A 99,404-nucleotide genomic window follows, 5' to 3' on the forward strand; every position below is an offset into this window, starting at 1 on the left:
TAACGGCGAAGGCCATATTAACGACTATACGCTTGCCGAACTTAAAGACCTGGATACGGGATCATGGTTTAACGACGCCTACCCTGATCTGGCAGATGACGCTTTTATTGGCGCCGAGATATTAACGCTTGAAGAGGTCTTCAACCGCTTCGGTCAGGATGCCCGCTACTATCTGGAAACCAAGTCCCCCCAGTTGAACCCGGGTGTTGAAGCGGCGCTTGTTAAGCGCTTGGAAGCGTTTGACATGATTGACACTGGACGCGTGCTGATTCAGTCGTTTGCGCAGGAGAGCCTACTGACAATTCATGAGCTCAACGACAAGATTCCGCTGATTCAGCTGGTGTGGTATTACCCAAGCGAAGAAGACGACGAACGCCTGGTTGAGTGGACAGGCGTGACACCGGGGCCGCAGGAAATCACCAATGAGGATTTTCAGACAGTCGCTGAATATGCGGTAGGCATGGGCACCAATTTTATCTATGAAGGTGAAGAAGTCATCGATGCTGCGTTTATTCAAAAGGCTCAGGAAAACGGCCTGCCGGTACATATCTACACTATTAACGAAACCGATGAGATGCAGCGTTTATTGGATTGGGGCGTGAGCGGTTTGTTTACCGACTATCCGGATCGGCTGATCAAGCTAACCGAATAACGCCACTTCACGCTCACTTCCGCCTACCGTAGATCAAGCTGCTCAACGACCTGCTCTACCCTGCTTCGCTGGTTGTCCTGCAAAGTGTTGAGCGGCAGCGGCAAACAGGGCGTGCTGACCTTGCCCAGTATCTCCGCGGCGGTGGCGATAACCCGCAAGCTTCCCCCGTATTCACGGTATAAAGCCCAGAAGGGTTCAAGCTGATCAGATAGACGCTGGGCCATTTGAGCATCGCCCGCCTGGGCTGCTCGCGTTATCGCCAGCGCCGTTTCAGGAAATAACCCCCCCAATACGGAATACCAGCTGTCACACCCCGCGATTAGGCCGGTGGATGCGACGGCGTCACCGCTTATTCCCAAGGTAACATCCTCTGGAATCAAGGCACGCAAACGTGCAATCCGCTCGCGGGCAGCATTGATATCCGTACTGACCGGGGGGATCTTGATTGAGCGTACTTGAGGCAAATGGGCAATACGGCCATGTAGCTCGTCGCTGAACGTAAAGTGGGTCGTGCCCGGATTATCGTAAACACACAGCGGTACGCTTAATGAACGGCAAACCGTTTCATAGTGGCTAAACACTTCGTCATCGGTCAGCTTCTGATACGAAACCGGCGCCAGCAATATGCCGCTAGCACCCGCTTTCTGAGCGTCTTCGGCCAGCGCCAGTACGTCTCGCGTGCGCAATGCGCCAATGCCAATAATCACCGGCACGTTACCTGCGCTGCTTACCGCCAACTGGGTAACGCGAGTCCGCTCCTCTCGGGAGAGATAAGCATAGCTACCGGTTGAGCCCAGCACGCCGATAGAGTCCACCTGCGCCTTGGCCAAGCGTTCCACTAAATTGGAAAACTCGTCCTCACGAATCCCCTGCTCGTTCATGGGCGTTAATGGAAATGCGCTTAGGCCGGTAAACATGGATAGCTATCCTTTGAAAAAAGGCTCAGTAGTTAAGCTTGAAATTACCAGACAATACAGCATGAGGATAGCGGGAAGAGAATCATCAGGAGAGATGTAAAAGAAGGCTTGGCCCAGCGTTTTGAATGCCCGCTGGGCCAGAACTACTTAGAAACGTTCAAGGATGACCATTGCCACCGCCAGCGCCATAAATGTTACCCGTGGTAAAGCTGGACTCTTGCGAAGCCAAGAGCACGTAGGCACTGGCGAGCTCTGCCGGCTGGCCTGGGCGCCCCAGTGGGCCGTCTTCACCGAAGCTTTGTACGGCTTCTTGCGGCTGGCCACCGCTGGGCTGAAGCGGGGTCCAGAACGGGCCGGGGGCCACGCCATTAACGCGAATGCCCTGCTCGGCAAGCTGCTTGGCCAGCGCCTTGGTAAACGCGATGATCGCTGCTTTGGTCATTGAGTAATCCAGCAGGATTTTAGGCGGATCGTAGGCCACCACCGAGGTAGTGTTGATAATGGCCGCGCCAGCTTCCAGGTGAGGCATCGCCGCCTGGGTTATCCAGTACATGGCGTAAAGATTGGTTTTCATTGTGGCATCGAAGTCATCATGGCTAAGCTCTGTGATCGAGGGCTTCCACTGCTGACGGGCGGCGTTATTAACCAGGATATCTAATCCACCCAGTTGCTGTACTGCCGTCTCGACCAGTTCACTGCAAAATGCTTCATCACGGATATCACCGGGGATGGCAACCGCAGTGCGCCCTTCGGCCTCAATTAACTCAATCACCTCCCGGGCATCAGATTCCTCTTCAGGCAGGTAGTTGATTGCTACATCAGCACCCTCGCGTGCATAAGCAATGGCGGCTGCCCGGCCGATACCGGAATCCCCACCAGTGATTAGGGCCTTGCGGCCTTCCAGACGCCCGCTACCACGGTAGCTCTCTTCACCGTGGTCAGGCCGTGGGTCCATTTCACTGGCAAGCCCCGGCCACTCCTGCGGCTGTTCAGAAAACGGCGGTGCGGGATATTGACTAGTCGGGTCCTGCTTTTGTGGCATAGAGCCTCCTGTAGAGCTTGCGCCCGCTGCGCCAGTGCTGGCGGTGGGCTGTGAAGTGGATGATTGAGCGAAAGCGGGTGCGGCAATAGCGGCGGCCATACCGGTCGCTAGACCACCGACTACCTGGCGGCGTGAAGGATCGAACGAGTTGATCGGTTTCACCGTAACCTCCTTGTCATTAGCCGTACTGGGATTCAACGTTTACCGATCTAGCGTAGCAGCCAGTACCCAGAACTAAATCAAAGCTCACCTGACTTTATGATTCATTAAGAAGATTACCGACCGTTCAAAATGGGCAGTCAGCGCCCATAAAGCGCAATTTTGTACAAGCTGAGGCAAGTCGCAAGCGTTAAACTAGCGCCATATCATTTTGATAAGGGGGCTTAGCAATGGGGCAATCGTCAAGCCGCTTTCAGTTCACTAAAAGTCAGCACATACCCACACTGAAAGTGCTACAGGCAGCGATGTTCGATTTTCGCTATGACCCTCATGCACATGAAGAGTACGCCTTTGGGGTGACGCTTTCTGGGCGTCAGGACTTTTTCAGCGGTGGGCAATATCACCGCAGCCCTCCAGGCAACGTGATCATCTTTAACCCGGACGACGTTCATGACGGCCAACCAGGCGGCGACCGTACGCTTGATTACGTCATGCTGTATGTTCATCCCGACCAGGTGAAAGCCCTATTTGAAGGCGCCTTGGGTCAGGAAACAGCGTCCCACTTTCGATTCGACAGCACATTAGTGCAGGACACCACGCTACGCGAGCGGATAACAAGCGCGGCTCAGCTTATTACCACGACAACCGGCAGTCAGATTGATCAGGAAAATTCCCTCTACCAAGTCGTTGAGCGGATCACCCAGCTAGGCGGCGCCTACCAGCCAGGGCATACCGCTACCCGGCCTGATGCGCTACTCGGCTTGGCCAAGGAGTATATTCACGCGCACTTGGATACCGACCTATCGCTTGAAGCGATTAGCCAGGCCGCGCATCTTTCCAAGTTTCATTTCCTGCGGCTTTTCCGTCAGCAGCTAGGCATCACGCCCTACCAGTACGTAATCAACTGCCGGGTTAATGCGGCGTGTAGTGCACTTGAGCAAGGCGCTTCGCTTAGCGAGGTAACGTTTCGCTACGGCTTTACCGACCTTAGCCATTTCAACCGACGCTTTAAGCGCATATACGGCGTAACGCCCTACCAATATCAGCGCCATCTTATCAGCTGAACAGAGACCTTTATGCTAGCCATTATTGCTTACGCCTTAGGCGTAATGTATTCGCCTGGGCCGGTGAATTTTCTAGGCCTGAATGCCGGTATGAACGGGCAGACAAAAACCTCGCTAGGCTACTGTATGGGCGTAGGCACAGCGATGCTGCTACTGTTTTTACTCTTCGGCTGGGCCGGTGCCGCCTGGATCAACGGCCAGCTACTGATAGCGGTGAGCGTTATCGGCTGTGCCTATATTATTTACTTGGCGATACACATCGCTAAAGCGCGCGTGGATCTCGATTCAATCACCCAGCCACCGCTGACGTTACGCTATCGCGATGGATTGGTGCTACAGCTGCTTAATCCTAAAGGCATTGTGGCAACCCTACCCATTGCCACACTGCAGTTCCCCGCCGCCGGTATCCAAGGGGCTAGCTTAGTATTTTGGTCGCTGGGATTAGCATTACTTGCCGCAGGCGCCCCCGGAAGCTACATCTGGGTTGGCAGCTTAGTGGGTGGCCGGATAAGGAACCCTGCCTTTTTCAGGCGCTTTAATCAGTTGATGGCGTTGCTGCTGGCGGGCGTTGCTTTGTCTATTGGTTATGAGCATGTTTGGGTGCCTTTAATAGGGATGTAAACCGATACTTATACCTGCTCTTCGACCCACTACCTTACGGTACTTTTTTGTGCCTGCAGTTTTCAAAGGGCTGTTCTACCCTATAAATAGAAAGAGCCAATTTGGCTTTTTCAAAGCGAACACCAGGCAAGCATAGGAGTAAAGCGATGAACCATGGATCGGATGAACAGCGTAACAAGGGCGAAGAAGCTCAAAAAGCTAAACAGACGATTGATAAAGACACGCCTCATGATGCCGATGCTCAGCAAAAAGCGTCACAGCATGAAGAGCCACGCCCTTATCGACCAGACGCCAACGTTGATAACCAGAAAAACGAAGAATCTCGTTCAGAGCCAGGCCACAATACGTCTGGCAAAGCAGCGCCCATTCCAGGCGCTCAGGTAGTCAAGGAAAAGCGCGCTCATAAAGACAATATTGATCAGAAATCTGATGAAGCCGACCCTAAAGGGAGCGAGTAGTTTAGGCTCGCCAACCCTGACGCTTTTCTATAACCAGCATAGAAAAAATTAAAGGCCGTCTTTACAGGCGGCCTTTTTAAATTCTCTAACGCTTTGATTTTAAGTGCTTGGAAATAGCATCGGCATCTGGATGTTGAACTCGGTATCAATAGCGTCTGCGCACTCGCCTGCATAGAAAGCGTCTTACTTTGTACTGGCTACCCTTTCTTGCGTACAATTGCCCGCCAAAGAATTCCCCGCTTTTGATACGTCGCCATGGTGTACCACCTTTTTAGATAATTGTCTGATTTCGTGCTCTTAGTACAAATCTGGTACATCGAGTATGGCTATACCGTATCAAAGGGTATTGAACATGCGTATTTATACAGCATCAGAAAGATGCAAGTGATTGATATGAAAAAGTTAAGCCCAGCAGATGCGGCCCGCCGTTTTTCTGTGGCCCCGATGATGGACTGGACTACCCGAGACTACCGGGCGTTTGCGCGTACGTTAACCAAGCGGGCGCTGCTGTATACCGAGATGGTGACTACCGGGGCCGTTTTGCACGGCTCGCCGCGTGAGCGTTTTTTGGGTTACAGCGACGTGGAGCATCCGATCGCCCTGCAGCTGGGCGGTAGCGATACCGGGGAGCTTGCCGAGTGCGCGGCGATTGCCGAGGAATGGGGTTATGACGAGGTCAATCTGAACGTGGGCTGCCCAAGTGATCGGGTACAGAACAACATGATTGGCGCCTGCCTGATGGGCTATCCAGAAAAAGTCGCCGATGCTGTGCGCGCCATGCAGGCTGCGGTGTCAATTCCGGTGACGGTGAAGTGTCGTATCGGGATTGATGACCAGGATGAGGACGCCGACCTAGCGCGCTTTATCGATATAGTCGCGGATGCCGGTTGCGAGACATTTACCGTGCATGCGCGCAAAGCGTGGTTGAAAGGTTTATCACCTAAAGAGAACCGCGATGTGCCGCCGCTCAACTACCCGCGCGTGCATCGTTTAAAGCAGGACCGCCCTGAGCTGCATATTGGCATCAACGGTGGGATTAAAACGCTTGAAGAGTGTCAGGCGCAGCTTAAACACGTAGATAGCGTGATGATTGGTCGTGAAGCGTACCAAAACCCTTGGCTACTCGCTGAGGTCGATGCGCTGCTTTACGGTGAGCCGAGGGCTGTCGCTAGCCGTGTTGAGGCGGCCCAGGCGTTTCGCCCGTATATTCAGCAGCGGTTGGATGAAGGCGCAAAGCTTAACCATATTACCCGTCATCTGTTGGGGCTTTTTCAGGGCTGCCACGGCGGTCGGCGTTTTCGGCGTCTGCTATCGGAACACGCGCATAAAGAAGGCGCCGGGTTACGTTTGTTTGATGATGCTGTTGGGCTGGTTAGCGAGCTTTCTCAAGAACAGTTTCAAGAGCAGGCACAAGAACGCGAACAGCCCGCTACGACTTAACGTAGCGGGCTGCGGTGGGCGGCAATTAATTCACGTTAGCGTGGTTTAGTTGCCGCGCACGCCTTTCTCGATACGCTCACCGACTTCCTGATCGATATTGCGCCAATATTCAAAAGCGCGCTCTAGAACCGGCTCAGTAACGCCATCCGAAAGGTGGCCAACTACGTTGGATACCAAGCGATCACGCGCAGCGTCGTCCATTACTTCACGCACCAACGTATGTGGCTGGCTCCAGTCATCATCGTCTTTACGCAAGGTATAGGCGGTACGCACAAGCTCACCGCTGGTCGCCCATACGGCATCTTCCGGGAAGCGCTCGCCATCGGCTTTGGGGCCGCCTTTACTGTTCGGCGCATACACAGGGTCCGTTGCGTTATGCATCCGCATCGCCCCGCCCTGGGTATAGCTATTGACCGGGCACTTGGGCGTATTGACCGGAATATGCTTGTAGTTCACCCCCAGGCGAGCCCGGTGGGCATCGGCATAGGAGATTGAACGCGCCAGCAACATCTTGTCGGGTGAAAGCCCGGTGCCAGGCACCATATTGTTAGGCTCGAAGGCAGCCTGATTGATTTGGCTATGGAAGTCGGTGGGGTTTTCATTAAGGGTCAGCTTACCCACTTCCATCAGCGGATAGTCATCGTGGGGCCACACTTTGGTCAGATCAAAAGGATTATAGCGATACGTTTTAGCATCCTCGAAGGGCATGATCTGCATCTGCAGTGTCCAGGTGGGATACTCGCCGCGCTTGATGGCTTCAAACAGATCACGGCGGTGGTAATCCGCATCGTTACCCGCCATCTGGTCGGCCTGTTCCTGGGTCATGCACTTGATGCCCTGGTCGGTTTTGAAGTGGTACTTCACCCAGAACCGCTCACCCTCGTCATTCACCCACATATAGGTATGGCTGGAGTAACCATTCATGTGCCGCCAGGTAGCGGGTACGCCACGATCGCCCATTAGCCACGCCACCTGATGGGCGGACTCAGGCACAAGCGTCCAGAAATCCCACTGCATATCGTGATCACGCAGGCCGTTATCCGCCCGGCGCTTTTGCGAATGGATAAAGTGCTGGAACTTCATCGGGTCACGGACAAAGAACACGGGGGTGTTGTTACCCACCAGGTCGAAGTTGCCCTCTTCGGTATAGAACTTTATCGCAAAGCCGCGCGGATCGCGCCAGGTATCCGGGCTGCCGCTTTCCCCCGCAACAGTTGAGAAGCGAATCAGCACATCGGTTTTAGTGCCTTTTTTCAGAAACTTGGCTTTGGTGTACTTACTGACATCATGAGTGACTTCAAAATGGCCGAAGGCGCCGCTACCCTTGGCGTGAGGCTGACGGTCGGGAATCATCTCCCGGTTGAACGCCGCCATCTGCTCCATCAGGAAATGATCGTGTAGAACGATGGGGCCATCGGGCCCTACCGAAAGTGAATGCTCATCGCTTGAAACCGGAATACCGGCACCTGTCGTCGTATATTTGGAATTACCGCTCGTCATTACCTTTCCTCCATGTCACGGCTGGCACGGCGCCTGGGCGCCGTGTTTTTATAAAATCTATGTTTTTAATAAATTTTATGTACTGAGCAGTCGTTGTTATTTTTAATTTAAGCTAATAAGACGCCCCCAAAGGTATAGTCAAGCGCGGAGCATTACGCCATTTATCTGACTGAATTGCTTATTTATTGGGCCGATAGGCTTTTTATATGACGCGATTAATACAGCGCGTCGGGCAAAGGCGTCAGACTTGAGTGAAAGCTTTCAATCGCGGTTTCTGCCTCCTCAATCTCATCAAACCGGGCAATGTGATAAAGCGCTTCGCCTTCATTGGCAAGTGGTAAACGACTCATGCCGATCACAATGCCATCAGCCATCGATTTAACTTCATCTTCCTGATTGCCAAACGGATCGGCGACTTTTCCCAGCACTTCGCCTTTAGCAACCCGGGCGCCCAAACGCACCTGAGGTCTCAAGATACCGTCGATAGGCGCCCGCGCCCAGCTAGACCCATTGGCAAGCTCTGCTGGCGCAGTCGAGCGCCGACGCTGTTCGCCGGTCAGCATATCTAAACGGCGCATCACACGTAGTATGCCCCGCACGCCCGGAGCGATGGCCCACTCGTCAAACCGTAGCGCTTCGCCCGCTTCATAGGTAAGCACAGGAATGCCTCGGTTTTGGGCGTAGTGGCGAAGGCTGCCCTCACGCAGCTCTGCGTTGAGTATCACCGGCGCGCCAAAGGCATCCGCCATACGCTCGGTTTCACTGCCAGGGCTTAGCTGCGCGCGAATTTGCGGCAAGTTGGTGCGGTGGATAGCGCCTGTGTGCAGGTCGATAATATGCGTGGCTTTATCCACGATCTGCTCACGAAACAGCGCGGCAATTCGTCCACCCAGGGAGCCGGTTTCACTGCCGGGGAAACAGCGGTTAAGGTCACGCCGGTCTGGCAGATAGCGGGTCTGCTGCAAAAAGCCAAACACGTTCACCACGGGCACGGCAATCAGCGTGCCGCGCAGGCTTTTAATAGCTTTTGAGCGCAGCAGGCGGCGGACGATTTCCACGCCATTGATTTCATCACCATGAATCCCGCCGCACACCAGCATAACGGGCCCCTCTTTGCGCCCGTGTACGACTTCAACCGTAATATGTAGGGGTGTATGGGTGTAAAGACGCGCAACCGGCACGTCGATTTGTGAACGTTGGCCAGGCTCTACGGTATGCCCAGCGAGTTGAAAAGCTGCTCGCGCCATCTTGAAATTCCTATTACCAGCGGTATTCCCACGCATGCACGATGGCATTAACCAAGTGATGCTATAAGCCTAAACGCCCATTCGCAGGGTTAGCGCCTGTGCATTATGGAAAGCATACAAAGTTGATAACACATGTAATGCGTTTAATCATCTATCCATACAGTTTTGAATGTAAAAATCGTGGCGTATCAGATAAAATAAGATCATCTTGTGTCATTACTGAGGTTGCGTTTCCATGGCAAGAAAGACCAAAGCGGAAGCGGCTGCTACTCGTGAAGCGCTGCTGGATGCTGCCGAGGAGGTATTTTTTGCAAAGGGTGTCGCACGCACGTCTCTTGAGCAGATTGCTCGGCATGCAGGGTTAACCCGTGGCGCGGTCTACTGGCATTTTAAAAACAAGGGCGACCTGTTCATGGCACTGGTGGAACGCGTACGCATGCCGTTCCAGTCGTTGATGGACGCCGTCAGTAAAGCCGACGAAAAGCTTTCCCCGATGGAGGCCATTCGGCTTGCCTGCCATGCAGGCCTGGCACGCCTTGAGCAACCTTCTCATCAGCGTATCCTGTCGATTTTGCTGCATCGCTGCGAATTTTTTAGCGATATCAATCCCCTCGCCATGCAGGATGAGATCGGTGAAGAGTGTTTTTCCGAAATGCTGATCGTATTCAAGGAAGCCGAACACCAGCAGCTGCTGCGTGAAGATTTAACTCCTGAGGTCGCGACCCGCATGATGCAGTCGGTACTTGGTGGCCTTTTCCACGACTGGCTGCGCACCCCGCATGCGTTTTCCATACGCCAGCGTGGCGGCGAACTGATTGATACCTTGATACGCATCATGCATCGCTAGCCCATGATATTCGCTGCAATGCAGCAATCTACCTATACTGGGATGACTGCAGGCTTTGGAGCATCCCATGGACGCCCTGGAATTTATCCGCGTACGCGAACTAGAAGTTGCCATACGTATTTGGAACCCTAACGCACCGCGCACGCTGGTAGCTTGGCACGGTTTAGCCCGCCACGGTGGCGACTTTAACGCCTTCGCCCGCGCACTGGGTAATGAATGGCGGGTTATTGCTCCCGATACGCCGGGCAGAGGGCTTTCCAGCTGGTCACTTTTTCCCTCCCACGATTATCTTTATAGCCACTACGTTAATGTTGCCATTGCGGTATTGGATCACTTCAAGCTTGAGCAAACCGACTGGCTGGGCACCTCCATGGGCGGCTTGCTAGGCATACAATTGGCCGCCCACGCTGAGCACAGCAAGCGCATCTCGCGCCTCATACTTAACGATGTTGGGCCTGAGTTAAATAATAATGGGCTGATTGAGCTGGCAAGCTACTTCAGTACTCATCACCGCTTCACTACCTTGAGCGAATTGTATGCTGAGCTAAGAGAGCATTACGCAAGCTTTGGCATTCAGGAGGAAGCGACCTGGCGGGAGCTATTGCTAAGCAGTGCTCGCCGCCTGCCTGATGGCAGTTGGACCCACCATTTCGATCCGCGCATCAACAAGCAGTTTATTCACGATACTCCGCGGGATATGTGGAAGGATTGGGCGGCTATTCGCTGCCCGGTCATGGTCATTCGTGGCGAGCACTCGACACTGCTGGATGCAGCAACCCTGCCACGCATGTCAAAAGATCAGCCTGAGCTGGTAATGCTTACCGCGCCCGGCTGCGGTCATGCCCCCATGCTGGACCGCTTAGAACAGGTGGCCCCCATTCGTCAGTTCCTTCAACAGCCGCTACCCGCTCATTCAACGTCCTCCCGGCCATCCAGCCCTGCCGCCAATGACGCGCTACCCATAGGACGATGGCTAACAAGGCAGTGGCGGCGCTGGTTCAAGTAATGTGTAGCGTTAGGTCGAATATCCTGCGTCATGACCTTTATGGTTAAGGCGCAGTTTATTCAACCGTACCCGGGTATCCAGATATGTTTGCTCAGTAACGCTGCGATAAGCGCTTTCATCGGCCAGGTATTTCACCAGCACACGGCGCTCGCCCTCTTGAGGGCAGTCGCCCTGCTTGCAATGCAGCCTTACGCGGCTATTCGGTTCATTTTCAATGACCGCGGTAGCAAATTCATTGCCTTCACGTTCAGATACCACCACCGTGGCACCTAACAGGCAGCGCCGTGTGAACGGCTTATAGCGATGCAAATTACGCTGCAGCATATGGCACATCATGGCGGCGATGGGTGAGGCAATCGCAAACACTATCCATAAGACAAGTACACCCACCGGCACTCGCAGCATACCCAACGACAGCCAGCGTAATGCTAAAAGCTCAATGACTAATGAAAGCGCTCCCGCCACGACGATTAGAAACGTTAGGGCCAGTGTGGCTGGCACACCCGCAAACCCTAACGATACCAATGTGCTGGCCATATGGTCATCACGCAGGCTGTCACGCTCAAATAGCTCAAGCGGGGCTATACGCACCAGCACTAATAACCAATACAGCGCTAGTAAAGCGAGCAGGAAAGTAAACACGATAGTGGGAAACTGCAGGGCAGCAGAAACAAACGGTTGCATGGCGTGTCCTCCTCCAGGCATATCGCCCGGTGTTGTTTTCGCTTGCGATGATTTTATTAGTTCAAGCTGAAAACGATTTTCCTTTTTTAGCGTAGTCCAAACTATTCTTTTTTGCCTTTGAGTGTCTTGACGCGTGTCATCCCCACATAAAAAAAGCGGGCGCTGCCCGAAGGCAACACCCGCTCATTAACCACTTAGCGTTTTAATCAAGCATCACTGCTGGTCATGCTCCAGTGCCGGCTTTTGATTATCACGATTAGGGTGGCGCTTGCGATACAGCCAATCAGATACAGTGGCAATCATGGCGTAGAAACTGGGGATAAACAGACTGCCCAGAACCGCAACCGATGCCATGCCCACCGCAACCGTGGTGCCGATATGGTGGCTGCTGACGTCACTTGCGCCGGTAGCTAGTGCCAGCGGCAAGGTACCGAAGATAAACGCAAGTGATGTCATGACGATAGGCCGGAAGCGTAGCTCAGCTGCGGTAATCGCCGCCTCGCGGATCGACTTGCCCTGCTCTTTACGCTGCAGCTCGGCAAACTCCACAATCAATATGGCGTTCTTCGCTGCTAGCCCCACGACCACCAGCATACCGATCTGAACATACACGCTGGTATCGAGCCCGCGTAACGCAATCCCTCCGATGCCGCCCAGGAAGGCAAACGGTGTGGCGGTCAGTACCGCCAGCGGCAGCGACCAGCTTTCGTACTGAGCAGCCAGGATCAGGAAGACCATCATGATACCAAACACGATGGCGAGCATCGCCGTATTACCCAAGTTGGCTTCCTGGTAGGCCGTACCCGTCCACCCCATGCCCCAGTTCGGGCCTAGTGTGTCCATTACCACCTGGTCCATGGCTTCAATCGCCTGAGCCGAACTATAGCCGGGAGCGGCTCCACCCTGGAACTGCGCACCGGTATATACCCCAAAGCGTGAAACTACCGAGGGACCTACCTGACGCTCCAGCGTGACAAATTCAGACAGCGGAATACGCTCGCCATTGCCGCCACGCACGTAAACGCTACTCACGTCATCCGGCGTTTTACGGAAGGTATCCTCGTTTTGCAGGTACACCTGGAAGTTACGGTTCTGATAACTGAAGAAGTTAACAAATCCATTACCGAAGGTATTGGCAAGCGCCGAGTTGATATTTTCCAGCGCCACGCCATAGCTCAAGGCTTTTTGCTGATCAATTTCAGCCCGGTACGAAGGCACGTTAACGTTAAACGTGGAGAACACCTGATTTAACGCCGGGTGCTGGTTAGCTGCGCCCATGATCTGCAGCGAGGCTTCGTAAAGCTCGCGAGGCGAAGCACCGTCAAACGACTGCAGGTAGCCGGTGAAGCCGCCCGTCGTTGAAAGCCCCATGATCGGCGGAACGTTAAAGGCCATGGCCGTACCACCGTCAATACTCGACCCGAGCTGCATGATCTGACCGACCAAAGAGCCAGCCGTCAGGTCACGATCGCCCCAAGGCACCATGTTAACGAAGATAATCCCACGCGCCGTATTCACCGCACTTGCCAAAATGTCATAGCCCGCTATCGCCGAGGAATACTGCACGCCAGGAATATCTTCAATAGCGGAGCTAAGCTTCGCCATATACGTCTGGGTACGATCAAGCGAAGCCGCATCGGGTAGCGATACGCTGACCAGTACAATACCCTGGTCGGTTTCCGGTACAAGCGTTGAAGGCGTATTAACAAACAGCCAGTAAGAACCCGCTCCTACCGCAATCGTCAATGCCAACGCCAGCACCCAAAAGCGCACCAGCCTTACCACAAACCACATGTAAACCGCGGTAATGCCGGCAAACAGACGGTCAAACAGGCGTAGCGGCGTAGTAATTGCCCGCTTGAAGGCCGATTGACGCGTTTGGTGCAGGTTGTGCTTGATAAAGATGGCTGAAAGCGCAGGCGTAAACGTCAACGCCATCAAGGCTGACAAGGCTACCGAAATCGCCACGGTAATCGCGAACTGCTGATAAATCTGCCCGGTAAAGCCTCCCAGGAAGGCAACCGGTACGAAGACCGCAGCCATAATCAGGGAGGTAGCAATAACCGGCCCGCCAACCTCTTTCATGGCGCGAATCGTGGCGTCGTGAACCGAGATATCATCTTCTTCACTCAGCACACGCTCGACGTTTTCCACGACAAGTATCGCGTCATCCACCACGATCCCTATCGAAAGTACCAGGGCAAACAGCGTGAGCAGGTTGATCGAGAAGTCGAACAGGTAAAAACCTGCAAAGGTACCGATGACCGAGACAGGAACCACCGACATGGCAATAACGGTGAAACGCCAGTTCTGCAGAAAGATAAACAGAATCACGATAACGATCAGGAAGGCTTCGATAAAGGTATGAAATACCGTTTCTACCGATGCATCGATAAACTGAGTAGTGTCATAGGGCGTTACATACTCAAGCCCAGGCGGGAAACGCCCGGCCAGATCATCCATTGTCGCACGCACCGCATCAGCGGTTGCCAAGGCATTGGCGCCTGGCTGCTGGTTAATGATGATGGGCGTCATGGTGGAGCCATTCAGCCGTGCATCAATACCGTAAAACGAGGCGCCCAGTTCGATACGCGCTACGTCCTGAAGACGCAGTGATGAGCCATCAGGGTTAGTGCGCAGATAGATATTGCGGAAGTCATCCGTATTGGAAAGACGACCGCCAGCGGTGATCGTGTAGGTATAGGCACGCGGCTCACCCTGCGGGGTTGCCGCCAGGTTACCTGCCGGAATTTCAGTGTTCTGCGAGCGAATGGCGCTGGCGACTTCACTCGGGGTCAAGTCGTACTGGGCCAGCTTGTCGGGATCCATCCAGATACGCATGGCGAACTCGCCGCCACCCAACACCTCGGCGTTACCTACGCCAGGCACCTGGCGCAGTTCATCGAGAACGTTAAGGGTGGCGTAGTTCTGCATATAAACGTTGTTGTAGTCGCCGCTGGGTGACGTCAGGGCGATCAACATCAAGATGGAGTCAGAGCGCAGCTCAACGGTTACACCCTGAGACTGCACCTGCTCAGGTAGCTGCGAAAGCGCTCCCTGTACGCGGTTATTGACGTTGATGGTATTGATATCACCATCGGTGCCGATATTGAACGCCACGCTCAGGCTCATGATGCCGTTATCAGCGCTGTTAGAGGTCATGTACAGCATGTCCTCTACACCATTGATCGCCTCGGCAAGCGGCGCCGCCACCGTTTGCGCAACGGTTTCAGCATCCGCACCGGGGAACTGAGCCTGCACCGATACGGTGGGCGGCACCACGCTCGGATACTGCTCGATCGGCAGTATCCGCATGGTCATAGTGCCTACCAGTGTCAGGATAATCGCCAGTACCGTGGCGAAAATCGGACGACTGATAAAGAAGTTAGAGAGATTCATTATTGAGCACCCTCTTCCCCTTCACCTGCCGGCGCTGCGCCAGCGCCGTCGGTCATTTCTGACGCGGCCTCAGCCTGTTGCTGCTGTTCTTGCGCTTCGGCTTCTTCAACGCTTTCCACCAGCTCATCGGCATTGCCGTTAAAGGGCTGTGGATCAATCGCCATGCCGGGTTCCAGACCCGCTGGGTCACCCACTACTACACGGTCGCCCTCTTCCAGACCACCGGCAATCAGCTGCCAGGGGCCAGCCACTTCGCCTAGCTGAATGGTGCGCTCGCGTGCTTGGTCTTCTTCATCCAGCACAAATACCCGCGGCCCCATCAAGCCTTGGGTGACCGCAATTTCCGGCACGGCAAACACGTTAAAGCGCCTTAAACCGTCAAGGCTCACGCGTACGAACTGACCGGGCAGGATAGCGCCGTCAGGGTTATCAAACGTGGCAGACGCCTGAACCGTACTGGTTCCACTATCCACCCGCGAGCCCAGAAACTCTAAACGCCCTTCCAGTTCAGAGTCGTCTGAACCGCTTAAGCCTGGCACACGCAGGCGCGCAGTTATATTGGAAGCATCACCGGCTTCGTTTAACTGACGACGCAGCTCAAATGCATCGCGCTGTGGCATCTGAAAGCGTACTTCCAACGGATCAAGTGGCGTGATAGTGGCAAGCTCGGTTCCCGAATTAACGAAGTTACCCACGTTGATCTGGCTCAAGCTGATCATGCCGGAGACAGGCGCCGATACGTTGGCATAGCCAAGGTCTAGATTGGCGCTGGTTAAGGCAGCTTCTGCCTGGGCAACATTGGCTTGCGCCACGCGCTGCTCTGCCTGCGCCTGATCATACTGCTGACGGCTTACCGAGTTCTGACCTAACAACTGCTCAAAACGCTGGGCATCACGCTGGGCGCGGGAATATTCGGCACGCGCACTTTGCAGGTCGGCTTCACGCTGGTTGACCGTTGCCTGGTAAAGGTCTGGCTCGATGGTATAAAGCGAGTCGCCCTCTTCCACCATCTGGCCCGGCTCGAAATGACGCTCCTCCAGATAGCCACTCACGCGAGCGACCAGTGTCACTTCGCGATCACTACGTAACAGCGATGGATAGGACTTGTTAAGCGGAATATCCTGGCGCGCCATTTCGGCCACTTCTACCTTGTGAGGCGGCGCTTCTTGCTGAGCGCCCTGTTCCTCTTGAGGCTGTTCCTGGCCGCAGGCCGTCAGCGCTAGCACAGCAATCAGCGTTACTAGACTCGCTCGGCCTGAGTGAATCACCTTTCTCATACGTTGATATCCCTTGATCTTTCGAAACGTTGACTAACGACGCCACAATGCCTTTTAAGCGACGCTAAACTTATAAAGCACGGTCGCTAGTCTGAAGCCATGTCTATTAAACGTTGTTACATGCCGGGAGTGGGCGGAGCCCCGATATCCATGGCACGCTGATAATTGTCTTCACCGCCATCAGGCAGTGTAAAGCTCACCTGCTCGCCGGTTAGCCAGGCGTTGACTTCTTCGATTGCCGGCACGTCAAGCAGGCCTGACTGCTGGCGCAACGAGAGAAGGTTCACCACATAGTCGTAACGGGCTTCTGCATAGTTGGCGATAGCGTTGTAATAGTTCTGCTCAGCATTTAGTACATCAACAATGTTCCGGGTACCGACTTCATAGCCTGCCCGCGTGGCTTCCAGTGCACTTTCTGTCGACACAATGGCCTGTTGGCGCGCTTCAACCGTTTCGACGTTGTTGCTCACCTGGGTATAGAGCGAACGTACCTGCTGGATCGTGGTACGACGCTGCGACTCGAACTCGTACTGGGTGCTCTCTAGCTGGTAAGTCCCCTGGCGAATGCTCGCGCTGGTGCTACCGCCGGTGTAGATAGGCAGGTTGGCAGATACGCCAATCTGGCTTGAGGCGTCATAGCCGCTGACAGCATCAAGGTCATTGGCGGCATGCTGGTAATTAGCAAATGCCTGAAAGGTTGGAAGACGGCCAGCACGGGCAATATCGACACCCACACGGGAAATTTCGATACCCGCCTGCTGGGCAAGTACTTGCGGGTTACGTTCGATAGCTTGCTCGACCCAGTAATCACGATCGTTAGTGGGTACGGCAACCGGCATATCGCCCAGGGAATCGATATCGGCATAACGCTGACCGGTTAACTGCTCAAGCACTTCAAAAGCCACCTGAAGATTACTTTCGGCCGCGATACGGTCGGCGCGCGACTGGTCAAAGCTTGCCCGCGCCTCTTCCACTTCGGTAATCGCAATCAAGCCTACTTCAAACTGTTCGCTGGCCTGCTCTAACTGGCGCCCAATAGCACGCTCTTGAGCCTGCCTGGCTTCCAGTACCTCATTGGCCCGCAGAATATCGAAATAAGCGCTCGCCACATCAATCAGTAACTGCTGCTCGGTCGCGGCCAGCAAATACACCTGCTGGTCAATCTGGCGCTCGGCTTGGGTTACCTGCTGGCGCGTGACTTCGTTAAACAGTATCTGGGTGGCTTCCAAAGTAAGCGACAGGCTGTTGTAGCGGTCTTCACCACCACCGACACCCACGCCTGCACCGGTTCCCGCGTCGGTTCCGGCTCCTGGGGCTCTGGCGGACGACTGGCTTTCAAACTGTTCGTGATGTACCACGTTGCCTGACGCATTTACCTGGGGCAGCAACCCGCCACGCGCGACATCCCGCGCGGCTTCCACACCAGAATACTGGGCGCGCGCCGAGTTCAACGAAGCATTGTTGCTCAATGCATCACGGGTAATGGTGACAAGGTCAGCCGCCTGTGCGGGCAACACAACAGACGCGGTAAGAACAGCCAATAATAAGGGTCGTAAAGGGGCATTGACTGCCCAGTGTGCCAGTCGCATGGAAGTGCCTCTAGGTGTCAACGAAGGGTGGTGCTGCAAGTAAGCCATTTGCAAAGGATGGCATTATAGTTACATTCATGTATGTATGCTAGACTTGAAGTCTGCCTAATTGTATGTACACAGCATTGTCAAGGGGTGCCCCTTTACCCTAGACCAAAGCATCGTATGAGGGCACCTTTTTAGCGCTATTTAGTCTTAAGATTTTCTACCGCTATCTTACGCTTTATTGTTAAGTCGCTGGTTACCCAGAGTAAGACTCTCGCACTGTCACGCAGCACTCAACGCCACCGCTGCAAGTAGCACCAAAGAGTAGTAAATGATTAATCAGTGGGTAGAGCTGAAAAAGCGCTTCTCGCCTTGGCCAATGCGAGGGGTAGGTGTACTTCCTGGTGTGCCAGCTACCCCCTGCGTGCGTTGATGCTCTGAAAGCCTGAGCGTCTGAAAGATTGACGTGCTATACGCCCTGGTGGCGCTGCTTCAGCGCCTGGGTGTAGCGCGTATAAACGTCCTGGTAGGCTTCAACGCGGGCCAGGTTGGGCTCGGCAAGCGACTGGGCATCAAGATGAACCATACGCTGGCACAATGCCTCCAGGGTAACGCCCTGAGAACGCTGATCACACCAGGCCGCCTGAATCGCCGCGCCTAACGCAGCGGCATCGGTAATCTCGGGGCAAATCACTTCGGTGCCGGTAATATCAGCCACCATTTGTCGCCATATTGGGCTATTGGCACCACCGCCGATCAGACGAATCTGGCTCGCGCCCGCCGTTAAATCACCTAGCAGTTCAAGCCCATAGCGCAGCCCAAAGGTTGCCCCTTCCACCACCGCGCGGCAAAGGTTTGCCTGAGTGGTATTTAAACTGGTCAAGCCCAGAAAATCCGCCGAGGCTTCCGGCAGCATTGGCACGCGTTCGCCGTTGAAAAATGGCAGCACGGTAACCCCATCAGCGCCCACCGGGGCGCTGGCTACCTGCTCGCTAAACGTGGCCAGATCCAAGCCAAACAGCTCGCGTATCCGGGTAGTCGCCGAGGTGACGTTCATGGTGCAAATAAGCGGCAGCCAGCCGCCGGTGCTTGAGCAAAAGTTCGCCACCATAGCGTTATCGCAGATAACCGGCTCAGGCGAGTAGGCGCATACAGTACCGGACGTCCCCAGGCTTAGCGTTATTAGCCCTGGGGTGATATTGCCGGTGCCTATGGCGCCCAGCATATTATCGCCACCTCCGGAGGACACTACCACGTCATCGCCAAGCCCTAGCTCGCGGGCGGCAAGCAGGCGTACAACCCCGGCAGGCTCATGGGCTTCCAACAACCGCGGCAGTACGCGCTGCGGATCAAGTTCCGGGGCTATCTCCGCGAATACATCTAACTGCCAGCGCCGCGTTCGGGTATCAAAATAGCCGGTACCTGAAGCGTCGCCCGCTTCGGTCACCCGCTCGCCAGTCAGCCAAAAATTCAGGTAGTCGTGGGGCAACAACAGACTATCGATGCGCCGATAGGCATCCGGCTGATGTTCTCGCAGCCAGACGATTTTGGAGGCGGTATAGCCGGTTTGCAGTACAAGGCCGAGCTTTTCCAGGCAGCCAGCCTCGCCGCCCAAGCGGGCAACAAGCTCACTGTTCTGCACACTGGTTTCGGTATCGCACCAAAGCTTGGCGGGATAGACCGGCGCGCCGTCAGCATCGAGTGCCACCATGCCGTGCTGCTGGCCGGAAACGCCGATACCCCGCACCTGCTCGGCGCTTATCCCTGCGCGCTCCAGGGCGCTAAAAAAAGCCCCTTTTAAAGCAGCAAGCCATTCAGACGGCGCCTGTTCGCGCCGCCCGTTTTCGCCCTCATCCAGCCGGTGTGGCCGACTAGCCTCGCCAAGAATAGCGCCCCGTTCGATATCAACCACCACGACCTTGGTACTTTGCGTACCGCAATCCACTCCGATATACATCACAGCGTTCCTTTGGAGACCACAAGTGCTTGCAGCGTAACCCGTGCGCCGTGCTTATGCAGCGAGTTAAGCGTTTGCACATAGGCCTCATGAAAGCGCGGGTGGTCGGATAAGTCGCCAAACAGTTCACGGTTGTCGATAAATGCACTCGGCCGTGTACGGTTTTCAGCAGCAATCGCGGTGAGCGTGTCTTTTAAGCGGTCCACTATTTCGATAGGCTCGCCCTGCTCATCGATACCTTCAGCGTAGCGTGCCCAGCTGGCCACTACCGCAGCACTGCGCTTGATCTCACCACCGTGGGCCAGTTGATGATGAATCACCGGCACCAGCCACTTGGGGATACGATCAGAGCTTTCCGCACACAGCCGCGCCAGCGTGTCCTTGATTTCAGGATTGGCGAAACGCTCAATCAGGGTTAAGCGGTAAGTCTCCAGGTCCACGCCCGGTACCGGGGCTAGCGTGGGCGAGCCCTCTTCGCGCATATAGCCCAGCAAAAAGCCCACGAATAGCGGGTCCTGGCAAACCTCGTGGGCATAGCGATAGCCCGCTAAATAACCAAAATAGGTGAGCGCCTGATGGCTGGCATTTAAAAGCCGCAGCTTCATCAATTCATAAGGCTCGACATCCTCAACCACCTGCACGCCTACCTGCTCAACCGGCGGGCGGCCCAGCGGGAAATGGTCTTCCAGCACCCATTGGGTAAACGGCTCACACACCACGGGCCAGGCATCATCAATACCAAAGCGATGCGCCAGCTCGTCGATATCCGCCTGTGCGGTAACGGGCGTGATGCGGTCCACCATGGCGTTGGGAAACGCGACTTCTGCAGCAAGCCACTCGCCCAGCTGGCTATCACGGGCGCGGGCGTAGGCTGTGAACATGCGCTTGGCTACGTCGCCATTGCCTTGAATGTTGTCACACGACATCACGGTAAACGGCGCGATACCACGCTCGCGGCGGCGTACCAGCGCCTCAACGACCAAGCCAAAACTGGTCGAGGGCTTTTCAGGGTGGGCCAGGTCATCGCGCACCTGGGGAGTTTCAAGATTGAACTCGCCGGTCACCGGGTGAAAGTTGTAGCCCCCTTCGGTCACGGTGAGCGACACAATCCGAATCGCCGGGTCGGCCATCTGCTCAATGACCGCCTCGGGGTCTTCCGGGGCAAACAGGTAATCCACCATACTGCCGATGACCCGCGGCGCGTACTCGCCGCCAGGGTGCTTGACCACCAGGGTATACAGATGATCCTGCGCGGCGAGCACCTGCTGCATGCGTCTATCACCCGGCATGACGCCAACCCCGACGATTCCCCAATCAAGTGCCAGCCCCTGATTCATCAACGCATCAAGATACATCGCCTGATGGGCACGGTGGAAACCGCCCACGCCAATATGCACGATGCCCGGCGTTACCGTGCTCCGGTCATAAAGAGGAGTGCCAATGGGGGAGCCTAGTTTGCCCACATTGTGATTATTAAGCTGGGTCATCATCGCTCTCCTGGTAAGGAACTGGCTAAAAAGGCGCCGCCGCCGGAAATCATCGCCACTTTATGGGTTAGCTTCATTGCCGCCCCGCTATTATCGAATGCTGATAGCCACCGGATTAGCTGGCGGCACGTACCTGCCATTCATTCACCAGCGCGCCAAGCCCTTGCATATGTTCCAAAATGCGCCAGGCACCCGCTTGTTGAAGTCGCCCGGGCTGTTCGGCATCCACATGGCTTGCGCCGACAAAACCAATCACGCACATACCGGCGGCGCGGGCAGCGGTAACACCGGCCACGCTGTCTTCTATCACCAGGCAATCACTGGGTAGGCAACCCAGCTCAGCGGCGGCGAGCAGATAAAGCGCTGGATCAGGCTTTGGGTTAGCGACCTGGTCGGCGGTAAAAATGGACGTGCCCTTGCCAAACGCATCGGCCAACCGGGTGCTGGAAAGCGATGCCACTACCCGTTTGCGGCGGCTGTTGGACACCACCGCCTTGGCCAGGGGAATCGCAAGCACCGCGTCATAGGCGCCCGCCATGGGATTAAGCTCGTGCGCCAAGCGCTCCTCGATAGCCGTATCCATCAGTTCGGTGGCGTTATCAGGTAACGTATACGCGCTGTGCTGCTCAAGATATTTAAGGATATCGCCCGTGGTCATCCCCAGCGCCTGGCTTAACCGCTCGGCCACGTTTATATCCGGAAGCCACTGGCCGAGATACTCTTCCAGCACGCCTTCCGCCAGTGCTTCGCTATCGACCAGCACGCCATCGCAATCGAATATCACAACCTTCATACCGGGGCCTCGGCAGCACCTGGGGTACGGTTATCCTGTCGGGTCAGCCCGGCCAGCGGATGCTGGGTAAGGCTTGCCAGCGCACGGCCGTCGCTATCAAACAGATGCGCACGCTCAGGGGCGAAGCTAAAGCGCACGGTTTCGTGTACCCGGTAGCCCACATCGCCATCGGCCATCAGGGTTACCAGCAGTTCTCCCATGCGCACATAAAGCGATGTTTGCCCGCCTAAACGCTCAAGCACTTCAATTTGACCGCTTAACGCGCCCGCCTCATCCAGCACCAGGTGTTCTGGCCGGACACCCAGTTCAAGCGTTGCGTCCTGCTCAAGGGTATGGCCATCGGCGGGCACCGTGCACTCCCCCCCACCGGGCAAACGTATATAGACACCCTCAGGCGATACGCTTAACAAGTCGACATTAAAGAAATTCATCTTGGGCGAGCCGATAAAGCCCGCTACAAAGCGGTTAGCCGGGTGATGATAGAGCGCCATGGGTGAGCCCACCTGCTCGACCACACCGTCATGCAACACGACAATCTTGTCGGCCATAGTCATGGCTTCGATCTGGTCGTGGGTGACGTAAATCATGGTGGCGTTGAGCTTATCGTGCAGGCGGGCAAGCTCGATGCGCATCTGCACGCGCAGCGCGGCATCCAGGTTGGAGAGCGGCTCATCAAACAGGAAAATACTCGGATTGCGCACTATCGCCCGGCCAATGGCCACCCGCTGACGCTGACCACCGGAGAGCGCTTTGGGCTTACGATCCAGCAGCGGCTCAAGCTGGAGTACCTTGGCCGCTTCCAGCACCTTGGCGCGGCGCTCCTCTTTAGGCACGCCGGCCAGGCGCATACTAAAACCCATGTTGCCTTCCACGGTCATGTGCGGATACAGGGCGTAGCTTTGAAACACCATGGCCAGGCCGCGGTCGGCCGGGCCGACCTCGTTCATGCGTTGGGCGTCGATCACAATGTCACCGTCGGTGGCGCTTTCCAGCCCTGCGATAATGCGCATTAGCGTTGATTTACCGCACCCCGAAGGCCCGACAAAGACCACAAACTCCTGATCGTTCACGTCAAGATCGATGCCCTTGAGTACCGAGGTGTCGCCAAAGCGCTTGGTAATATTGTTAAGTTGTAAGGTTGCCATGCAAAACTCCTTTACTTGACGGCGCCAAAGGTCAGGCCACGTACCATTTGTTTTTGGGTCATCCAGCCAAGAATAAGGATGGGGGCAATGGCCATGGTGGAAGCCGCCGAGAGCTTGGCCCAGAAAAGCCCTTCAGGACTTGAAAATGAGGCGATGTACGCGGTTAGCGGAGCGGCCTTGGAAGACGTGAGATTAAGACTCCAAAACGCTTCGTTCCAACTCAAAATCACCGACAGCAGCCCGGTAGATGCGATGCCGGGCAGAGTGAGTGGCAAGAGCAGAAAGAACACTTCCTGCAGGGTCGACGCACCGTCCATTCGCCCGGCTTCCAGGATGTCCTTGGGCATATCCTTAAAAAAGGTGTAAAGCATCCACACCACGATAGGCAGGTTCATTAAGGTGTAAATAATGATCAGCCCGGTGCGCGTATCGAGTAACCCGACATCACGGAAAATCAGGTAAATCGGCACCAGCACACCCACGGGGGGCAACATCTTGGTGGAGAGCATCCACAGCAACGTACCCTTGGTGCGTCTGGTGGGTAAAAACGCCATGGAGTAGGCAGAAGGAATGGCAATCAATAGCGCCAGAAAAGTCGAGCCAAACGCGACGGCGACACTATTGAGCGCAAAGCGCGCATAGCCTGAACGCGCCTGAACGGCTTCATAGCTTTCAAGCGTGGGCGAAAAAATAAAGCTTGGGTCGGCAATCGCGGCCGCTTCGGTTTTAAAGCCGGTGAGTATCATCCAGAGAATCGGAAAGAAAATCACCAGGGCGACCGTCCAGCCCAGCACGGTGATCAACAGCATTTTCATGCTGGCAGCCCCACGGCCCGCGCCGGCACTGGCATTAGCACTGGGCATGGCCTGCGCTGGGGTATTGGAACGTAGTAGTGTCATTTGTATTCTCCAAGTGCCCAGGGCGCTCGCTAGTCTTCCAGGTTTTTGGCAACCATTCGCACCAGAAAAATCGCCACGATATTGGCCAGGATAATCGCGATCACCCCACCGGCTGAGGCGACACCCACATCAAAATCAAGCAGTGCCCGCATATAGATCAGATAGGCCAGGTTAGTTGTGGCAAGCCCAGGTCCGCCCGAAGTGGTCACAAAAATTTCGGCAAAAATGGTCAGCAGGAAGATCATTTCAATCATGATCACCACGCTGATCGCCCGCTTTAGATGGGGCAGCGTGATAAAGAAGAAAATAGCGATAGGCCCGGCACCATCCATCCGCGCGGCCTCGACCTGGTCTTCATCCAGGGACTGCATCGCGGTGAGCAGAATCAACAGCGCAAAGGGCAACCACTGCCATGCCACAATGATCACGATGGAGGTTAACGGCAGCGCTGAAAACCAATCAACGGCAGGCAAACCAAGTGAGTTTGCCAACCACGCCAACACCCCGTTAGAGGGGTGCATCATCATGTTTTTCCACACCAGTGCGCTCACGGTGGGCATCACAAAAAAGGGTGAAATCGCCAACACTCGGGCAATCCCGCGCCCGGCAAAGTCCTGCTGAAACAGGACGGCCAACAGCGTGCCGCCCACTACGGTAATCGCCAATACCCAGCCTACCAGCAGCAAGGTATTGCCCATTGCCTTCCAAAGTGCGGGGTCGGTCAGCAGATACTCGTAGTTTTCAACACCTGCAAAGCCGCTCATGCCCGGCATCAGCAGGTTGTAGTACTGAAAGGAGAACCATATCGTCATGCCTAACGGTATGATCATCCATAGCAACAGCAGCGTCACAGCGGGGGCTTGAAGCGATAACGTTCTAAGTCCGCCGACCGTGCGGCCAGAAGCACGTGTTTTAGTCATGGGAATACCTGCGCGAAAAAACCAACGAGAAACCGTCACAACACGCCTACCCGCGTAGCGGGTAGGCGCTTTTTTATATCAGTCGTTGTAACCCGCTCGCTGCATAGTGCGCTCAGTGGCGCGCTGGGCACTGTTTAGCGCTTGCTCTACCGTGGTGTCGCCGGTTAACGCAGCGGCAATGCTCTGCCCTACCTGGGTGCCAATCGCCTGGAACTCGGGGATATTGACAATTTGCACGCCGGTATAAGGGTTCGGCTCTAGCGTGGAATCGGTTGGGTCAGCATTTTGAATCGCGCTCAGCACAAAATCAGCGAAAGGCGCGGCTTGCGTGTACTGCTCATTGGCGTAGGTGGATTCGCGAGTACCCGGCGGTACATTGGTCCAGCCATGGGTTTCACCGACCAGCTCAATGTATTCCTGCGATGTCGCCCAGGTTATGAACTGCTTAGCGGCGTCTTTGTGTTCGGAAGAGGCAGGAATCGCCAGCGCCCAGGTCCATAGCCAGTGCGAGCCTTTGGGTGTTTGTGCCACCGGTGCTGGGGCAAAACCAAGGTTGTCGGCAACGCTGGATTCGTCACCATCATAAAGCGTTCCCGCCGCGGAAGTAGCGTCTACCCACATCGCACAGTTTCCGCGTGAGAATAGCGCCAGGTTTTCATTAAAACCGTTGGAGCTGGCGCCGGGCGGGCCATAGTTACCCAGCAGGTCCACATAGAATTCGATGGCATTCATCCAGGGTTCAGAATTGAGCTCGGGGTTCCACTCTTCATCAAACCAGCGGCCACCGTAAGTGTTTACCAGCGTGGTGACGAAGGCCATGTTTTCACCCCAGCCGGGCTTACCACGCAGGCAGATACCCGCCACTCCTTCCTGCGCACCGTGGAGCTGCTCGGCCCAGTCGCGCACCTCGCTCCAGCTCGGCTGTTCGGGCATTTCAATACCGGCTTCCTCGAAGAGGTCTTTGCGGTAGTACATCATCGAGCTTTCCGCATAAAACGGCAGTGCGTAGGGCGTGCCATCAAGGCTTAGGCCATCGCGTACGGACGTCAACAAGTCGTCTACGGCGTACTCGTCAGGTAGGTCATCCAGGGGCTCAAGCCACTCGCGCTCTGCCCAGATCGGTGCTTCATAAGCGCCGATGGTCATCACATCAAACTGACCGCCCCCGGTGGCAATATCGGTGGTCATGCGCTGGCGAAGAACATTTTCTTCCAGTACCACCCAGTCCAGCGTGATATCCGGATGCGCCTCTTCAAACGCATCGGTCAAGCTCTGCATGATCACCATATCGTTGTTATTAACGGTGGCAACGGTGATTTCTGTTTGGGCCTGAGCATGGCCAGCCATCGCAATGGCTGCCGCTAAGGTGGTCACAGGCAAGTGACGCGCGAGTCGCATAAAGCTCTCCTTTGGCAGGTATTGGCATTATTATCGCCTGATCATTTTGATCATGTTCCGAACAAATGATCGTACTTAAACCAAAAAAAATCAAAGCTCAATGGCTTAGACTTTACGCTTACGCGACTTGCTAAAGACCCGCTTTTGAAGTGGGTTAGAGTCGCTCGACAATGTTTTGGGCGGCTACTTCGTCCGTAATCAGCCCTTTTAACCAACCGCCCTGAAGGGCTGCGTGAATACCGGGGGCCTTAGCGTATCCTCCCGCAATCGCCACTATCGTCTGCTTGCCGAATTGCGCTAGCGGCAGGCTGGTAACACGCCGAGTAATCGAGCAATCAATCACCTCGCCCCGGCTATTTAACGGCCAACCAAGCAGTTCCCCCACTGCTTCCAGCTCCAACAGCTCATCAAGCTCGCGCTCACTGATAAAGTGGTCCTGAAAAAGTGTGGCCCGGCGATCGATGCGCCCGACGCCAATAAACGCCGCTTCGGCCTCTTTCGTTACCGTGGCAATGGCTTGAAACAGGCGCTGCGACAACATCGCATTTTTTTCCTCAAGCGATTCCGCCACCACCGGCGCCGGCAGTAAAAACCGCTCACCGCCGGTTTTATCCGCCAATAGCATCACCGCGTCGTAACGGTTAGCCGAGCCGTCACGAGCTACATTACCCACCAGCGACACAAAGCGGTGCTGGGGCCGCTCCATACGGTCAAGCGCCTCGACCGCCGCACGCACAGAGCGCCCGCTGCCAAGCGAAAGGGTAAGCGGTTGGCTGCGCTCAACCAGCTTGCCGATGCGCTCGGCTCCAGCAACACCCAGGTAATACGTGGCGCTGTCTGGGGTATTCTTTTCAGCGGGCACTACATCACAAAACGTCAGCCCAAAGTGGTCACGTAGCGCACGGCCCAACGCCATGCACGTCGAAATGGGATGATCAATATGTACCTTGACCATGCCTTCCTGGCGCGCCAGCGCTAAAAGACGCTGCACGCCAGGCCGTGAGACGCCTAACTGGCTTGCAATCTCGTCCTGGGTTAGCCCGCCAACGTATGACATCCAGGCCGCTCTTGCCGCCTGATCCAGCTTAACCTCAAATTTATCCATTGATTGGTTTCCCGCTCGTGTTTACAACTCCATTGATGAACCTACCGATTACTCTATTGACCAACCCTACACAACAAGTAGCGCTCTCCCCTCAACGCCACCGGCACGACCAGAAGCTGTCTATCCGCTATGATGCTATCTAGTTCATGGTTATATTTAGCCCATTGTTAACAGGAGTGACGGCATGTACAAGCTAGCGTTTTTTGTCCCTGTCGACGATGCAGAAAGCGTTAAGGAAGCGGTTTTTGAAACCGGTGCCGGGCGCATAGGTCATTATGAGGCCTGCTGTTTTCAAACTCAGGGCCGCGGCCAATTTCGTCCGATTGAAGGCGCCCACCCGCATATTGGCGAGGTGGGTAAGCTTGAATACGTTGAAGAGCTTAAAGTAGAGCTGGTGTGTAAAGATTCGTGCATCCACGCCGCCATTGCTGCTCTGAAGCTCGCCCACCCATATGAAGAAGTCGCTTACGATGTTTGGCAGCTCGACGATCTTTAGCCGCGCTCTTTAGCGAATCTTCGTCGTTAGCACTCAGGCACTGCCAAAGTAGCGTTCACGGTCTTCTGGGGTGATAGTGCTGCTGTGAAGCGGAAAGTGCCCCAAAGGCCGGTCGTGATAAAAGTGGCGCAGCGTACGTTCAATGGTGGGGAAGGCAAGTTCCTCCCAAGGAATTTCGTGCTCATCAAACAGGGCGACGTCCAGGCTTTCAACGCCTGCGCTAAAGCCACCCACCAGTTCGGCGCGAAAAATCATGTACACCTGATTAATGTGCGGCAGATCAATCAGCGTATAGAGGTCTGCCAGTGTCACCTCAGCATTAGCTTCTTCACGGGTTTCCCGAGTAGCTGCCTGCTGGGTGGTTTCGGCATTTTCCATATAGCCAGCGGGCAGTGTCCAGTAGCCTTTACGCGGTGCAATAGCACGCTTACAGAGCAGAACTTTGGAGCCACTAACCGGTAATGTACCCGCCACAATACGCGGATTCTGATAATGGATAGTACCGCAGGCATCACATAGATAGCGTGACCTGTCATCGCCTTCGGGAACGGCAAAACGTACTTTCTCACCGCACTGGCTGCAAAAATTCATGGTGTGTTCCTACGGCTAAATAGCAAAGATTACCGCGTGCTTGACGCGTATGACCACTGCTGGGTAAAAAGAGACAAAGTGATTGGATACCTCATGTTAGAGAATCTGCGCAAAAACCTGCAACAGCTCACCCCGCAACGGCTGGATCAATTTACGATGCAGGAAGCGGCGGTATTGCTACCCGTGGTTGATCGCCCATCGCCCACGCTACTCTTTACCCGCCGGGCGAGCCACTTAACCACTCACAGTGGCCAAGTCGCATTTCCAGGCGGCAAGCGTGAGCCGGAAGATAAAGATCTTTACGCCACGGCGCTGCGCGAAGCGCAAGAAGAGATCGCACTCGATCCTGCCTTGGTCGAGCCACTAGGACGCTTATCGGATGTTATTTCACTACACGGCCTGCGGGTAACCCCCTGGGTGGGCATTATCCCTCCCGATTTACCGCTGGTAGCCGACCCAGGCGAACTAGACGCTATTTTTGAGGTGCCGCTTAGCCATTTTCTAGAAGACCGGCGCACCCATACCGATGTTATCCCCGTCGATGGCGTGCCGCATTATGTGCCCTGTTACCATGTCGATGGCTATATCATCTGGGGGCTTTCCGCGATGATGCTGGTGGAGTTACTGGCGGAAGGGTTTGGTATGTCCATCGATTTATATCAGCAGCCCCCAGGGGCGCTGCGGCATTACCCGGAACGTAAAAGCCGGCTTCCTCAATCAACGGGCCTTCATTCAGATACGCCCAAGAGTATGCGCAAATGATGTCTTTTAACTCGACCACGTCGCCTGTGTTTACCCCCGCCGCCCAAGGGGCAATCGTGGATGCCCTGGTAGAACAAGGCTGGTACGTGGGCCAGGACGTTATCAATCTGGAGCTTTGCCAGGCTCTGCACCGTGAGCTTTCGCATATGGCGGAGCATGATGCGCTTGAGGAAGCAGGGGTCGGGCGTGGCCGACAACACCACCTGCGCAAGGATATTCGTGGCGATGCCATTCACTGGCTTGATCGTGAAAGTGAAGCCCAGCGCCACTACCTGAACGCCATGGGTGAACTCCAGCAGTTACTCAATCAGGCGCTGTTTCTGGGGCTATTTGAGTATGAAGCCCATTTCGCTCACTACCCGCCGGGCGCTTTTTATCAGCGTCATCTGGATAGCTTTCGCGGCCGCGCTAATCGCGTCATTTCAACCGTAGGTTATCTAAACCCTCACTGGCCAAGTGATGGCGGTGGTGAAATGGTCATTTACCACCCCGACGACCCAAGCCAGGAAGTGGCTCGCGTGATTCCTGAAGCGGGAACCTTCGCATGCTTCTTATCAGAGACGACCCCTCATGAAGTGCTGCCAACCCATCACCCGAGGTCGAGCATTGCCGGCTGGTTCAGGCGCAATGCTTCGCTCGGAGGAGTGCTGGATCCTGCCCGCTAATCGCCGGTTGCAGTGCCCGGCGCCCCCTCGTCAGGCACTGTTCTAAGCGTGGGCTCATTGCTGCTTTAACCCCTGTTTAATCATTATTCTTAAGCGTTTACCGTTTGATATTTATAGAAGCCTTAACAAAAGTTTTTAACAAAATCATTGAAATGCTGGCCATAGCGTCTACAGTAATAAGTGTCTTAGCGCAGTGAGGCGCTTGGCAGCGATAACTATCCCCGTAGCGATTCGCAATTTTATTTTAGGAGTAATAGTTGGCTAAAAACGTAATAAGGATGTTACGTAGGAATGCAAGCTTCAGGGAGCGATGACTAGTCACCAAATGATCAGTCACAAAGAGGCATCACATTGGTTTAGGCCAATGTCATTCATGAACTATCAGCCGCTATTAATTGATTGAGGCACCAACGTAGAAACGTTACGCCTTCATACAAGTGCAAGGAGCAAGAGTAATGAAAATGATCAAATCTGCTTTTATTGGTACCCTAATGGTTCCGGCCTTCATGCTGGCAGCTGGTACCGCGAGCGCTGAAGAAAACACCGCTACTACTACTTCAACTGCTGAAGCGACTTACATGACCAGCGCGCCAGCAGGCACGTTCTACGCTGACTCCCTCACGGGTAACAATGTTCAAAGCAGCGTTGAAGACGATGAAAACATCGGCACCATCAACGATCTCATTATCAATGAAGACGGCCAGATTGAAGCTGTAATTGTTGGCGTTGGCGGCTTCCTTGGTATGGGTGAAAAAGATGTGGCCATTGAGTGGGATTCACTCGAACTGACACAAAATGCTGATAACGACGAATATGAAATTCGCGTAAATGCATCACAAGAAGCTCTTGAAGAGGCTGAAGAGTTTGATCGCGATGCAGGCGACAACCTCGAAGCCAACAATAACTAATCCGTTATTGTTAGTTCATAAAAGCCCTGGCATATGCCGGGGCTTTTTTATGTCTATTGTTTTTTATATCTATCGCTTATGTTTTTTACCTATTAATAAAGCTACCCATTCATAAAGCGTATAAATAATAGGGCACATAAAAAACGCCCCTCTTTAAAGAAGGGCGTTTTGATATCAAAACACGTTAGCCTTTTAATTTGGCCGTCATGCTAATGTCAGCATTTAATACTTTTGACACGGGGCAGTTTGCTTTCGCTTTCTCTGCCGCTTCTTTAAAGCTTGCCTCATCAGCACCGTCGATATCAGCAACGACATCCAAATGAATTTTAGAAATGCTAAAGCCCTCAGAATCTTGCTTTAGGGTAACGCTCGCGCTGGTTTCAATTGCATTCGCTGTATATCCCTGATCGCCAAGAATCATGGAAAGCGCCATTGAAAAACAGCTGGCATGAGCGGCCCCAATCAGCTCTTCCGGGTTGGTGCCTTTTTCATCTTCAAAACGCTTTTTGAAGGAGTAGTTAGCATTGAGAACGCCACTTTCGGTTGAAACGGTGCCTTTGCCATCCTTCAGTCCACCTTCCCAACGTGCGCTAGCTTTACGATCCATGAAAAACTCCTTGTGCATAAATAACGATAGACCCGGCTAATCACTACCTATAAGCCGGGTAAAAGCGCCATTCGCCTGAAGCGAACTGACACCCCTGTTTAGCGTAGCTGATTTTTGGCGCACTGCCGAACCCAATCCCTTAAGCCACTTCCCCCACCGCGTGAACCCCCTTATGCTGAACGGCTAGGCTAACGTTGCCATAACCTCAGGGCCAAATAGGTTATACATGCCCGCACGGCTTGTTAACGACTCATGACCGCCGCAAGGGAACGCCCCCAAGCCTTTACTCATTATAAGGATTCGCCATGTCATCAGCTGATGCGCTACGCCTGGCAGTGCTCTCGTCGCTTTGGGGCCTGTCATTTATTTTCATGCGCGTCGCATCGCCGGAGTTTGGCGCTATTCCTTTGATACTGGTCCGCATGGGCGTTGGCGCGCTATTGCTGATTCCCTTACTGCTAAGCCTTCACTACCTGCGGTTAATCTGGCAGCACAAGGGGCCTTTGTTATTGCTGGGTATAGTAAATCATGTTCTACCCTTCTCACTTTTAGCTTTGGCGACCATGCGTCTGGAAGCAGGGTTCACTTCATTACTGAATGCCACCACGCCCATTTTTACCGCTCTGCTAGGCGCGCTGTTTTTTGCAACGCCGGTTCAACGCCAACAGTATCTAGGGCTGGCGCTTGCGTTGATTGGAGTCTATGTTCTTTCCGCCAACCGTCTGGATTTCGGAATAGGCGGTGACGGCTGGTTTATTCTGGCGGTAATTGGTGCAACGTTTTGCTACGGCATTGCGGGCAACTACTCAAAAACGCGCTTGAGTCATTTGCCGCCCCGGGTTCTGGCCGCGGGCAGCAGCGCCATGTCGGCATTGGTACTTTTGATTCCCGGCATTCTGCTTTGGCCTGACCAGCCGATCAGCACGCTTGCCTGGAGCAATGCGCTGGCACTTGCCGTACTCAGTACAGCGCTGGCCTTCCTGCTTTATTTCGGCCTGTTAGCCAGCGCAGGCGCAACGGCTACGTCAACCGTTACGTTTTTAGTACCGATAAGCGCACTGCTATGGGGCTACTGGCTGCTTGATGAGACGCTTAGCCTGCAGGTTATGGCGGGAATGATCATTACCCTGCTGGGCACGGCGGTCGCCACCCAACTGCTACGCTTTAAACCGCGCGGTGTGTCGCCGTCACCTCGTCCCCCACACGAATAAGCTGCCCGTCGCCAGCACTCAACGTCGCGTTTTGACCGAAATACCCGCCTTTTAACGTTGGCTGGGTCTTGAGCGTTATTAACGTTTTAAGGGGCTCGGCGGGATCGGGGATGTGGGCGGTTTGCTGATCCACCGTGGTGATCTTGCAACGCTTACATGGCTTGCGCAGGGTTAACGTGAATGCGCCGGTGGATTCCTGTAGCGATTGCCAGCGGTCTTCCGCCCACGCCTCATCGGTTTCCACTACGATATTGGGACGAAAGCGATTCATGGGAACTGGCTGGCTGCCGTTCTTTTCCAGGGCACTATTGAGCGCGCTCAAAGAGCCCGTTGACGTAACCAGGAACGGGTAGCCATCGGCAAAATGCGTGTCGGCTTCGCCACCGTCTAGAAAATCCGCTTCTACCAAACGCTTAAACTGGGTGGCAAATCGGACCAAGCTCAGACCTTTCCCCGACTCACCCAGAGCGACTTCCAACCAGCGGGAGACCTCTTCGCTTTCTGGCCAGGCTTTACAGTGGTCGTCCCACACCTTGACGATGCGCAGGTTGCCGCTCGGCTCTTCAAGCGAAATTGAAAGCGGGTCAACATTGGGATGTGAAAGCACCAGAGCATCGGCGTTTAATGCTACTTCTACCGTGGCCAAAAGAGGCAGCTGGCGCTGAGTCACAAAACGCTGCTGAGCATCGACCAGCATCCAGCGACGATCCCAGGCAAGCCCACTTGAAAGTAGCTCGCATTGGTTAACGCTGATGCCCTTTAAGGACTTGACCGGATAGATATTGAGCTGGGTAACTTTCACGATAGCCTCGATGCAAGCGAAACGTCGTACTTTAGCCATTTAGCTCGCAGACCGCTAGCCTTGCGCTAGGAACCTACAGCGTACCGCCGGTTTCAATGGTGTACCCCATATCGATGATATCGGCAGCCGGTGGTTCGCCCTGAATTCTGGCGAGCAGCGCCTTGGCGGCGGCTTTACCAATTGCTTGGCGGGGGGTGATAACGCTTGCCAGGCGAGGGGTCATTGCCTGCCCTATATCGTGACCATGAAAACCGGCAATGGCCATTTGCCCCGGGACATCGATGCCGCGGCGCTGACATTCAAAGTACGCCCCCACCGCCACATCATCGTTGGTACAGAAGATACCATCCGTATCAGGATGGTTAATCACCACTTGTTCTAAAAGCGCCGCCCCGACGCTATAGGAAGAGCGCTGAGTACTATGTAGCGTAGTCGGTATCAGGCCGTGTGCTTCCATCGCTTGGCGATAGCCCTGTTCGCGCTGCTGAGTTCGCTCATCCAGCCGTACCGCCAGATAAACCACCTGGCGGCGCCCTCGGCGAATCATTGCGCTTACCATATCAAAAGCGGCTTTGACGTTGTCGTAGCCCACCGACTGCTGTAGCGGCTGGCGATGTGTATCCATGATTTCGACAACCGGGATGCCTGCCGTTTCGAGCATACGCAGGCTACGCGGCGTGTGGTTATGATCAGAAAGAATCACGCCATCCACGTTATAGGAAAGCAACGAGGCAAGACTGCGCTCTTCAAGGGCAGGGCTATACCCATAGTGTGAGAGCATTAGGTAATAGCCCGCCGGTTCGGTGTATGCCTCGATCCCTACAATGACATCGGCAAATACCTGATTGGTCAGCGAAGGCACCAGCACACCTATCGAATGGCTGGTGGCACGCGAAAGAAGATCCGGTGCCCGATTGGGGATATATCCCACCTGTTCGGCGGCCTTAAAGATACGCTCACGCAAGCCTTCCGAAACCGTATCAGGGGCGCGCAGGCAACGGCTAACCGTCATTTTCGTTGCCCCGACCTTGTCAGCAATATCCTGTAATGTGGGACGCTTTTTCTTCAAACGGATGCCAGCCTCTAAAGTGACGGTGTGCGGGATGAATGATTAAGTGTCGCACTAAGCGCGCTGGTAAAGCGACTCACGATCTCGGGCGGTGAAAGCGCAATGGATACAGTGACGGCTTCACTTTCTCCCGGTGGTTCCAGATCGGCGAGCTGGCTGGCAAGCATATTCTCACCTTTAAAGAAGTGCCCCTCACGTGTTTCCAGGCGTTCACGCAACAGGGTCTGGTCGCCTTCCAAGTACAGAATGCGCAGCGCTGAATCTCCTTGGCGCAAGCAATCACGGTAGCGATGCTTCAAGCCAGAGCAAGCAATCACCACGCTAACATTTTGCTGGCGATGGTCGGCAAAAAGCTCAGCCAGCGTCTCAAGCCAGCCTTGGCGGTCGTCATCGTCAAGTGGCGTTCCACTGGCCATTTTGGCGACATTTGCTGGCGGATGGTAGTCATCACCATCAATGAACTTGGCGTTCAGAGCCGCCGCCAACTGCTGGCCAATATGTGACTTTCCACAGCCAGAGACCCCCATGACCAAAATACGATGAGAAACGGCGTCCATTGGTTTATCTCTCCGGGTTTAAACGCTGTGCAGCAAATATACAAAACCATAATCTATATGGTGTCCTATAGGTATATGCTCCCCTATAGATAGCCGCGTGAATAGTTGGATAATACGCAGATGATTTTCGTGTTACCGGTAACATAATAAATGCAGGTTAGCGAGCCAAATTATCCATGTCAAAACAAAACCACCAACTCAAGACCAACGTCTAGGTCTGGTCAGCGAAGGCTGGCCGCGCTACATTAATCCAACGCATCCCGTCCAGGAGCCGATATGCCCGCGTTAGAACCCTGTCGATTAGAACCTTGCAGTGAGTTGGAGTTAGACCATCAGCTATGTTTTGCGCTGTACTCCACCTCATTAACGATGACAAAAATTTATAAACCGCTTCTAAAGGAGCTAGGGCTTACTTATCCGCAATATTTGGCAATGCTGGTGTTATGGCAGCAAGACGGCATAACGGTAGGTACATTGAGCAAGCGCCTGCTGACCGACCCAGGCTCGCTAACGCCGCTGCTTAAGCGTCTTGAAGGCGATCAGCTGTTGATTCGTCAACGCAATCGTCAGGATGAGCGCATCGTGGAGCTATTTTTAACCGATAAAGGGCGTGAATTGCGTGAACAGGCGCGTCATATTCCTAGCTGCATAGTCAATGCCAGTGAAAAATCGATAGAAACCCTGACACAGCTAAAAGAAGACTTGGTACAGCTACGCGATAACCTACAAAAAATCGACTAGCCCTTCTCGCACTTTAAGAAGGTTTATTGAAATTTATCTTGCGCGCAAAATAAAGCTGCACTAAATTAAACCCAGTTACTCTGATCAACAACATAAAAGGAAGCTTGCTATGTCTATCGAAACCGTCGCCTACCGTGCCCATGCCAAAGCCACCGGTGGCCGTGAAGGCCAAGCCAAGTCGTCTGACGGCGCATTGGATGTCAAACTCAGCACGCCTAAAGAGCTAGGCGGCGCAGGCGGTGAAGGCACTAACCCGGAACAGCTGTTTGCTGCGGGCTACTCCGCCTGCTTTTTAGGTGCATTGAAGCATGTCGCCAGCCAGGAAAAAGTAAAGCTTCCGCAAGACACTGCCATTGAAGGCAGCGTGGGTATCGGCGCTATTCCCACAGGTTTTGGCATTGAAGTCGAGCTTACTATCAGCCTCCCCGGCCTTGAAAAGAGCGTAGCCCAGGATTTGGTTGACAAAGCCCATGTCGTTTGCCCTTACTCCAACGCAACGCGTGGCAACATCGACGTAACTCTGACGCTTGCCTAAGTTTTCCAACGTTAGCTTCTGATAGGGCTAACCTTTAAGCGCACGTGCCACTGCCCTGCTTGCATGCAGCGCAGTGGTATCGTAAAGCGGCACATGAGTATGCGCCTGCTCTACTAGTAGCGCGATTTCAGTACACCCCAGAATGACTGCCTGAGCGCCCTGCTGATGCAGGCTATCGATAATTTCGAGATAGCGCTCGCGCGAGTCACTATTGATTTTCCCCTGGCACAGTTCGTCGAAAATAATCCGATGCACCGCTTCGCGCTCGGCACTATCAGGCACAACCACCTCGATACCGAATGCGTCCTGCAAGCGAGCCTTGTAAAAATCCTGCTCCATGGTAAAGCGCGTACCCAACAGCCCCACGCGGGTAATACCATCTTGCATTAACTGTTCAGCAGTCGCATCAGCGATATGCAGCAGCGAAATACCGATAGCCTGTTCGATAGCCGGCGCCACCTTGTGCATGGTATTGGTTGCCAAGAGCAGAAAATCCGCGCCAGCCCGTTCGATGTTTTGCGCAGCACTAGCCAGGAGCTCGCCTGCTTTATCCCAATCGCCTTGCTGCTGCAGGGTTTCGATTTCGGCAAAATCGACGCTGATCAGCACAATTTTGGCGGAGTGAAAGCCGCCTAGCGCCTGCTTTACGCCCTCATTCAGAGCGCGATAATAACTTTGCGTTGATTCCCAGCTCATGCCGCCCAGCACACCAATAACCTGCATTTTCGTCTCCTTTTTGAATCACCATGAATTATTTTATTAACCGGCTAATAACCCTCCCCCCTTGTACCAGCTTTTTACTACCCTCATAAAGTACCTACCGTATCTAAAGTACTTAGAACATTTAAAGTATCTAGAACATCGAAAGAACCTAAAGCAGCTTAAGTAACCGTTTTTTTGCCATGTTGGCACTGCCCATGAAACAACACAGCGAGGCTATGATGAGCGATACTTCTTACACCCCACCGCGCGTTTGGAAATGGGAACCCGGCAATGGCGGCAAGTTTGCCAACATTAACCGCCCCATTGCAGGTCCGACTCACGATAAGCCCTTGCCCGTGGGAAAACATCCGCTTCAGCTCTACTCACTGGCCACCCCTAATGGCGTTAAAGTGACCGTCATGCTTGAGGAGCTTTTAGAGAAAGGCATTGAAGCCGCCGAGTATGATGCTCACTTGATCAAGATCGGTGACGGCGACCAGTTCGGCAGCGGGTTTGTCGAGGTGAATCCCAACTCAAAAATTCCTGCGCTGATGGACCATAGCACCAACCCGCCCCAGCGTGTTTTCGAGTCAGGCGCCATTCTGCTTTACCTGGCTGAGAAGTTTTCAGCGTTTTTGCCCAGCGACCCGGCCAAACGTACCGAGTGCCTTTCCTGGTTATTCTGGCAAATGGGTAGCGCCCCCATCCTAGGCGGCGGATTCGGCCACTTTTACGCTTACGCCCCGGAAAAATACCAGTACCCCATTGATCGTTACACCATGGAAGTAAAACGCCAACTAGACGTGCTGGACCGCCACTTGGCCGATAACCGTTATATGGCGGGAGATGAGTACACTATCGCCGATATGGCGATTCACCCCTGGTATGGCGCCTTGGTAAAAAATCGCGTATACGAAGCGGCTGAATTTCTTGAAGCCCATACCTACAAGAATGTCATGCGCTGGGCTGATGAGCTTGATGCACGCCCTGCCGTTCAGCGTGGCCGCATGGTGAACCGCACGTTTGGAGAGCCCAGCGAGCAGCTACATGAACGCCACGATGCCAGTGACTTTGAGCTTAAAACCCAAGATAAGCTCTAAACGATAAGGCACCGCTTCACAGCCCAAAACTCAATCAGATAGCGCAGCAATAAAAAAACGGCCCCTGGAGGCCGTTTTTTTACATGGAAGATACTACTGCACCCGGGAATTATTTAACGCGTAGTTCCATACCCGGTAAACATAAAAAATATAGCCAATCCCAAAGGTCACCAGCGAAATCAGTATCCACAAGATGATGTGGCCAATATTGCTGAAAATATTGATATCACACACCATTTTTCGCTCGGCACCCGTGGTTTGATCAATGACGGACGTGCGGTTAATCACAAAACGGGCAAACGAGTAAGGAAAGAAAAACAGCGCGATCCCAAGGGTAAGAATACTCAGCACCAGCCACAGCAGCAGATGCCCAATGATGTCGAAAATCGACAAGTTTGCTTTAATAGTCACGTTAAGCCCTTAGCGGATGTTCTTAGGAATAGTTAAGCGGCGCAGATTACCACCGCTGGCAGGCCTCGGGAATGTTTATAAGTAAACGCTTAAGGGTTTATGGATTACTGTGAGGAGTGGCGCACATCTTTAAGGCTTGAGTGATCGTGTTCGTCGCTTTCCTTTACCACGCTTAATGAGCCGTCGGTTTCCAATATAACCGCATGGGCGGCTGAAACACTGCTTAGCCCGTTGCTGCGTATGGCCGCTCGCACTTCATCCTGGGTAACTCGCGCCTTGTGCAGTGCCTGGGTAAGAAACTCACCGCGGTAAAGCAGCATTAAAGGCTCACCGGTCACCAGCTTTTTTACCCACCGCTTACGTACACTCAACCAGGTAATCGCGAACTGAAGAAAAATCAGTAGCCCCAGAGCTAGCGCCCCTTCCGCCAGCGCCACCTGTTTGGAAAGCAGAATGGTCGCAAGCGTCGAGCCCAATGCAACGGTCACGATCAGGTCAAATGCATTCATTTTCGAAAGCGTGCGATTGCCTGAAAGGCGTAGAAAAATGACCAATACGACGTAAGCCAGTAAACCGACAATCAGCGTACGAAAGAGGTTTTCCCAACCATTAAAAAACATAGGCTTAATAACATCCTTGTTAGCGGGCACATTAAGTGCCGAATATTGAGTGTCTTTTGCCTCTGATAAGCTAGCGTCAATTGGCGGCATCTGCCAGGTTGGAAACCTAAGATATTAAGAACTCAGTCGGACTGACGTTGCCACCAATCGGCATATGAGCTGTTATGCGGAGCAACGCCGGTTTCGTCGGGCGCATTATCGTCCCACCAGACAGGCCCACGTTCGCCTAATGCTTCTTTGGCGGCTTGTACGTTATTGCGCGCCTGGCGTAACGCCTCATCATCTTCTTGCTGCTTGGCGGTTTTTACCGCGCGGCGAGCCTTCATGAGCTCATTGACGTGGGCTTGTCTTTCATCTTCATCCAAGTGTGGATTAGTACAGCGCCACAAGCGGTTTTTGGCGACAAAATAGCGCCCATCTGGGGTATGTAGGTAAGTATTAGCCATGGGGTTTCTCGTCAGCTGCCATAACGAATGCCCTTAGGGTTTGTACGAAAAGTCGCATGGAGGCATCTTGCTCTGCCTCCATTGCGCCTGGACTCGCCTAATGATTAAAGCTTTATCCGTTAGAAGCTGCGGGATAGCGTAACGGCGCCGTATTTATCCTGCTGTTCCTGGCCATCAAACTCTCGCGTGCGCTCTACGGCCGCGTAGGTAACCTGCCACTGATCCCAGGCAAGTGCCAGACCTGCCGAGGCTTCGCCCACCCACTCCTTACTATCAACCGAGTGGCTGCTGGAGAACACATTGCCATCCAACGTTAGGTTATGTGCCACATAGTAGCCTTCGACGTTAGCAAATAAGTACCACTGCCAGCCGGTGGTGCTTGTCATCCGGCCACGATTTCCAGGGTTGGGCGTTAGCGTCGGGATACCACTGGCATCATCGCCCCAACGTACGCTATAGCCGGCGCTTGCGTAGGTATTAAGGTTACCCAGCGCCACGCTGAGGCTAGGACCATGAGCAAAGCGCTTACCTGCCAGCGGAACGTTATGCCACCACTGGCGGCGCATGGTCACGTTAAGCAGCGGCTCATCGCCTAGCTGGTTGTCCCAACCGCTGGGTCGATCACTATTGGTAAAACGGTGCACTTCACGCTGCACGCTATCGGCAAGTGATGAGGGCCCGACCAGACCGATATCTAAATGCAGATCCGTTGCCTGCTGCCAGCGCCCCATGGGTATATCTTCATAAAGCGATAGGCCGCCATACACCAGGCCAGCATAAGGGCGATCATCTTCAATCAGCTCGGAACGCCTAATATCATCTGGCGTATAAATTTGATGCACCAGCCGAAAGGCCACGGTATCTGCCTGTCTGATCAGGCCATCAGGCAGCGAGGTGGCTAAACGCTGGGTCCAGGTTTCAGGGCTGGGCTTGAAGGCCCAGTTAAGCTCGAAACCGCTGGTAAAGTGGCCATCATCGTTACTCGCCAGACCATCGTTCTCATGCTTGACGGAGATAACGTTGTTATCTGCATGAGCGAAAGCAGGCAATAGGCTCATCGCTGCTACAAGGGGAAGCAGACGCCAGGCAGGCAGGCAGGATTTGTGCATTGCTCGTTCCTTGAGTGAAGGGCAAACCGTGTTGACGCCTAACCAGACGCCAACAAACATTGCTGATTGTATGTAAATGTGCAAAAAGATAGCAAGCAAACGAGGCTAATTATCTTAAACAAACGCCATTTAAAGCTCTTTTCTTAAAAAAACCTAATCCTGGCTTTTTTATAGCGTAGTAGGACCTTTAAGCAGCTGGGCTAAGTAAGAGCGTAGTAGAACTTGCCCAAGGAAGCTTAACGATCGCCTAAAAGCCACTGGGGAGTAATTTCATGCTGGCCAGTTTCATCAGTGATAAACAGCGACCCTTCACTAACCATGATGGCCCAGTTGATCGCCCGAGGCAGGTTTTGAGCAATGGTTGCCAGCGCTTCTTGAGGCAAGGCCGCCACGTGAACATTTTTAAGGTTGGTCACACTGGGTAACACTTTGTTTTCCCACACATCAATACGCCCGTAGGCAAGCAGCGATACCCGCTCGGCACGCCGCGAGCACCACGTCAGGCGCTCGGCATCCGGCAAACCTACTTCAATCCAGTGGAGTACTCGGCCATCCAGGCTTTTTTCCCACAGAGCGGGTTCATCCACATCGGAAAGCCCGCGCCCAAACGCGATCGCTTCGCTGTACCAAAGTACATAGGCAATTAACCGCGCGCTCATCCGTTCTTCTGTTTCAGAAGGGTGACGAGCCACGGTAAACCGTAACGTTTCATATACCCCACGATCCAAATCGGTGAGGTTGATATCGACTTTATAAGGCGTTGCGCTAAGGGCCATGGGTTTTTCCATCGGTAAATATTCGCTAGGGTTTGCGCGAAAAGTAGCTGAGCGAAGACCAGACAAGGAAAAAATCAGTGAAAAAACGGAGTTTACTTGTGTAAATGAGTATTTTGATCTGGTTTTTAACGCCGTATGGTCGAGCGCAAGCAGTTTTCGTACAAAGCCTAGTTTACCTGATGCATCGCCGGTTATGGGCAGGCCTTACGATAATCGGCGGTTAGCGTACCCTGCTTTAGCGTATCTGCTTCATGGCTGGGCTCACGCCAGCGCTCTTCAAGTGCGTCCTGGTACCACACCTGCATGGCTGGCTGTGCCAGCATGTGTTTTACGTATGCTTGGGATGCTTCGCTCAGCGGCAAACCAAATGTTTGCACACGAAATACGACAGGCGCGTAAAAGGCGTCCACCGCGGTAAAGTCTTTACCGGCTAGAAAAGGCCCGCCAAAGCGTGAAAGCCCCTGCTGCCACTGTTCATCCAGCCGCGCCATATCGGCCTTGAGAGCACTCGATAAATCATCAAGCGCAACGCGCGCCCCGCAGTTCATGGGGCATTCATTTCGCAAGGTCGCGAAGCCGCTATGCATTTCGGCGCTGGCCGAGCGTGCCCAGGCGCGTGCTGCGACATCCTGTGGCCACACCTTAGAGTGCTGCTCGGCCACATACTCAATAATGGCAAGCGAGTCCCACACGGCGATATCTTTATCGACCAAGCACGGTACTAACGCTGAGGGCGAAAAGCGTTTAAAGGTGGCGTAGCTTACGCCGGTCCCGCCTTCAAATGGCATAACGTGCTCGTTAAAGGGGATATTGAGCGCCTTCATCAGCACCCAGGGGCGTAGCGACCATGAAGAGTAGTTTTTATTGGCGATATAAAGATCAAACATGAATACCTCATTTTAAAGAGACCAAGCGAGAAGTGCGCCACTGGTAAAAACAAATACTCAATGAAATTAGAGATAAACAGTATATCCCTCCCCAGCCAAAGTTCTGTAGAGCGCTTTTGACGATTTTGGCATTTTTTTATGGCTAACTTAAACCAAGGTCGTGTATCCAAGGAGCTGCCAATCTATACGATGTTACCGATAACATTACCGGTAACAAACCTTCCCTTATTGGAGCGCTCGCATGGATGGTTGGACTCAAACGATGTCCGCAGGACCGCTGCTAGGCATTGCAGCCGTAGCAGTGTTGGCCCTTTTGATATTGATCATCAGATTTAAGATGCATGCTTTTCTGGCCCTGATGCTAGTGAGTTTATTGACGGCGCTAGCCACCCAGATTCCGGTCAACGCCATTGTTCCGACGATGGTGAATAGCTTTGGAGGAACGCTAGGCGCGGTTGCTCTATTGGTTGGACTAGGCGCCATGCTGGGCAAGCTGGTGGAGCAATCGGGGGGCGCCAAAGCCCTCGCCGATAAAATGATCGACCTGTTCGGTGAGAAACGCGCGCCTTTTGCCTTGGGCATTACCTCACTGTTGATGGGTTTTCCGATCTTTTTTGATGCGGGCTTGATCGTTATGCTCCCCATCATCTTTGCCGTGTCACGCCGTCTGGGTGGCCCTGTCCTGCTTTACGCCATGCCCGCCGCTGCGGCGTTCTCGGTTATGCACGTATTTCTGCCGCCTCACCCAGGCCCTGTTACCGCATCAGAACTTTATAATGCGAACCTGGGATTGCTACTGCTTGCCGGTGTGGTGATTGCGTTTCCACTCTGGTGGATATCAGGCTATATGTGGGGGAAAATCGTCGCTAAGCGCTACCCCTTCCCTCTCGCTGGCTCGCTGTTCGGTGAAGTAAGCGATGACAGCGTTACCAACCCGCCTTCGGTCAGCGTGGTTATCAGCATGCTGTTGCTGCCGCTTGTGCTGATTTTCATGAATACCGGCTTAGACTTCCTACGCTCAATGGGTGTTGTCGATAGCGACGCGCTATGGTTCCAGTTGCTCTCAGCGGTCGGTAACACACCGGTGGCGCTGCTTATTTCAACGCTAGTGGCCATGCTAGTACTAGGTCGTCGTCAGGGTATCGGGGGCAGCGCGTTGGAAAAAGTGCTGGACTCTTCCTTAGGCCCGATTTGCTCGGTAGTACTGATTACCGGCGCCGGCGGCATGTTCGGTGGCGTGCTTCGAGCGTCAGGCATTGGCGACGCCTTATCTAACTCCCTCAGCGATATTGGTCTTCCGATCATTCTGGCAGCTTACGTGATTGCCGTGATTATGCGCCTGGCTCAGGGTTCGGCTACCGTGGCGTTGGTAACCGCTGCCGGACTCATGGCGCCCGCCGTGATTGGCGGTGATTTTACCTCCATGCAGGTAGTGGCGATTACCCTGGCAACGGCAGCGGGCTCTGTCTTTGCGGGGCATGTCAACGACTCTGGGTTCTGGCTGGTTGGCCGCCTCCTGGGTATGGACGTCAAGACGACACTCAAGACCTGGACAGTTCAGCAAGCGCTTGAATCCGTTGTCGGCTTTATATTCGCATACATTATTTTCATGCTGTTTTAGGTGAACACGATGACCAAAGCACTTTTCGATATTAGCAACCGTTTAGCACTAATAACCGGGTCCTCAAGGGGCCTGGGCAATGCGCTTGCCAGGGGGCTTGCTTCACAAGGAACTCGCGTCATTTTGCACGGCCGAGATCTAGACCGCGTGAAGGAGGAAGCCCACAACATCGCTAAGGAGACAGGCGCCAGCGTTGAAGCCGTCAGCTTCGATGTCACTGATGCCCAGGCGACCCAGCAAGCCGTGGAAGCCCTTATCGATCAATTCGGCGTTCCGGATATCTTGGTCAATAATGCAGGGCTTCAACGCCGAGCGCCGTTCAACGAATACGCGATACACGATTGGGATGCACTCATCGCCACTAATCTGTCGAGCCTGTTTTACGTATCCCGTGCCTTGACTCCCGCCATGAGTAAACGTGGCTCAGGTAAAGTCATCAACATCGGCTCGGTACAGTCCAAGCTTGCCCGCGAAACCATTGCCCCTTATTCAGCAACCAAAGGCGGCGTTGTGCTACTCACACAGGGTATGGCTGCCGATTTGGCGCGCTTCAACATTCAAGTCAACTGCATTTCGCCCGGTTACTTCAAAACCGAAATGAACACCGCGTTATGGCAAGACCCAAGCTTCAATCAGTGGGTGGAAAAACGCACTCCTGCACAACGCTGGGGGCATTTCGATGAGCTGGTGGGCACGCTGGTCTATCTGTGCTCGGATGCTTCGAGCTTCGTGTCCGGACAAAATATTTTTGTTGATGGCGGCATGACCTCGGTGGTTTAACCTCCGAGAACCGCCCTTTGGGATGAAACGCCATGCAAGCATTAGTTATTCACGGCAAGCAGGATCTGCGCGAAGAGAGTCTCTCCCTTCCCGAGCTAGCAGCGGGAAAAGTTCGGCTGCGCATGGCCTTTGGCGGCATTTGCGGCTCGGACCTGCACTATTATCATGAAGGGGCCAACGGCGCTTTTATCGTGCGCGAACCGCTGATCCCTGGCCACGAGATGGCAGGCTTAGTCGAGGAAGACCCGAGCGGCAAACTGGCCCCAGGAACACCGGTGACCCTGCACCCCGCCACCTTTGGAAAAAGCCAGCCAGGCATTGAGGGCAAGCCGCACTTGTGGCCGGAAGGCGCCTACCTGGGCTCTGCCTCTACCTGGCCGCATACCCAAGGCGGCATGAGTGAGTATCTGGATGTGGATCCCGGTATGGTACGGGTTCTGCCTTCCTCTCTTCCGCTCAAGCGCGCCGCCCTGGCCGAACCGCTGGCGGTTGGCCTGCACGGCATTGAAGTGGCTGGCGGTGTCGAGAAGCAGCGGGTGCTGGTTTGCGGCGCAGGCCCCATCGGGCTGCTGGCAGCGGCAGCGGCGCTAGCCAAGGGCGCTTTAGAGGTGAGCATTACCGATGTGCTGGAAGGCCCGCTTTCTCGGGCGCGCGCGCTTGGCGTGCAGCGCACTTACCGTATCGGCGAAGATGAGGTTCCCCAAGAAGCATTCGACGTGGTGCTGGAGTGTACCGGCGTACCGGCCTCCATCAACGGCGCGATCCTGGCGGTTCGCCGTGCCGGCGTTATTGCCCAGATTGGCATGATGCCCGCTACCCCGCAGCCGCTTGCTCTGGCACCGCTGATTGCCAAGGAAGTTCAGCTACGCGGCTGCTTCCGCTTTCATGATGAAATCGATGACGCGATTGCGCTGCTGGCCGCCGATGCACGCTTTGATGATGTCATCACTCACGTGCTGCCCGCCGCTGATGCCCAGAACGCCTTTGCCATCGCCAAGGATTCTGAAATCTCCGGCAAGGTGCTGATCGAACTCTGGCCGTAACGTTCCAGAGCACATAATAGAAGAAGCGGGCCATGGCCCGCTTCTTTTGGTTAATACTGCACTTAAAAGTTGGGTTTGCGCTTCTCGACAAAGGCTGCCATGCCCTCTTTCTGCTCTTCACCGGCGAAGCAGAACGCAAACAGGCTGGTTTCGAGCGCCAGTGCGCTGTCGAGATCCTGATCCATGCCGTCGTGTACGGCCTGCTTGGCGCCGCGTACCGACTGCGGGCCGTTGCCTTTAAGCTGCTTGGTGAGTTCTTCGACGTAGCTTTCAAGCTCAGCCTGGGGCATTACCCGGTTCACCAGGCCGATACGCAGCGCTTCCTGCGCGTCGATCTTGCGTCCGGTGGTGACCAGATCAATGGCCATGGCCGGGCCAACACGGCGCGGCAAGCGCTGTGTGCCGCCAAAACCAGGGATCACGCCCAGCAATACTTCCGGCTGGCCAAATACGGCGTTATCGCTCGCTACCGCCCAGTCGCAGGCCAATGCCAGTTCGCAGCCGCCGCCAAGGCAAAACCCGTTCACCAGCGCGACCACCGGCACTGGCAAGGTTTCCAAACGTTTGATGGTGCGCAGCGCCTGGCTTGCAAACGCGCGGGCCTCTTCGGGCGTTTTATCGCGCATTTCGGTGATATCAGCACCAGCGACAAAGGACTTCTCGCCCGCGCCGGTAATCAGCACCGCGCGCAGATTGGGCTGGGCTTCAAGCTCAACCAGATGGGACTCCAACGCGGCAAGCACATCGCTATTCAGGGCGTTCAGTGCCTTCGGGCGGTTAATGGTGAGACGTACCACGCCGTCGTTGTCGACCTTCTCAATCACTGCTTCGCTCATATTGGCTCCTTCATTGTTATTGCGGCGCTAACTGGCCTGCCTTCCAACCCTAGCTAACGCTTGGTTGGGAGGCAATCACTTCTTCTATCGCCGTGTCTTTAATGCTGTTTTGCCTCTTCGCGCAGAACAAACTTTTGTATCTTGCCCGTCGAGGTTTTGGGCAACTCGCTGAAAACTACCGTTTTGGGCACCTTGAAGCCGGCTAACCGCTCACGGCAATGCGCAATAATGTCCGCTTCGCTAATCTCGCCATAGCCGATTTTTAGTTTTACAAACGCGCAGGGCGTCTCTCCCCACTTGTCATCCGGCTTGGCGACGACGGCGGCTTCTTCTACCGCCGGGTGGCTGTAAATAGCGTTTTCCACCTCGATAGTGGAAATGTTTTCACCACCCGAAATAATGATGTCCTTGGAGCGGTCTTTAATTTCGATATAGCCATCTGCATGCCATACGGCCAAATCACCTGTGTGGTACCAGCCGCCCTCTAACGCCTGCTGCGTGGCCTTTGGATTTTTTAGATAGCCTTTCATCACGTTGTTGCCGCGCATCATGATTTCGCCGATGGTTTCACCATCTTTGGGCACGGGCTCCAGACTGACCGGATCGGCAACACACAGCGCTTCCAGCATATGGTAGCGCACGCCCTGCCGCGATTTGATCGTGGCGCGCTCAGCCAGGGGTAGCTCATTCCAGGCCTCACGCCAGGCGCATACCGTTACCGGCCCATACACTTCGGTTAACCCATACACGTGGGTCACTTCGATTCCCAATGTCTCGATACCCGCAATCACCGAGGCTGGCGGTGCGGCTCCCGCCGTGGTCACTTTTACCGGGTGGTCGAATTCGCGCTTATCTTCAGCGGGCAGGTTAACCAAGCCGTTAAGAATAATCGGTGCGCCGCTAAAGTGGCTGACGCGCTCATCGGCAATCAGCTGCATCACCTTTTTAGGCTCTACTTTACGCAGGCAAACATTGACCCCGGCGTTGGCGGCAATCGTCCAGGGAAAGCACCAGCCGTTGCAGTGAAACATCGGCAGCGTCCACAGGTAGATGGGATGATGCGGCATCGCCCACTCCATCACGTTACTGACAGCGTTCAGATAGGCGCCGCGGTGGTGATAAACCACACCTTTAGGCTTACCGGTAGTGCCGGAGGTGTAGTTAAGCGAGATAGCCTGCCACTCATTGTCCGGCAGCCGATAAGCGTAGTCGGGGTCGCCTTCGGCGAGCAGAGCTTCATACTCAACGCCGCCAATGCCTTGGGCATCGCCCAGAAACTCCACGTCCGCGACATCGATGATCAATGGTTTGTGTTCAAGCATGGCGACCGCTGCCTGAACCACCTCGGAAAATTCAGGGTCCACAAGAATGGCTTTGGCCTCGCCGTGGGCCAGCATATAGCTGATTGCTTCAGCGTCGAGACGAATATTTAAGGTATTCAGCACACAGCCCGCCAGGGGCACGCCAAAGTGCGCTTCAAACATCGCAGGAATATTGGGCAGCATGGCGGCCACCGTCTGACCTGGCTGAAGTCCGCGCTGTTCAAGCGCTGATGCAAGCTGACGACAGCGTGCCCAGGTTTCAGCCCAGTTGCGACGGATCTGGCCATGTACGATAGCGGGATAGTCGGGGTAAATAGACGCCGTACGCTCCATAAACGTCAGCGGCGAGAGCGGTACATGGTTGGCGACGGTTTGGGGAAGATCCTGCTCGAAAATAGAAGACATACAGCGCTCCTTGATTGGCGAAGTCTGCCCGTTGCGCCAGCGTGTTCGCCTGAATAGCGTTTGTTGTATTAAACCGTTTTATAGCTTGTTTTCATCGCCAGAAACAGAGCCGCCGCCCAAGGGCGGCGGCTCTATATCAATCTACTTCAAAGTCGCTCAAGCACTGGATGCCCGCTTCGATCACGGCCCGCTGGGCACGCCCAACTGGAAGCCATTGCATAATCGCAAACTCGGCGCTGCGCATTTTGGCGGCATAGAAAGGGTCATCGCTGCCGTTGTTAAGCGCAGCCTGCGCGCTAAGTGCCGCCTGCCCCATCTGCCAGGCGCACAGCACGTGACCCGCCAGATTTAAAAACGGCGTTGCATAGCCTTGCACAGCATCCGGCCCACGGTCAGGATCTTTACCCTGTTCAAGTACCTGTAGCTGGGCGGCGCTTAAATCCTCAAGCCCGGCGGCTAACGCCTGCCCCAAGTGGCCAAGCGCCGGTTCGGCGTTAAGCTTCTCGACGGTTGCAGCCGCATCTTTTAACAGGCTGGCAAACGCTTCGCCGTTGTCACGCTGTAACTTGCGCCCGGCTAGATCCAGCGCCTGGATACCATTGGTGCCTTCATAAATCGGTGCGATGCGGGCATCACGCAGCAGCTGCGCGGCGCCCGTTTCTTCGATATACCCCATGCCGCCATGCACCTGCACACCTAAGGAAGCGATCTCTACCGCCTGATCGGTCGAAAAGCTTTTCACTACCGGGATGAGTATGTCGACACGCGCCTGGGCCGTTTGACGCTCTGCTGGATTGCGCGCATGGCGGGCGATATCCAGTTGAGCGGCGCAGTAAAGTGCCAAGGCACGCAGAGCATCGGTGCGGGCGCGCATGGCAAGCAGCATACGCCGCACATCCAGATGCTCGCTGATGGTACATTCCTGGCCGCCACGCGCGGCGGGCAGGCGGCCCTGCTGGCGCTCGCGGGCATAGGCAAACGCGTGCTGGCAGGCACGCTCAGCCACACCAATCCCCTGAATACCGACTTTGTGGCGCGCCTCATTCATCATCGTGAACATGTGGTTCAGGCCGCGCCCTTCTTCACCCACCAGATACCCTATCGCGCCGCCCTGTTCGCCAAAACTTAAGGAGCAGGTGGGCGAGCCGTGGATACCCAGCTTGTGCTCAATAGCGGTACATATCACATCGTTACGCTCACCCAGGGAACCGTCGTCATTGACCAGGAATTTGGGCACCAGAAACAGCGAAATGCCTTTATTACCTTCAGGGGCATCGGGTTTGCGCGCCAGCACGAAGTGGATGATATTTTCAGCGGCGTCGTGCTCACCCCAGGTGATGTAAATTTTCTGGCCGCTTAATCGATAGTGATCGCCTTCGGGAACCGCTTTGGTACGTACTTTGGAAAGATCCGACCCCGCCTGGGGCTCGGTCAAGTTCATGGTACCGGTCCAGGTACCTTCAACAAGCTTAGGGAGGTAGGCCGCCTTTAATGCATCACTGCCGTGATGTGCCAGCGCTTCAATCGCACCCGCGGTCAGCATGGGGCAAAGGCCTAGCGCCATATTCGCGCCATGCAGCATTTCCTGCACGGCGCTGGCCACCACTTCAGGCAGATTTTGGCCACCTAACGCCTCGGATACGCCGATGCCGTTCCAGCCACCTTCCACATAGGCCTGGTAGGCAGCTGCAAAGCCCTCTGGCGTTGTTACGCTGCCATCGCTTTGGCGTTTAGCGCCTTGGCGGTCGCCAATGGTATTTAGCGGCCCCCAAACGTCACCCGCCAGTTTTGCCGCTTCCTCAAGCACTGCCTCGACCAGGTCAGGCGAGGCATCTTCAAAGCCCGGTAAGCTAAGTGAACGGTGCGCCAAGAGCTCTTCGAGCACAAAGCGCAAATCGCGTATCGGCGCGGCATAGACATTCATGGCAAACCTCGGGCTGAAAATTAAACAGAGTTTTCTTAAACAATTGTTTGAAAGTATGCCTAGGATAGTAGTAATACTCGCCCAGATACCATTAGCCCAAGGTATCAGCCGCCTCCCACCTCGTTCTTATGCCTGATTATTTACGCACTGCCGACTGTTCAACATCGTCGTAGAAGGTAATATGGCTCTCATCTTCTGCAGGTGGCCCAACCACCGGCTCAACGGCATCCACATCCCAGACAGCATCGGATAAATCTTCCAGATACTCATGCTCAAGCGCCCCTTGCATCAATTCTTCGGTTACCACCAGCTCGGCCCCCGCAGCCGTCATGGGAGTAGTAGGTGTAAACGGTGCAACAGGTACCGGCGCTGGGCGTTTGTGCCGACGCCAGGAGAAGAATATAACCAGGAACAGGCTTAGCGAGCCGAAGGCCCAGAACAGACCTGCATCGCCCATGGCGGTCATCACCGGTGAGATCAACAGCGGGCTGATGGTGGCCCCTATCGAGTTTATCAACAGCAGGCCCTGACTCATCCGTACCAGCGCGCCCGCCGGAGCACGGTCAGCGGCGTGGCTCACCGCAACCGGATAAAGCGCAAATACGCCACCGCCGAGCAGGAACAATAGCGCCCCCAGCACTAACGTGGAGAGCGGCAGCCAGAGCATTGCCGCCGAGATCAGCACGCAGAAACCGCTGATACCAATCAGCACCATCTGTCGGTCATGCCGATCCGACCAGCGGCCAATGGGGTATTGAAGCAGCATCGCGCCCATGATCACCACGGCCATCATCTGCCCCACCTGGCTTACGCTCATGCCGATGCGCTGCAAATATAGCGGCAGCAACGTATACGCAGCGGCAACCACCATGCCTGAGCCTAAGCTGCCCATCACACCCGTGGGTGTGAGCGTAATCAGGCGATGTGGAGGCAATGGCTCCGCATGCTCCATAATCGGTGATACGCGGGGAATCATGGCCATGGGTAGTACAGAGAGCGAAGCCAACAGGCCAATCACCATAAAGGGTGCAGTTACCCCCATGGCATTGGTCACGCCCAGTAACAGCTGGCCCACCACACCGGCGGCATACAGCGAAATCATATACAGCGCAAGCAAACGACCGCGAACTTTCTGCTCCCCCGCCGTCAGCAACCAACTCTCAATAACTAAATAAACGCCTACCGTGGCCCAGCCGCCCACCAACCGCAGCGCAAACCATGCCCACGGGTCAAAGAACAAACCTTGCAGCAGCACCGTAACGGCAACTAGCGATGCAAAACTACCGTAAGCGCGGATATGGCCAATGCGCAGCAGCAAACGGTCATTAACCATGGCACCCAGCGCCAAGCCAATAAAATAGGCCGAAGAGACAATCCCGATAACCGTTGCGGACTCCCCGGCGGCATCCAGGCGTACGGTGATTAAGGTCGCTAAAAAACCATTGCCGATACCCAGAATAAACAGGCCTAACAGGGGCGCTAGCGCCATGGCCAGTAGTTGCCGCGACATGAAAACCTCACCTTGCCAAACAAGTTGCTAAAGACGCTGCTAAAGGACCGTTATCGCCTCCCACACAACGACAGGCAAGAAACGGGCGCGCAATTATTGCTTTGGATAGCACAAAGTCAACGCTTTTTCACACCTTAACTGCCGTAATCAGTGTTTTCTCAGAATAACCGTATCCTTAGCAGGAAATTCGACTGTTAACTGATGCTTTGCAGCCCACCATTGAAAGGTCGCTTCACTAAAAAAGCACACATGGGTAGGATCATTAATATAGTGCCAGCGTGAAAAGGCTGCTTGTGTGGTAACGCGCTTGGTCATCAGCCCCAAATAACCGCCGGGGGTAAGCTGGCCAACCAATTGCGCCAATACTTGGCCGGGCAGTGCCAGATGCTCCAACACTTCTGTGGCGGTAATAAAGTCATAGACATGCTGCAACACTGATGTATCGGGTGCATAGAAAATATCGAAGATGGCCATTGGATGGCCGACTTCTTCGAACATTACCGAAAGCGTTGGCCCCGGCCCCGCACCAAAATCCAACCCCTTAGCCCCTTGAGGCAATTTGGCGCGGAGCGGGGTAAACAATCGGCCGAGAAACGCTCGATATTCCGTATCCTCGGGTGAATTTTGATGCTTATCGTATTCCGCTTTTTCATCCGCTGCGCTTAAATGCTGGTCTGACGGCACAAACACCAGCGAACACGTGGCACACTGGTAATAATCACGACGGTGATCCTGGTGATATAAGCTGACTTTCGTTTCGCCACATAGCGGACAGCATCGCATCGTCGTATCCTCTGGTTTTCGGTTTTGCATTTAAGGAAAGTGGCATGCTCTCAGGACTGGACCATCTTGTAGTGACTGTGACCGATATGGGTCGCGCGGTTGATTTTTATTCACGCGTTTTGGGGCTGGATGTACGTTATCGCGATGCACAACGGGTAGATTTAATGCTGGGCGACACGGCCTTACGGCTTCATCAAACCGATACCGATATCGAGCCGATTTCTGCCACGCCAACCCCAGGCAGCTTAGACCTGTGCCTGCGTTGCCAGCTGCCCCTGGATGAATTTCAACAGCACCTGGAAGCACTGGATATCGAGGTTGAACTTGGCCCTGTCGCCCGCCAGGGTGCCAACGGCGCCATTGAGTCTGTTTACCTGCGTGACCCTGATGGCAATCTTTTAGAGATCTGCCGCCCAGCCCGTTAACAACTTCCTTGATACCTTGTGGGCCAGCTACTAATGCTTAGCCGCGCCACGCAAGGTATCATAGTGCGCTTTAAGGGCGTCCGTTTTATTGCCTAAACCGCGTCAAGGGTAGGAAAAGCTATGCATGACAATCGTAACGATTCGCCAATTGAAGGCGAAATAATTTCAGAACACACAGCTAACGAGCCAGCCAAACAGCCTGATACCACTATGGCTTTGGTGGTTTACGCGCTTTACCTGGCAAGCTTTGTCGTAGGTTTCACCTCGGTAATAGGTGTCATCATTGCCTATATGTATCAAGGCAAAGGCCCAGCCTGGCTAGACGAGCATTACCGCTATCAGGTCCGCACGTTCTGGATCGGTTTGCTGTACGCAAGTGTGGCTTTCCTGCTCACCTTTGTGCTGATCGGCTTTCCGCTGTTACTGGCGCTCGCAGTCTGGTTTATCGTTCGCTGCGTCAAAGGGTTCAAAGGCCTGCAGGAAAAACGTGCCCCGACTAACGTAGGCAGCTGGTTACTGTAACGCATGACGGAACACGCAACGACATCCCGTAAGCGCTTCTCCCAAGCCACGGCAATTGCGTGGCTTTGGCGAAAGCTTTCACGCTGGCCCCTACCGCGCCTGTGGCGCTTCGCCTCAACGCTTGGCCCTCTTGTTCACCGGTTTAGCAAGCGCGAGCGAAAGGTAACGGATATCAACCTTAAAGTGGTGTATCCAGAGCTCAGTGATCATCAGCGTATGGCGCTCGCCAAGCAGAGCCTGCGCCACTCGACCGCTACCATGATGGAGCTGGGCTATGCCTGGATGGCAGAACCCGCACGCATTGAGGCGGGCATTGTAGAGGTGCATGGGCGCGACAAGCTGGATACAGCCCGGGCGGAAGGCCGTGGTGTGATCGTCTTGGCACCGCACTTTGGTAACTGGGAAGTACTCAACTTCTGGCTGTCCAGTCACTTCCCGTTCACCGCCATGTACGAGCCACCCAAAATAGCGGACCTTGAGCCGATTATCCGCCATGGCCGTGAACGTATGGGGGCACAGCTGGTTCCCACCAATTCACGGGGGGTAGCGGCACTTCTCAAGGCGCTTAAACGCAGCGAAGCCATCGGCATTCTGCCCGACCAGGAGCCCGACTGGGGCAGCGGTGTGTTTGCGCCTTTTTATGGGCGTAATGCTTACACCGCCACGCTTTTACCCAAGCTGGTCGCCCGCACCCAAGCACGCGTGGTCACCGGCGTTGCCCTGCGTCTTCCAGGCCGCGGCTTTGCGATCCACTTTCTGGATGCCGACGAGCGTGTGTATAGCGCTGAAGAAGCGGAATCAGCCGTTGGCGTCAATGCAAGTGTTGAAGCATCGATTGCGCTCGATCCTGCCCAGTACCAGTGGGAGTACAAGCGCTACCGGAAAGTCGTCGAAGAACAGCAACAGCACCCGCAAGCCAATGACTTTCGGCTTTACTGAGACAACTGCCCCGTTTCCAGAGAAGCTTCTTCACCAAACCCTTCACGCAGCCAGTGACGTAGCTGGCTCATTTTGGCGGCGTCTTGGGGGTTGTCCAAAGGCGGCAACGTGCCGTCGATAAATCCATGCGCGCGAAATGGTGCTAACAGCCTGACATCTCCGCTAATAATATGTACCGGTACCGCATTGCTGGCGTTGTCGCCGGTGATGAGCGGCGCGGGCTGATGATCGCCAAGTACGATAAGCAGCGTATTGTCATCCACTACTCTTTCCGCCCAGCGTCCGGTGACATCTACAGCGTAGTCGACAGAGCGGCCATAGTGCTCGCGAACCCGCTCAACATCCTGCCAAAGTACCTCTGGCGGGTCACCTGCATGCTCCCAGGGCGCAAAAATAGCGCCATCGCCTATCGTCGACCAGTCTTCAATAACCGGCAAAATGGGCGTCCAGGGGGCATGGCTGGAGATCAACGCCATCTGAGCAAACACGGGCATATCGCCCAGCAGATATCGCTGCGTATAGTCGAGTGTGAATTGATCCGGCATGGTGACCCAGTTCAAGGCAGGGCCTGCATAGTCGATATCCTTTGCTGCAAAAATATCGTCAAAGCCATACATTTCACCCTCCGGCCAGGCAAGCGTAATCGCGGGCATAATACTCAGCGTGCGCTGGCCGGTTGCTTTAAAATCATCGATCAGGGTTGAGGTTTCGCTATTGAGCATTAACCGGTACCACAGCTGGTTATCGATCCAACGCCCGCTGAGTAGCGTGGCATGCGCCAGCCACGACTGCCCACCCTGAATAGGCGCTTGCAGCAATCCCGAGACAACATGAAGATTGCGCTTGGCTAACCTCTGCTCCATGGATGCAAGCGTAGGAAGCAGCAAGTCGCTATAGCGCGTATCGTTAAGTGCCGATATCCCATAAGATTCAACAAAGGTGAGCAACACGTTGTGACCCTCAAGCCCCAGAAGCGGCTGCGCTTCAAGAGGTGCTGAGTCAAGTTGCTCGGAAAACGTCAGCCGCGCCTGATGAGTCACGCTTACCTGATGCCACTGAAAGCGTGTTGCCTCAGCCATGGGCAGTGACGAATAGTGCCCTAACGGTTTCCCTGTGCTATCGGCTATGCCCAGGCCCAGAGCAACCACTAACATGCAAAGGGCTACCGCTCCTTTTACACGATGCCCCCACAGAGGACGTGCTGGAAGCAGTAAGCAAAGCAGCCCCCCCAATATCCCCACCAGCAAGACGGCGCCGACAAGCATTGCGCAAACTGCCCATATTTGGCCTACATTACCTACCAGTAAATTAAAAATTGAGCGCACCAAAGGGAGATCTAAATACAGGTTAAGGGGCCGCCCAAATGCCGCGTAAGTGGCTGCATTGCCTAGATTAGCAACGGTTACCAAGGCAACCCAGCTGATCAGGGCTACTCCCAGTACGCGCCGACCATAACCGACGGGAAGTATCAGCATAAGCGGCACGATGACCCATGCTTCCCAGGCGACAAGAGGCTGCCCAATGGTGCCAAAGCGCCACCACAAGGGGGCCACAAGCAGTAAATTGAGTGCTAGTGCACCAACCAATAATCGCAACATAATAGGTTCGAGACCCTCTCAAGAGGCGGGCAATCAACAGGACGGGCGACCTTACTTAGCCGTATCAAAAAACGTCGAATGAACGACCTTACGTTAAATAAACTGTGTGCATAAAGCACTAAACGTATAATATTTGTATTAAAAAAACATTTTAATTAGCTTTATATAGCTTTCTTCAAGGCAGCATTCGAAAGGAAATCGTTTATGCGCTGTACGAACATGAAAAGTACAAATACTGGAAAATGGATGTTGTTGCTCGGCTGCTTTACAGCGCTACCTCTGCCTGTCAACGCTAATGAAGATGAACACTTTAATCGGGTCATTGAGCGAGCCCAGGAGCTTGCCGAACATACTTACCAAGCGCCGGAAGAGTCGCTTCCCCCAGCCTTACAAGACGTTAATTACGATACCTACCGACAAATACGCTTTGCGCCTGAAAAAGCGTATTGGCGTGATGAAAGCCTCTTCAATCTACAGCTATTTCACAGCGGTTTCATATTTCAAACGCCCATCACCCTTAATATCATCGAGAACGACACGGTAACCCCCCTGCCTTTTTCAAGCGATGATTTCCAGTACGATGACGATGCCCAGGCTCTTCTGGAACAGGATCTGACCGGCAGTGGCCACGCCGGATTTCGGTTGCATTATCCGCTTAACAACGAAGACTACGCCGATGAATTCGCGGTCTTTTTAGGTGCCAGCTATTTTCGCTTGACGGGTCAAGGTCAAACATATGGGCTCTCCACGCGTGGGCTCGCCATTGATACGGCATCCCCCGAGGGCGAAGAGTTTCCGGCATTTCGAGAATTCTGGCTTTATAAGCCCGGTGCGGATGACGATGAAATAACCCTTCTCGCTCTGCTGGATAGCCCGTCTTTAAGCGGCGCCTATCGGATTACGCTACACCCGGGTGAGCAAACAGATGCGGAAATTGATGCTCGGCTCTTTGCGCGTAGCGATATTGCCAAGTTAGGTATTGCTCCGCTGACCAGCATGTATGCTTTTGGGGAAGCCAGCGACGAGCGCCCTGATGACTTTCGCCCTCAGGTACATGACTCTGACGGCCTGTTGATCCATACCGGCGCGAATGAGTGGATTTGGCGCCCGCTGAGCAACCCAAAAAATGTACACACTTCAAGCTTTGTGGACGACGCTCCGAACGGTTTTGGGTTAATGCAACGCCAGCGCAACTTTGATCGCTACCTGGATATGGAGGCCCAGTACCATCTGCGGCCCAGCCAATGGGTAGCCCCTATCGAACCATGGGGTGCAGGGCATGTTGAGCTGGTGGAGATCCCTACGCCAGATGAAACCTTCGATAATATTGTGGCTTACTGGGTTGCCGATGAACCGCTCAAAGCCGGCGAATCACGTAAGCTTCATTACCATACCTACACGCTCAATGGTGTCCCTGAAGCGCATACGCTTGGCCAGGTCATTCGCACTCGCCATGGCACTGCCAACATCCCAGGAACCGGTGTAGATAATGCACTAAAGCGCCAATTTATTGTCGACTTCCAAGGTGGGCAGCTTAACGATATCGCCGCGGATCAACCTGTCGAGCTTGAAATTAGCACGCAGGCAGGAGAAGTGAGTGCATCGCACGTGATGCCGCTACCCGACAATGCTTGGCGCGCCAGCTTTCGCATAGAGTCTCATAATGAACCTAGCGATATTCGCCTGCGTTTAATGCTTAACGGCCAGCCGATTAGCGAAACCTGGAACTATGTGTGGTATCCCGATGCATAAAAAAAACGAACGCCGACCAGCACCATTACAAAAACGATCACAAGAACAGTCCCAAGAACTTGCATCTGAACTAGCGCCCTCGATCCCATGGCTCGGGTTTCGCCGCATCCTTCTAGCCGTGCTGGTATTAAGCTCCAGCATTGCTGGCTGCGTGTCGATGTATCATGTCATTTCCAACCTGGGGATAGGCTGGCAGATCACCATGCTGGTGCTGTTTGCTCTTACCTTCACCTGGATCGCCCTAGCCTTCTGGGGAGCCGTCTTCGGGTTTTTGGTTTGCCTGTTGCGGCGCGACCCCTTGAGCCTACGTCGGCAGGTACCGCTTGAGCCTAACGGCAGTTTATTGGTTAGCCGCACAGCGCTTGTGATGCCAATTTATGCAGAGCCCCCTATTCCCACTATCGCGGGGCTTGAAGCTACCTGTCGCTCGTTGATTGAGCAGGCAAAAACGCCGGATAACCATATTGAAACGCCGCTCAGCGAGCACTTTGAAGTATTTATTCTGAGCGACACCCAGGATGCCGAGAAGGCCAAAGTGGAAGCCGCCCATGTGGTTGCCTTGCAGCAGCGCCTGGCTGGCCAGCTATCGGTTCATTACCGGCGCCGGGAGAACAACCTGGGCCGTAAAGCGGGCAATATTGCTGAATTTTGCTGCCGCTGGGGGCGCCGTTATGACTACATGGTGGTACTCGACGCCGATAGTCTCATGAGCGGTGCAACGCTATTGAAGCTTGTCCACCGCATGCAGCGTCAGCCAAGCGTTGGCTTGATTCAAACCGTGCCGATTCCGGTTGGCCAACGTACGCTGTTTGGTCTGTTTACCCAGTTTGCCTCAGCACTGTACAGCCCGATGCTGGCAGCAGGGCAAAGCTTTTGGCAGGGCGATGCTGCTAACTACTGGGGACATAATGCTATTGTCCGTACCCGGGCGTTTATGGCAAGCGCAGGGTTACCCATGCTGTCTGGCAAACCGCCGCTGGGAGGCGAAATTCTGAGCCACGACTTTGTAGAAGCTGCGCTACTCAAAAGAAGCGGCTGGCAGGTTTTGCTGGATACGTCGGCGACTACCGCTGTTTCAAGCCATAACCCTTACGCCAGCGCCTCCCACAATAGTTTTGAGGCAATGCCCAGCAACATGCTCGACTTTGCCAAGCGTGACCGTCGCTGGCTACAGGGCAACTTGCAACATTTACGTCTACTGACAGGTGCCGGGTTTCATACTCTCAGCCGGCTGCACTTCTTGTTCGGCGCGTTTGCCTACCTATCGTCTTTGGTTTGGCTTGGCTTGCTGGTCTGTACAAGCCTGTTGGTGGGCTACCAGGCTATCGATGACACACCCGAGCAGATACTCCCCCAGTCGCTTTCCGTCGGGCTACTGTTCATTACCTTAGGTATGTTGCTGGCGCCCAAATTTCTGGGTTTGCTACTGGCGTTTATTCAGTGCCCACATGCGTTTGGTGGCCGGATCCGGCTGCTGACAAGCGCGGTGCTGGAGATACTTTTTGCCGCGCTAATCGCCCCGTTGATGATGGCCTGCCACAGCCTTTTTATTATTAACGTCTTAGTAGGTGGCTCTATCGAGTGGCAAACCCAGCCGCGGGGCGAACGTTCGTTACGCTGGCGAGAGGTATGGCAGCATGCGGGCTGGATGACGCTGTGTGGCCTTGCCTGGTCAGGCGGCGTCATGCTGTTTTCGCCCACCGCCTTCGGTTGGTTAACGCCGGCCTGGCTGGGTTTGGTCGCGGCAGTGCCGATTATCAAATATTCGAGCAGCAGCACATGGGGCGGGGTGCTTAGTCAGCGCTTAGGGCTTTTGCAAACGCCTAGTGTCAGTTTAAGCCCACCACTGCTGGACGAGTTTAATGCTCTGATGGCGCGCGATAGCTCAACGCTGCCGCCAGCCGAAGACGGCGCTACGCTAAGCCTGAACGCACTGCCCTGTGAGCTATCGGGCGATATGCCGTGTCAGTCGCTTTATCAGTTTAATGCGCAAACAGTAGCGTCCCCCGAGCCTCAAGCAAAAGAGCCTAATTAATGCTTAGCCATTGACTGGGTTGGTAAGCACCAAAGCGAGGCAACCCGCTTTGGTGCTAATACATTCAAGCTTACAGGCGCAGGATTTAAAATTTATGATTTACCATTGGCAGACGCTGACCACCCCTGAATTGGCCGCTCTAGCGGAGCGCGACCCGGTCGCCGTTTTGGTGTTGGGGGCCATAGAGCAGCACGGCACTCACCTGCCTCTGGGCACAGACCTTATCATCGGCGAAGGGCTGCAGGCCGCTATGCTTGGCTTTCTCGACCCCGCACTGGATGTTGTTTGCCTACCACCTATTGCGGTGGGCGCAAGCGACGAGCACGCCAACTTTGCAGGCACGTTAAGCCTTCCGGCACCGCTCGCCATAGCGACGCTTGAAGCATATGGCGAAAGCGTTTCGCGGGCTGGCATTCAGCGTTTGGTGTTAATCAATAGCCATGGCGGTAACAAGGCCATCATGGATTTGGCGTCGCTCACCTTGCGTAAGCGTTTTGCCATGCGCGTCGTTAAAGCAACCTATACCCGCCTGCCGCCGCTTGAAGGGGCTATCAATGCCGACGAGCTGCGCTATGGCTTACATGGCGGACTGCTGGAAACCGCCATGATGCAATACCTCGCGCCAGCCTCGGTGAAGCTGGAGGGCTATCAAACCGCCCCGCTTGGCACCCTGCAGAATAATCAGCTGCTAGGGCCGGAAGGCGCGGCCGGGTTTGCCTGGCTTGCCGAAGACCTCAGCCAACACGGTGTGGCAGGCGATGCCCGCCAGGCAAACGCCGCATTGGGTGAGCGCTTGGTACAACATTACGCTAACCAACTGGCAATCGTAGTGGCTGAAACCGCCCGCCTGCCCACGTTATCTCAAAAATCCTAGTGTTAGAGCAGTGTGGCCGCTAGCGGCTATTGCTGCCTAGCACATCGCCGAAAAGATGGCCTGCCCGGTTGGCCTTGGCGCTTAGGTAACGGTGGTTTTGGTCGGTGACGCTGCCATAAAGCGCCTGACGCGATACCACTTCAATACCGCCTTCACGCAGAGCCGCAATTTTCAAAGGGTTGTTGGTCAGTAGCTGAACCTGGGAAATATCCAAGGCGTTGAGCATATCCACCGCGACCGCGTACTGGCGCTCATCGTCGCCAAAACCCAGCACCTGGTCGGCGTCCACAGTGTCCAGACCGCCATCTTGCAGAGTATAGGCACGTAGCTTATTAGCAAGCCCAATGCCGCGGCCCTCCTGAGCCAAATACAGCAGTACACCACCGCCCATTGCCTGAATATCCGCGACGGCGTTGCGCAGTTGCTCACCGCAATCGCAACGCAGGCTGCCAAATAAGTCCCCGGTCAGGCAAGCGGAGTGCATGCGTAGCGGTACTGCGCCTTCTAGCGTTTCCGGCTGACCAATGACCACCGCCACATGCTCGCGCAAACCATCTGGCTCGCGGAAGAGTACAAATCGGCTCTCAGGCGCGTCTTCAAGCGGAATACTCGCTTCGCTCACCCGTTTGAGCATGCCCGGCGCCCCCGCCAGACATTTTTCGGCGTCCTTCGCCTCGATTTCCAACAGTTTTCCCTGGGCAATATCCTGGGCGACGGCGCTCGCTGCCTGCTCACTGACCTCGGCACACAGGGCTGCCGGGATAAGTAACGCACGGCGCATGATGGCAACTGCCCCGCGCTCGCCGGGCCCTGCCGGCTTTAAGCCACTTAATAACGAGTGCGAAGGACGATGCGCGCTTTGCGTAACGGCTAACGCGTTCAGATCATTTTCGCCAATGTTTTCAACCAACGGCAAACACGCAGCCTCAGCGGTAAGCGACATCCCCATCGCCTCAAGGCGGTGGCGTGTTAACACCAGTGATGGGCGCGTCCCTGCGAGCTTGGCCAGCATATCGACCGACTCTATGCCTTCCAATGCCTGTACCAGCAGACGCTTTTCGCCCGTGTTGATAACGACCGGCAACCCACGGCGAATATCGAAGATAGCGCGTTCAATGTGATACATATAGGCCTCCTAATTGCCTGTTGCAGCGAATAGCGTACGCTTGCGCTGGGCCATGTGGCCCCGCAAGATAAGACGGTTTTCTCAGCGCGGAGGCGTTATGCCCGACACCGATCGTCAAAGTGGCTGCACTCGTCACGAAACATTGCTGGATATTGAGGCGGCCTGGGATTGGCTTTTGGCTATGCGCCATCGTAAGCCCTCCAGCACGCCGCTTGAGCTCAGCCCCGAGGGGCAATGGCATACCCATACGGCCGTTACGCCAGCAGCCACTGAGTTGCTGGACTGCCTGACACCGCTCGTAAGCCGCGCCTCCTGGGTAATCGCCCAACTGGGGCAGAGCCTGGATGGGCGGATTGCGACCCAAAGCGGCCACTCGCATTACATCAACGGTCAAGAAAGCCTGGTGCACCTGCACCGGCTGCGTGCCCTGGTGGATGCCGTGGTGATTGGTGCGGGCACGGCAAGCGCCGACAACCCCCAATTGACGGTACGCCACGCCACCGGCACTCATCCCACGCGGGTGGTGCTCGACCCACGTGGCCGCGTGCCTCTGGATATCAAGCTGTTCCACACCGATTCGGCGCCCACGCTGCACGTGGTGGGGCCGGATACAGCGTTTGCGCCGTCGAGTGCCACCGTTCAACGCTGCAGGCTGCCACTCAATGCCCAGGGGCAGTTCGCCCCCAGCGATGTTATTAACCTGCTTAACCAACGCGGGCTGCAGCGCATCCTGGTGGAAGGCGGCGGCGTTACGGTTTCCCAGTTTATCGAGGCCGGTGTGATCGATCGCCTGCATCTTCTGGTCGCCCCGCTGCTGATCGGCTCGGGCAGACCCGGACTGCAAATGACCCCCATCGAAACGCTTGAAAGTGCGCTGCGCCCGACGATGCGCCGGTTCCGCTGCGGTGACGACACTCTGTTTGACGTGCTGCTGCGTGCCGCCACCTTCACCTGATGGTTGAGCGCGGTGATGGCGCGATAGCGCCACCCAGATGCCCGGTAGGCTGGAAAGCAGCACCAGTACCCCATAGGCCAGGGAGACCGCCACGCCCTGAGCCGTGGGCAACCCGACCAGCGCCCAGGTAGCAACCGCGGCACCTTCGCGCACTCCCCAGCCAGCAACAGAGAGCGGCACCAGCATGGCCAAAAGAAGCACGGGGGCAAGCGCCAGAATCTGCAGTGCTTCAAGCTCCACACCAATGGCACGCGCGGCGCACACCATTACGAGCCCATAGCTCACCACGATGGTCAGCGAAGAGGCCAGCTGCAAATTCCACACCCCCCGACTTAACAATCCACGTTTGATATCCAATCGCATGGAGTGCCACCACGCAGGCAGCCTTGAGGAAGACAGGCGGATTAGCCCTTGCCACACCGCCACCGTCACCACACAAAGTCCACCGACAATCACAAGGCTCACCGGCCACCCCAGCACGGCATGCCAGAGCGGCGATAACAGAAGCGCCATCAAGGTTAAAATCACCACGGCGACCTGACCCGAGGTGCGCTCGATGATGACCGCCCGCCAAGCGCTGCCGCGCGATACCGACTGGCTAGCATGCCGATGGGCACGGCCGGCGTCGCCCAACACTCCGCCGGGTAACAGCTGATTCATGAGTAGCGCCAGGTAGTATTCACGCCAAGCATAGCTAAAGCGCAGCGGCGCCCCTACCCGCCCAGCGGTAAACTGCCACCGCCAGGCACTCAGCATGATTTGCAGCACGCTGATAAATAGCGCTAACGCTACCCAGCCAGGCGATAACCGCTCCACCTGAGCCATGATCTCGCGCGGGTTCACAAAGAGTGCCACCGCGCCCAAAAGCGCTACGCTAATGACCCCACGCTGAACCCAGGGAGAACGCACGATGCGCTTTATGCCCATAGGCTTACTCCGCCCTCAAAGGCGTTGCGAGCAGGTCACAATGGCCAACCCAAATGCCCACTTCACCACTGGCAACGGCCTGCGTACGCCGCTCACGCCACTCGGCAATTCGGGTTGCGGCTTCGGGTGCCTGCTCTGTCGCGGCTTCGCTCCAGACGTTGATCAAGGCCGTCATTAGAGGCTGATGTGAACGATTACCTGCCCCCAGTAGCCACGGCGTTTCTACCTGCTCAACCTGATAGCTTGCCTGCTCAAGCGCGCTAACCAGCGCGCCATGGGCCTGACCGCCGAGCGCCTCACCCAAGCCCTTATCACGCTGTTGATGGGCGATAAACAGCGCCTGCAGCCAATGATCTTCATCATCGGCTTGCGGTTCGCCATTAGCGTCGGTAAAGCCCCACTCGCCAGTAACGCTAAGCGCCATCAAAAGCGCCTGCTGGTGCGTAGCACAGTGTGCGACGAGCGTTTCAATCCAGGTCTGGGAGACGAGATCAAGCAACGCTGACGCGCTCACCAAATGGGCCGATTGCAACGGCGGATGATCCAGAGAATCGAGCGATACGCACAGCGTTTCCAGTGTTATCGCGCTTTGATCAGCAAGCCTATTAGCACTTGTCGTGGCCTCTTCAAGCAAGGCCGCATCATGATCAATCAGCGTCCAGTGCTGCGGCAAGGGCATGAAAGAGGCGAGAAAGCGCATATTGCTGCCGCGACCTGCCCCCAAATCAACCAGACGCGGCGCTTGGGTACGCGCGCTTAACCACTGTGCGGCTTTGCCCGGAAGCTGCTGACTTCTAAACGTAAAATCCACCTCTTCACGCAGCGTCAACCAGTCGGGTGTAAACTGGCTACCCGCACTCAACGCGGGCGCATCGCTTAACGCTTTTGCAAATGCTATGCCCGCGGCCTGCCAATCATTGAGCTGCTCACGCGCGGCTAATGCCCCAGCTTTCAAAGAATCACGCAGCGCCGCGTCATCACAAAAACGGCTTAGGGCATGCTTGAGGGCCTCGACATCACCCGGTGCGACTTTAAGCCCCGCGCCTTCCGGTAAGGTTTCATCCAGGGCGCCGCCCGTTGTGGTAATGACCGGCAGGCCATGCGCCAGCGCTTCGGTTACCACCATGCCATAGCCTTCATACCAGGAAGGCAGCACCAGCGCATCGGCCTCCTGGTAGGCCTGTATCAGCGTGGCTTCATCGCACTCGCCGTGCAGTCGAATATTCGCGCTAAGCCCGTTGTCTTCAATAAGCTGCTGCACGCGCTCGGCAAACGCCGCGTCACGTGCGGCGCCATAACAGTCGCACTGCCAATTGGTCGACGTAACGCCTGCCAAGGCGCGAACCAGCAGATCCTGCCCTTTACGCGGCACCAGCGTTGCCACACATAGAAGGCCCAGCGGTTTACCCGGTTCTGCACCTATACTTGCCGAGATTTCACCATTGATAAGAGCCGCATCCACCCCGGGCTCTACTACGTTAATCTTGGCGGTAATCGGCAGTGAGTAGTGGTCCGCCAATACCTGTAAACGGCGCTGGGTAAACCGGCTGGTGACAATAATTTGCGAGACGGCGGCCAGGGCCTGCAGCTCACGCTGATGAAACTCCTGTTGCTGTGTATCGCTTAACCCTTGTTCATCGCCTAACGGATGATGCACCAGCGCCGTTATCGCCAAGCGCTCGGCGTGCTGGGCAATCACTGTCGGGAGCGCCCCCATGGCCAGGCCATCAATCACGACGGTCGCTGCGTCGGGTAAGTCACCTAGCGCAGCCGATAGCTGGTCACTGGCCTGCTGGTCGGCATCAGGAAAACGCCCCGCCAGGCTAACCACATCAACAGAATGCCCTGCGCCACGCAGCGCTTCGACGATGCGAGTATCGTAAATATATCCACCGGTGCGCTGATTAAGGTCACCGGCGACGATAAGGGTTAGTGATTGGCTCATAGATCCCCTTCATAGCTTGCCCAGGCAATATGGGATTCATGCAATTTGACTTCCATACGGGTGATACCCTGCGCGGTCTTACCCATTTTGCCTTCGCCGATGGCATCGGCCAGCCGGCTAAAAATAACGCTGGCCATAAATTCGGTAGAGGTGTTTTTGCCCGCAAACGCCTCTTCGTCATCCAGGTTGCGGTAATTCAGGTGCGACAACACTTCTTTAACCGTTTCGCTCGCAAGGCCAATATCAATCACCAGGCCATCTTCATCCAATTCAGGACGTTGAAATATCACATCAACGACATAGGTAGCCCCATGGGTACGCTGAGCGGGGCCAAAAATTTCACCTTTAAAACTATGCGCAATCATAAAGTGATCACGAACACATAGACGGTACATAAACGCTCCTGGATTTGATTAATTTCAAGTGGGATAACGAAGGCGGTGGCATAACACATCGCTGCCTGTCGCAAAGAGCTTAGGGGCAAGCTGAGGCAGCGTTTCAAAGTCACTCTCGCCGCTGATCAGGGCATCCAATCGGTTATCGGTCAAGAGGCTCAAGGCAAGGGTCAAGCGGCGCTGGTAATCCCAGCGCGGGCGTAACTTGGCAGGCAGTTGGCCCACTTGGCTGGCGCGCAGGCTAAGGCGCTGAGAATGAAAAGCCCCACCCAGAGGAATGCTCACATCGCCCTCGCCAAACCAACTCATTTCAATAATACGACCTTCATTGCCCACCTGAGCGAGCGCTTGGCGTAAGCCTTCAGGGTGGCCGCTGGCGTGAATAACGCAATCCTGATCACTGGGGCCCCGCTCAGGCGTACAGAAGGTAAGGCCCAAGCGCTCGGCAAGCACTTGGCGATCAGGGTTAATATCGATCAGCGTCGCCGTTACGCCGGGTATCTGCGCGCATAAGTAAGCTACCAGTGTGCCGACAACGCCAGCACCAATAATGCTGATCTGTTCGCCCAGCATAGGCTCAGCGTCCCACACGCCATTGATGGCGGTTTCCATATTGGCGGCGAGCACGGCTCGCGCAGCCGGTATGTTTTCAGGGATCGGCAGTACCATCGTGGCGGGCACAACATAGCGGTCTTGATGGGGGTAGAGGCAAAATACCGTTTTACTAAGCAGATGCTCTGGCCCCTGCTCGACTACGCCAACGTTGCAGTAGCCATACTTGACGGGGCCCGGAAAACGTCCCACCTGGAAAGGCGCCTGCATGCGATCCACTTCACTTTCTGGAACACGGCCATTAAACACCAATGACTCGGTGCCCCGACTAACGCCGCTATACAAGGCGCGCACTAGAACGTCACTACTTCCAACGTGGGCTAGCGGTTCGCTTTTAAGCTTGCCCGTCCCTGGGTGAGTGACCCAAAAGGCCGTGGATGTTTCTGTCGCCGACATGACGGTTCCCTATTATTAGCATTTTCATCCAATGAATCGGGTGCCCCCGATGGGTAACTCAACGTTACCAATTCATGAACTTATTGTGGCGTTTCTTAAAGCTTAGCGTAGAAAAGCCATTGGTCGATGAATGCAGGAAGCCAATTTCGTTTAATAGCGTTTAAAAAAAAGTAAGCAGTTTTTAGGAACATCAATACGCTATGATGAATGAGATAGACAACTCTGTACCTATGTACAAGAATGGTACATATAAAAATATTTGCATCAATTAATTAGCTGCGGACAGACGGTTCGCTCTGCGAGACGCCATGCTTCGATTCTTTCCCCCCACCTCGACTCCGCTGTTATCCAGCAGGCTATATACCGCTGGCGAACTGATTGTGGGCAGCTTGGCACTCCTGGTACTAGGCATTTTTTTACCGACGCTAATGGCCAATACCTTGAACTGGGGGCTGGCATTTGGGGTATATGCACTAATTAGCCTATTGATGATGGTTTTTTGGTCTGGCGGGGCATTGGGATGGGCGAACCGCATTACGTTACTACGCGCAATACTGGTTGCCTTGGCAGCCGGGGCGCTTGCCAATAACGTCTTCACCCAGGCCATTTGGCTATGGCTAGTGATCGCGACCGTGGCGCTTATGCTTGACGGTGTGGATGGCTGGATTGCCAGGCGAACCAAAAGCTATAGCGCGTTTGGCGCACGTTTTGATATGGAGCTGGATGCCCTACTGATTCTTCTGCTGTGTATCGGGCTGATTCAACTTGAATCGCTGGGTCTGTGGGTGCTGCTGATTGGCTTAATGCGCTATTTTTTCGTGGCCGCCAGCTGGCATTTCACCTGGCTATCTGAGCCTTTGTTTGCCAGCTTTCGGCGCAAACTGGTGTGCGTTTGGCAGGTGTCCGCGCTATTGCTGGCATTAACGCCGCTTACCCACCCGTTTTTGGCAAGCCTGTTAGCGTTTAGCGCACTAATCTCGCTGGCCTATTCATTTGGGATGGATATTAGGTGGCTCTACAATCAGTCTCGACATAAATAGACCCAAACGTGATCGGGCTAAATCTGGGGCACCTATGAGCCAGCGCCCCGCTTGCCTAGTCACTAAGCTGGCTTTGTAGCGCATTAAGCTCTTGGGTATGCGTTTCTAATTCCTGGGTTGCTTCTTCGAGCTTAACGCGTCTTTTCTGAATATCGTCTTCATCGCCATCGCTTAGCGCTTCTTCAAAATCCGCCTGGCGCTCCTGCACTTCGGCAAGGCTTGCTTTCACTTCGTCGGTCGCGTCATTGAGGACACTTTCATTGGTGCAGTTGTTTTCAATCGCGTCCAAGGCTCGCTGCAAACCCTCTACCCGCTGCTGATTGCCTTGTGACTGGGCATGCTCCAATTGCTGGCGAATATCGCTCGCCTTGCTTTCGCATAAGGCTTCTGCAGCGCTTGCCATAGATGGCAGTGCCAGTCCTGCCAGTAAGGCTACAAAAGCTACGTTAACTACACGGTTTTTCATTGATTTTATCCCTTTTTAACGACTTATTGCTTAACGTGGTGTTACCACACTGTCGGGCGTTAGATAGCTAAATGGGATAACGGTTCTGACTTATTTTTGCTTTAGGTGTAAAAAACGATATAGATAGCAGAAAATACAATTTATTGTATAAGAATAATTTTTAATATTCTTTTTTAGAATATTAAATCTGCTTTCACTGGATACCTGTCATGAATATTCAGCAACTGCGTATCGTTCGGGAAACTGTACGGCAGCATTTCAATCTGACTGAAGCCTCTAACGCGCTTTATACCTCTCAGTCAGGTGCCAGTAAGCATATTCGCGACTTGGAAGACGAGCTGGGCGTTGAGTTATTCGAGCGCCGCGGCAAGCGTATTCTTGGGTTAACCGTTGCAGGCAGCACGTTGATCGACTGCATTGAGCGCATCTTGCTGGATGTCGAAAATCTCAAGCGTTCGGCTCACCAGCTAACCCATGAAGACCAGGGAAGTCTTGCCATTGCGACAACGCATACTCAGGCACGCTATGCACTTCCCCCGATTATTGCCCAGTTCAAGAAGGCCTTTCCCAAGGTACATCTGGAGCTCCACCAGTGCGGGCCAGAGGAGATCGTTTCACTACTCAAGGCGGGCAAGGTAGATATAGGCATCGCCACCGAAGCGCTGCACGAAGAGAGCCAGCTTTTTGCCTGCTTTCCTTTTTATCACTGGTATCACGGGGTCATCGTGCCCGAACATCACCCTTTGAACGACGGCTTACCGTTAACGCTTGAGCGAATCGCCGAGCACCCTATTGTTACCTACCATGACGGTTTTACGGGCCGAGCACGCATTGACACGGCGTTTACCTCGGTTGGCGTGTATTCCGATATCGTGCTGACTGCCCTGGATGCAGACGTTATCAAAACCTACGTTGAGCTGGGCATGGGCGTGGGGTTGATTGCCTCCATGGCCTATCACGAAGCGCGCGATCAAGGGCTCAAACTACTGGATGCCAGCGCGCTGTTCCCACGCAACACTACCTACCTGGCGCTACGGCGCGGTCATTTTCTACGCGGGTACGTTTATCAATTTCTCAAGCTGTGCCGCGATAACCTGAATGAAGACACCGTTCAGCGCGTTCTGGCAGGCCGCCAGGATTAACCGCAATCTCGCACTCCACTCGTTAAGCTTAAAAAGTAATAAGCAATCCATTTTATATTCGTTATTAGAATCAATGAATTTGCTTAGGCTGTCTTCCTACTTACATAAAAGCATCGGAGCAGCCAATGAACGCCTTTCACCCTTCCACCCAATGGCCCCTTTCCAAGCTAGTGGCAGTCGCCTTATTGGGTGGCGCCGTATTCACCACCACGCTTGGCTTGCCAGCTATCGCTCACGCAGAAAGCGAGCACGTCGAACTCCTCAATGTCTCCTACGACCCGACGCGCGAGTTCTATCGGGAATACAACGAGCTGTTTGCCGATCATTGGCAGCAAGCACGAGGCCAAACGGTTTCTGTCCGTCAATCCCATGGCGGCTCCGGGTCCCAGGGTCGCGCGGTGGTCGATGGTATTGATGCCGATGTGGTCACGTTGGCTCTTGCCTACGACATTGACGCCCTGCACGACCGCGCCGAACTGATTCCTGCCGATTGGCAGTCGCGTCTGCCCTACAACAGCTCGCCCTACACCTCCACTATCGTGTTACTGGTCCGCGATGGTAACCCCAAGAACATTCAGGGCTGGGAAGATCTGGCGCGTGACGATGTGGACGTCATAACACCGAATCCTAAAACGTCAGGCGGTGCACGCTGGAATTTCCTGGCGCTGTGGGGCTATGGGCTTGAGCAGTTCGATGGCGATGAGCAGCAGACGTTCGACTTTGTTCAGCAAGTGTTTGAGAACGTACCGGTACTCGATTCCGGCGCGCGAGGCGCTACCAACACTTTCGTACAGCGTCGGTTAGGCGATGTGCTGCTCGCCTGGGAAAACGAAGCCATTCTTTCAGTAGAGCAGCTGGGTAAAGGCGATTTTGAAATCGTGGTGCCAGAGCAGAGCATTCTGGCAGAGCCGCCCGTTGCGGTCGTGGATGCCAATGTTGATCGCAAGGGAACCCGCGAAGCCGCCGAAGCGTACCTGGAATACCTCTACTCCGAAGAAGCCCAGCAGCTAGCCGCTAAACACTATTACCGCCCGCGTAGTGAAGACGTGTTGGCAGAGCACATTGATGCGTTTCCCTCGCTTGAGCTGTTCACGATTGATGACGTTTTTGGGGGCTGGCAAAGCGCCCAGGCGCGCTTCTTCAATGATGGCGGCGTTTTCGACGAGATTCTTGAAGCGATCAACGCTCAGTAGCTCTACTTATTTACCTCGCCGGGAGTGCCTGCGCCCCGGCCTTTGCTTCTGGAAAACGGTATGTCGATAACGCTTGCCAAACGCCGGGTCATACCAGGTTTTGGTCTGACCATGGGCTTCACCCTGCTGTATATGGGCCTTGTGTTTCTTATCCCGGTGGGCGCCTTTTTGCTCTATACCACCACCATGAGCTGGGAGACGTTCTGGAGCGCGATTACCCAGCGTCAGGTCGTAGCGTCCTACAAGCTCTCTTTTGGCGGGTCATTGATTGCGGCTACGATCAATCTGGTATTTGGCGCACTGGTAGCCTGGGTGCTGGTGCGTTACCGCTTTCCGGGCAGGCGCGTGGTCGATGCACTGGTTGACCTGCCGTTTGCGCTCCCCACCGCCGTGGCCGGTATCGCGTTGGTAACACTCTACGCCAGCACCGGCTGGGTGGGGCAGTACCTGGAGATCTTTGGCATTCGCGTCGCCTATACCCAGCTGGGCGTCGTTGTGGCGCTGACCTATATCGGGCTGCCTTTTGTGGTTCGCACGGTGCAACCTGTTCTTGAAGACCTGGAAGCCGAATGGGAAGAAGCCTCGGCAAGTTTGGGCGCTGGCCGCCTGACAACCCTGCGGCGCGTGATATTTCCAGCGCTGCTCCCGGCCCTGTTGACCGGCTATGCCCTGGCCTTTGCCAGAGCGCTGGGAGAATACGGCTCAGTGGTTTTCATCTCGGGAAATCTGCCGTTTCGTACTGAAATCACCCCACTGCTCATCGTCTCCAAGGCTGAGCAGTACGACTATCACGGCGCCGCCGCTATTGGCACTGTCATGCTACTGGCGGCGTTTTCCATGCTGCTGGTCATCAATGGCCTGCAGTGGTGGGCCGGTCGGCGGCATGCCTAAAAGGAGTTCACTGTGAGTACTTCCCTAACCGCTACTCCCCCGCAGGATATTTCCTCCACACGCTGGCGACGCGCCACCGAAGAGCCTGCGTGGATAAGGCTAACGCTCATCACGCTCGCTTTGACGTTTGTAACGCTGTTTCTGGTGCTACCGCTAACCGTGGTGCTGTATGGCGCGTTTGAGCGCGGGATTGGCGTATGGTGGGCGGCCGTACAAGACCCCGACGCCTTGTCGGCCATTCGCTTAACGCTGCTGATCGTCGCTATCGTCGTCCCTCTCAACACCGTGTTTGGTATCGCTGCGGCCTGGGCCATTGCCAAATTCGAATTTCGCGGCAAACCCGTACTTATCTCATTGATCGATATGCCCTTCGCGATATCACCCGTGGTGGTGGGTTTGATCTTTGTCATTCTGTTTGGCTCGCAGGGCTGGCTAGGGCCTTGGCTCGCCGCACATGATCTACGCATCATCTTCGCCGTTCCCGGCATCGTTATCGTGATTGCGTTCGGCACGCTGCCGTTTATTGCCCGCGAGCTGATCCCGCTCATGCAGCAGCAGGGTAAAGAGGAGGAGGAAGCCTCGTTAACGCTGGGCGCCAACGGCTGGAAAACCTTCTGGTACGTGACGCTTCCCAATATCAAATGGGGCCTAATCTATGGCGTGATTTTGTGTAATGCCAGAGCCATGGGCGAGTTTGGTGCAGTTGCCGTGGTCTCGGGGCGAATCCGTGGGGAAACCAACACCATGCCGCTGCATATCGAAGTGCTCTACAACGAGTACATGTTTACCGCCGCCTTTGCTGTGTCATCGCTGCTGACCGGTCTTGCGCTGGTCACGATCATCATCAAAAGCATGGTTGAGTGGCAGGAAGAGCGCCGTCAACGCATTGCCGCCACCTAACGCCAGCCTTACGCAAACACAAGAGAGCTTTCATGAGTATCGAGATCGATCACGTCAACAAACACTTTCGCGATTTTGTGGCCGTCGATAACGTCAGCCTTACATTCAACGAAGGTGAGCTAACCGCACTGCTTGGCCCGTCAGGGTCGGGCAAGACCACGCTGTTGCGCATTATTGCAGGCCTTGAGCAGCCGGATACCGGGCGCATTCGTTTTCATGGCGAAGACACCACGGACAAGCATGTCAGCCAACGTGGTGTCGGCTTTGTATTTCAGCACTACGCCCTGTTCAAGCATATGACGGTTTTTCAGAACGTGGCCTATGGCCTAACGGTGCGCCCCCGCCAGAGCCGCCCCAGCAAGGCTGATATCAACGCCAAGGTCATGCATCTTCTCGAGCTGGTTCAACTGGACTGGACTGCACACCGTTACCCGCATCAGCTTTCCGGCGGCCAGCGCCAGCGTATTGCCCTGGCCCGCGCATTGGCGGTTGAACCCAAGGTTCTGCTGTTGGACGAACCCTTTGGTGCGCTAGACGCCAAGGTACGTGCTGAGCTGCGCCGCTGGCTACGACGCCTTCACGATGACATTCATGTCACCAGCGTCTTTGTTACCCATGATCAGGAAGAAGCGCTGGAGGTTTCCGATCGCGTGGTGGTCATGAACAAGGGCCGCGTAGAGCAGGATGGCTCGCCCGAGCAGGTTTACGACACGCCGGCCAATCCCTTTGTTTACCGTTTTCTCGGCAACGTTAATCTTTTTCACGCGCGGCTTCATGATGGCGTGGCGCGGATCGGTGATATCCAGCTGCCTGCGCCAGAATTTCATGGCTACCATAACGAGCGCGGTGAAGCTTACGTGCGCCCCCATGAAATCGAAGTACTGGCTACACGGCAGCATGACGATGCCCTGCACAGTCAAATCGAGCTCGTTTCGGTTATCGGCCCGACAGTGCGCCTGGAGTTAAGAACCAACAACACCGAAACGCTGGTGCATGCCGAGCTTTCCAAGCACCACTTTCATTCGCTAGGCCTCAAACAAGGCAGCGACGCCTGGATTCGGCCGACCCACAGCCGTATCTTCCTGCCCGATGAACGGGTAGCAAACGGCTAAACGCCCTGTAGAGAAGCGCCCTTGCGATACTCTTATGGGATTGATACGCCCTGGATAATCAGTCACTGCTAAACTAGAGGACTAATACCCTGGTGCAGGACACGCGATATGACTCGGACCCATCATCTTAAACCAACGTTTCAGTTACGCTTGGCGCTGCATAATGATGTGGTCATTGGGCCGGGTAAAGCAGACCTGTTGGAGATGATCGACCAGACAGGCTCAATCTCAGCTGCCGGCCGGGCGCTTAAGATGAGCTATAAAAAAGCCTGGCAGTTGATTGAAACCATGAACAGCTACTTCCCCTCTCCGCTGGTTGCCACCCACTCAGGCGGCAATCAGCGAGGCGGTGCCCAACTCACGGAGCTTGGCAAGCAAGTGCTTACCCACTACCGTGCCTTGGAAAGCCAGTTAACAATTGAGCAGTCCGATGATGCTCAGGCCTTGCTGTCACTGCTTTCGCCTATCGGTCATCACGAAGATCAAGCCTGAGCGTGCTGATTAATATCTTGAGCTGTTCGGCAGTTATGTATAATCTCCGCTATATCCAAATGGAAATAACGGAAGCCATTCGATGAGTAACGCTACATTTAATCGCCGCCTATTAGCCGTTTCACTACTGCTGGCAATGCCCGTGTCGGCCTCTGCGGCGGGTAAAGTACAAGTAGCGGCCGCCGCCTCACTTACCGATGCACTCAATGAAGCCATCGCGGTATACGAGTCTCAACATGATGTTGTGGTGACACCTATTTATGCCTCGTCTTCCACCCTGGCGCGGCAAATCGCCAGCGGCAGCCCAACCGATATGTTCTTATCCGCCAACGTACAGTGGATGGACTGGCTGGAAGAGCAAGGGATTAATGTGCGTGACCGCCGCGACCTTCTGCAAAACCGCTTAGCGCTCATCACGGCTAGCACTAATCTTCCAGAACACTTTACGCCAGGTGAAGGCAGCGCTATTGCCACGCTTCTGAGTGACGAGGAGCGTCTTTCCGTTGGCGATCCGGATCATGTGCCAGCAGGTATGTATACACACCAGGCGCTGGAAGCGCTGGGAGAATGGGACGTGCTGGAACCAAGGCTTGCGCGAGGTAACGATGTGCGTGCAGCGCTCACCCTGGTTGAGCGACAGGAAACGCCGATTGGCGTTGTATATCAAACCGACGCCTTCGCCAGCGAGCGGGTAAGAACGCTGGGGCTCTTCCCGATCGATAGCCACGATCCTATTACTTACCCTATCGCGCTGGTTGATGCACAAGATAATGAGGCTGCTATGGCGCTAAGTGAATGGCTTGCCAGTGATGAAGCGCTGAGTATTTTTGCAGCGTATGGTTTCGATACGGATATCGCAGCGCCGTGACACTCTCACCGGCCGAGTGGGAAGCCATAAGGCTAAGCCTGTTGATTGGTTTAGCTGCGGTGGCCTGGATTCTACCGCCAGGTATTGCCGTCGCCTGGTGGCTGGCTCGACACGAATTTCGTGGCAAGGCAATAGTGGATGGCCTGATCCACCTGCCCCTGGTATTGCCACCCGTGGTGGTAGGGTATTTATTGCTGGTGGCGCTTGGCAGGCAAGGCGTTATTGGCCAGTGGCTATATAGCACGCTGGGCATATCGCTTCCCTTTACCTGGCAAGGCGCTGCGGTTGCCAGCGGTGTGATGGCCTTTCCCCTGCTGGTACGCGCCCTCAGGCTTTCCCTTGAAGCAGTGGATCCTAAGCTTGAAGCCGCCGCCAGCACGTTAGGCGCCAGCCGGTGGCGGATATTTACCACCATCACTCTGCCGCTTGCCGTGCCTGGCCTGCTCACCGGAACCGTGCTCGCCTTTGCACGGGCACTTTCCGAGTTTGGCGCGACCATCACGTTTGCCTCCAATATCCCGGGTGAGACCCGCACCCTGCCACTGGCCCTTTACACGCTGATTCAAACCCCAGGCCAGGAAGCGACGGCCGCCCGCCTGTGCATTATCGCCATTGTGATTGCACTACTTTCATTGATCGCCTCTGAATGGCTGGCAAGGCGCACCCGACAACGCTTACAGGAACGCGATGGCTAACCTACCCAGCAACCCCGCACACCCAACACAAGCCTCACTAATGTTGTCAGTGAAACAGCAGTTAGGCGAGTTTCAGCTGGCAGCCACCCTGGATCTCCCTGGTCGCGGTGTAACAGGTCTATTTGGTGCATCGGGCAGCGGAAAAACCAGCTTACTAAGACTCATTGCGGGCCTGGATAAGTCTGCTGAAGGCAGTATTCATCTTGGCGACCGTGCGCTCCTCGATACTCGACGAGGTGTTTTCATTCCACCTCATCGTCGGCGTATTGGGGTGGTTTTTCAGGAAGCACGCCTGTTCCCCCATTATCGTGTGCGCGGCAACCTGACCTATGGAATGCCGCGCCACGCTGAAAGTCGTTTTGATGAAATCATCGAGCTGCTGGGTATTGAAGCGCTTTTAGAGCGAATGCCCGGCACGCTATCCGGTGGCGAAGCCCGCCGTGTAGCTATTGGCCGCGCACTGCTCAGCGATCCACAACTGCTGCTCATGGATGAACCCTTAACGGGGCTGGACGGCGCGCGTAAAGAGGAATTACTTCGCTACATCACGCGTCTCACCCAACAGGTGGATATTCCCGTCGTTTATGTAAGCCACGACCCGGAAGAAATTTCCGCCATTGCGGACCATCTGGTGCTCATGAATAAAGGGCAGGTTCAAGCCAGCGGCAGCCTGGGCACGCTACTTCAGCGCTTTGATTTGACGCATCAGTTGGGAGGCTTCGATGCCGCCTCGTTACTGGAAGGCGAAGTAGTCGCCCACGAAGAAGCCTACGGCCTTACCCACTTAGCGCTAGATTGCGACCACCAGTTAGTGCTGCCCGGTACATCAGCGCCATTAGGCCGCCGCTTACGTGTGCGTATTCTGGCCCGGGATATTGCCCTGGCGCTCACCCCGCCCGCCCACACCAGTTACCGTAACCAACTCAACGCCACTATCAGCGATTTCACCATACTCCCCGAGGCGCCTTACACCGTCGAGCTACGTTTAAGTATCGGCACGTTTACCTTACGCGCACGGCTGACGCGCAAATCCTGGGATGAGATGGGCCTAAAACAAGGCATGCAGGTAACCGCGTTAATTCGCAGCGTATCTTTTAATGCGCTTTAACCCTTAATCGCCATTCAATGGCCTGACTTTTTTAAACTAGCGTTACTTAGGGTTTGGCTTTTTAACGTTGATTTATAAGCGCTGCTTTTATAAATAACCCAACGCTGAGATAGTTAGCCAATGCTATGTTAGTTGGCAATAATAAACTTTATATTTTAAACACTTAGCTTTTATCCTTTATTAATCATGCTAGGATTCATCGCCATTGAGTACCCGTTTTTCTTTGTATGTATGTGTATTGACCCATGCTAATGGAACGCTATGCACAGTACTTTTTTAGCGAGAGAATTTACTTATCATGACACCCGTCACTCTGATATTTCTGGCTATTTCCATGTCGGCCGATGCCTTTGCCGCCTCTATCAGCAAAGGCGCTGAATTAAACAAACCAAAATTTCATCATGCGATCGGCATTGGCCTGGTATTTGGCGTTATCGAAGCGATTACCCCCGTACTTGGCTGGGTGGCCGGAAAGGCATCACAACAGTATGTTGAGGCCTGGGATCACTGGGTCGCGTTTACGCTGCTTTCCGCCATCGGCCTGCATATGATTTACGCCGGGCTTAAAAAAGAGGGCAAGATAGAGCACCGCAAGCAAACCCTGTGGCTACTCATTTTAACCGCGATTGCCACCAGCATTGATGCCATGGCCGTTGGCGCAAGCCTTGCCTTTATCGATGCCGATATCATTGTCACCAGCTTAGCTATCGGCCTGGCGACCACTGTAATGGCCTCCATTGGCACCGTGCTTGGTCACAAATTTGGCCAGTTCGTCGGCCACTGGGCCGAATTAATCGGCGGTGTTGTGCTGATCGGCATTGGCGTTATGGTCCTTATTCAGCATACCGGGATATTATAAAAACGAGGGAAGTCTTACCCCAGGTCGGCAATAGCGTTAACTCTCCAATCCTAGCCGTTGATGCCACACGGCAAGGCTTTCATCTGGGTACTCGTCGAAACATTTATCTTGTGGCTGTGCGCTTACCTCAACCCAATCGGCCCGGCTTCCCAACATGATATGCGTCCGCTCAGGCGGTATCGGCAAATCCGTATCAATTGCCGAGGCAAAGGGATGCACAAGCTCAGGCCAATCGGGATCGTAAACCCATAGCGCTGTCGCACAATGCTTGCAGAAATGTCGCTCCCCAGTGCTTTGCTCGCCATTGATAACCCCTCGATAAATCGAAATGTGCTCATCACCCTTCACATTGAGCGTTTTACTTTGCCCACTGAGATTGATTGCGTAACCGCCTCCGCCCGCCGTTTTGCGGCACACAGAACAGTAACAGAGATTAAATGGATAGGGATGGTGTGACTTCACGCTGAACGTTACTGCCTGGCAATGGCATGACCCTTTGAGCAGCATAGTTATCTCCTTTGCAGCGGATCCCAACTACCGGTATTTGAGAAGCCGCATGGTCGGGTAATTTCTCAGGTACTCTTTTTTTAAACGTGTTCTCTTACACGTGCTCTCTTACTATAGACAAAACATTATGAAACCATCATTTTTCAGAAGCGCTGATGGCTACCCTGGCCATCTTGATCATCCTGCGTATTGCGATTCGCAGCCCTCTCCTTCACCCCGCGTATAGTGGCGGCAATTCTTTAAGCTCTGCTGTCGCCGCCATCTACGTTTAGCTAGCTCGCTAGAATATTGCATTTTATTAAAACTCAGGGGGTTAGGTTCTATGGGATAAGAGCATAGCCTTATCAAACATCTGATAAATAGTTAGCTGGAAAGAAATGCCGTTCAACGAGTTCAATTAGAATATGCAAAATTTTGATATGTAGTTCTTGAATACGATCTGCAAAAGCGCCTGCGGGCGTACAAATATAAGTATCACTAAGTGCTTCGAGTTCAGGGCTCCGATTGCCCGATAAAATAATCACTCTGAGACCCTGAGCTTTAGCGGTACGTGCAGCAACCACCACATTTTTGCTCGTTCCGCTTGTGCTGAGCGCCAATAAGCAGTCCCCCGTACGGCCATGTGCCTCAACGTAGCGCGAAAATACATATTCATAGCCCAAGTCGTTACCCACACAGCTCATATGTCCCGGGTCGCTAATGGCCGTCGCCCCAAGTGCCGCGCGGTCCTGCCGATACCGCCCCGTCAGCTCTTCAGCAAAGTGCATGGCATCACACATCGAGCCGCCATTACCACACGAGTAAACACGCCCTTTTTGCTCAAAGGTATCAATCAAAATCCCGGCGGCCTGCTCAATATTTTCTAATGCATTTTGATCCGATAAAAGATTTTCTAGAGCAGTATGCGCTTCGCGTAAGCTGGACTGAATATGTTGGATGGACATGACTCTGTAGCTTCCTTGAAAGATGATTTTGCGTTATAAAATAACGGGCAAAATATGTTCGCAATAAGTGTAATGAATGATCCATGCGGCGACGCAGCCGCTGGCTTGCTCATCTCAAGCATGAGCGTAACGAGGCAATCGTTAAAAGTCAGCTTAACAAAGAACAGTGGGCTGAGTACCTAGCCTTCACAATCTATAATCATTGATTTAAGGCTTTCGACAGTAGCCCTTTAATGTTTTTAAAAAATAACAAGTGAACACAATAGCCCCTAAAGCGCTGCCTACTAGATGGCCATAGGCCGCTTCACCAATGAAAGTGAGACCATGTTTTCCATCATGAATCGCACCATGCTCAAGAAAGCTTTTCCAAAAAATAAAGGTCAATAAATAGAATGCTAGCGTCGACAGTAAAACCACCCAATATTTCTTTATATACCCCTTCAGTTGCTGGAGAAAACTGGTTCTTACACGAAGAATTCTCATACTTATTAGCACCATAAAAAGCTTCAAAATATCGTATACAAAATGCCTATTAATTACTGCTGTTATCGCCCCCACCATCCGCCGAACATTCAGAACTTGCCACACCGCTAGCGCTTGAAGATAGGGCCATTACGCTTGAACAATTGAACTCATTATTACCATTAAAAAAGGCTTCGCCAATTTCAGTCCGAAGCGCTTCATAACTGAAATCATCATTTGCTTCCTGTTGATAAACCATAAATTCCGACGGGCGGGCATACATTGCCAAAGCATAGTGTTCGTATCGAGGGTTGAGTCGTGATCGCTCAATACTGCACCTAACTTGTAGCTGGCTGTAATAATCAGCTCGCCCATAGTCTTTGGCTAAAATCTTAGGTAAATGCTCAATATAAGACTTAATTGCTCTTTTCTTTCTAAAACTACTTAACAATCTCATGCTTATCCCCTTGAGATAGATAGAGCACAATTAAGCGGCATATCCCTATGCAAACACAAATAAGCAGCTAACGCTTCGCTAGTGCCATATGCAGCAGCGGATAAGGTTTTCCCTGCCCATCCAGCGGCGAGCGCCCTATAACCGAAAAACCGATGTGCTGATAGAAACCCACTGCCTGCTCGTTCTGCTCATTTACATCTACCTTGGTAGCCGCCTGGGTATTGATAGCATGAGATACCAGTAGCGCCCCCACACCTTGCCCGCGCGCTTGTGGGGCAATAAACAGCATTTCGATATTGTCGTCGTAAACCCCGCAAAAGCCGACGATATCACCAGTATCGTTTCTGGCTACCACCAAATCGACTGCGTCAAAATACTGCTCAAGAATGAGCGGCTTGAGCGCCAATAAGTCGCTTTCAGCCAGAAAATCATGGGTCGCACGGACGGAGGCTTCCCATACTTCGATTAACACGGGGTAATCGGCTTTTGTGGCTTGCTTTATTTGCATTACTGTCTCGGTCCTTTATTGCTCATTCAGCCGCTGGTTGGCTAACCTCGATAAACCACGCTGGCTGCATTACATGGAAATCCGTACGGATATTGGCGGGCAGGTAGCTTGCGGAATCCAGTACCATCGCCTCGCCATTTTCACGCTTGAACACCACCCAGTGCCAAAAATGCTTGCCATCACGTTGATGTGGCTTAATCGCCAGCAGTGCCAGATCTGGCAGTGATTGCCATGAGGTAAAGGGCGCCTCATCGGGTGACGTTACCACGCCCTTGTGTGCCAGCATTTTTCTTACGTACTGAGTATCGGACCAAAGCGATTCATCTTCTGCATAAATGCCCATGGCGTTAGCGGTGGCTTTCATTTCAGGATAGGTGTGACCCAGAATGTTGGCGACCGAGGCAATACCGCAGCCGGTGGTTTCTTCCTGTATGACGGGATTCAGCACGGTTTCTAACTCTTTATGGATGATGATAGAACAACCTCGAGGTAGCGCTTGGCCTAGCACGACTACTTGATCGAATGAATACCGGCCATTTTCAAAATCTCATCGGTCGGCACCTGAACCAGCGCTGCCGCCGACATGCCCGATGCACGAATCGCCTGCTCGGCAATATAGGTACCCGCGCGGTAGCCGATCCAACGCCGCCCATCAGCATGCTGGATCATCCACGAGTAGTAAGGCGCCGTAACGGGAAGTGCTAACAGCTCATCGACCCACTCGCGGACATTATCTGGATACTCTCCCCACGGTGTTGAGCGCCCGCCCACGTCGCGCTCGAATACAACCGCAAGCCCTTCGCTGACAACCCCCTCCATAAAGGTCGTGCGCGGTTCATCGCGGTAGATTACCCAGCCTCTGGCCAGATGATGCAGCTCATGAAACAGCGTAAAACGTAACTGAGTACGAGCGGTCGCCGCGACACCGCCTTTACGGCTGGCATCTACCGTCCAGCCCACACGAGACGCTGAAACGGACAGGCCCATTTCGCCGGTTTCCGGGATAACGAGTGTCCCGGTTTGGCAGGCAAGTTCGATTTCGTCTGGCAATATGGGAAGATGCTGGCGTACTTCTGGCTCAGCGACGGCGCAAGCCTCCTTGATCGTTTGACGGGCATCGGGCGAGAAATGCCGCCCATCATCGGTATCCAGAAACAAGGGAGTGATCATCAGCGCTTCCTTAAAGGAGTGGGGATGAAACCAAAGCTAACTTAAGTAAATTGATAGTTTCCACTGTTTCTAGCCGATGCGACTAAATATCGGCCTTTCAATAACTCATTGGGCCCAATTTCGAACCTTTAGGTAAACGTATTAATATACAGCGCTTCCACTTTATCGCGAGCCCACTGCGTTTTGCGTAAGAATTTCAACGAGGATTTGATGGAAGGGTCGTTGTGAAAACAGTTAACGTTGATTTCAGCGTACAAACCATCCCAGCCATAACGCTCGACCAGGCGGGTTAAAATCTTTTCAAGGCTTAAGCCATGTAACGGGTTATTAGGTTGTGGATGGTTCATTGAGTGATTCCCTATGGCATATTCAAAGCCCTATCCAACGAGCGACAGGCGACAAACCACGAATGTTAACAGAGGACATTGAAAAGCGCGGCGGAAGTAGCCTTCCGCCGCGCTTATTTAGGTTAGGGAGCGAAAATCTTTTCGCTCATCAAAGGGCTGAACCTTAGCGGTGCAGGTCGAACCGGTCGTTCTCCATCACCTTGACCCAGCCAGAGATAAACTTGTGAAGCATATGGCGCTCGCCGCCATCCGCGGCGTACTCCTCGGCAATGGCGCGCAGCTGCGAGTTCGAGCCGTAGACCAGATCAACCCGTGTGGCAGTCCATTTGGTTTCACCGCTCTTGCGGTCCCGGCCTATAAAGCGCCCTTCGTCCTCATCAACCGGCTCCCAGACGGTGCCCATATCGATGAGGTTGACGAAGAAATCATTGGTCAACTGGCCCGGGCGCTGAGTGAAGATACCATCGGTGTTGTTATCACCGGCATTAATGCCGATAGCCCGCATGCCGCCCAAGAGTGCGGCCATCTGGGGCGCGCTAAGGTTCAGCATGAATGCCCGGTCGATCATCAAGTGCTCGGCTGGAATAGGCGTCGATTGTTCCTGCATATAATTGCGGAACGCATCGTGCCTCGGTTCGAGATAGGCATGGGCATCCACTTCGGTCATCTCCTGGGTCGCGTCGGTGCGCCCCGGCGTGAACGGCACGGTGATGTCGTGACCAGCCGCCTTCGCGGCCATTTCGACCCCGAGACTTCCTCCCAGAACGATCATGTCCGCTAGCGAAATATTGGTATTGGAAGCGCCCTTGATCTTGTCTAGCTGGTCGATCACCTCCGCCACGCCGCCGCGTACGTTGATATCCCAGCCGGTTTGCGGTTCAAGGCGGATGCGGGCACCGTTGGCGCCACCGCGGTGGTCCGTCTGGCGATAGGTACAGGCCGAGGCCCAGGCGGTTTCTATCAACTGCTTGGCAGTCAGCCCAGTATCGGTAATTGCCTGCTTGAGCGTGGCGATCTGTTCGTCAGAAACCAGTGGCCCTTCATGCTTAGGCACCGGGTCCTGCCAGACGAGAACTTCCTCAGGCACCTGCGGGCCAAGATAGCGAGCACTTGGTCCCATATCGCGATGCAGCAGTTTGTACCAGGCGCGGGCAAACTCGTCGGCCAGCACATCCGGATTCTCGCGGTACTCCTTGGATATCTTCAGATAATCTGGATCAACAATCATGGCCATGTCGGCCGCGTTCATTACCGGAGGATTTTTCCTGCCTTCAACATGCGCGTCGGGCACCCAGAACCCATCTTTAACCTCCACCGGCTCCCACTGGTTGGCGCCAGCCGGGGACTTTTTGACCTGCCACTCGTGGGAAAAAATCGTTTCAAGATACGTGTTGTCCCACTTGGTCGGTGTAGGCGTCCAGGCACCTTCAAGGCCAGAGGTAATGGTGTACTCGCCCAGGCCCGTCTCATGCTTGTTGGCCCAGCCAACGCCCATCTCGTGAAGCTTGGCCTCTTCAGGCGCTCCACCCACGGCATCTGCTGGCCCGTTGCCGTGCATCTTGCCGAAGGTGTGGCCACCCACGGTGAGCGCCACGGTTTCGCGGTCGTTCATTCCCATCCGAGCGAAGGTTTCACGCACGTCCATTGCGGATTTTGCCGCGTCCGGCACGCCGTTGGGGCCTTCGGGGTTAACGTAGATCAGCCCCATCTGCACCGCGGCAAGCGGGTTATCGAGCACCCGGCTGCCGTCTTCGAAGCTACCGGTATAGCGTTCGTCTTTGGTACCCAACCACTCATTTTCTGGGCCCCAATAGATATCGTCCTCTGGCGCCCAGATATCTGCACGGCCAAAGCCGAAACCGAAGGTCTTAAAGCCCATGGTTTCAAGCGCTCGGTTGCCTGCGAATACCAGCAGATCAGCCCAGGAGAGCTTCTCGCCATATTTCTTTTTGATGGGCCATAGCAGGCGGCGTGCCTTGTCCAGGTTGCCGTTATCGGGCCAGCTGTTGAGCGGAGCGAAGCGCTGCGCACCGGTGCCGCCACCACCGCGTCCATCAAGCGCCCGATAGGTGCCTGCCGCGTGCCATGACATGCGAATAAAGAATGGGCCGTAATGCCCCCAATCGGCAGGCCACCAATCCTGAGAATCGGTCATCAGCGCATCAACATCGGCACTCAGCTCATCGACATTGAGCTGCGCAAATGCCTTACCGTAGCGAAAGCTCTCGCTGAAGGGATTGGCATCCGGGTGTTTCTGGTGCAGCACATTGAGGTTGAGCTGGTCAGGCCACCAGTGCTCATTCCCTTGCAGGCTCGGCGTGGTACGTGCACCCCATTCACGGCGTTTAGGCTTTTGATCAGACACGTTATTCTCCTCGACTAAATGCTGGGCTTATTGGGCATTCAAGTGATATTTCTGATCACGCCAAGCGCTAACCACACCGCCCGACCTGCGATAGAAAGCTCTGAGTGATTCCATAAGCCGTCACGTTAATGAAGGATTCAACTTCGAAACCATCAAGATACAGTGAAGGATTCAATAGTGAGGTCGTCAAGGCGAAGAATGTTAAGTAAACAGCTAAGGGGTTGTTTATGGGCAGGATGGGGTGATCGTTGCAAGGCCAAAAGAATTTCATTTTCAACGTCGCTGTTAGGCTCACCATTGTCAGCTCTATTCAAAATGAGTGTTATCAATGCCTTCTTTGCAGACTATGATGGTGACTCACGGCCTGACCACATGGCCTCACGCTGACTCAACTTGCGAAGAGCTGCCATGGATGACAATCGACCGAATACGCTGGACAAGGCTACTAGTGCTGGCTTGATCGTACTTGCCGTCATGCAGGGCGTTGCGCTGTTGGCGCTTCATCTGGCGATCGACCACGAGCACTGGGTGACCGCTGATCTGCGCTGGCTCAAAGCGCTTTATACGGTAACGCTCGCTCTGCCCGCGTTTTATCTGATCAGCATGGAACGGCTGCATGATCGCCTCAATTTTCTACCGTTACTGCTGGCCCCGCTGCTGTTTTGGCTGGGCTGGCACCTTGGCTGGGCCGAACAGACGCCCGAGCAGCCGTGGGCGCGGCATCAGTTCACTTTTGCCTTTTGCGTGGCGGTTGGCGTGGCGTTATTCATTCTGGCACTATTTTTTCGTAGCAGCGCCGCTAGCAGAACCTGGCCTACTGCCTATTCACCGCTGTTGAATTACTCCTGGGAATTCGTTCTGACGCTTGCCCAGTTGGCGCTATTTATTGGCGTGTTCTGGGGCCTTTTATGGCTGGGGGCGGCGCTCTTTGCCGCTATTGGCCTAGGCTTTTTCGAAACGCTTTTCAGCGAGCCCATGTTTATTTATCCCGCTACCTGGCTGGTGATGGGTTTGACGCTAGTGATGATTCGCAACCGCTTTCGCCTGATTCAAAGCGTGCGGCAGATGGGTGAGGCGCTTATCAAGGCATTACTGCCGCTGGTGGCGCTTATCATTCTGCTGTTCTTTGCCGTACTTCCCTTCACCGGCGTGCAGCCCGTGTGGGATACGGGCAGAGCTTCCTCCATATTAATGGCGCTGATGCTGACCCTGCTGCTGTTCTTCAACGTTGTCTTTCATCAAACACATGGCCCATCCCCCTATCCAACCTGGCTACGCCGCGTCATCTTACTGGCCGTTGTATTGCTGCCGGTGGGTAGCGTGCTGGCCGCCTGGGCGCTCTGGCTGCGAGTTGACCAATACGGCCTTAGCTTGGACCGGCTGTGGGCCGCCCTGCTGCAAGCGCTAACCGCGGCGTTTACTCTAAGCTACAGCGTGCTTCTGCTCTGGCGGCGCCGAGCAGCGCTTCCCACTCTGCAGCGCGCCAACGTCGGCCTGGCCCTGCTGGTGGCCATTGTGTTGATCGTGGTTAACACGCCGCTTGCGGATATGCGCCAGTGGGTTGCCGAGCATCAGGTCAAGCGACTGCTGGATGGCCGCACAACGGCAGAGGCCTTTGATGTCGACTATTTGCGCTTCCAGCTCGGCCAGCCAGGCGCCCTGGCCTTACAAACCCTGGCAGAGAGCGAACTTGCCCAGTCGCAGCCTGAGTTGGCCCGACGTATTGAGCTTTCGCTCAAGCAAACCGAGCGTTGGAGCCAGGAACCGCTGGTGGATACCCAAGAGCTGAATGACGTCGCCCAGCAGTTCAAGGCAAGCCCTAACGGCGCCTCACTTCCCGAGCCCTTGCTGAACCTGCTGGTTGAACAGAACTCCACCTGCTTGAGCCAGACGGAACCCTGCCAGACCCTGCAAGTAAGCAGCGACACACCCTTCCAGTGGCTCATTTTTGAACCCTATAGCGCGGTGGGCAATGCGTATGGCGAACGGGATGGCAACTGGCTGTTGTTCGGCCATTTGATGCTACTCGGCGCCACTCAGGCGCAAGATGATCAGACGTGCCAAACGATTCCGACTACGGATGATCTGGAACGTATTACTGGGCCCGCCGATGTCTACCGAAGCGGTAGCTGCCTTTATAATCTGCGACCGACGATTGAAAACGCCCGGCAGCAGCTTTCTTTTTAGCCTGATGAAAACAGACAAGCACAGCGGGAATAGCCCGTTGTGCTTGTCTGTTCAGTTACCGAGCGAGCCTTTCTCTTTTTCTATCTCTCTTTCTCTCTAGCCCGGTCTCTAACTCTTTTCTATATGCAAGCCCACTCCAAGTACTACCCGGTCATTGTTCTTCCTGCCATTCAAGGATGGCTGGCTGGGTAGGATGGGGTATCTAGCGTGGGGCTGTGATGACTGACCAAAGGGCCGGACAGCTTACGCAGCGCCACGTAGAACACCGGCGTCAGGAACAAGCCAAACAGGGTGACGCCGATCATGCCAGCAAATACAGCGGTACCCAGCGCCGCCCGCACCTCGGCACCCGCGCCAGTGGCAATTACCGAAGGCAATACGGCAGCCGTGAAGGCGATCGACGTCATGATGATGGGCCGCAGACGTAACTGGCAGGCTTCCAAGGCCGCTTCCACTACACCCTTGCCCTGCAGCTCCAACTCCCGGGCGAATTCCACGATCAGGATGGCGTTTTTACACGCCAGGCCAATCAGCACTACCAGCCCCACCTGTACGAAGATATTGTTGTCACCACCGCCAAACCAAACGCCTATCAGGGCGGCCAGCATCGACATCGGTACGATCAGAATCACCGCCAATGGTAACGTCCAGCTTTCATAGAGTGCCGCCAATACCAAAAATACCAGCAGAATCGATAGCGGGAAGACCACCAGTGCCGCATTGCCTTGTGTGGATTGCTGGTAGCTCAGATCGGTCCATTCCAATGCCATACCCGGAGGTAACACGTCTTCTGCCAACGCGTCGATAACGTCCATGGCCTGCGCAGAAGAGAGCACCCGAGGGTCAATCTCCCCGGCTAGATCTGCCGCTGGGTAACCGTTGTAACGCAGTACCGGGTCTGGGCCAAAGGTTTGCCTGATATCCACCATCGTGCCGACCGGCACCATTTCTCCCTGATCATTGCGAGTCCGTAGCCGAGCGATGTCTTCCACGCTGGCCCTATAAGGGGCGTCCGCCTGGGCGATGACTTGCCAGGTGCGGCCAAAGCGATTGAAGTCATTCACATAGGTCGAGCCCAGATAAGTCTGCAGGGTGTCGAACAGTTCAGTCAACGGCACGCCCTGGGCTTTGGCCCTCAACCGATCCACCTCTGCATCCAGCTGCGGCACGTTGGACTGATAACTGCTGATAGGGAAACTCATGCCCGGTGTTTGCGCAATCGCACCTTGGAGTTGATTAACCGCCTCCTGTAATGCTCCATAGCCAAGATTCCCGCGATCCTCAATAAACAGCTGAAAGCCTGAGCCATTACCCAGCCCCAAAATCGGCGGCGGCATAAATGAAAACGCAAACCCCTCTTTTAAGCTACCAATACCCTGATTGATTCGGGCGTTTATCTCTGCGGCACTAAGGCTGCGCTCGCCAAAGGCGCTGAGAGTCAGAAAAGCCACGCCGGTGTTAGAAGTATTGGTGAACTGCAGTGCGTTCAGGCCGGGAAAGGCAATGGCGTGTTCCACACCCTCGGTTTTCAAGGCAATATCGACCACCTCCTGGAGCATCTGGTCGGTTCGCTCCAGGGACGCCCCTTCCGGCAGAATGACACCCGCAATCAGGTAGAGTTTATCCTGCACCGGAATAAAGCCAGGCGGCACCGTTTTGAACATCACCCCGGTACCCATCAGCAACAACGCATAGACCACAAACACCGCGCCACGATGCTTCAGAGATCTAGCGACCCCGCCTTGGTACTTGTTTGAGCTGGCATTGAAAAAGCGATTGAAGGGACGGAAAATCCAGCCGAACAGCTTATCAATCACTCGGGTAAGGCGATCTTTAGGCGCATGATGGGGCTTGAGTAACATCGCCGCCAAGGCGGGTGACAGGGTAAGGGAGTTAATGGTGGAGATCACCGTGGAGATAGCAATCGTCACCGCGAATTGCCGATAGAATTGCCCGGTCACGCCAGAGAGAAAAGCCATGGGGATAAACACCGCGCACAGTACCAGGCCGACGGCGATGATAGGCCCGGATACTTCCCGCATGGCTTGATGAGCGGCTGCCTGCGGCTTTAGGCCTTCCTCAATGTTCCGTTCTACGTTTTCCACCACCACGATGGCATCGTCCACCACGATACCGATGGCCAGCACCAGCCCAAACAAGGTTAGCGTATTGATGGAGTAACCCAGTAGGTAGAGCGCCCCAAAAGTACCGATGACCGACACCGGTACAGCAAGCAAAGGGATAATAGAGGCACGCCAGGTCTGTAGGAAAAGCGTGACCACTAATACCACCAGCAGCACGGCTTCCAGCAGGGTCGCTATCACCGACTTGATAGAGTCGTTCACAAAAATGGTGGTGTCGTAGACTGCCTCATATTCAACGCCTTCAGGGAACTGTTCGGACAACTCCTCCATGGTGGCCACCACCTGCTCGCGGATCGCCAACGCATTGGCTCCCGGTGCCTGAAAGATACCGATTGCCACCGCATTCTGGCCGTCTAACTGCGAGCGAAGGGTATAGTTCCCGGCCCCCATTTCCAGCCGCGCTACATCTGAAAGCCTGAGTATCTCGCCGCTTTGGCCACGCTTGAGCACGATGTCGCCAAACTCCTCCTCTGTTTCCAGCCGCCCACGCGCGTTGATCAGCGTCAGGAAATCACTCTGTTCTATAGGTTCGGCTCCCAACTGCCCGGCGGAGACCTGCACATTCTGCTCGCGCATGGCGCCCACCACATCACTGGCCGTTAGGTCGCGGGCGGCGATTCGATCTGGGTCCAGCCAAGCCCGCATGGCGTAGTCACCACCGCCGAAAATTTGCGCATCCCCTATCCCTTCGAGCCGAGCCAGACGGTCACGCACATTCAGCCGTACGTAGTTGCGTAGGTAAAGGGTGTCGTATTCGCCACCGGGAGAGGTCAGGTGAACGACCATCAGAAATGTTGGCGACTGCTTTTGGGTGGTGACTCCTTGACGACGTACTGCCTCAGGCAGCCGGGCTTCAGCCTGGCTGACGCGGTTCTGTACCCGAACGGCGGCCTCCTCGGCATCAGTACCTGGGCGGAAGGTGATGGTCATTTGCAGCACGCCATCAGAGCCCGCGACGGACTTGAGATACATCATGTCCTCAACGCCGTTGATCGCTTCTTCCAGCGGCGTGGCGACCGTCTCGGCGATCTCCTTTGGGTTCGCTCCCGGGTAAACTGTGCGGACAACCACGGAGGGTGGCACCACGTCCGGGTATTCGCTAATCGGCAGGTTGGGAATGGAGATCAGCCCTACCGCCAGAATAATGATCGACAGTACCGCTGCAAAAATCGGTCGGTCCACGAAGAAACGGGAGAAGTTCATGGCGGTTTATTCTTCCCTGGCAGCAATGGTGGGTTGCGCGTTAATCGGCGGAACATTCGCCACCTGTTGAGGGGAGACTTCCATGCCCGGCATGAAGACTTTTTGCACGCCGTTGACTATCACTCGGTCACCGGCGGTGAGTCCTTCGGTGATCACCGTCATTTCGTCGACTTGTCGCCCGGTGGTTACCGGGCGCCGCTCTGCCAGGTTGTTTTCATCAATGACATAGACGTAGCGGCGATCCTGGTTGGTCAGCACTGCCTTACGATCCACCAGTAACGCCTGTTCTAAACGAGCGACCGGCATTTCGACCCGCGCAAATTCCCCAGGACGAATATGGCCATCCGGATTGGCTAACACCGCCCGGAACTGCAGGGTTCCCGTGTTAGGGTTTAAACGGTTGTCGATAAAGTCCAGGGTGCCCTTGTACTGCCGCTGCGAGTCGCCGCCCAATTCAATCATCAGGATGTTTGGCGCCTCACCGGCCAAAAGTGTCTGACTGGCAAACGCGGCCTGTTCGTCCGCTTCAAAGTAGACGTGAACCGGATCAATACTCACCAGCGTGGTCAGCAGACTCTGATCGGCATTGGCCAGATTGCCCCGGGTCACCATTGCCCGACCGACGCGACCACTGATCGGCGCGGTAATACGGGTGTACTCAAGGTCAAGCTCGGCGGACTCTAAGGCTGCTTGCGCGGCATCCACCATGGCTCGGTTATTATTCAGGGCCGCTTGGCGTTGGTCATGAACTTCCTGAGAAATGGCTTGGCGCCCCACTAACACCCGAGCCCGTTCGGCCTCGCTTCCAGCCTGGGCCAGTTGGCTCCTGGCCTGAGCAAGATCCGCCTGGGCGGCGCCAACACGTGCCAGATAAGGACGTTGATCGATCAGGAACAATAGCGCCCCTTGCTCTACCAGCTCGCCTTCTTCAAATGCCACTTCCTGGATATAGCCGCTTACCCGAGCTCTTAACTCGACCGTTTCGGCGGCTTCCACGCGTCCAGTGAATGCCTCACTTAACACCACCCGCTGAACCACGACTTCCGCCACGTCGACTTCCGGCGGTGGTGGTGAAGATGCTACTGACTCCTCGCTCTGGGCTTCGCACCCGGTAAGCAAGGCCGTTATCAGCAGGAACAGGATCACTGTGCCGCTGCTTGTAAAACGGACTCGTTGAAACAGACTTCCCATAATTACTTGCTCCAATATCCAGCGCCCACAAACGTGACTCACCATAGGCGAGGCAAGCGCATTCAAGGTAGCGTGTTCCTGCGGCATGATTGCCTAATTCTGTCGTGGGTCGTAAGCAGCTGAACAAGACTGGCGGGGCAAGATAGCAAAGAGTTTTCGCGTCTATGCATTGTGTCTGTCTGATGACACACAGTGTGGGTTGCCAATTTCTACGAGGTACTTGCCTAATTCTGCAATACCAGATGAAAAAGCATCAGATTTATAAAAACGTAGGCATATACTGCAATCTGTTAAGGAGGAAAGCCATTGACCGTTATCGTTCCTGAGCAGCTCGCCCATTTCAGCGACAGCCTGCCGCAGCAATTGATCCAAGTCGTCCGCCGCTGGTCTCCCCTGGAAGAATTACAGGATACGGCGATTGCCGAGGTCCAACTGGTGCGCGCTGACGCCCCTGCCAGTTTTCACTGCGCCGTCTATGAACCATCCCTGTGCTTTATTATTCAAGGCAGCAAGACCGTGCTATTGGGTGATAAGGAGATCGTTCACAGCGGCCTAAGTTACATCGCGAGCGCCGTTCACCTGCCTGTGGTAGGCAGAGTTGACCATGCCTCTCCAGAGAAACCCTATCTGGCGGTTAAGGTCTCGGTAGAGCCTCAGGAAGTAGCTGGAGTGATACTGGAACTGGGTGACAAGGCACCGCCCGCGGGGGGTGATGCTATCTGCCCCGAGATGGATTGCGGTTTAAAATCGGCTCCCATGGATGCCCGTATGCAGGGCGCGCTCTATCGGCTATTAAGCCTGCTTGATTCACCGGACGATATTAAGGTGCTTGCCCCCTTGGCCCGGCGGGAGCTAATTTACCGAGCCCTGATGGGCGAGATGGGACCTCACATGCGCCGGTTTGCTGCATCGGATTCTCAAGCTAATCGTATTGCGCGGGTTATTTATGCTCTTAAAGAGCGCTATGCCCAGCCACTCAAGATCGGTGAGCTGGCCGCGGCCGCTAATATGAGCGAATCGACGCTTTATCACAGTTTCCGACAAGTCACACGAATGTCACCCCTGCAGTACCAGAAGAAATTGCGCCTACTCGAAGCCCGGCGACTAATGCTGGCCGAGGGGTTGGAAGCGGCTACCGCCAGTTACCGGGTGGGTTATGAAAGCCCTTCTCACTTCAGCCGCGAGTACAGTCGTATGTTCGGCGCCCCGCCCCGTGCCGATGTTAGCCAGTTAAAAGGCACCGCGATGGCCTCAGCGACCGCTTGATTAAGGCTGGCAGGCGCAAGGCGCTTAAAGCTCTCCCCGCGCCTGCCTACTTCAGGTCACTCAGGCGCTGACGCTGTTTTCAAACATGCATCTCAGCGTTAAAGCCTTTCCAGACCTTTAAGCAGCTCTTCGTGGAAACGCTCGGGTTCCTGAATTTGCGGCGAATGGCCAAGCTTTGGAAATTCGACCAGCGTTGCCTGCGGAATGGCGTTAGCGGCCTGTTCACCCAGCACATCGTACCGGCCCAGGGTTTCCTGAACATCTTCCGGCGCTTGCGCCTTGCCGATGGCGGTGTTGTCCTTCTCGCCAATCAGTAACAGCGTAGGCATCTGCAATTGATCAAATTCATGAACCACCGGCTGAGTGAAGACCATGTCTGACGTCAGCGCCTGATTCCAGGCAACGAGTTCCCCGTCTTCGCCAGCATACATACCCGCCAGCATTTCTACCCAACGGTCGTACTCAGGCTCCCAGGTATCCACGTAGTAGGTACTTTCCTGATAGGCGCGGATGCCCTCAGCAGTTTTTTCAAGCTCGGATTGATAGCCTTCATCAATGCTCTGGTAAGGCACGCCTAGGGCTTTCCAGTCCTCAAGCCCAATTGGGTTAACCATTACCAACTGCTCGGTCTGCTCCGGGTACATCAGCGCAAAACGTGTAGCCAGCATACCGCCCATGGAATGGCCCATCACGGTCACATCATCTATATCAAGATCTTCCAGCAGCGCCTGGGTATTGGTCGCCAATTGGTGGAAGCTAAACTGATAATGCTCAGGCTTGGTCGATTTACAGAACCCCACCTGATCCGGCGCGATGACGCGATAGCCCGCATCAGTCAGCGCTTCGATAGTATCTTCCCAGGTACCCGCGCAGAAATTCTTGCCGTGCATCAGCACCACCGTGCGACCGTTGGCGCTGCCCTCTTCCGGCTGAACATCCAGGTAGGCCATCTGCATGTTCTGGCCTTGAGAACTGAAATCGAACCGCTCGACCGGGTAGGCGTATTCAAAACCGGACAGTTCACCGTCGTATTCAGGTGCGTCTTCAGCCGAGGCGCTGCCGATGTAGCCAGCCGCGAGTGCGGCGCCCATACAGTTCACCAGTAACGTACGTGCAAAAACCGGACGTGCCATTGTGTCGCTCCTCTCTTCCATGGATTTAGTGACATGAAGAGTATGGCAGCAATTGTCAGACATGCCGCCTTTAAGCTTTTTCGTCTGCTGAAGTATCTTGTGCGCTGAAAGCGGTAATGATGGTGTTAGTAGTGATAGCGACACGAAATTATCGTAATAGCTTGGTCGTCCACGGCGTAAACCAAGCGGTTGGTATCATCAATACGGCGGGACCAGAAGCCAGCCAGGTTTTCCTTTAATGGCTCTGGCTTACCGATGCCCTCAAAGGGCGAACGCTTAACATCATTTATTAACTTATTGATTCGCTTAAGCGTCTTTTTGTCTTGTGTTTGCCAGTACAGGTAATCGTTCCATGACTCATCGGTCCATGAGAGCAAGCGACTACTCATCAACTAACTCTTCATCAACCAACTCTCTTTGGGTTGTTTTTCCTGCTTTGAACTGCGTAATGGAACGATTTAGATGCTCAGCGTTGGCTGGTGAACGTAACAGGTGCACCGTTTCCATCAGGCTGTTGTAGTAGTCCAATGACATGACCACCGCATCCTCAGCATCACGCCGGGTAATGACAGTGGTATCTGCATCGTTAACGACACTATCCAACACGGCTTTTAAACCATTTCTGGCTTCTGTAAAGGACACGATTCGCATGGAACCTCCACATGTACATTTTAAGGTACAAGTATGCGCTCGAATGCTCAACCTGTACAGTCTATGGGACATGAGGTTTTTGACGATTTGGCTTTTCTATCCCGACTTCAGGATTAAACCTGTAAAATCCGTAACGCTTATGGCGAACGATATTCAAGCGGCCGGTTCTCAACAGCTTTCAAATTAGCGATAAAATTCAACAAAAAATCTTACCGGACCCAATGGCTTGATATGATGTTTTATCGTTGGCTCTACAACACCATACCGCTCTGGGCTTAGCTCGATGATATCCAGTGCAGGCTCTTTAATCGTGTACTCCAGCAAGCCTTCAAGCACCACAATCTTGCCCCATACACCGTCTTTGGTCGTGTGGTCCTTCAACAATCCCGTGGGAACGCTCTCTTCGGTAAATTCTGGCGTTCTTTTATAGGGAGAAACATTTACGGGTAAATCTTTCATGTTATCGGCTCCTTGTCGCTAATTAGATATTCAGAACGCTCAGAATCGAGAAAGAGAAGATTGATGCTTGATGGGGAATTGCCACCAAGTACCGCGCCTGCCTCACCGTGAACCTGAGTGATGAACGGCGTTAAGCCGGAACGCTCGAAGTTTTTAGCCGCAAGCTTTCGCAACCGCCGTCGTGGCCGATCCCATTGCCTTACACTACGCTTGAAACGATTTTTATACTTTACAGCAGAGGCTCACGTGCGTGCACTTTCCCGTAAAAAGCAGATTCTGGGCCTGATTGGCTGGCTAATACTGGCCTATATAGCCGCTGCCATTGGAGCGGTGGCCTCCGTCAATGCAGCCTCTTTCTATGCAGAGCTTATGCAACCGCCATGGGCACCGCCCGCTTGGTTATTCGGGCCGATGTGGACAACGCTTTACGGCCTGATGGGCATTGCCGCCTGGCTTGCCTGGCGCGAACCCGGCGCCCGGCCCGCGCTTGTGGTGTTCGCAATACAGCTAGCGCTCAACGCCTTATGGAGCTGGCTCTTCTTCGCCTGGCAGCTGGGCGCTATCGCCTTTATCGGCGTGGTCGCGCTTTGGGTGTTGATTTTGATTACGCTGGTGATGTTCTGGCGGCTCAAGCCGTTGGCGGGTGTACTGCTGGTGCCTTACCTCGCTTGGGTGAGCCTGGCCTGTGCGCTGACCTGGAGTGTATGGCAGCTTAATCCGCAGGTGTTGGGGTAATGAACGACCGAACATGGCATTGGAGAGAATAACTATTAAAGAACAGGAAAACATGACTTCCTGACGCACTCTACCTATCAGCTCAATTATAAATAGCGGGATTACCACGCATGAGACTCAAGCAACGTACGGCACTCATTACCGGCGGGGCCAGCGGCATCGGTCTGGCAACGGCTGAGCGTTTTCTTTCCGAAGGCGCGAGCGTGGCACTGCTAGACCGGGATAGCTTGGCGCTGACCAGGGAATGTGCTCGACTCGAGCGCGAAAGCGGCCACCCTGTCGTGGGCGTAGAAGCCGATGTGGCCGAGACGACAGCGGTAAATCGCGCGGTCGCAGAGGTCGGCGATGCCTTGGGGCGAATCGATATTGTGATCAATGCCGCTGGCGTCAATGTTTTCTCGGACCCGCTTGAAACCGATGAAGCAACCTGGCGGCGCTGCCTATCGATCAATCTGGAAGGCGCATGGCGGGTCATTCAGGCCTCACTACCTGGCATGTTGGCCCGCGAGTACGGCCATATCGTCAATATCGCCTCCGTCCACGGGCACAAGATTATCCCCGGCGCCTTTCCGTACCCGGTCGCCAAGCACGGCCTGATCGGCCTGACCCGCTCACTGGGAATCGAATATGCGGCGCGCGGTATCCGTGTTAACTCTATCTCACCTGGCTTGATTCGTACGCCTCCCGCACAAGCCTGGCTGGACGGACTAAGCGAAGCCGAACGCCAACACCAAGTGGATCTGCTGCCATGCCGACGCATCGGTGAGGCCGATGAGGTCGCCAACACGGCGCTTTTTCTAGCCAGCGATGAAGCGCGTTTTATCAATGCCACCGATATTCTGATCGATGGCGGCCGCAGCCAGGTCTACCACTCGTGACGCGATTGCTAACTGGTAACCTTCGGCGACGAAGAAATTACTGCATAGGCAGGCACAGTCACTGATCGAAATTCGGGAATTAGTTACCGAGTTCGATTTAGCGGAATTATCTACTTACAGATGCTTCGGATTGTCGGGGGATTACACTGATAACGCCGCATTACGGGCGCACTATTTGGTGCCGCATTTCAATTAACTGATGTTCGCCCACAACTTCTACTTCTTTGATGAACTCAAATCCAAACCTTTCGTAGTAACTTCTAAGGTAACTGTGAGCGTGGATTTCAATGAAATTGACACCTATATTTTGCGCATATTGAATTATTGCTTGGACAACTTTCGAAGCGACTCCCATTCCTCGGTATACCTCACTGACCGCTACCCTGGCCATAATAGAAGAACCATCTTCTTTTACTGTTAAGCGAGCAGTAGCCATTGGTTCACCGTTTTCAGTTACCAACGCATGGAATGACTCCTCATCAAATCCATCAAGGTCCAACTCTGCAGGGATCTGCTGTTCGCGTGTAAACACCTGATAACGGATACCTCGAGCCAGCTTGATCAACTCAGAATCATTACCGATAGTTACTTCCACTGTTATTTTCCTCCAAGTAAATAACGCAGAGCGCATCGGTGCCTTTTACAGAGCGGAACGACGTAAAAGATATCCGTGCGATGCGTATGCCTTATACACCAGACTTGGCCTTTTGAATCAAAATAGCCAACTCAGGCGCAATTGGTATTTTCTTGAATGGGCTGACATTTGCGCCCCCTGTATTGCCTTGAGGTACTAACCCAAATACGGTTTTAGTCGCAGCCCCAACAATTCTGAAAACCTGACCCAACATTTCTCGGACTGAGTGATTACGAGTCGCCCACATCAGCATCAATACATGCACCTTAACATGCCAATAAGTTGATTCCTGCCCAAGCACATGCGCCCGTTCTAGATGAGCAAACTCTTGCTGGATATCACCGGCTGACCTCGCCAGCTTTGCATTCGCCAGCTCTGCTTCGACGTAAGATGCTATTCGCTGTGAAAAAGTACGTTGCATGAAGACCTCCTAGGGATATAACGAGGCTGTAGAAAAACCCGATTTCGAGCTATCTCCACCGCCTGTTGTCCTTATTCATTTACCCAGCCGGTCATCTGGCTGAGTAAGCTTAATATCGGCATTTAGCCGCTTGAGCGCCCAGCTTAAGCCAGTTGAAGATGTTCTTTTGAGCTCACAAAGCAACATACCCCGCTCCAAGCCCTTCATGACGCGGCCAAGTGCCCATAATTCGCCAACTTCTCAATATTGTGCACCAGACAGTAGAGCTGCCACTGGCCCTGTACTTTCTTCTTGCCCCGCAGGCTAAAGCGGTTCAGCCCCTTCGTTGTGCCAATATTTCCGAACACCGGCTCTACAACTTACATGCGATGGCTGTAAATCTCTTTGCCCTTCGGGCTATCAACTCGGTGCTTCATCCAGTCAGTGTAATTGGGTAAGCGGTTGTTCTCGACAATAAAAGACACTTGTCGCCCTGCGCCGTTGCGATGGTCGGCAAAGCTCGGGGTCTGCATGCATCGGACTTTCTTGGGGCAGTGCCGACATTGCAACAAACGCCCTTCAAAGTGTACCCGGATCTTCCCAGTGTCCGTTTCTCGTTGCCCGCGATAGGACAGCTTTTCGCCGGTTGGGCAGATACACGTTAGCGCTACTGGATCAAACTGAAACGCGCTGGCGGGCGTCGTCTCTCGCCAGCCTTTGTCCGGCAGGTTCTGGTGGCGCTTGCCGTATTTGTCTTTCTGGTCGGCGAACTTCGGATCTCGGCTGCGGAACTGGTTATCGGGGATGTAGCCGTTGATCTGCTGTTCGTGCAGATACTTCATATTGGGTTTACTCGTCTCATCCATGAGACTCGCCCTCCGGGCCAGCCTGCGGCTGTTCAAATTTATTCCCGACAAATTTGTCGTTGGCAAAGCCTGTATCCGCGGTGACGACGGTGCCTTTCTGGTAGATGTTGTCCGCAATCCCGAGCTTCTTAAAACGGGCTGCGACCGTTTCCAGTACGGGCTGCAAGGTGTGATGTTCCTGGCCTTCGCCAAAGGCCTGAGCGTCAATGACGATCTGGTGCTTTTTATCCACCGTGGCGACGCCGTTATAGCCCTGAATCGTGCCCTTGCTGGTGGTCATTTTGGCACTTTCGTTATCGGTCAGATTGCTCTTCACTTCCTTGATTCGCTTCCCCCGGCCCATCCTTGGGCTGCTCGTCTTTAGGAAACGATCCACTTTGTTCATGGCGGCATCTAGCGAGAGAATCGTCCTGGCCCGTCGGATATCCCGGTCCAGATCGGCTTCCGTCTCGGCCTCATCGCGCGCGTAGTGCTCCAGTAGGTGATGCCGAATCAGGCCTCTCAGTTTCTCACGCTTCTCGCCCAACTCTTTGAATGTGCCAGACCACTCTTTGGAAGCGTCGGAGGACATCTTGCAGCCATCAATGGCAAAGAGTTCGTTACCCAACAAGCCTTGTTCGTGGCACACCAGCAGCACTTGTTCGAACAGCGCTTCAATCTCATCAGCATGGCGGCTGACGAAGCTGGCCAATGTGGTGAAGTGGGGAACGGTATCGCAGGAAAGGGCTTTGAAAATGATGTTGGTCTCGCAGCACCATTGCATTTCACGACTGGAGGTGATGCCTTTTGAGTAAGCAAACAGGATAATCTTGAGCAGGAT

The 99,404-nt window shown here is 54.5% G+C and carries 95 protein-coding genes and 2 pseudogenes (1 of these 97 running past the window's edge); 40 read left to right on the forward strand and 57 right to left on the reverse strand.

What is annotated here, in order from left to right; genetic code table 11:
- On the forward strand, window positions 1–652 hold the 3' portion of the coding sequence (locus tag D467_RS0116710) for a glycerophosphodiester phosphodiesterase (protein ID WP_018918686.1). It extends 284 nt beyond the left edge of the window; the window shows 652 of its 936 coding nt (coding positions 285–936); the start codon falls outside the window, past its left edge; it ends in the stop codon at window positions 650–652.
- A 23-nt stretch (window positions 653–675) separates the two neighbouring features.
- Here D467_RS0116710 and D467_RS0116715 read toward each other — a convergent pair whose 3' ends face one another.
- The gene (locus D467_RS0116715; RefSeq protein ID WP_018918687.1) at window positions 676–1,569 is read right to left on the reverse strand and encodes a dihydrodipicolinate synthase family protein; all 894 of its coding nucleotides are present in this window, start codon (window positions 1,567–1,569) and stop codon (window positions 676–678) included.
- A gap of 157 nt (window positions 1,570–1,726) precedes the next feature.
- A complete protein-coding gene (locus D467_RS0116720; RefSeq protein WP_018918688.1) occupies window positions 1,727–2,773 on the reverse strand; it encodes an SDR family oxidoreductase in 1,047 nt (348 codons plus the stop codon).
- A gap of 227 nt (window positions 2,774–3,000) precedes the next feature.
- Between D467_RS0116720 and D467_RS0116725 the strand changes: the two genes are divergently transcribed.
- The 4 genes from D467_RS0116725 to dusA all read left to right on the forward strand — a co-directional run bounded on the left by D467_RS0116725 (window position 3,001) and on the right by dusA (window position 6,353).
- Window positions 3,001–3,834 (forward strand): AraC family transcriptional regulator, encoded by an 834-nt coding sequence (locus D467_RS0116725; RefSeq protein WP_018918689.1) that lies wholly within the window; start codon window positions 3,001–3,003, stop codon window positions 3,832–3,834.
- Between the two features lie 12 nt (window positions 3,835–3,846).
- Window positions 3,847–4,455, forward strand: a complete 609-nt coding sequence (locus tag D467_RS0116730; protein ID WP_018918690.1) for a LysE family translocator — start codon at window positions 3,847–3,849, stop codon at window positions 4,453–4,455.
- Between the two features lie 146 nt (window positions 4,456–4,601).
- Complete coding sequence (locus D467_RS0116735) at window positions 4,602–4,913, forward strand: hypothetical protein (RefSeq protein WP_018918691.1); 312 nt, start codon at window positions 4,602–4,604, stop codon at window positions 4,911–4,913.
- 393 nt (window positions 4,914–5,306) lie between these two features.
- A complete protein-coding gene (gene dusA / locus D467_RS0116740; RefSeq protein ID WP_040460622.1) occupies window positions 5,307–6,353 on the forward strand; it encodes a tRNA dihydrouridine(20/20a) synthase DusA in 1,047 nt (348 codons plus the stop codon).
- 45 nt (window positions 6,354–6,398) lie between these two features.
- Here dusA and D467_RS0116745 read toward each other — a convergent pair whose 3' ends face one another.
- On the reverse strand, window positions 6,399–7,853 hold the full coding sequence (locus D467_RS0116745; RefSeq protein ID WP_018918693.1) for a catalase: 1,455 nt from the start codon (window positions 7,851–7,853) through the stop codon (window positions 6,399–6,401).
- 215 nt (window positions 7,854–8,068) lie between these two features.
- Window positions 8,069–9,100 (reverse strand): succinylglutamate desuccinylase/aspartoacylase family protein, encoded by a 1,032-nt coding sequence (locus D467_RS0116750; RefSeq protein ID WP_018918694.1) that lies wholly within the window; start codon window positions 9,098–9,100, stop codon window positions 8,069–8,071.
- Window positions 9,101–9,335: 235 nt separating this feature from the next.
- On the opposite strand from D467_RS0116750, the gene D467_RS0116755 reads away from it, so the two are divergent.
- Together D467_RS0116755 and D467_RS0116760 are read left to right on the forward strand one after the other, a co-directional pair.
- Window positions 9,336–9,947, forward strand: coding sequence for a TetR family transcriptional regulator (locus D467_RS0116755; protein ID WP_018918695.1), 612 nt, complete (start codon window positions 9,336–9,338; stop codon window positions 9,945–9,947).
- A gap of 67 nt (window positions 9,948–10,014) precedes the next feature.
- Complete coding sequence (locus tag D467_RS0116760; RefSeq protein ID WP_018918696.1) at window positions 10,015–10,953, forward strand: alpha/beta fold hydrolase; 939 nt, start codon at window positions 10,015–10,017, stop codon at window positions 10,951–10,953.
- A gap of 9 nt (window positions 10,954–10,962) precedes the next feature.
- Here the strand turns inward: D467_RS0116760 and D467_RS0116765 are convergent, their stop codons facing one another.
- The 12 genes from D467_RS0116765 to D467_RS0116820 form a co-directional block, all read right to left on the reverse strand.
- Window positions 10,963–11,637 (reverse strand): hypothetical protein, encoded by a 675-nt coding sequence (locus D467_RS0116765; RefSeq protein ID WP_018918697.1) that lies wholly within the window; start codon window positions 11,635–11,637, stop codon window positions 10,963–10,965.
- Window positions 11,638–11,850: 213 nt separating this feature from the next.
- Window positions 11,851–15,036, reverse strand: coding sequence for an efflux RND transporter permease subunit (locus D467_RS0116770; RefSeq protein ID WP_018918698.1), 3,186 nt, complete (start codon window positions 15,034–15,036; stop codon window positions 11,851–11,853).
- Window positions 15,036–16,313, reverse strand: a complete 1,278-nt coding sequence (locus D467_RS0116775) for an efflux RND transporter periplasmic adaptor subunit (RefSeq protein WP_018918699.1) — start codon at window positions 16,311–16,313, stop codon at window positions 15,036–15,038. The genes D467_RS0116770 and D467_RS0116775 overlap by 1 nt, the downstream gene beginning before the upstream one ends.
- A 116-nt stretch (window positions 16,314–16,429) precedes the next feature.
- Window positions 16,430–17,902: a TolC family outer membrane protein gene (locus tag D467_RS0116780; RefSeq protein ID WP_018918700.1), complete on the reverse strand. Its 1,473-nt coding sequence runs from the start codon at window positions 17,900–17,902 to the stop codon at window positions 16,430–16,432.
- Window positions 17,903–18,356: 454 nt separating this feature from the next.
- The gene (xylB, locus tag D467_RS0116785; protein ID WP_018918701.1) at window positions 18,357–19,844 is read right to left on the reverse strand and encodes a xylulokinase; all 1,488 of its coding nucleotides are present in this window, start codon (window positions 19,842–19,844) and stop codon (window positions 18,357–18,359) included.
- Window positions 19,844–21,331 carry a mannitol dehydrogenase family protein gene (locus D467_RS0116790; RefSeq protein ID WP_018918702.1) on the reverse strand — a complete coding sequence of 496 codons (1,488 nt, stop codon included), beginning with the start codon at window positions 21,329–21,331 and terminating at the stop codon, window positions 19,844–19,846. The genes xylB and D467_RS0116790 overlap by 1 nt, the downstream gene beginning before the upstream one ends.
- Before the next feature lie 115 nt (window positions 21,332–21,446).
- Window positions 21,447–22,124 (reverse strand): HAD family hydrolase, encoded by a 678-nt coding sequence (locus D467_RS0116795; protein ID WP_018918703.1) that lies wholly within the window; start codon window positions 22,122–22,124, stop codon window positions 21,447–21,449.
- Complete coding sequence (locus D467_RS0116800; RefSeq protein WP_018918704.1) at window positions 22,121–23,269, reverse strand: ABC transporter ATP-binding protein; 1,149 nt, start codon at window positions 23,267–23,269, stop codon at window positions 22,121–22,123. Before D467_RS0116800 ends, D467_RS0116795 begins: the two co-directional genes overlap by 4 nt.
- An 11-nt stretch (window positions 23,270–23,280) precedes the next feature.
- Window positions 23,281–24,168, reverse strand: a complete 888-nt coding sequence (locus D467_RS0116805) for a carbohydrate ABC transporter permease (protein WP_018918705.1) — start codon at window positions 24,166–24,168, stop codon at window positions 23,281–23,283.
- A 29-nt stretch (window positions 24,169–24,197) separates the two neighbouring features.
- On the reverse strand, window positions 24,198–25,088 hold the full coding sequence (locus D467_RS0116810) for a carbohydrate ABC transporter permease (protein ID WP_018918706.1): 891 nt from the start codon (window positions 25,086–25,088) through the stop codon (window positions 24,198–24,200).
- Window positions 25,089–25,166: 78 nt separating this feature from the next.
- On the reverse strand, window positions 25,167–26,486 hold the full coding sequence (locus tag D467_RS0116815; RefSeq protein WP_018918707.1) for an ABC transporter substrate-binding protein: 1,320 nt from the start codon (window positions 26,484–26,486) through the stop codon (window positions 25,167–25,169).
- Between the two features lie 154 nt (window positions 26,487–26,640).
- Window positions 26,641–27,591: a sugar-binding transcriptional regulator gene (locus D467_RS0116820; RefSeq protein ID WP_018918708.1), complete on the reverse strand. Its 951-nt coding sequence runs from the start codon at window positions 27,589–27,591 to the stop codon at window positions 26,641–26,643.
- 184 nt (window positions 27,592–27,775) lie between these two features.
- On the opposite strand from D467_RS0116820, the gene D467_RS0116825 reads away from it, so the two are divergent.
- Window positions 27,776–28,087 carry a YqfO family protein gene (locus D467_RS0116825; protein ID WP_018918709.1) on the forward strand — a complete coding sequence of 104 codons (312 nt, stop codon included), beginning with the start codon at window positions 27,776–27,778 and terminating at the stop codon, window positions 28,085–28,087.
- Window positions 28,088–28,120: 33 nt separating this feature from the next.
- On the opposite strand, the gene D467_RS0116830 is transcribed toward D467_RS0116825, so the two are convergent.
- Window positions 28,121–28,678 carry an NUDIX hydrolase gene (locus D467_RS0116830; RefSeq protein ID WP_018918710.1) on the reverse strand — a complete coding sequence of 186 codons (558 nt, stop codon included), beginning with the start codon at window positions 28,676–28,678 and terminating at the stop codon, window positions 28,121–28,123.
- A gap of 93 nt (window positions 28,679–28,771) precedes the next feature.
- Here D467_RS0116830 and D467_RS0116835 point away from each other — a divergent pair, with 93 nt between their 5' ends.
- The 3 genes from D467_RS0116835 (at window position 28,772) to D467_RS0116845 (ending at window position 31,013) form a co-directional block, all read left to right on the forward strand.
- Entirely contained in the window at window positions 28,772–29,440 is a 669-nt protein-coding gene (locus D467_RS0116835) for a CoA pyrophosphatase (RefSeq protein WP_018918711.1), read from the forward strand.
- Window positions 29,437–30,105: a 2OG-Fe(II) oxygenase gene (locus D467_RS0116840; protein WP_018918712.1), complete on the forward strand. Its 669-nt coding sequence runs from the start codon at window positions 29,437–29,439 to the stop codon at window positions 30,103–30,105. The genes D467_RS0116835 and D467_RS0116840 overlap by 4 nt, the downstream gene beginning before the upstream one ends.
- Before the next feature lie 455 nt (window positions 30,106–30,560).
- Window positions 30,561–31,013, forward strand: coding sequence for a PRC-barrel domain-containing protein (locus tag D467_RS0116845; protein ID WP_018918713.1), 453 nt, complete (start codon window positions 30,561–30,563; stop codon window positions 31,011–31,013).
- A 184-nt stretch (window positions 31,014–31,197) separates the two neighbouring features.
- Here D467_RS0116845 and D467_RS0116850 read toward each other — a convergent pair whose 3' ends face one another.
- Window positions 31,198–31,620 (reverse strand): OsmC family protein, encoded by a 423-nt coding sequence (locus D467_RS0116850; protein ID WP_018918714.1) that lies wholly within the window; start codon window positions 31,618–31,620, stop codon window positions 31,198–31,200.
- A 305-nt stretch (window positions 31,621–31,925) separates the two neighbouring features.
- Here D467_RS0116850 and D467_RS0116855 point away from each other — a divergent pair, with 305 nt between their 5' ends.
- A complete protein-coding gene (locus tag D467_RS0116855; protein ID WP_018918715.1) occupies window positions 31,926–32,831 on the forward strand; it encodes a DMT family transporter in 906 nt (301 codons plus the stop codon).
- On the opposite strand, the gene D467_RS0116860 is transcribed toward D467_RS0116855, so the two are convergent.
- The 3 genes from D467_RS0116860 to D467_RS0116870 all read right to left on the reverse strand — a co-directional run bounded on the left by D467_RS0116860 (window position 32,785) and on the right by D467_RS0116870 (window position 35,259).
- The gene (locus D467_RS0116860) at window positions 32,785–33,633 is read right to left on the reverse strand and encodes an MOSC domain-containing protein (protein ID WP_018918716.1); all 849 of its coding nucleotides are present in this window, start codon (window positions 33,631–33,633) and stop codon (window positions 32,785–32,787) included. The genes D467_RS0116855 and D467_RS0116860 overlap by 47 nt on opposite strands.
- A 73-nt stretch (window positions 33,634–33,706) precedes the next feature.
- Window positions 33,707–34,702 (reverse strand): gluconate operon transcriptional repressor GntR, encoded by a 996-nt coding sequence (gene gntR / locus D467_RS0116865; RefSeq protein ID WP_026285816.1) that lies wholly within the window; start codon window positions 34,700–34,702, stop codon window positions 33,707–33,709.
- A 14-nt stretch (window positions 34,703–34,716) separates the two neighbouring features.
- Window positions 34,717–35,259: a gluconokinase gene (locus D467_RS0116870; RefSeq protein ID WP_018918718.1), complete on the reverse strand. Its 543-nt coding sequence runs from the start codon at window positions 35,257–35,259 to the stop codon at window positions 34,717–34,719.
- A 276-nt stretch (window positions 35,260–35,535) separates the two neighbouring features.
- Here D467_RS0116870 and D467_RS0116875 point away from each other — a divergent pair, with 276 nt between their 5' ends.
- Both D467_RS0116875 and D467_RS0116880 read left to right on the forward strand, forming a co-directional pair.
- The gene (locus D467_RS0116875; protein ID WP_018918719.1) at window positions 35,536–36,000 is read left to right on the forward strand and encodes a MarR family winged helix-turn-helix transcriptional regulator; all 465 of its coding nucleotides are present in this window, start codon (window positions 35,536–35,538) and stop codon (window positions 35,998–36,000) included.
- Between the two features lie 109 nt (window positions 36,001–36,109).
- The gene (locus D467_RS0116880; RefSeq protein WP_018918720.1) at window positions 36,110–36,535 is read left to right on the forward strand and encodes an organic hydroperoxide resistance protein; all 426 of its coding nucleotides are present in this window, start codon (window positions 36,110–36,112) and stop codon (window positions 36,533–36,535) included.
- 27 nt (window positions 36,536–36,562) lie between these two features.
- On the opposite strand, the gene D467_RS0116885 is transcribed toward D467_RS0116880, so the two are convergent.
- Window positions 36,563–37,258: an aspartate/glutamate racemase family protein gene (locus tag D467_RS0116885; RefSeq protein WP_018918721.1), complete on the reverse strand. Its 696-nt coding sequence runs from the start codon at window positions 37,256–37,258 to the stop codon at window positions 36,563–36,565.
- A 218-nt stretch (window positions 37,259–37,476) separates the two neighbouring features.
- On the opposite strand from D467_RS0116885, the gene yghU reads away from it, so the two are divergent.
- The gene (gene yghU / locus D467_RS0116890; RefSeq protein ID WP_026285817.1) at window positions 37,477–38,337 is read left to right on the forward strand and encodes a glutathione-dependent disulfide-bond oxidoreductase; all 861 of its coding nucleotides are present in this window, start codon (window positions 37,477–37,479) and stop codon (window positions 38,335–38,337) included.
- Between the two features lie 93 nt (window positions 38,338–38,430).
- Here the strand turns inward: yghU and D467_RS0116895 are convergent, their stop codons facing one another.
- From D467_RS0116895 to D467_RS0116920, 6 genes are all read right to left on the reverse strand, one after another.
- Window positions 38,431–38,748: a DUF6693 family protein gene (locus tag D467_RS0116895; protein WP_018918723.1), complete on the reverse strand. Its 318-nt coding sequence runs from the start codon at window positions 38,746–38,748 to the stop codon at window positions 38,431–38,433.
- Between the two features lie 104 nt (window positions 38,749–38,852).
- On the reverse strand, window positions 38,853–39,368 hold the full coding sequence (locus tag D467_RS0116900) for a YetF domain-containing protein (protein WP_018918724.1): 516 nt from the start codon (window positions 39,366–39,368) through the stop codon (window positions 38,853–38,855).
- A 122-nt stretch (window positions 39,369–39,490) separates the two neighbouring features.
- Window positions 39,491–39,814 carry a hypothetical protein gene (locus D467_RS0116905; RefSeq protein ID WP_018918725.1) on the reverse strand — a complete coding sequence of 108 codons (324 nt, stop codon included), beginning with the start codon at window positions 39,812–39,814 and terminating at the stop codon, window positions 39,491–39,493.
- A 119-nt stretch (window positions 39,815–39,933) separates the two neighbouring features.
- Window positions 39,934–40,923 carry a lipid A deacylase LpxR family protein gene (locus D467_RS0116910; protein ID WP_018918726.1) on the reverse strand — a complete coding sequence of 330 codons (990 nt, stop codon included), beginning with the start codon at window positions 40,921–40,923 and terminating at the stop codon, window positions 39,934–39,936.
- 236 nt (window positions 40,924–41,159) lie between these two features.
- Window positions 41,160–41,699, reverse strand: coding sequence for a YaeQ family protein (locus D467_RS0116915; protein WP_018918727.1), 540 nt, complete (start codon window positions 41,697–41,699; stop codon window positions 41,160–41,162).
- Window positions 41,700–41,890: 191 nt separating this feature from the next.
- Complete coding sequence (locus tag D467_RS0116920; RefSeq protein WP_018918728.1) at window positions 41,891–42,586, reverse strand: glutathione S-transferase family protein; 696 nt, start codon at window positions 42,584–42,586, stop codon at window positions 41,891–41,893.
- A 241-nt stretch (window positions 42,587–42,827) separates the two neighbouring features.
- Between D467_RS0116920 and D467_RS0116925 the strand changes: the two genes are divergently transcribed.
- The 3 genes from D467_RS0116925 to D467_RS0116935 are packed head-to-tail and all read left to right on the forward strand — an operon-like array spanning window position 42,828 to window position 46,030.
- The gene (locus D467_RS0116925; RefSeq protein WP_018918729.1) at window positions 42,828–44,207 is read left to right on the forward strand and encodes a GntP family permease; all 1,380 of its coding nucleotides are present in this window, start codon (window positions 42,828–42,830) and stop codon (window positions 44,205–44,207) included.
- Window positions 44,208–44,216: 9 nt separating this feature from the next.
- Window positions 44,217–44,987, forward strand: a complete 771-nt coding sequence (locus D467_RS0116930) for a glucose 1-dehydrogenase (protein ID WP_018918730.1) — start codon at window positions 44,217–44,219, stop codon at window positions 44,985–44,987.
- Between the two features lie 32 nt (window positions 44,988–45,019).
- Entirely contained in the window at window positions 45,020–46,030 is a 1,011-nt protein-coding gene (locus D467_RS0116935; protein WP_018918731.1) for a zinc-binding dehydrogenase, read from the forward strand.
- 62 nt (window positions 46,031–46,092) lie between these two features.
- On the opposite strand, the gene D467_RS0116940 is transcribed toward D467_RS0116935, so the two are convergent.
- From D467_RS0116940 to D467_RS0116960, 5 genes are all read right to left on the reverse strand, one after another.
- Window positions 46,093–46,866 carry an enoyl-CoA hydratase-related protein gene (locus D467_RS0116940; RefSeq protein ID WP_018918732.1) on the reverse strand — a complete coding sequence of 258 codons (774 nt, stop codon included), beginning with the start codon at window positions 46,864–46,866 and terminating at the stop codon, window positions 46,093–46,095.
- 98 nt (window positions 46,867–46,964) lie between these two features.
- On the reverse strand, window positions 46,965–48,593 hold the full coding sequence (locus D467_RS0116945) for an acyl-CoA synthetase (RefSeq protein WP_018918733.1): 1,629 nt from the start codon (window positions 48,591–48,593) through the stop codon (window positions 46,965–46,967).
- A 136-nt stretch (window positions 48,594–48,729) separates the two neighbouring features.
- Window positions 48,730–50,517, reverse strand: coding sequence for an acyl-CoA dehydrogenase (locus tag D467_RS0116950; RefSeq protein WP_018918734.1), 1,788 nt, complete (start codon window positions 50,515–50,517; stop codon window positions 48,730–48,732).
- 136 nt (window positions 50,518–50,653) lie between these two features.
- Window positions 50,654–52,027, reverse strand: a complete 1,374-nt coding sequence (locus tag D467_RS0116955) for an MFS transporter (RefSeq protein ID WP_018918735.1) — start codon at window positions 52,025–52,027, stop codon at window positions 50,654–50,656.
- A 147-nt stretch (window positions 52,028–52,174) separates the two neighbouring features.
- Complete coding sequence (locus D467_RS0116960; protein WP_018918736.1) at window positions 52,175–52,810, reverse strand: class I SAM-dependent methyltransferase; 636 nt, start codon at window positions 52,808–52,810, stop codon at window positions 52,175–52,177.
- 44 nt (window positions 52,811–52,854) lie between these two features.
- Between D467_RS0116960 and D467_RS0116965 the strand changes: the two genes are divergently transcribed.
- The 3 genes from D467_RS0116965 (at window position 52,855) to D467_RS0116975 (ending at window position 54,696) form a co-directional block, all read left to right on the forward strand.
- Complete coding sequence (locus D467_RS0116965; RefSeq protein WP_018918737.1) at window positions 52,855–53,235, forward strand: VOC family protein; 381 nt, start codon at window positions 52,855–52,857, stop codon at window positions 53,233–53,235.
- Window positions 53,236–53,355: 120 nt separating this feature from the next.
- On the forward strand, window positions 53,356–53,757 hold the full coding sequence (locus D467_RS0116970) for a DUF4870 family protein (RefSeq protein WP_018918738.1): 402 nt from the start codon (window positions 53,356–53,358) through the stop codon (window positions 53,755–53,757).
- Between the two features lie 3 nt (window positions 53,758–53,760).
- Window positions 53,761–54,696 (forward strand): lysophospholipid acyltransferase family protein, encoded by a 936-nt coding sequence (locus tag D467_RS0116975; RefSeq protein ID WP_018918739.1) that lies wholly within the window; start codon window positions 53,761–53,763, stop codon window positions 54,694–54,696.
- Here the strand turns inward: D467_RS0116975 and D467_RS0116980 are convergent.
- A complete protein-coding gene (locus tag D467_RS0116980; protein WP_018918740.1) occupies window positions 54,690–56,294 on the reverse strand; it encodes a sulfatase-like hydrolase/transferase in 1,605 nt (534 codons plus the stop codon). The two genes, D467_RS0116975 and D467_RS0116980, sit on opposite strands and share 7 nt — an antisense overlap.
- A 204-nt stretch (window positions 56,295–56,498) precedes the next feature.
- Here D467_RS0116980 and D467_RS0116985 point away from each other — a divergent pair, with 204 nt between their 5' ends.
- The 3 genes from D467_RS0116985 (at window position 56,499) to D467_RS0116995 (ending at window position 60,955) form a co-directional block, all read left to right on the forward strand.
- Entirely contained in the window at window positions 56,499–58,046 is a 1,548-nt protein-coding gene (locus D467_RS0116985; protein ID WP_244147845.1) for an OpgD/OpgG family glucan biosynthesis protein, read from the forward strand.
- A complete protein-coding gene (mdoH, locus tag D467_RS0116990) occupies window positions 58,039–60,081 on the forward strand; it encodes a glucans biosynthesis glucosyltransferase MdoH (protein WP_018918742.1) in 2,043 nt (680 codons plus the stop codon). Before D467_RS0116985 ends, mdoH begins: the two co-directional genes overlap by 8 nt.
- 94 nt (window positions 60,082–60,175) lie before the next feature.
- Window positions 60,176–60,955, forward strand: coding sequence for a creatininase family protein (locus D467_RS0116995; protein ID WP_018918743.1), 780 nt, complete (start codon window positions 60,176–60,178; stop codon window positions 60,953–60,955).
- Window positions 60,956–60,974: 19 nt separating this feature from the next.
- Here D467_RS0116995 and ribA read toward each other — a convergent pair whose 3' ends face one another.
- On the reverse strand, window positions 60,975–62,081 hold the full coding sequence (ribA, locus tag D467_RS0117000) for a GTP cyclohydrolase II RibA (protein ID WP_018918744.1): 1,107 nt from the start codon (window positions 62,079–62,081) through the stop codon (window positions 60,975–60,977).
- 181 nt (window positions 62,082–62,262) lie between these two features.
- Here ribA and D467_RS20105 point away from each other — a divergent pair, with 181 nt between their 5' ends.
- A complete protein-coding gene (locus D467_RS20105; RefSeq protein ID WP_244147847.1) occupies window positions 62,263–63,036 on the forward strand; it encodes a RibD family protein in 774 nt (257 codons plus the stop codon).
- 66 nt (window positions 63,037–63,102) lie between these two features.
- Here D467_RS20105 and D467_RS20110 read toward each other — a convergent pair.
- From D467_RS20110 to D467_RS0117020, 4 genes and pseudogenes are all read right to left on the reverse strand, one after another.
- A pseudogene (locus tag D467_RS20110) lies at window positions 63,103–63,963 on the reverse strand (lysylphosphatidylglycerol synthase transmembrane domain-containing protein); the annotation flags it as partial.
- 4 nt (window positions 63,964–63,967) lie between these two features.
- A complete protein-coding gene (locus D467_RS0117010; RefSeq protein ID WP_018918746.1) occupies window positions 63,968–65,908 on the reverse strand; it encodes a glycosyltransferase family 4 protein in 1,941 nt (646 codons plus the stop codon).
- The gene (locus tag D467_RS0117015) at window positions 65,905–66,303 is read right to left on the reverse strand and encodes a 6-pyruvoyl trahydropterin synthase family protein (protein WP_018918747.1); all 399 of its coding nucleotides are present in this window, start codon (window positions 66,301–66,303) and stop codon (window positions 65,905–65,907) included. The genes D467_RS0117010 and D467_RS0117015 overlap by 4 nt, the downstream gene beginning before the upstream one ends.
- 24 nt (window positions 66,304–66,327) lie before the next feature.
- The gene (locus D467_RS0117020; RefSeq protein ID WP_018918748.1) at window positions 66,328–67,311 is read right to left on the reverse strand and encodes a zinc-dependent alcohol dehydrogenase; all 984 of its coding nucleotides are present in this window, start codon (window positions 67,309–67,311) and stop codon (window positions 66,328–66,330) included.
- Between the two features lie 308 nt (window positions 67,312–67,619).
- Here D467_RS0117020 and D467_RS0117025 point away from each other — a divergent pair, with 308 nt between their 5' ends.
- Window positions 67,620–68,351 carry a CDP-alcohol phosphatidyltransferase family protein gene (locus D467_RS0117025; RefSeq protein WP_018918749.1) on the forward strand — a complete coding sequence of 244 codons (732 nt, stop codon included), beginning with the start codon at window positions 67,620–67,622 and terminating at the stop codon, window positions 68,349–68,351.
- Between the two features lie 55 nt (window positions 68,352–68,406).
- Here D467_RS0117025 and D467_RS0117030 read toward each other — a convergent pair whose 3' ends face one another.
- Window positions 68,407–68,817, reverse strand: a complete 411-nt coding sequence (locus D467_RS0117030) for a DUF1090 domain-containing protein (RefSeq protein ID WP_018918750.1) — start codon at window positions 68,815–68,817, stop codon at window positions 68,407–68,409.
- A 209-nt stretch (window positions 68,818–69,026) separates the two neighbouring features.
- Here D467_RS0117030 and D467_RS0117035 point away from each other — a divergent pair, with 209 nt between their 5' ends.
- From D467_RS0117035 to D467_RS0117080, 10 genes are all read left to right on the forward strand, one after another.
- Window positions 69,027–69,959 (forward strand): CysB family HTH-type transcriptional regulator, encoded by a 933-nt coding sequence (locus D467_RS0117035; RefSeq protein WP_018918751.1) that lies wholly within the window; start codon window positions 69,027–69,029, stop codon window positions 69,957–69,959.
- A 125-nt stretch (window positions 69,960–70,084) separates the two neighbouring features.
- Window positions 70,085–71,152 (forward strand): sulfate ABC transporter substrate-binding protein, encoded by a 1,068-nt coding sequence (locus D467_RS0117040; RefSeq protein WP_018918752.1) that lies wholly within the window; start codon window positions 70,085–70,087, stop codon window positions 71,150–71,152.
- Window positions 71,153–71,212: 60 nt separating this feature from the next.
- Window positions 71,213–72,043 (forward strand): sulfate ABC transporter permease subunit CysT, encoded by an 831-nt coding sequence (gene cysT / locus D467_RS0117045; RefSeq protein WP_018918753.1) that lies wholly within the window; start codon window positions 71,213–71,215, stop codon window positions 72,041–72,043.
- Between the two features lie 12 nt (window positions 72,044–72,055).
- Window positions 72,056–72,943 carry a sulfate ABC transporter permease subunit CysW gene (cysW, locus tag D467_RS0117050; protein WP_018918754.1) on the forward strand — a complete coding sequence of 296 codons (888 nt, stop codon included), beginning with the start codon at window positions 72,056–72,058 and terminating at the stop codon, window positions 72,941–72,943.
- Between the two features lie 32 nt (window positions 72,944–72,975).
- Complete coding sequence (locus tag D467_RS0117055) at window positions 72,976–74,055, forward strand: sulfate/molybdate ABC transporter ATP-binding protein (RefSeq protein WP_018918755.1); 1,080 nt, start codon at window positions 72,976–72,978, stop codon at window positions 74,053–74,055.
- 108 nt (window positions 74,056–74,163) lie between these two features.
- Complete coding sequence (locus D467_RS0117060; protein ID WP_018918756.1) at window positions 74,164–74,547, forward strand: winged helix-turn-helix domain-containing protein; 384 nt, start codon at window positions 74,164–74,166, stop codon at window positions 74,545–74,547.
- A gap of 82 nt (window positions 74,548–74,629) precedes the next feature.
- Window positions 74,630–75,415, forward strand: a complete 786-nt coding sequence (gene modA / locus D467_RS0117065) for a molybdate ABC transporter substrate-binding protein (RefSeq protein WP_018918757.1) — start codon at window positions 74,630–74,632, stop codon at window positions 75,413–75,415.
- Entirely contained in the window at window positions 75,412–76,110 is a 699-nt protein-coding gene (modB, locus tag D467_RS0117070; protein WP_026285820.1) for a molybdate ABC transporter permease subunit, read from the forward strand. Before modA ends, modB begins: the two co-directional genes overlap by 4 nt.
- Entirely contained in the window at window positions 76,103–77,218 is a 1,116-nt protein-coding gene (gene modC, locus D467_RS0117075) for a molybdenum ABC transporter ATP-binding protein (RefSeq protein WP_018918759.1), read from the forward strand. Before modB ends, modC begins: the two co-directional genes overlap by 8 nt.
- A gap of 298 nt (window positions 77,219–77,516) precedes the next feature.
- Complete coding sequence (locus D467_RS0117080; protein ID WP_018918760.1) at window positions 77,517–78,077, forward strand: manganese efflux pump MntP; 561 nt, start codon at window positions 77,517–77,519, stop codon at window positions 78,075–78,077.
- Window positions 78,078–78,113: 36 nt separating this feature from the next.
- Here D467_RS0117080 and D467_RS0117085 read toward each other — a convergent pair whose 3' ends face one another.
- The 8 genes from D467_RS0117085 to katG all read right to left on the reverse strand — a co-directional run bounded on the left by D467_RS0117085 (window position 78,114) and on the right by katG (window position 84,837).
- The gene (locus tag D467_RS0117085; RefSeq protein ID WP_018918761.1) at window positions 78,114–78,584 is read right to left on the reverse strand and encodes a GFA family protein; all 471 of its coding nucleotides are present in this window, start codon (window positions 78,582–78,584) and stop codon (window positions 78,114–78,116) included.
- A 344-nt stretch (window positions 78,585–78,928) separates the two neighbouring features.
- Window positions 78,929–79,528, reverse strand: coding sequence for an SIS domain-containing protein (locus D467_RS0117090; protein WP_018918762.1), 600 nt, complete (start codon window positions 79,526–79,528; stop codon window positions 78,929–78,931).
- A gap of 532 nt (window positions 79,529–80,060) precedes the next feature.
- Window positions 80,061–80,447, reverse strand: a complete 387-nt coding sequence (locus D467_RS19890; protein ID WP_155826522.1) for a DUF6559 family protein — start codon at window positions 80,445–80,447, stop codon at window positions 80,061–80,063.
- A 67-nt stretch (window positions 80,448–80,514) separates the two neighbouring features.
- On the reverse strand, window positions 80,515–80,955 hold the full coding sequence (locus D467_RS0117110; RefSeq protein WP_018918766.1) for an acetyltransferase: 441 nt from the start codon (window positions 80,953–80,955) through the stop codon (window positions 80,515–80,517).
- A 22-nt stretch (window positions 80,956–80,977) separates the two neighbouring features.
- Window positions 80,978–81,403, reverse strand: coding sequence for a hypothetical protein (locus D467_RS0117115; RefSeq protein ID WP_018918767.1), 426 nt, complete (start codon window positions 81,401–81,403; stop codon window positions 80,978–80,980).
- Window positions 81,404–81,465: 62 nt separating this feature from the next.
- On the reverse strand, window positions 81,466–82,125 hold the full coding sequence (locus D467_RS0117120; protein ID WP_018918768.1) for a DUF2268 domain-containing putative Zn-dependent protease: 660 nt from the start codon (window positions 82,123–82,125) through the stop codon (window positions 81,466–81,468).
- Between the two features lie 128 nt (window positions 82,126–82,253).
- Window positions 82,254–82,472 carry a VF530 family protein gene (locus tag D467_RS0117125; protein ID WP_018918769.1) on the reverse strand — a complete coding sequence of 73 codons (219 nt, stop codon included), beginning with the start codon at window positions 82,470–82,472 and terminating at the stop codon, window positions 82,254–82,256.
- Between the two features lie 163 nt (window positions 82,473–82,635).
- Window positions 82,636–84,837: a catalase/peroxidase HPI gene (gene katG, locus D467_RS0117130; protein WP_018918770.1), complete on the reverse strand. Its 2,202-nt coding sequence runs from the start codon at window positions 84,835–84,837 to the stop codon at window positions 82,636–82,638.
- 408 nt (window positions 84,838–85,245) lie between these two features.
- On the opposite strand from katG, the gene D467_RS0117140 reads away from it, so the two are divergent.
- The gene (locus D467_RS0117140) at window positions 85,246–87,024 is read left to right on the forward strand and encodes a DUF4153 domain-containing protein (RefSeq protein ID WP_018918772.1); all 1,779 of its coding nucleotides are present in this window, start codon (window positions 85,246–85,248) and stop codon (window positions 87,022–87,024) included.
- Window positions 87,025–87,194: 170 nt separating this feature from the next.
- Here the strand turns inward: D467_RS0117140 and D467_RS0117145 are convergent, their stop codons facing one another.
- Window positions 87,195–90,371 carry an efflux RND transporter permease subunit gene (locus D467_RS0117145; protein WP_018918773.1) on the reverse strand — a complete coding sequence of 1,059 codons (3,177 nt, stop codon included), beginning with the start codon at window positions 90,369–90,371 and terminating at the stop codon, window positions 87,195–87,197.
- A 6-nt stretch (window positions 90,372–90,377) separates the two neighbouring features.
- Window positions 90,378–91,562, reverse strand: a complete 1,185-nt coding sequence (locus D467_RS0117150) for an efflux RND transporter periplasmic adaptor subunit (RefSeq protein ID WP_018918774.1) — start codon at window positions 91,560–91,562, stop codon at window positions 90,378–90,380.
- A 306-nt stretch (window positions 91,563–91,868) separates the two neighbouring features.
- On the opposite strand from D467_RS0117150, the gene D467_RS0117155 reads away from it, so the two are divergent.
- Window positions 91,869–92,828 (forward strand): AraC family transcriptional regulator, encoded by a 960-nt coding sequence (locus tag D467_RS0117155; protein ID WP_018918775.1) that lies wholly within the window; start codon window positions 91,869–91,871, stop codon window positions 92,826–92,828.
- A 98-nt stretch (window positions 92,829–92,926) separates the two neighbouring features.
- On the opposite strand, the gene D467_RS0117160 is transcribed toward D467_RS0117155, so the two are convergent.
- The 4 genes from D467_RS0117160 to D467_RS0117180 form a co-directional block, all read right to left on the reverse strand.
- Window positions 92,927–93,961, reverse strand: a complete 1,035-nt coding sequence (locus D467_RS0117160) for an alpha/beta fold hydrolase (RefSeq protein WP_018918776.1) — start codon at window positions 93,959–93,961, stop codon at window positions 92,927–92,929.
- 125 nt (window positions 93,962–94,086) lie between these two features.
- Complete coding sequence (locus D467_RS0117165) at window positions 94,087–94,350, reverse strand: Txe/YoeB family addiction module toxin (protein ID WP_018918777.1); 264 nt, start codon at window positions 94,348–94,350, stop codon at window positions 94,087–94,089.
- A complete protein-coding gene (locus D467_RS0117170; protein ID WP_018918778.1) occupies window positions 94,343–94,612 on the reverse strand; it encodes a type II toxin-antitoxin system Phd/YefM family antitoxin in 270 nt (89 codons plus the stop codon). Before D467_RS0117170 ends, D467_RS0117165 begins: the two co-directional genes overlap by 8 nt.
- Window positions 94,613–94,795: 183 nt before the next feature.
- Complete coding sequence (locus D467_RS0117180; RefSeq protein ID WP_018918780.1) at window positions 94,796–95,071, reverse strand: TehB family protein; 276 nt, start codon at window positions 95,069–95,071, stop codon at window positions 94,796–94,798.
- Window positions 95,072–95,317: 246 nt separating this feature from the next.
- Between D467_RS0117180 and D467_RS0117185 the strand changes: the two genes are divergently transcribed.
- Window positions 95,318–95,806, forward strand: coding sequence for a TspO/MBR family protein (locus D467_RS0117185; RefSeq protein WP_026285823.1), 489 nt, complete (start codon window positions 95,318–95,320; stop codon window positions 95,804–95,806).
- A gap of 110 nt (window positions 95,807–95,916) precedes the next feature.
- Window positions 95,917–96,684 (forward strand): SDR family oxidoreductase, encoded by a 768-nt coding sequence (locus tag D467_RS0117190; RefSeq protein WP_018918782.1) that lies wholly within the window; start codon window positions 95,917–95,919, stop codon window positions 96,682–96,684.
- 160 nt (window positions 96,685–96,844) lie between these two features.
- Here D467_RS0117190 and D467_RS0117195 read toward each other — a convergent pair whose 3' ends face one another.
- The 3 genes and pseudogenes from D467_RS0117195 to D467_RS20225 form a co-directional block, all read right to left on the reverse strand.
- Window positions 96,845–97,279 (reverse strand): GNAT family N-acetyltransferase, encoded by a 435-nt coding sequence (locus D467_RS0117195; RefSeq protein ID WP_018918783.1) that lies wholly within the window; start codon window positions 97,277–97,279, stop codon window positions 96,845–96,847.
- 91 nt (window positions 97,280–97,370) lie between these two features.
- The gene (locus tag D467_RS0117200; RefSeq protein ID WP_018918784.1) at window positions 97,371–97,739 is read right to left on the reverse strand and encodes a DUF3703 domain-containing protein; all 369 of its coding nucleotides are present in this window, start codon (window positions 97,737–97,739) and stop codon (window positions 97,371–97,373) included.
- Between the two features lie 203 nt (window positions 97,740–97,942).
- A pseudogene (locus tag D467_RS20225) lies at window positions 97,943–99,404 on the reverse strand (transposase); the annotation flags it as partial.

This window comes from Vreelandella zhanjiangensis DSM 21076 (assembly GCF_000377665.1).
Classification (GTDB): Bacteria; Pseudomonadota; Gammaproteobacteria; order Pseudomonadales; family Halomonadaceae; genus Vreelandella; species Vreelandella zhanjiangensis.

Bases quoted from the DNA above. Each gene is read 5' to 3' on its own strand.
- D467_RS0116725 (WP_018918689.1), top strand. From the start codon at position 3,001: ATGGGGCAATCGTCAAGCCGCTTTCAGTTCACTAAAAGTCAGCACATA.
- cysT (WP_018918753.1), top strand. From the start codon at position 71,213: ATGTCGATAACGCTTGCCAAACGCCGGGTCATACCAGGTTTTGGTCTG.
- D467_RS0116760 (WP_018918696.1), top strand. From the start codon at position 10,015: ATGGACGCCCTGGAATTTATCCGCGTACGCGAACTAGAAGTTGCCATA.
- D467_RS0116985 (WP_244147845.1), top strand. From the start codon at position 56,499: ATGCGCTGTACGAACATGAAAAGTACAAATACTGGAAAATGGATGTTG.
- D467_RS0117190 (WP_018918782.1), top strand. From the start codon at position 95,917: ATGAGACTCAAGCAACGTACGGCACTCATTACCGGCGGGGCCAGCGGC.
- D467_RS0116970 (WP_018918738.1), top strand. From the start codon at position 53,356: ATGCATGACAATCGTAACGATTCGCCAATTGAAGGCGAAATAATTTCA.
- D467_RS0116910 (WP_018918726.1), bottom strand. From the start codon at position 40,923: ATGCACAAATCCTGCCTGCCTGCCTGGCGTCTGCTTCCCCTTGTAGCA.
- D467_RS0116825 (WP_018918709.1), top strand. From the start codon at position 27,776: ATGTACAAGCTAGCGTTTTTTGTCCCTGTCGACGATGCAGAAAGCGTT.
- D467_RS0117015 (WP_018918747.1), bottom strand. From the start codon at position 66,303: ATGTACCGTCTATGTGTTCGTGATCACTTTATGATTGCGCATAGTTTT.
- D467_RS0116855 (WP_018918715.1), top strand. From the start codon at position 31,926: ATGTCATCAGCTGATGCGCTACGCCTGGCAGTGCTCTCGTCGCTTTGG.
- D467_RS0116810 (WP_018918706.1), bottom strand. From the start codon at position 25,088: ATGACTAAAACACGTGCTTCTGGCCGCACGGTCGGCGGACTTAGAACG.
- D467_RS0117140 (WP_018918772.1), top strand. From the start codon at position 85,246: ATGGATGACAATCGACCGAATACGCTGGACAAGGCTACTAGTGCTGGC.
- D467_RS0117110 (WP_018918766.1), bottom strand. From the start codon at position 80,955: ATGCAAATAAAGCAAGCCACAAAAGCCGATTACCCCGTGTTAATCGAA.
- D467_RS0117160 (WP_018918776.1), bottom strand. From the start codon at position 93,961: ATGGCACGTCCGGTTTTTGCACGTACGTTACTGGTGAACTGTATGGGC.
- D467_RS0117145 (WP_018918773.1), bottom strand. From the start codon at position 90,371: ATGAACTTCTCCCGTTTCTTCGTGGACCGACCGATTTTTGCAGCGGTA.
- D467_RS0116960 (WP_018918736.1), bottom strand. From the start codon at position 52,810: ATGCGATGCTGTCCGCTATGTGGCGAAACGAAAGTCAGCTTATATCAC.
- D467_RS0116815 (WP_018918707.1), bottom strand. From the start codon at position 26,486: ATGCGACTCGCGCGTCACTTGCCTGTGACCACCTTAGCGGCAGCCATT.
- D467_RS0116920 (WP_018918728.1), bottom strand. From the start codon at position 42,586: ATGTTTGATCTTTATATCGCCAATAAAAACTACTCTTCATGGTCGCTA.
- D467_RS0116775 (WP_018918699.1), bottom strand. From the start codon at position 16,313: ATGAGAAAGGTGATTCACTCAGGCCGAGCGAGTCTAGTAACGCTGATT.
- D467_RS0116950 (WP_018918734.1), bottom strand. From the start codon at position 50,517: ATGAATGTCTATGCCGCGCCGATACGCGATTTGCGCTTTGTGCTCGAA.
- D467_RS0116955 (WP_018918735.1), bottom strand. From the start codon at position 52,027: ATGTCGCGGCAACTACTGGCCATGGCGCTAGCGCCCCTGTTAGGCCTG.
- D467_RS0117165 (WP_018918777.1), bottom strand. From the start codon at position 94,350: ATGAGTAGTCGCTTGCTCTCATGGACCGATGAGTCATGGAACGATTAC.
- D467_RS0116845 (WP_018918713.1), top strand. From the start codon at position 30,561: ATGAAAATGATCAAATCTGCTTTTATTGGTACCCTAATGGTTCCGGCC.
- D467_RS0116885 (WP_018918721.1), bottom strand. From the start codon at position 37,258: ATGCAGGTTATTGGTGTGCTGGGCGGCATGAGCTGGGAATCAACGCAA.
- D467_RS0116745 (WP_018918693.1), bottom strand. From the start codon at position 7,853: ATGACGAGCGGTAATTCCAAATATACGACGACAGGTGCCGGTATTCCG.
- D467_RS0117125 (WP_018918769.1), bottom strand. From the start codon at position 82,472: ATGAACCATCCACAACCTAATAACCCGTTACATGGCTTAAGCCTTGAA.
- D467_RS0116790 (WP_018918702.1), bottom strand. From the start codon at position 21,331: ATGACCCAGCTTAATAATCACAATGTGGGCAAACTAGGCTCCCCCATT.
- D467_RS0117090 (WP_018918762.1), bottom strand. From the start codon at position 79,528: ATGTCCATCCAACATATTCAGTCCAGCTTACGCGAAGCGCATACTGCT.
- D467_RS0116965 (WP_018918737.1), top strand. From the start codon at position 52,855: ATGCTCTCAGGACTGGACCATCTTGTAGTGACTGTGACCGATATGGGT.
- D467_RS0116770 (WP_018918698.1), bottom strand. From the start codon at position 15,036: ATGAATCTCTCTAACTTCTTTATCAGTCGTCCGATTTTCGCCACGGTA.
- D467_RS0116940 (WP_018918732.1), bottom strand. From the start codon at position 46,866: ATGAGCGAAGCAGTGATTGAGAAGGTCGACAACGACGGCGTGGTACGT.
- mdoH (WP_018918742.1), top strand. From the start codon at position 58,039: ATGCATAAAAAAAACGAACGCCGACCAGCACCATTACAAAAACGATCA.
- D467_RS0116995 (WP_018918743.1), top strand. From the start codon at position 60,176: ATGATTTACCATTGGCAGACGCTGACCACCCCTGAATTGGCCGCTCTA.
- D467_RS0116900 (WP_018918724.1), bottom strand. From the start codon at position 39,368: ATGTTTTTTAATGGTTGGGAAAACCTCTTTCGTACGCTGATTGTCGGT.
- D467_RS19890 (WP_155826522.1), bottom strand. From the start codon at position 80,447: ATGAGATTGTTAAGTAGTTTTAGAAAGAAAAGAGCAATTAAGTCTTAT.
- yghU (WP_026285817.1), top strand. From the start codon at position 37,477: ATGAGCGATACTTCTTACACCCCACCGCGCGTTTGGAAATGGGAACCC.
- modC (WP_018918759.1), top strand. From the start codon at position 76,103: ATGGCTAACCTACCCAGCAACCCCGCACACCCAACACAAGCCTCACTA.
- D467_RS0116870 (WP_018918718.1), bottom strand. From the start codon at position 35,259: ATGGACGCCGTTTCTCATCGTATTTTGGTCATGGGGGTCTCTGGCTGT.
- D467_RS0116840 (WP_018918712.1), top strand. From the start codon at position 29,437: ATGATGTCTTTTAACTCGACCACGTCGCCTGTGTTTACCCCCGCCGCC.
- D467_RS0117170 (WP_018918778.1), bottom strand. From the start codon at position 94,612: ATGCGAATCGTGTCCTTTACAGAAGCCAGAAATGGTTTAAAAGCCGTG.
- D467_RS0117120 (WP_018918768.1), bottom strand. From the start codon at position 82,125: ATGATCACTCCCTTGTTTCTGGATACCGATGATGGGCGGCATTTCTCG.
- D467_RS0116905 (WP_018918725.1), bottom strand. From the start codon at position 39,814: ATGGCTAATACTTACCTACATACCCCAGATGGGCGCTATTTTGTCGCC.
- D467_RS0117180 (WP_018918780.1), bottom strand. From the start codon at position 95,071: ATGAAAGATTTACCCGTAAATGTTTCTCCCTATAAAAGAACGCCAGAA.
- D467_RS0116800 (WP_018918704.1), bottom strand. From the start codon at position 23,269: ATGGCAACCTTACAACTTAACAATATTACCAAGCGCTTTGGCGACACC.
- D467_RS0116980 (WP_018918740.1), bottom strand. From the start codon at position 56,294: ATGTTGCGATTATTGGTTGGTGCACTAGCACTCAATTTACTGCTTGTG.
- D467_RS0116835 (WP_018918711.1), top strand. From the start codon at position 28,772: ATGTTAGAGAATCTGCGCAAAAACCTGCAACAGCTCACCCCGCAACGG.
- D467_RS0116805 (WP_018918705.1), bottom strand. From the start codon at position 24,168: ATGACACTACTACGTTCCAATACCCCAGCGCAGGCCATGCCCAGTGCT.
- D467_RS0116795 (WP_018918703.1), bottom strand. From the start codon at position 22,124: ATGAAGGTTGTGATATTCGATTGCGATGGCGTGCTGGTCGATAGCGAA.
- D467_RS0117025 (WP_018918749.1), top strand. From the start codon at position 67,620: ATGCTTCGATTCTTTCCCCCCACCTCGACTCCGCTGTTATCCAGCAGG.
- D467_RS0116780 (WP_018918700.1), bottom strand. From the start codon at position 17,902: ATGCGACTGGCACACTGGGCAGTCAATGCCCCTTTACGACCCTTATTA.
- D467_RS0116930 (WP_018918730.1), top strand. From the start codon at position 44,217: ATGACCAAAGCACTTTTCGATATTAGCAACCGTTTAGCACTAATAACC.
- D467_RS0117035 (WP_018918751.1), top strand. From the start codon at position 69,027: ATGAATATTCAGCAACTGCGTATCGTTCGGGAAACTGTACGGCAGCAT.
- D467_RS0116945 (WP_018918733.1), bottom strand. From the start codon at position 48,593: ATGTCTTCTATTTTCGAGCAGGATCTTCCCCAAACCGTCGCCAACCAT.
- D467_RS0117150 (WP_018918774.1), bottom strand. From the start codon at position 91,562: ATGGGAAGTCTGTTTCAACGAGTCCGTTTTACAAGCAGCGGCACAGTG.
- D467_RS0116975 (WP_018918739.1), top strand. From the start codon at position 53,761: ATGACGGAACACGCAACGACATCCCGTAAGCGCTTCTCCCAAGCCACG.
- D467_RS0116755 (WP_018918695.1), top strand. From the start codon at position 9,336: ATGGCAAGAAAGACCAAAGCGGAAGCGGCTGCTACTCGTGAAGCGCTG.
- D467_RS0116935 (WP_018918731.1), top strand. From the start codon at position 45,020: ATGCAAGCATTAGTTATTCACGGCAAGCAGGATCTGCGCGAAGAGAGT.
- D467_RS0117040 (WP_018918752.1), top strand. From the start codon at position 70,085: ATGAACGCCTTTCACCCTTCCACCCAATGGCCCCTTTCCAAGCTAGTG.
- D467_RS20105 (WP_244147847.1), top strand. From the start codon at position 62,263: ATGCGCCATCGTAAGCCCTCCAGCACGCCGCTTGAGCTCAGCCCCGAG.
- D467_RS0116730 (WP_018918690.1), top strand. From the start codon at position 3,847: ATGCTAGCCATTATTGCTTACGCCTTAGGCGTAATGTATTCGCCTGGG.
- D467_RS0117030 (WP_018918750.1), bottom strand. From the start codon at position 68,817: ATGAAAAACCGTGTAGTTAACGTAGCTTTTGTAGCCTTACTGGCAGGA.
- D467_RS0117200 (WP_018918784.1), bottom strand. From the start codon at position 97,739: ATGCAACGTACTTTTTCACAGCGAATAGCATCTTACGTCGAAGCAGAG.
- modA (WP_018918757.1), top strand. From the start codon at position 74,630: ATGAGTAACGCTACATTTAATCGCCGCCTATTAGCCGTTTCACTACTG.
- D467_RS0117080 (WP_018918760.1), top strand. From the start codon at position 77,517: ATGACACCCGTCACTCTGATATTTCTGGCTATTTCCATGTCGGCCGAT.
- D467_RS0117020 (WP_018918748.1), bottom strand. From the start codon at position 67,311: ATGTCGGCGACAGAAACATCCACGGCCTTTTGGGTCACTCACCCAGGG.
- D467_RS0116850 (WP_018918714.1), bottom strand. From the start codon at position 31,620: ATGGATCGTAAAGCTAGCGCACGTTGGGAAGGTGGACTGAAGGATGGC.
- D467_RS0116880 (WP_018918720.1), top strand. From the start codon at position 36,110: ATGTCTATCGAAACCGTCGCCTACCGTGCCCATGCCAAAGCCACCGGT.
- D467_RS0116875 (WP_018918719.1), top strand. From the start codon at position 35,536: ATGCCCGCGTTAGAACCCTGTCGATTAGAACCTTGCAGTGAGTTGGAG.
- D467_RS0116830 (WP_018918710.1), bottom strand. From the start codon at position 28,678: ATGAATTTTTGCAGCCAGTGCGGTGAGAAAGTACGTTTTGCCGTTCCC.
- dusA (WP_040460622.1), top strand. From the start codon at position 5,307: ATGAAAAAGTTAAGCCCAGCAGATGCGGCCCGCCGTTTTTCTGTGGCC.
- D467_RS0117055 (WP_018918755.1), top strand. From the start codon at position 72,976: ATGAGTATCGAGATCGATCACGTCAACAAACACTTTCGCGATTTTGTG.
- D467_RS0116750 (WP_018918694.1), bottom strand. From the start codon at position 9,100: ATGGCGCGAGCAGCTTTTCAACTCGCTGGGCATACCGTAGAGCCTGGC.
- D467_RS0116820 (WP_018918708.1), bottom strand. From the start codon at position 27,591: ATGGATAAATTTGAGGTTAAGCTGGATCAGGCGGCAAGAGCGGCCTGG.
- D467_RS0116925 (WP_018918729.1), top strand. From the start codon at position 42,828: ATGGATGGTTGGACTCAAACGATGTCCGCAGGACCGCTGCTAGGCATT.
- ribA (WP_018918744.1), bottom strand. From the start codon at position 62,081: ATGTATCACATTGAACGCGCTATCTTCGATATTCGCCGTGGGTTGCCG.
- xylB (WP_018918701.1), bottom strand. From the start codon at position 19,844: ATGTATATCGGAGTGGATTGCGGTACGCAAAGTACCAAGGTCGTGGTG.
- D467_RS0116735 (WP_018918691.1), top strand. From the start codon at position 4,602: ATGAACCATGGATCGGATGAACAGCGTAACAAGGGCGAAGAAGCTCAA.
- D467_RS0117010 (WP_018918746.1), bottom strand. From the start codon at position 65,908: ATGAGCCAATCACTAACCCTTATCGTCGCCGGTGACCTTAATCAGCGC.
- D467_RS0117085 (WP_018918761.1), bottom strand. From the start codon at position 78,584: ATGCTGCTCAAAGGGTCATGCCATTGCCAGGCAGTAACGTTCAGCGTG.
- D467_RS0116765 (WP_018918697.1), bottom strand. From the start codon at position 11,637: ATGCAACCGTTTGTTTCTGCTGCCCTGCAGTTTCCCACTATCGTGTTT.
- D467_RS0116915 (WP_018918727.1), bottom strand. From the start codon at position 41,699: ATGGCCCTTAGCGCAACGCCTTATAAAGTCGATATCAACCTCACCGAT.
- D467_RS0116715 (WP_018918687.1), bottom strand. From the start codon at position 1,569: ATGTTTACCGGCCTAAGCGCATTTCCATTAACGCCCATGAACGAGCAG.
- D467_RS0117060 (WP_018918756.1), top strand. From the start codon at position 74,164: ATGACTCGGACCCATCATCTTAAACCAACGTTTCAGTTACGCTTGGCG.